108 protein-coding genes, 1 tRNA gene and 4 pseudogenes (1 of these 113 cut by a window edge) are annotated in these 114679 nt (G+C 73.0%); 59 read left to right on the forward strand and 54 right to left on the reverse strand.

All coding sequences use genetic code 11. The annotated features are described in order from the left end of the window. Positions 1-70: 70 nt before the first annotated feature. From UXQ13_RS08935 to UXQ13_RS08945, 3 genes are all read right to left on the reverse strand, one after another. Positions 71-367, reverse strand: a complete 297-nt coding sequence (locus UXQ13_RS08935) for a Fe-S cluster assembly protein HesB (RefSeq protein WP_225232474.1) — start codon at positions 365-367, stop codon at positions 71-73. 95 nt (positions 368-462) lie between these two features. Continuing rightward, positions 463-1059: a pyridoxamine 5'-phosphate oxidase family protein gene (locus tag UXQ13_RS08940; protein ID WP_225232473.1), complete on the reverse strand. Its 597-nt coding sequence runs from the start codon at positions 1057-1059 to the stop codon at positions 463-465. Next, the gene (locus tag UXQ13_RS08945; protein WP_225232472.1) at positions 1056-2396 is read right to left on the reverse strand and encodes an FAD-binding oxidoreductase; all 1341 of its coding nucleotides are present in this window, start codon (positions 2394-2396) and stop codon (positions 1056-1058) included. Before UXQ13_RS08945 ends, UXQ13_RS08940 begins: the two co-directional genes overlap by 4 nt. A 90-nt stretch (positions 2397-2486) precedes the next feature. Between UXQ13_RS08945 and UXQ13_RS08950 the strand changes: the two genes are divergently transcribed. The 8 genes from UXQ13_RS08950 (at position 2487) to UXQ13_RS08985 (ending at position 11495) form a co-directional block, all read left to right on the forward strand. Further along, on the forward strand, positions 2487-3443 hold the full coding sequence (locus UXQ13_RS08950) for a PDR/VanB family oxidoreductase (protein WP_336392210.1): 957 nt from the start codon (positions 2487-2489) through the stop codon (positions 3441-3443). Further along, the gene (locus UXQ13_RS08955) at positions 3440-4453 is read left to right on the forward strand and encodes a methylenetetrahydrofolate reductase C-terminal domain-containing protein (RefSeq protein WP_225232470.1); all 1014 of its coding nucleotides are present in this window, start codon (positions 3440-3442) and stop codon (positions 4451-4453) included. Before UXQ13_RS08950 ends, UXQ13_RS08955 begins: the two co-directional genes overlap by 4 nt. Beyond that, positions 4450-5688 carry an amidohydrolase family protein gene (locus tag UXQ13_RS08960; RefSeq protein ID WP_336392211.1) on the forward strand — a complete coding sequence of 413 codons (1239 nt, stop codon included), beginning with the start codon at positions 4450-4452 and terminating at the stop codon, positions 5686-5688. The genes UXQ13_RS08955 and UXQ13_RS08960 overlap by 4 nt, the downstream gene beginning before the upstream one ends. Positions 5689-5804: 116 nt before the next feature. Further along, positions 5805-6578 (forward strand): ABC transporter ATP-binding protein, encoded by a 774-nt coding sequence (locus tag UXQ13_RS08965; protein ID WP_225232468.1) that lies wholly within the window; start codon positions 5805-5807, stop codon positions 6576-6578. Between the two features lie 35 nt (positions 6579-6613). Further along, on the forward strand, positions 6614-7483 hold the full coding sequence (locus tag UXQ13_RS08970) for an ABC transporter permease (RefSeq protein ID WP_225232467.1): 870 nt from the start codon (positions 6614-6616) through the stop codon (positions 7481-7483). A gap of 115 nt (positions 7484-7598) precedes the next feature. Continuing rightward, positions 7599-8774 (forward strand): ABC transporter substrate-binding protein, encoded by a 1176-nt coding sequence (locus tag UXQ13_RS08975; protein WP_225232466.1) that lies wholly within the window; start codon positions 7599-7601, stop codon positions 8772-8774. Positions 8775-8916: 142 nt separating this feature from the next. Next, positions 8917-10089, forward strand: a complete 1173-nt coding sequence (locus tag UXQ13_RS08980) for an LLM class flavin-dependent oxidoreductase (RefSeq protein ID WP_225232465.1) — start codon at positions 8917-8919, stop codon at positions 10087-10089. Continuing rightward, positions 10086-11495: an amidase family protein gene (locus UXQ13_RS08985; RefSeq protein ID WP_336392212.1), complete on the forward strand. Its 1410-nt coding sequence runs from the start codon at positions 10086-10088 to the stop codon at positions 11493-11495. Before UXQ13_RS08980 ends, UXQ13_RS08985 begins: the two co-directional genes overlap by 4 nt. Here UXQ13_RS08985 and UXQ13_RS08990 read toward each other — a convergent pair. The 5 genes from UXQ13_RS08990 to UXQ13_RS09010 all read right to left on the reverse strand — a co-directional run bounded on the left by UXQ13_RS08990 (position 11470) and on the right by UXQ13_RS09010 (position 16639). Further along, entirely contained in the window at positions 11470-12540 is a 1071-nt protein-coding gene (locus UXQ13_RS08990; RefSeq protein ID WP_225232463.1) for an acetamidase/formamidase family protein, read from the reverse strand. The two genes, UXQ13_RS08985 and UXQ13_RS08990, sit on opposite strands and share 26 nt — an antisense overlap. Then, the gene (locus UXQ13_RS08995) at positions 12537-13913 is read right to left on the reverse strand and encodes an amidohydrolase family protein (protein ID WP_225232462.1); all 1377 of its coding nucleotides are present in this window, start codon (positions 13911-13913) and stop codon (positions 12537-12539) included. Before UXQ13_RS08995 ends, UXQ13_RS08990 begins: the two co-directional genes overlap by 4 nt. Beyond that, a complete protein-coding gene (locus UXQ13_RS09000; RefSeq protein ID WP_225232461.1) occupies positions 13910-14992 on the reverse strand; it encodes a Rieske 2Fe-2S domain-containing protein in 1083 nt (360 codons plus the stop codon). The genes UXQ13_RS08995 and UXQ13_RS09000 overlap by 4 nt, the downstream gene beginning before the upstream one ends. Positions 14993-15077: 85 nt before the next feature. Further along, positions 15078-15503, reverse strand: coding sequence for a phytoene desaturase family protein (locus UXQ13_RS09005; RefSeq protein WP_336392213.1), 426 nt, complete (start codon positions 15501-15503; stop codon positions 15078-15080). Further along, the gene (locus UXQ13_RS09010; protein ID WP_225232459.1) at positions 15500-16639 is read right to left on the reverse strand and encodes a phytoene desaturase family protein; all 1140 of its coding nucleotides are present in this window, start codon (positions 16637-16639) and stop codon (positions 15500-15502) included. The genes UXQ13_RS09005 and UXQ13_RS09010 overlap by 4 nt, the downstream gene beginning before the upstream one ends. Before the next feature lie 128 nt (positions 16640-16767). Here UXQ13_RS09010 and UXQ13_RS09015 point away from each other — a divergent pair, with 128 nt between their 5' ends. Continuing rightward, complete coding sequence (locus tag UXQ13_RS09015) at positions 16768-17739, forward strand: isopenicillin N synthase family dioxygenase (protein WP_225232458.1); 972 nt, start codon at positions 16768-16770, stop codon at positions 17737-17739. Between the two features lie 81 nt (positions 17740-17820). Here the strand turns inward: UXQ13_RS09015 and UXQ13_RS09020 are convergent, their stop codons facing one another. Continuing rightward, a complete protein-coding gene (locus UXQ13_RS09020; RefSeq protein WP_225232457.1) occupies positions 17821-19104 on the reverse strand; it encodes an amidohydrolase family protein in 1284 nt (427 codons plus the stop codon). 93 nt (positions 19105-19197) lie between these two features. Between UXQ13_RS09020 and UXQ13_RS09025 the strand changes: the two genes are divergently transcribed. From UXQ13_RS09025 to UXQ13_RS09045, 5 genes are read left to right on the forward strand one after another with little or no spacing between them, the layout of a single operon-like run. After that, complete coding sequence (locus tag UXQ13_RS09025; RefSeq protein WP_225232456.1) at positions 19198-19977, forward strand: creatininase family protein; 780 nt, start codon at positions 19198-19200, stop codon at positions 19975-19977. After that, a complete protein-coding gene (locus UXQ13_RS09030; protein WP_225232455.1) occupies positions 19974-20729 on the forward strand; it encodes an SDR family NAD(P)-dependent oxidoreductase in 756 nt (251 codons plus the stop codon). Before UXQ13_RS09025 ends, UXQ13_RS09030 begins: the two co-directional genes overlap by 4 nt. A gap of 17 nt (positions 20730-20746) precedes the next feature. After that, positions 20747-21466, forward strand: a complete 720-nt coding sequence (locus UXQ13_RS09035) for a cysteine hydrolase family protein (RefSeq protein WP_225232454.1) — start codon at positions 20747-20749, stop codon at positions 21464-21466. Positions 21467-21474: 8 nt separating this feature from the next. After that, the gene (locus tag UXQ13_RS09040) at positions 21475-21912 is read left to right on the forward strand and encodes a cupin domain-containing protein (protein WP_225232453.1); all 438 of its coding nucleotides are present in this window, start codon (positions 21475-21477) and stop codon (positions 21910-21912) included. Continuing rightward, the gene (locus UXQ13_RS09045; protein ID WP_225232452.1) at positions 21909-23519 is read left to right on the forward strand and encodes an AtzH-like domain-containing protein; all 1611 of its coding nucleotides are present in this window, start codon (positions 21909-21911) and stop codon (positions 23517-23519) included. Before UXQ13_RS09040 ends, UXQ13_RS09045 begins: the two co-directional genes overlap by 4 nt. Positions 23520-23523: 4 nt before the next feature. Here UXQ13_RS09045 and UXQ13_RS09050 read toward each other — a convergent pair. Further along, positions 23524-23599 (reverse strand) — tRNA-Arg (locus UXQ13_RS09050). 176 nt (positions 23600-23775) lie between these two features. Between UXQ13_RS09050 and UXQ13_RS09055 the strand changes: the two genes are divergently transcribed. Then, on the forward strand, positions 23776-24249 hold the full coding sequence (locus tag UXQ13_RS09055) for a single-stranded DNA-binding protein (RefSeq protein WP_225232451.1): 474 nt from the start codon (positions 23776-23778) through the stop codon (positions 24247-24249). Positions 24250-24397: 148 nt separating this feature from the next. Next, positions 24398-26068 (forward strand): energy-dependent translational throttle protein EttA, encoded by a 1671-nt coding sequence (ettA, locus tag UXQ13_RS09060; protein WP_225232450.1) that lies wholly within the window; start codon positions 24398-24400, stop codon positions 26066-26068. A gap of 80 nt (positions 26069-26148) precedes the next feature. Here the strand turns inward: ettA and UXQ13_RS09065 are convergent, their stop codons facing one another. After that, entirely contained in the window at positions 26149-26556 is a 408-nt protein-coding gene (locus tag UXQ13_RS09065) for a protein-tyrosine phosphatase family protein (RefSeq protein WP_225232449.1), read from the reverse strand. A 42-nt stretch (positions 26557-26598) separates the two neighbouring features. Between UXQ13_RS09065 and UXQ13_RS09070 the strand changes: the two genes are divergently transcribed. From UXQ13_RS09070 to UXQ13_RS09080, 3 genes are all read left to right on the forward strand, one after another. Continuing rightward, positions 26599-27015: an acyl-CoA thioesterase gene (locus tag UXQ13_RS09070; RefSeq protein WP_336392214.1), complete on the forward strand. Its 417-nt coding sequence runs from the start codon at positions 26599-26601 to the stop codon at positions 27013-27015. After that, a complete protein-coding gene (locus UXQ13_RS09075; RefSeq protein WP_225232447.1) occupies positions 27012-28022 on the forward strand; it encodes an acyl-CoA synthetase family protein in 1011 nt (336 codons plus the stop codon). The genes UXQ13_RS09070 and UXQ13_RS09075 overlap by 4 nt, the downstream gene beginning before the upstream one ends. A 136-nt stretch (positions 28023-28158) precedes the next feature. After that, positions 28159-29241: a thiolase family protein gene (locus UXQ13_RS09080; protein ID WP_225232446.1), complete on the forward strand. Its 1083-nt coding sequence runs from the start codon at positions 28159-28161 to the stop codon at positions 29239-29241. A 2-nt stretch (positions 29242-29243) separates the two neighbouring features. Here UXQ13_RS09080 and UXQ13_RS09085 read toward each other — a convergent pair whose 3' ends face one another. Genes UXQ13_RS09085 through UXQ13_RS09095 form a run of 3 tightly spaced genes read right to left on the reverse strand, consistent with a single transcriptional unit; the run spans position 29244 to position 31155 of the window. After that, the gene (locus tag UXQ13_RS09085; protein WP_225232445.1) at positions 29244-29861 is read right to left on the reverse strand and encodes an energy-coupling factor transporter transmembrane component T; all 618 of its coding nucleotides are present in this window, start codon (positions 29859-29861) and stop codon (positions 29244-29246) included. Continuing rightward, positions 29858-30592 carry an energy-coupling factor ABC transporter ATP-binding protein gene (locus tag UXQ13_RS09090; protein ID WP_225232444.1) on the reverse strand — a complete coding sequence of 245 codons (735 nt, stop codon included), beginning with the start codon at positions 30590-30592 and terminating at the stop codon, positions 29858-29860. The genes UXQ13_RS09085 and UXQ13_RS09090 overlap by 4 nt, the downstream gene beginning before the upstream one ends. Next, positions 30589-31155 carry a biotin transporter BioY gene (locus UXQ13_RS09095; RefSeq protein WP_225232443.1) on the reverse strand — a complete coding sequence of 189 codons (567 nt, stop codon included), beginning with the start codon at positions 31153-31155 and terminating at the stop codon, positions 30589-30591. The genes UXQ13_RS09090 and UXQ13_RS09095 overlap by 4 nt, the downstream gene beginning before the upstream one ends. A gap of 414 nt (positions 31156-31569) precedes the next feature. On the opposite strand from UXQ13_RS09095, the gene UXQ13_RS09100 reads away from it, so the two are divergent. Further along, positions 31570-31938 (forward strand): hypothetical protein, encoded by a 369-nt coding sequence (locus UXQ13_RS09100; RefSeq protein ID WP_225232442.1) that lies wholly within the window; start codon positions 31570-31572, stop codon positions 31936-31938. A gap of 127 nt (positions 31939-32065) precedes the next feature. Here UXQ13_RS09100 and UXQ13_RS09105 read toward each other — a convergent pair whose 3' ends face one another. From UXQ13_RS09105 to UXQ13_RS09130, 6 genes are all read right to left on the reverse strand, one after another. After that, the gene (locus UXQ13_RS09105) at positions 32066-33598 is read right to left on the reverse strand and encodes an ATP-binding cassette domain-containing protein (RefSeq protein WP_225232441.1); all 1533 of its coding nucleotides are present in this window, start codon (positions 33596-33598) and stop codon (positions 32066-32068) included. 112 nt (positions 33599-33710) lie between these two features. Then, the gene (locus UXQ13_RS09110; protein WP_225232440.1) at positions 33711-35288 is read right to left on the reverse strand and encodes a glycoside hydrolase family 13 protein; all 1578 of its coding nucleotides are present in this window, start codon (positions 35286-35288) and stop codon (positions 33711-33713) included. A gap of 25 nt (positions 35289-35313) precedes the next feature. Further along, entirely contained in the window at positions 35314-35739 is a 426-nt protein-coding gene (locus UXQ13_RS09115; RefSeq protein ID WP_225232439.1) for a globin, read from the reverse strand. Further along, complete coding sequence (locus UXQ13_RS09120) at positions 35736-36971, reverse strand: MFS transporter (RefSeq protein ID WP_225232438.1); 1236 nt, start codon at positions 36969-36971, stop codon at positions 35736-35738. The genes UXQ13_RS09115 and UXQ13_RS09120 overlap by 4 nt, the downstream gene beginning before the upstream one ends. A 53-nt stretch (positions 36972-37024) precedes the next feature. Then, positions 37025-38002 (reverse strand): mechanosensitive ion channel family protein, encoded by a 978-nt coding sequence (locus UXQ13_RS09125; RefSeq protein ID WP_336392215.1) that lies wholly within the window; start codon positions 38000-38002, stop codon positions 37025-37027. A gap of 122 nt (positions 38003-38124) precedes the next feature. After that, entirely contained in the window at positions 38125-40206 is a 2082-nt protein-coding gene (locus UXQ13_RS09130) for a prolyl oligopeptidase family serine peptidase (protein WP_225232436.1), read from the reverse strand. Between the two features lie 121 nt (positions 40207-40327). Here UXQ13_RS09130 and UXQ13_RS09135 point away from each other — a divergent pair, with 121 nt between their 5' ends. Further along, positions 40328-40930: an HNH endonuclease gene (locus tag UXQ13_RS09135; RefSeq protein WP_336392216.1), complete on the forward strand. Its 603-nt coding sequence runs from the start codon at positions 40328-40330 to the stop codon at positions 40928-40930. A gap of 4 nt (positions 40931-40934) precedes the next feature. On the opposite strand, the gene kynU is transcribed toward UXQ13_RS09135, so the two are convergent. Then, the gene (gene kynU / locus UXQ13_RS09140; RefSeq protein ID WP_225232434.1) at positions 40935-42200 is read right to left on the reverse strand and encodes a kynureninase; all 1266 of its coding nucleotides are present in this window, start codon (positions 42198-42200) and stop codon (positions 40935-40937) included. Positions 42201-42258: 58 nt separating this feature from the next. On the opposite strand from kynU, the gene ctaJ reads away from it, so the two are divergent. Both ctaJ and UXQ13_RS09150 read left to right on the forward strand, forming a co-directional pair. Beyond that, the gene (gene ctaJ, locus UXQ13_RS09145; protein ID WP_225232433.1) at positions 42259-42573 is read left to right on the forward strand and encodes an aa3-type cytochrome oxidase subunit CtaJ; all 315 of its coding nucleotides are present in this window, start codon (positions 42259-42261) and stop codon (positions 42571-42573) included. Between the two features lie 88 nt (positions 42574-42661). Next, positions 42662-43102, forward strand: a complete 441-nt coding sequence (locus tag UXQ13_RS09150; RefSeq protein ID WP_225232432.1) for a DUF5130 family protein — start codon at positions 42662-42664, stop codon at positions 43100-43102. Between the two features lie 117 nt (positions 43103-43219). On the opposite strand, the gene pepN is transcribed toward UXQ13_RS09150, so the two are convergent. After that, a complete protein-coding gene (gene pepN / locus UXQ13_RS09155) occupies positions 43220-45778 on the reverse strand; it encodes an aminopeptidase N (RefSeq protein WP_225232431.1) in 2559 nt (852 codons plus the stop codon). Positions 45779-45924: 146 nt separating this feature from the next. On the opposite strand from pepN, the gene UXQ13_RS09160 reads away from it, so the two are divergent. From UXQ13_RS09160 to UXQ13_RS09175, 4 genes are read left to right on the forward strand one after another with little or no spacing between them, the layout of a single operon-like run. Then, positions 45925-46590, forward strand: coding sequence for a DsbA family oxidoreductase (locus UXQ13_RS09160; protein ID WP_225232430.1), 666 nt, complete (start codon positions 45925-45927; stop codon positions 46588-46590). A gap of 26 nt (positions 46591-46616) precedes the next feature. After that, positions 46617-47378, forward strand: a complete 762-nt coding sequence (locus UXQ13_RS09165; protein WP_336392217.1) for an SDR family oxidoreductase — start codon at positions 46617-46619, stop codon at positions 47376-47378. Between the two features lie 20 nt (positions 47379-47398). Then, on the forward strand, positions 47399-47866 hold the full coding sequence (locus UXQ13_RS09170; protein ID WP_225232428.1) for a ribose-5-phosphate isomerase: 468 nt from the start codon (positions 47399-47401) through the stop codon (positions 47864-47866). A 1-nt stretch (position 47867) separates the two neighbouring features. Beyond that, the gene (locus tag UXQ13_RS09175; RefSeq protein ID WP_336392218.1) at positions 47868-48422 is read left to right on the forward strand and encodes a hypothetical protein; all 555 of its coding nucleotides are present in this window, start codon (positions 47868-47870) and stop codon (positions 48420-48422) included. A 19-nt stretch (positions 48423-48441) separates the two neighbouring features. On the opposite strand, the gene UXQ13_RS09180 is transcribed toward UXQ13_RS09175, so the two are convergent. After that, a complete protein-coding gene (locus tag UXQ13_RS09180) occupies positions 48442-49707 on the reverse strand; it encodes a GNAT family N-acetyltransferase (RefSeq protein ID WP_225232426.1) in 1266 nt (421 codons plus the stop codon). 137 nt (positions 49708-49844) lie between these two features. Between UXQ13_RS09180 and UXQ13_RS09185 the strand changes: the two genes are divergently transcribed. Both UXQ13_RS09185 and UXQ13_RS09190 read left to right on the forward strand, forming a co-directional pair. Further along, complete coding sequence (locus UXQ13_RS09185) at positions 49845-51338, forward strand: hypothetical protein (RefSeq protein WP_336392219.1); 1494 nt, start codon at positions 49845-49847, stop codon at positions 51336-51338. A 13-nt stretch (positions 51339-51351) separates the two neighbouring features. Beyond that, on the forward strand, positions 51352-52380 hold the full coding sequence (locus UXQ13_RS09190) for a sigma-70 family RNA polymerase sigma factor (protein WP_225232424.1): 1029 nt from the start codon (positions 51352-51354) through the stop codon (positions 52378-52380). Positions 52381-52405: 25 nt separating this feature from the next. Here UXQ13_RS09190 and UXQ13_RS09195 read toward each other — a convergent pair whose 3' ends face one another. The 3 genes from UXQ13_RS09195 to UXQ13_RS09205 all read right to left on the reverse strand — a co-directional run bounded on the left by UXQ13_RS09195 (position 52406) and on the right by UXQ13_RS09205 (position 56327). Then, positions 52406-53293 (reverse strand): cytochrome c oxidase assembly protein, encoded by an 888-nt coding sequence (locus UXQ13_RS09195; RefSeq protein ID WP_225232423.1) that lies wholly within the window; start codon positions 53291-53293, stop codon positions 52406-52408. Between the two features lie 291 nt (positions 53294-53584). Further along, positions 53585-55123, reverse strand: a complete 1539-nt coding sequence (gene lnt / locus UXQ13_RS09200) for an apolipoprotein N-acyltransferase (RefSeq protein ID WP_225232422.1) — start codon at positions 55121-55123, stop codon at positions 53585-53587. A 466-nt stretch (positions 55124-55589) separates the two neighbouring features. Then, on the reverse strand, positions 55590-56327 hold the full coding sequence (locus UXQ13_RS09205) for a ZIP family metal transporter (RefSeq protein WP_225232421.1): 738 nt from the start codon (positions 56325-56327) through the stop codon (positions 55590-55592). A gap of 229 nt (positions 56328-56556) precedes the next feature. Between UXQ13_RS09205 and UXQ13_RS09210 the strand changes: the two genes are divergently transcribed. The 5 genes from UXQ13_RS09210 to UXQ13_RS09230 all read left to right on the forward strand — a co-directional run bounded on the left by UXQ13_RS09210 (position 56557) and on the right by UXQ13_RS09230 (position 60136). Beyond that, on the forward strand, positions 56557-56898 hold the full coding sequence (locus UXQ13_RS09210) for an ArsR/SmtB family transcription factor (protein WP_318249960.1): 342 nt from the start codon (positions 56557-56559) through the stop codon (positions 56896-56898). Then, entirely contained in the window at positions 56895-57860 is a 966-nt protein-coding gene (locus UXQ13_RS09215) for a cation diffusion facilitator family transporter (protein ID WP_225232420.1), read from the forward strand. The genes UXQ13_RS09210 and UXQ13_RS09215 overlap by 4 nt, the downstream gene beginning before the upstream one ends. A gap of 721 nt (positions 57861-58581) precedes the next feature. Further along, positions 58582-59205 carry a M23 family metallopeptidase gene (locus tag UXQ13_RS09220; RefSeq protein ID WP_225232419.1) on the forward strand — a complete coding sequence of 208 codons (624 nt, stop codon included), beginning with the start codon at positions 58582-58584 and terminating at the stop codon, positions 59203-59205. Further along, the gene (locus UXQ13_RS09225) at positions 59202-59453 is read left to right on the forward strand and encodes a hypothetical protein (protein ID WP_225232418.1); all 252 of its coding nucleotides are present in this window, start codon (positions 59202-59204) and stop codon (positions 59451-59453) included. Before UXQ13_RS09220 ends, UXQ13_RS09225 begins: the two co-directional genes overlap by 4 nt. 8 nt (positions 59454-59461) lie before the next feature. Continuing rightward, positions 59462-60136 (forward strand): class I SAM-dependent methyltransferase, encoded by a 675-nt coding sequence (locus UXQ13_RS09230; RefSeq protein WP_225232417.1) that lies wholly within the window; start codon positions 59462-59464, stop codon positions 60134-60136. A gap of 242 nt (positions 60137-60378) precedes the next feature. On the opposite strand, the gene UXQ13_RS09235 is transcribed toward UXQ13_RS09230, so the two are convergent. Then, positions 60379-61029, reverse strand: a complete 651-nt coding sequence (locus UXQ13_RS09235) for a TlpA family protein disulfide reductase (RefSeq protein WP_225232416.1) — start codon at positions 61027-61029, stop codon at positions 60379-60381. Between the two features lie 401 nt (positions 61030-61430). Here UXQ13_RS09235 and UXQ13_RS09240 point away from each other — a divergent pair, with 401 nt between their 5' ends. Beyond that, positions 61431-62750 (forward strand): multicopper oxidase family protein, encoded by a 1320-nt coding sequence (locus UXQ13_RS09240; protein ID WP_225232415.1) that lies wholly within the window; start codon positions 61431-61433, stop codon positions 62748-62750. A 363-nt stretch (positions 62751-63113) separates the two neighbouring features. Beyond that, positions 63114-64355: a prolipoprotein diacylglyceryl transferase gene (locus UXQ13_RS09245; protein WP_336392220.1), complete on the forward strand. Its 1242-nt coding sequence runs from the start codon at positions 63114-63116 to the stop codon at positions 64353-64355. 14 nt (positions 64356-64369) lie between these two features. Here UXQ13_RS09245 and UXQ13_RS09250 read toward each other — a convergent pair whose 3' ends face one another. After that, positions 64370-64783: a rhodanese-like domain-containing protein gene (locus tag UXQ13_RS09250; RefSeq protein WP_225232413.1), complete on the reverse strand. Its 414-nt coding sequence runs from the start codon at positions 64781-64783 to the stop codon at positions 64370-64372. A gap of 127 nt (positions 64784-64910) precedes the next feature. On the opposite strand from UXQ13_RS09250, the pseudogene UXQ13_RS09255 reads away from it, so the two are divergent. From UXQ13_RS09255 to UXQ13_RS09265, 3 genes and pseudogenes are all read left to right on the forward strand, one after another. Next, positions 64911-65123: pseudogene (locus UXQ13_RS09255) on the forward strand (HAMP domain-containing protein); the annotation flags it as partial. Next, positions 65030-65311: pseudogene (locus tag UXQ13_RS09260) on the forward strand (histidine kinase dimerization/phospho-acceptor domain-containing protein); the annotation flags it as partial. The pseudogenes UXQ13_RS09255 and UXQ13_RS09260, both read left to right, overlap by 94 nt. Before the next feature lie 105 nt (positions 65312-65416). Next, a complete protein-coding gene (locus tag UXQ13_RS09265) occupies positions 65417-66364 on the forward strand; it encodes a sensor histidine kinase (RefSeq protein ID WP_225236123.1) in 948 nt (315 codons plus the stop codon). Positions 66365-66371: 7 nt separating this feature from the next. Here the strand turns inward: UXQ13_RS09265 and UXQ13_RS09270 are convergent, their stop codons facing one another. From UXQ13_RS09270 to UXQ13_RS09305, 8 genes are all read right to left on the reverse strand, one after another. After that, positions 66372-66953, reverse strand: a complete 582-nt coding sequence (locus UXQ13_RS09270) for a TlpA family protein disulfide reductase (protein ID WP_225232412.1) — start codon at positions 66951-66953, stop codon at positions 66372-66374. A gap of 50 nt (positions 66954-67003) precedes the next feature. Next, positions 67004-67822, reverse strand: coding sequence for a tetratricopeptide repeat protein (locus UXQ13_RS09275; protein WP_336392221.1), 819 nt, complete (start codon positions 67820-67822; stop codon positions 67004-67006). Continuing rightward, positions 67819-68271 (reverse strand): cytochrome c-type biogenesis protein, encoded by a 453-nt coding sequence (locus tag UXQ13_RS09280; RefSeq protein WP_225232410.1) that lies wholly within the window; start codon positions 68269-68271, stop codon positions 67819-67821. Before UXQ13_RS09280 ends, UXQ13_RS09275 begins: the two co-directional genes overlap by 4 nt. A gap of 19 nt (positions 68272-68290) precedes the next feature. Next, complete coding sequence (locus UXQ13_RS09285; protein ID WP_225232409.1) at positions 68291-70105, reverse strand: heme lyase CcmF/NrfE family subunit; 1815 nt, start codon at positions 70103-70105, stop codon at positions 68291-68293. A gap of 164 nt (positions 70106-70269) precedes the next feature. Then, positions 70270-70677: a cytochrome c maturation protein CcmE gene (locus tag UXQ13_RS09290; protein ID WP_458179833.1), complete on the reverse strand. Its 408-nt coding sequence runs from the start codon at positions 70675-70677 to the stop codon at positions 70270-70272. A gap of 135 nt (positions 70678-70812) precedes the next feature. Beyond that, a complete protein-coding gene (ccsA, locus tag UXQ13_RS09295; protein ID WP_225232407.1) occupies positions 70813-71547 on the reverse strand; it encodes a cytochrome c biogenesis protein CcsA in 735 nt (244 codons plus the stop codon). Then, a complete protein-coding gene (locus UXQ13_RS09300; RefSeq protein ID WP_225232406.1) occupies positions 71544-72233 on the reverse strand; it encodes a heme exporter protein CcmB in 690 nt (229 codons plus the stop codon). Before UXQ13_RS09300 ends, ccsA begins: the two co-directional genes overlap by 4 nt. Beyond that, complete coding sequence (locus UXQ13_RS09305) at positions 72230-72967, reverse strand: ABC transporter ATP-binding protein (RefSeq protein WP_225232405.1); 738 nt, start codon at positions 72965-72967, stop codon at positions 72230-72232. Before UXQ13_RS09305 ends, UXQ13_RS09300 begins: the two co-directional genes overlap by 4 nt. A 131-nt stretch (positions 72968-73098) precedes the next feature. Between UXQ13_RS09305 and UXQ13_RS09310 the strand changes: the two genes are divergently transcribed. Beyond that, complete coding sequence (locus UXQ13_RS09310) at positions 73099-73851, forward strand: cytochrome c biogenesis CcdA family protein (protein ID WP_225232404.1); 753 nt, start codon at positions 73099-73101, stop codon at positions 73849-73851. A gap of 592 nt (positions 73852-74443) precedes the next feature. Here UXQ13_RS09310 and UXQ13_RS09315 read toward each other — a convergent pair. Together UXQ13_RS09315 and UXQ13_RS09320 are read right to left on the reverse strand one after the other, a co-directional pair. Further along, positions 74444-75382, reverse strand: a complete 939-nt coding sequence (locus tag UXQ13_RS09315) for a M56 family metallopeptidase (protein WP_225232403.1) — start codon at positions 75380-75382, stop codon at positions 74444-74446. Beyond that, positions 75379-76002, reverse strand: coding sequence for a BlaI/MecI/CopY family transcriptional regulator (locus UXQ13_RS09320; protein ID WP_336392223.1), 624 nt, complete (start codon positions 76000-76002; stop codon positions 75379-75381). The genes UXQ13_RS09315 and UXQ13_RS09320 overlap by 4 nt, the downstream gene beginning before the upstream one ends. Before the next feature lie 83 nt (positions 76003-76085). Between UXQ13_RS09320 and UXQ13_RS09325 the strand changes: the two genes are divergently transcribed. The 8 genes from UXQ13_RS09325 to UXQ13_RS09360 all read left to right on the forward strand — a co-directional run bounded on the left by UXQ13_RS09325 (position 76086) and on the right by UXQ13_RS09360 (position 83732). Continuing rightward, positions 76086-76505, forward strand: coding sequence for a DUF6153 family protein (locus tag UXQ13_RS09325; RefSeq protein WP_263639349.1), 420 nt, complete (start codon positions 76086-76088; stop codon positions 76503-76505). A gap of 80 nt (positions 76506-76585) precedes the next feature. Next, positions 76586-77197, forward strand: a complete 612-nt coding sequence (locus UXQ13_RS09330) for a DUF305 domain-containing protein (RefSeq protein ID WP_225232400.1) — start codon at positions 76586-76588, stop codon at positions 77195-77197. Between the two features lie 122 nt (positions 77198-77319). Further along, on the forward strand, positions 77320-78234 hold the full coding sequence (locus tag UXQ13_RS09335; protein ID WP_336392224.1) for a potassium channel family protein: 915 nt from the start codon (positions 77320-77322) through the stop codon (positions 78232-78234). Between the two features lie 204 nt (positions 78235-78438). Next, positions 78439-78744 (forward strand): metal-sensitive transcriptional regulator, encoded by a 306-nt coding sequence (locus tag UXQ13_RS09340; protein WP_225232398.1) that lies wholly within the window; start codon positions 78439-78441, stop codon positions 78742-78744. Between the two features lie 92 nt (positions 78745-78836). Beyond that, positions 78837-79097 carry a heavy-metal-associated domain-containing protein gene (locus UXQ13_RS09345; protein ID WP_225232397.1) on the forward strand — a complete coding sequence of 87 codons (261 nt, stop codon included), beginning with the start codon at positions 78837-78839 and terminating at the stop codon, positions 79095-79097. A gap of 55 nt (positions 79098-79152) precedes the next feature. Further along, positions 79153-79344 (forward strand): hypothetical protein, encoded by a 192-nt coding sequence (locus UXQ13_RS09350; RefSeq protein ID WP_225232396.1) that lies wholly within the window; start codon positions 79153-79155, stop codon positions 79342-79344. Between the two features lie 50 nt (positions 79345-79394). Next, on the forward strand, positions 79395-81761 hold the full coding sequence (locus tag UXQ13_RS09355) for a heavy metal translocating P-type ATPase (protein ID WP_225232395.1): 2367 nt from the start codon (positions 79395-79397) through the stop codon (positions 81759-81761). 867 nt (positions 81762-82628) lie between these two features. After that, a complete protein-coding gene (locus UXQ13_RS09360) occupies positions 82629-83732 on the forward strand; it encodes a CopD family protein (RefSeq protein WP_336392225.1) in 1104 nt (367 codons plus the stop codon). A gap of 382 nt (positions 83733-84114) precedes the next feature. Here UXQ13_RS09360 and UXQ13_RS09365 read toward each other — a convergent pair whose 3' ends face one another. From UXQ13_RS09365 to UXQ13_RS09425, 13 genes are all read right to left on the reverse strand, one after another. Further along, on the reverse strand, positions 84115-84621 hold the full coding sequence (locus UXQ13_RS09365; protein ID WP_225232393.1) for a class I SAM-dependent methyltransferase: 507 nt from the start codon (positions 84619-84621) through the stop codon (positions 84115-84117). A 147-nt stretch (positions 84622-84768) separates the two neighbouring features. Beyond that, entirely contained in the window at positions 84769-86160 is a 1392-nt protein-coding gene (locus tag UXQ13_RS09370; RefSeq protein WP_336392226.1) for an ATP-binding protein, read from the reverse strand. Between the two features lie 46 nt (positions 86161-86206). Then, positions 86207-86890 (reverse strand): response regulator transcription factor, encoded by a 684-nt coding sequence (locus UXQ13_RS09375; protein WP_225232391.1) that lies wholly within the window; start codon positions 86888-86890, stop codon positions 86207-86209. 46 nt (positions 86891-86936) lie between these two features. Then, complete coding sequence (locus UXQ13_RS09380; protein ID WP_225232390.1) at positions 86937-87620, reverse strand: prolipoprotein diacylglyceryl transferase; 684 nt, start codon at positions 87618-87620, stop codon at positions 86937-86939. A 121-nt stretch (positions 87621-87741) separates the two neighbouring features. Continuing rightward, the gene (locus UXQ13_RS09385) at positions 87742-88071 is read right to left on the reverse strand and encodes a hypothetical protein (protein ID WP_336392227.1); all 330 of its coding nucleotides are present in this window, start codon (positions 88069-88071) and stop codon (positions 87742-87744) included. Positions 88072-88439: 368 nt separating this feature from the next. Beyond that, positions 88440-89852, reverse strand: coding sequence for an NADH-quinone oxidoreductase subunit N (locus UXQ13_RS09390; RefSeq protein WP_225232389.1), 1413 nt, complete (start codon positions 89850-89852; stop codon positions 88440-88442). 7 nt (positions 89853-89859) lie between these two features. Continuing rightward, complete coding sequence (locus tag UXQ13_RS09395) at positions 89860-91350, reverse strand: complex I subunit 4 family protein (RefSeq protein ID WP_225232388.1); 1491 nt, start codon at positions 91348-91350, stop codon at positions 89860-89862. Between the two features lie 70 nt (positions 91351-91420). Further along, positions 91421-93295 carry a proton-conducting transporter transmembrane domain-containing protein gene (locus UXQ13_RS09400; RefSeq protein WP_225232387.1) on the reverse strand — a complete coding sequence of 625 codons (1875 nt, stop codon included), beginning with the start codon at positions 93293-93295 and terminating at the stop codon, positions 91421-91423. Then, entirely contained in the window at positions 93292-93594 is a 303-nt protein-coding gene (locus UXQ13_RS09405) for an NADH-quinone oxidoreductase subunit NuoK (protein ID WP_225232386.1), read from the reverse strand. The genes UXQ13_RS09400 and UXQ13_RS09405 overlap by 4 nt, the downstream gene beginning before the upstream one ends. After that, positions 93591-94154: an NADH-quinone oxidoreductase subunit J gene (locus UXQ13_RS09410; protein ID WP_225232385.1), complete on the reverse strand. Its 564-nt coding sequence runs from the start codon at positions 94152-94154 to the stop codon at positions 93591-93593. The genes UXQ13_RS09405 and UXQ13_RS09410 overlap by 4 nt, the downstream gene beginning before the upstream one ends. Before the next feature lies 1 nt (position 94155). Then, entirely contained in the window at positions 94156-95097 is a 942-nt protein-coding gene (locus tag UXQ13_RS09415) for a complex I subunit 1 family protein (protein WP_225232384.1), read from the reverse strand. Continuing rightward, positions 95094-96263 (reverse strand): hypothetical protein, encoded by a 1170-nt coding sequence (locus tag UXQ13_RS09420; RefSeq protein WP_225232383.1) that lies wholly within the window; start codon positions 96261-96263, stop codon positions 95094-95096. The genes UXQ13_RS09415 and UXQ13_RS09420 overlap by 4 nt, the downstream gene beginning before the upstream one ends. Next, positions 96254-96598 (reverse strand): NADH-quinone oxidoreductase subunit A, encoded by a 345-nt coding sequence (locus tag UXQ13_RS09425; protein ID WP_225232382.1) that lies wholly within the window; start codon positions 96596-96598, stop codon positions 96254-96256. Before UXQ13_RS09425 ends, UXQ13_RS09420 begins: the two co-directional genes overlap by 10 nt. 351 nt (positions 96599-96949) lie before the next feature. On the opposite strand from UXQ13_RS09425, the pseudogene UXQ13_RS09430 reads away from it, so the two are divergent. Then, a pseudogene (locus UXQ13_RS09430) lies at positions 96950-98061 on the forward strand (IS256 family transposase). 1012 nt (positions 98062-99073) lie between these two features. Here the strand turns inward: UXQ13_RS09430 and UXQ13_RS09435 are convergent. Further along, entirely contained in the window at positions 99074-101731 is a 2658-nt protein-coding gene (locus UXQ13_RS09435; protein ID WP_141437190.1) for a putative bifunctional diguanylate cyclase/phosphodiesterase, read from the reverse strand. A 341-nt stretch (positions 101732-102072) separates the two neighbouring features. Here UXQ13_RS09435 and UXQ13_RS09440 point away from each other — a divergent pair, with 341 nt between their 5' ends. From UXQ13_RS09440 to UXQ13_RS09455, 4 genes are all read left to right on the forward strand, one after another. Next, the gene (locus UXQ13_RS09440) at positions 102073-102444 is read left to right on the forward strand and encodes a hypothetical protein (protein WP_135095154.1); all 372 of its coding nucleotides are present in this window, start codon (positions 102073-102075) and stop codon (positions 102442-102444) included. Between the two features lie 84 nt (positions 102445-102528). After that, entirely contained in the window at positions 102529-103089 is a 561-nt protein-coding gene (locus UXQ13_RS09445; RefSeq protein WP_097196967.1) for a MarR family winged helix-turn-helix transcriptional regulator, read from the forward strand. Further along, positions 103086-104798 carry an MDR family MFS transporter gene (locus UXQ13_RS09450; RefSeq protein WP_097196968.1) on the forward strand — a complete coding sequence of 571 codons (1713 nt, stop codon included), beginning with the start codon at positions 103086-103088 and terminating at the stop codon, positions 104796-104798. The genes UXQ13_RS09445 and UXQ13_RS09450 overlap by 4 nt, the downstream gene beginning before the upstream one ends. 218 nt (positions 104799-105016) lie before the next feature. Continuing rightward, positions 105017-105337, forward strand: a complete 321-nt coding sequence (locus tag UXQ13_RS09455; protein WP_097196969.1) for a hypothetical protein — start codon at positions 105017-105019, stop codon at positions 105335-105337. Between the two features lie 29 nt (positions 105338-105366). Here the strand turns inward: UXQ13_RS09455 and UXQ13_RS09460 are convergent, their stop codons facing one another. Next, positions 105367-106575, reverse strand: a complete 1209-nt coding sequence (locus UXQ13_RS09460; RefSeq protein WP_097196970.1) for an AraC family transcriptional regulator — start codon at positions 106573-106575, stop codon at positions 105367-105369. A gap of 61 nt (positions 106576-106636) precedes the next feature. Between UXQ13_RS09460 and UXQ13_RS09465 the strand changes: the two genes are divergently transcribed. Together UXQ13_RS09465 and UXQ13_RS09470 are read left to right on the forward strand one after the other, a co-directional pair. Continuing rightward, positions 106637-108139: a flavin-containing monooxygenase gene (locus UXQ13_RS09465; RefSeq protein ID WP_097196971.1), complete on the forward strand. Its 1503-nt coding sequence runs from the start codon at positions 106637-106639 to the stop codon at positions 108137-108139. A gap of 78 nt (positions 108140-108217) precedes the next feature. Next, on the forward strand, positions 108218-109150 hold the full coding sequence (locus UXQ13_RS09470) for an alpha/beta hydrolase (RefSeq protein ID WP_097196972.1): 933 nt from the start codon (positions 108218-108220) through the stop codon (positions 109148-109150). Between the two features lie 316 nt (positions 109151-109466). Here the strand turns inward: UXQ13_RS09470 and UXQ13_RS23625 are convergent. Then, positions 109467-110387: pseudogene (locus UXQ13_RS23625) on the reverse strand (SDR family NAD(P)-dependent oxidoreductase); the annotation flags it as partial. 17 nt (positions 110388-110404) lie between these two features. On the opposite strand from UXQ13_RS23625, the gene UXQ13_RS09480 reads away from it, so the two are divergent. The 4 genes in view from UXQ13_RS09480 to UXQ13_RS09495 are tightly spaced (each overlapping or abutting the next) and all read left to right on the forward strand, a layout consistent with a single transcriptional unit that may run on beyond the window. After that, positions 110405-111550 (forward strand): acyl-CoA dehydrogenase family protein, encoded by a 1146-nt coding sequence (locus UXQ13_RS09480; RefSeq protein ID WP_097196973.1) that lies wholly within the window; start codon positions 110405-110407, stop codon positions 111548-111550. After that, entirely contained in the window at positions 111547-112347 is an 801-nt protein-coding gene (locus UXQ13_RS09485) for a TIGR03084 family metal-binding protein (protein WP_097196974.1), read from the forward strand. The genes UXQ13_RS09480 and UXQ13_RS09485 overlap by 4 nt, the downstream gene beginning before the upstream one ends. Next, entirely contained in the window at positions 112344-114146 is a 1803-nt protein-coding gene (locus UXQ13_RS09490) for an acyclic terpene utilization AtuA family protein (RefSeq protein ID WP_209305941.1), read from the forward strand. Before UXQ13_RS09485 ends, UXQ13_RS09490 begins: the two co-directional genes overlap by 4 nt. Beyond that, positions 114143-114679: the beginning of an acyl-CoA carboxylase subunit beta gene (locus UXQ13_RS09495; RefSeq protein ID WP_097196976.1), read on the forward strand. 1044 nt of this gene lie beyond the right edge of the window; the window shows 537 of its 1581 coding nt (coding positions 1-537); its start codon is at positions 114143-114145; the stop codon falls past the right edge of the window. Before UXQ13_RS09490 ends, UXQ13_RS09495 begins: the two co-directional genes overlap by 4 nt.

Raw genomic sequence — 114679 nt, forward strand, 5'->3', positions numbered from 1 at the left:
TACTGACCAGCGGTGTTGCGACGACCCCTGGAATCCGCCGGGTGGGTGCGGGGCCGTCGTCGTCCCGGGGTCAGGCCTGCTCGGTGATCCCGAACTGCAGGTTGCCCTCGCCGTCGGCGGCGGCGTCCAGCGTCTTGTCGGCCAGTACGGCGGCGGCCTGGTCGTCGAGGAAGACCCGGGCGCCCCTGCCGTCGGGGTCCTGGGCCTCGACCACCTGGTCGGCGGCCTCGGGGCCACCGGTGATGGCCAGCTCCAGGGCGGGGCCGGTGGGGTCGTCGCTGATCCGCAGGCCGGCCTCGGCGGGGGCCTGCACCCCGTCGACCAGGGTGCGGATGGCGGTGGCGGCGTTCTCGGTCAGGGTGAGCACGGGAGTCGTCCTCTCGTCGTCCGGTCCGGTGGGCAGCCGTCGACCATGCCGGGCGAGCCCCCGGGGCGTCAAACGGGCCGGCCGGCCGGCCAGCGTCAACCGGCGAGGTACCGGTGCTGCCAGCCGTCCCCGGCCCGGGTGTAGCGCACCCGGCGGCTGGCGGTGTCCGCGCCGCCGGCCCAGAAGGTGAGCTCGGCCGGGCGCAACCGGTAGCCCACCCAGGAGGGCGCGGGCTGCGCGGCGGCGTCGTCCCGCACGTCGACGGCCCAGCCCCGGCGGCGGCCGGCGAGGTCCAGGCCGGCGAGGTCGTCGGTGTTGAGCCAGGCCAGCCGGCGCAGGTGGTCCGAGCGGGCCGCCCAGGCGCGGGCCAGCGCGTCGGCGTCCTCGACGACCACGTCGCCGCGCACCACCAGCTGCCGGGTGAACCCCGGCCAGAGCACCGTCATGCTCGCCCGCGGGACGGCGGCCAGCTGCGCCACCTTGCGGCTGCCGCGGGAGGTGTGGAAGGCGAACCCGCTCGCGTCGAACGCCGACAGCAGCACCGTCCGGGCGTCCGGGCCGCCGTCCTCGCCGACGGTGGACAGCACCACCTGCGGCCGGTCGGGGTCGGCGTCGGCGGGCAGCCAGCTGCGCGCCAGGTCCAGCGGGTCCGCCGGCGGGTCGCCGTCGGCGTGCAGGTCGAACGGCGTCACCGCACCGCGCCCTTGGTGGGGCCGCCGTAGTCGGGGTTGAGCTTGCCGGGGTTCAGCAGGCCGCGGGGGTCGGTGCGCCGGGCGGTCTCCACGGTGCGCTGGAGCTGGAAGTCCACGTTCCACTGGTGCGGGTCGTGCACCCCGACACCGAGGGCGTTGAGCTCCAGGATCCCGGCGGCCACCTGCTCGGGGCTGCGGTAGACCCCGGCGAGCATCCCGATCGGGCCGGAGTGGCCGACCTCGTTGTGCAGCAGGCCGCCCTCGAAGACCGCGTGCACCTCGTCGACCCGGTCGATCAGCGCCTCGCCGCCGACCTCGAGGTGGAAGTACACGCCGGGGGCGGACTTCTGCAGCCACTCGATCGGGTGGTTGTAGCTCAGCACGCTCAGCGACAGGGGCACCTGCGGCCCCTCGCGGACGTCCTCGAGACGCCCGCCGGCGGCCTCGACGAGCTCGGTCGCCGCGCCCACCGTGCCGGCCTCCAGGATGCCGCGGACGCTGGCCCGGCCGGCCGGGAAGGCGGGGTCCTCGGGCAGCGCGGCGGTGATCTCCGGGGTGTCCGCCGAGATCAGCCGCGGGGTCGGCGAGAGCGCCCCTAGCGCCCGCAGCACCGACTGCGCACCGCGGAAGTCGGGGAAGCTCGCGTAGAACCCGCGCCACTCCTGCAGCGGCTCCAGCCGCACCGTGGCCCGGGCGATGATCCCGGCGGTGCCGTAGTTGTGCACGAAGTGCTGGGCCTCCTCGCCCTCGACGTGCACCAGCTCGCCGGACCCGTCGGCGAGGACGACGTCCAGCGCGGCCACGAAGCCGGCGTCGTTGGTGCCGTGCACGATGCTGCCGGTGCCCCCGGACCCGCCGGCGAGGAAGCCGCCCAGCGAGGACTGCACGGTCGAGGGGTACATCCACAGCTGCTGGCCGGTGGCCTGCGCGGCCCGCTCGCAGGTCACCATCGGCGTCCCCGCCTCGGCGGTGAGCAGCCCGTCGGTGACCTCGACGACCGCGCGGGCCCGGGACAGGTCGAGCACCAGCCCGCCGGCCATCGGGATGCCCTGGCCGTAGTTGCCGGTGCCCTTGCCCCGCGGGGTGATCGGCACGCCGTGCCGGACGGCGGCCGCGACGGCCTGGCCGGCCAGCTCGGCGCTGGTCGGGAAGGCCACCAGCTCGGCGACGCCCAGCGGGAGCAGCTCGCTGATGATCGGGCTCATCCGGGCGCCGTCGACGGAGACGCGCTCGCGCACGCGCAGCTCGCTGCTGACGTTGCGCTCGCCGAGCAGCGCGGTCAGCTCGGACTCCAGGGCGGCGACGGCGGTCGGGGACGCAGGCGCAGTGACGGTCACGCTGCCGATGGGAACCCACCCCGGTTACGTCCGTGTGACCCTTCTGCGTCAACGGTCCACCGCCGTCGGGGGTGTGTGCAGAATCCGCCGGTGAGCTTCTTCTCCGACGTCGAGCGCGACCTCGTCGTGGCCGCCCGGACCCCGCTGGCCGACGGCGTGCTGGGGCTGGACCTGGTGTCCCACAACGGCCGTGACCTGCCTGCCTGGACCCCCGGGTCGCACCTGGACGTGGTGGTGCGGCCGGGCCTGGAGCGCCAGTACTCGCTGTGCGGCGACCCGGCCGACCGGTCCACCTGGCGGATCGCCGTGCTCCGCGAGGACGCCGGTGGCGGCTCGGTGGCGCTGCACGACGAGGTCGAGGTGGGCCAGCGGCTGCGGGTCCGCGGGCCGCGCAACCACTTCGTCTTCGAGGTCACCCCGGGCACCCGGTACCACTTCGTCGCCGGCGGGATCGGCATCACGCCGCTGCGCGCGATGGTGGGTGCCGCGGACGCCGCCGGGGCCGACTGGGTGCTGGACTACGCCGGGCGCTCGCGGACGACGATGGCCTTCGCCGGCGACCTGGCCGCCGCCCACCCCGACCGGGTGCGGCTGCACGTCGCCGACGAGGGCGGCCGGCTGGACGTCGCCGGGGTGGGCCTGCCGGACGGGACCGCGCTCTACGCCTGCGGCCCCACCCGCCTGCTCGACGCGCTGGAGACCGCGGCGTCGTCCTGGCCGGCCGGGGCGCTGCACGTCGAGCGGTTCGAGGCCAAGGAGTTCGGGGCGCCGGTGTGGCCGGACCCCTTCGAGGTCGAGCTGGCGCTGACCGGGACGACGGTCACCGTCGAGCCCGGCGTCTCGGTGCTGGACGCCGTGGCCGCCGCCGGGGTCGACGTCCTCTCCTCGTGCCGGGTGGGCACCTGCGGCACCTGCGAGACCCCGGTGCTGGAGGGCGCGGTGGAGCACCGCGACTCCGTGCTCAGCCCCGGCGAGCAGGCCGAGGACACCGCGATGATGGTCTGCGTCTCCCGCGCGGCCGGCCCCCGGCTGGTGCTCGACCTGTGACGGCCCCGCCGCGTCCCGACCTGCAGTGCCCGAAGTCGATGACCCACGGGCCGTGCGGCGGGGTGGGCGAGGACGGCAGCTGCGAGGTGGCGCCGGTGCCGTGCGCGTTCCTGCCGCTGCCCACCGTCGCCTGGGCCGGGCCGACCGCGGTGCGGACGACGCCCGAGCCCCGGCTGCTGGCCCTCATGCGCCAGCGACCGGTCGTGGTCGCCGACCTGCCCGCGGTCGCGCTGGACCGCGGCTCGCTGCAGCGGGCCGCGGACACCGTCGTCGGCACGGTGGACGCCGTCCTGCTCGGGGACCACGGCGGTGCCCGCGTGCAGTTCTCCCCGACCTACCGGGCCTCGCTGGTGCAGGCCCGCGGGCTGCCGGTGTGGCAGGGGCTCAACTGCCGGGACCGCAACCGGGTCGCGCTGGAGGGCGAGCTCGCCGGCCTGGCCGACCTCGACGTGGGCGCGGTGCACTGCGTGACCGGGGACCACACCGCCACCGGTGACCGACCCGACGCCCAGCCCGTCTTCGACCTGGACTCCACCCAGCTCGCCGCGGCCGCCCGGGCCGCCGGGCTGCTGGTGTCGGTGGGGGAGACCCCGCACGGACCGCCCGCGGAGCGCCGTCCGCACCGGCTGGTGGAGAAGGTCCGGGCCGGGGCCGACGTCTGCTTCGTCAACCACGCCGGCTCGGTGCAGGCACTGCGCGCCTTCGTCGAGCAGGCCACCGACGCCGGGGCCGACGTCCCGTTCGTCGCCTGCGTGGCGGTCGCCACCGACCCGGGCTCGGCCGCGCAGCTGCGCCGGTTCACCGGGCTGCGCCTGCCCGAGGGCTACCTCGCCGGCATCGAGTCCGCCCGCGACCCGCGCCGGGCCGGCATCGCCGCCGCGGTCGCGCTGGCGCAGGCCTACCTGTCGGTGCCGGGGGTGCGCGGCGTCGACCTGTCCGGCGTCCCCTCGCCCGGCACCGAGCTGACCACCGCCACCGCCCTGGCCGAGATCGGGAGAGCACTGTCGTGAGCCTGTTCCTGCAGTCCGTCACCACCCTGGACGGCGACCTGGTCGACGTCCGCGCCGACGCCGTCGTCACCGACGTGGCACCCGCCGGCACCCTCGCCGTCCGCCCGGACGACGAGGTGCACGACCTGACCGGGCACCACCTGCTGCCGGCGCCGGCCGAGCCGCACGCGCACCTGGACAAGGCGCTCACCAGCCACCGCGCCCCCAACCGGACCGGGGACCTGGCCGGGGCGATCGAGGCCATCCGGGCGATCGCCGCGGCCTTCACCCACGAGGACCTGGTCGACCGGGCCACCCGCGCCGCGCACGAGTACCTGGCCAACGGGACGACGGCGATCCGCACCCACGCCGACGTCGGCGCGCACTCGGGCACCCGGCACGTCCGGGCCCTGCTGGAGGTGCGCGACGCGCTGGCCGGGCTGGTGGACATCCAGGTGGTCGCCCTGGCCAGCGCGCCGTGGGGGCCCGGGGAGGCCGAGGAGAACGCCCGGCTGCTGGAGGAGGCCGTCGACCTCGGCGTCGACCTGGTCGGCGGGGCGCCGCACATGTGGGCCGACCGGTCGGCCGGGCTGGAGCTGTCCTTCGGGGTCGCCGCCCGCCGCGGCCTGCCGCTGGACCTGCACACCGACGAGACGCTGGACCCGACCGCCCAGGGCCTGCTGCACCTGGCCCAGCGCGTGCGGGCGACCGGGTTCGCGCACGGCGCCACCGCCAGCCACTGCGTCTCCCTGGGGGTGCACCCGCTGGAGGTCGCCCGGGCCACCGCCACCGAGGTCGCCGCGGCCGGCGTCGGCGTCGTCGCGCTGCCGCAGACCAACCTGTACCTGCAGGGCCGGGGGTCCACGGTGGCCACCCCGCGCGGGCTGACCGCCGTCCGGGCGCTGCTGGACGCCGGGGCGACCCTCGCCGCCGGCGGGGACAACCTGCGCGACCCGTTCAACCCGATGGGCCGGGCCGACGCCTGCGAGGCGGCGTCGCTGCTGGTGACGTCGGGCCACCTGTCGACCCGGGAGGCCTGGCACGCGGTGAGCGCCGGGGCCCGACGCTGCATGGGCCTGCCGGTGCCCGCGGCCGTCGTCGGGGCGGCCGCGGACTTCCTCGCCGTCGAGGCGGAGAGCCTGGACGCCGCCGTGGCCGGGGCGGGGACGGCCCGCGTCGTGGTGTCCCGCGGGCGGGTGGTGGCCAGCTCGTCGGTGCGCCGGGTGCTGCCGGGGAGGGCTGTGTCCCAGTCGTGACCACTCGGTCGACTCCGTTCACCGACGGCACACGCAACGGAAACAGACCCAGCCCATGGTGGCGTCATCGCCCGGTACCGCCGGGCGCACCGACCCCGACCGCACCGGAGGTGCCCGTGAGCGCTCCCGCGCCCACCGCCCCGCCCGCCGCCACCGGCACCACCGTCCTGGACTTCACCGACGTCGCCCGGCAGTTCCCGGACGGCACGGTCGCCCTCGAGGGCGTGGACCTGACCATCCAGCGCGGCGAGTTCGTCACCGTCGTCGGCCCCTCGGGCTGCGGCAAGAGCACGCTGCTGCGGATCGCCTCCGGCCTGGACGCCGCGTCCGCCGGCACCGCGCGGATCGACGCGAAGCGGATCGGCTACGTGTTCCAGGACGCCACGCTGCTGCCCTGGCGCAGCGTGAAGAAGAACGTGGAGCTGCTCGCCGAACTGCACGGCATGAGCAAGACGGCGACCAACCAGGCGGCGCTGGACGCCATCGAGCTGGTCGGCCTGCGGGGGCACGAGAAGAAGCTGCCCCGGGCGCTGTCGGGCGGCATGAAGATGCGCGCCTCGCTGGCCCGCTCGCTCACCCTGGACCCCGACCTCTTCCTCTTCGACGAGCCGTTCGGGGCGCTGGACGAGATCACCCGCGAGCGCCTCAACGACGAGCTCCTCCGGCTCTTCGTGACCAAGGGCTTCGGCGCGCTGTTCATCACGCACTCGGTCTCCGAGGCGGTCTACATGTCGACCCGGGTGCTGGTCATGTCCGGCCGGCCCGGCCACATCGTGGACTCCTTCGAGGTGCCCTTCGGCCCCGACCGGACGCCGGAGCTCCGGTTCACCCCGGAGTTCGCCAAGCTCGCCGGCGAGGTCTCCCACGCGCTGCGGGAGGGCCACTCGTGACCGCCGTCCAGAACCCGCCGACCGAGGAGGCCCTCGTGAGCACGACCCTGGAGAGCCCGACCGAGGCGCCCGTGGCCGCCGGCGCGACGCCCGCTCCGCTGGTCCGCCGCCGCCGGGGCAAGAAGCTGACCGGCTACCTGCTGCCGGTCGCGGTCTTCGCCGCGCTGATCGGCGTCTGGTACGCCATCACCTACCTGATCCTGGACCCGGGCCGGCGCTTCCTGATGCCGGCACCGCACACGCTGATCACCGAGGCGCTGCTCGACCCGGTCATCACCGACAAGGTCTGGCCGGCCCTGGGCCGCTCGATCGTGGTCACCTTCACCGGGCTGGCCATCGCCATCGTGATCGGCATGCTCTGGGCGATCGCGATGAGCCAGAGCAAGGCGGTGGAGGCCTCCCTCTACCCCTACGCCGTGGCGCTGCAGTGCATCCCGATCCTGGCCCTGGTCCCGCTGATCGGCTTCTGGTTCGACTTCGGGTTCACCTCGCGGGTGATCGTCTGCGTGATGATCGCGCTGTTCCCGATCGTCTCGAACACGCTGTTCGGCATCCAGTCCGTCGACCGCGGGCACCACGAGCTGTTCACCCTGCACAAGGCCGGCCGCATCACCCGCCTGGTCAAGCTGCAGCTGCCCGCCGCCATGCCGGCCATCTTCGCCGGCTTCCGGATCTCCGCCGGGCTCTCGGTCGTCGGCGCGATCGTCGGCGACCTGTTCTTCAAGCAGGGCGAACCGGGCCTGGGGATCCTGCTGTCGAACTTCAGCTCCCGGCTCCAGGGCGCCCCGCTGTTCTTCACCATCGTGGTCACCGCCGCCCTGGGCTTCGCGGTCTTCTTCCTCTTCGGCTGGCTGGCCAAGCTCGCCGTCGGCAGCTGGTACGACCAGTCCCGCGACGCGAGCTGAGCTCCCGCACCACCCCCCCCGAACCGCACCACCCCGGAGCCGGCCTCACCGCCGGCCCCGGGCCACCGGCACCCCGAGCCTGAGGTGCCGGCCCCACCCCTCCCTAGGAGCACGTGTGCGCATCACCCGGAGCACCACGGCCCTCGCGGCCACGGCCCTGCTCGCCCTGTCCCTCGCCGCCTGCGGCAGCGACGACGGCGACGCGGCCGCGGCCGGTCCCTCCGGCGAGGTCGGCAGCAACGACCTGGCCGCCGCGGGCTGCCCGAGCAACATCGTCGTGCAGACCGACTGGAACCCCGAGGCCGAGCACGGCGGGCTCTACGAGTCCCTCGGCGACGACTACGTCGTCGACGCCGGCAGCAAGTCGGTGAGCGGCACGCTGATCGACAGCGCGGGCGAGAGCACCGGCGTCACGCTGGAGATCCGGGCCGGCGGCCCGGCCATCGGGTTCCAGACGGTGACCTCGCAGATGTACGCCGACACCGACATCGACCTGGGCTACATCGCCACCGACGAGGCCATCCAGCTCTCGGACACCCAGCCCACCACCGCGGTGCTGGCACCGCTGGAGATCTCGCCCACGATGATCATGTGGGACCCCTCGACCTACCCCGACGTGCAGTCCATCGCCGACCTCGGCGACGCCGGGACCACCGTCCGGTACTTCGAGGGCTCGGCGTACATGGCCTACCTGACCGGGGCCGGCGTGCTCTCGGCCGACCAGGTCGACGGCTCCTACGACGGCACGCCCTCGGGCTTCGTCGCCGCCGCCGGCGAGGTCGCCCAGCAGGGCTTCGCCTCGGCCGAGCCCTACATCTACAAGAACGAGGTCGACGCCTGGGGCAAGGACGTGGACTTCCAGCTCGTCTACGACGCCGGCTTCCAGCCCTACCAGTCCTCGATCTCGGTGCGCTCCGAGGACCTGGACGGGATGTCGGACTGCCTGACCGCCCTGGTGCCGATCATGCAGCAGGCCGACGTCGACTACCTGGCCGACCCCGACCGCGCGACCTCGATCATCCTGGACCTAGTGGAGCAGTACGACACGGGCTGGGTCTACTCCCAGGGCGTGGCCGACTACTCCGTCGAGACCCAGAAGGACCTGGGCCTGGTCGGCAACGGTCCCGACGACACCCACGGCAACTTCGACACCGACCGGGTCGACACGCTCATCGAGCAGACGACGCCGATCTTCACCGAGCAGGGCACGCCCCCGCTGGACGGGCTGACCGCCGACGACCTGGTGACCAACCAGTTCATCGACGACTCGATCGGCGTCCCCGCCAGCTGACCCCCGGGTCACCGCAGCGCCCGCCCTCCCGTCCACCGACGGGGCGGCGGGCGCTGCCGCGTCCGGGCGCGTCCCACTGCTGCAGCGGACCGGCAACCCGGCGGAAAAGGGGGCGAAACGCGGCGGCCGGACGATGGCCGGCATGCGGATCGACACGAACCTCCTCGGCGCGGTGGCCATGCCCGACGCCGGTCTCGCCGGGCCGCCGGCGACCGCACGCCGGTACGGGCGCGCGGACGTCGCGGCGGCGTACGAGGACTTCGTGGCCCTCGCCGAGGCGGGGGACCGGCTCGGGTACGACACGATGTGGTGGACCGAGCACCATTTCCAGCACGAGGGCTACGAGGTCGTCGGCAACCAGATCCTGCTGGGCCTGTGGTGCGCCGCCCGGACCCGCCGGATGCGCTACGGCCAGATGTTCAACATCGTCCCGCAGTGGAACCCGCTGCGGCTGGCCGAGGACTTCGCCACCGCCGACCTGCTCACCGGCGGCCGGATGCGCTTCGGCGTCGGCCGCGGCACGGTGCCCCGGGAGATGCAGACCCTGGGCGCGACCATCGAGAGCAACGACAACGGCATGGACACCGGCGCCGAGCAGCGCAACCGCGAGGTGTTCGCCGAGGCGATGGAGGTCATCCGGCTGGCCTGGGCGCAGGACCGCTTCGCCCACTCGGGCAAGCACTTCACGCTGCCCCCGACCGGCATCCCCGACCGCGGCGGCGTGGTCACCGACCTGACCCTGGTGCCCAACGTGCTGCGGCCGGTGGAGGTGTACCAGGCGTGCACCTCGCCGGCGACGGTGCGCTACGTCGCCGAGCAGGGGCACACCGGCGTCTACGCCTGGCAGTCGCCGGACACGATGGCCCGCCGCTGGGCCGAGCACGCCGCGTACGCCGAGGCCGCCGGCCGCACCCTGGCGCCGGGGGAGGAGCGGATGCTCGTGCTGCACGTCTGCGTCGGCCGCACCCGCGAGGAGGCGATGGCCGCGGCCCGCCCGAACCACGAGGAGAACGTCAAGCTGCTGGCCCCCTACGGCCGGTACAACAGCTACGACCTGCCCGAGGGCTGGACGTCGAAGCCGGTGGACTTCGCGCCCACGCTGGAGGAGTCGGTGCGGCAGCGGATCTGGGCGGTCGGCACGGCCGACGACGTCGCCGAGGTCATCGACGAGTACCGGCAGAAGCTGGGGATGACGACGATCTCGGTCGCCGTCGACGGCCCGGGCACCACCCGGGAGAGCGTCGAGGAGCAGCTGACGCTCGTGGCCGAGGAGGTCGCGCCGCGGCTCGGCGTCACCATGGCCGGCCCGGCGTGACCGCGACCGTCCCCGACACCCTCGCCGACGGGACGGCGATGCTGGCCGCCCTGGCCGCCGGCGAGGTGTCGGCGGTCGAGCTGACCCGCGCCCACCTGGACGCGATCGCCGGCCCGGGCGCGGTGCTCAACGCCGTGGTCGTGGTGGACGCCGAGGGCGCGCTGGCCGCGGCCGCGCAGGTCGACGCCGACCGGGCCGCCGGCCGGCCGGTGGGCCCGTTGGCCGGGCTGCCGATCACCGTCAAGGACTCCGTCGACGCCCGCGGGCTGCCCTCCTCGCACGGTCGGGCGGTGGACCGCCGGGTCGCGACCGCCGACGCACCGGCGGTCCGCCGGCTGCGGGACGCCGGGTGCGTGGTCCTCGGCAAGACCAACGTGCCGGTCTGGCTGGCCAGCATGCACACCGAGAACGAGCTGTTCGGCGCCACGCTCAACCCGTGGGACACCACCCGCTCCAGCGGCGGCTCCAGCGGCGGTGCCTCGGCGGCGGTGGCCGCCGGGCTGGCGGTGGCCGACCTGGGCAGCGACCTGGCCGGTTCGCTGCGGGTGCCGGCCGCCTGGTGCGGCCTGTTCGGGCACCGGCCCAGCAACGGGGTGGTCTCCAAGCTGGGCAACCTGCCCTGGCCGGACGGCGGCCTGCTCGAGCCCATGGTCTCGGCGATCGGACCGTTCACCCGGTCGGCCGCGGACACCGAGCTGTTCACCGAGGTGCTGATGGGCGCCGAGGGCCTGGAGGCCGTGGGCTGGCAGCTGCGGCTGCCGCCGTCCCGGGTCACGGCCCTGGCCGGCACCCGCGTCGCGGTGTGGACCGACGACCCCGCCTGCCCGGTCGACCCCGAGGTGCGGACGACGATCCGCGGCCTCGCCGACCGGCTGGCCGACGCCGGTGCCCGGGTCACCGAGCTGGTCGTGCCGCCGGTCGGCGGGGCCGAGGACCTGGCGCTGTACCAGCGGCTGCAGGCGGCGGAGGTCGTGCACGGCTTCTCCGCCGCTGACCTCGCGGACGCCCCCGAGCAGTACCACCAGACGGTATGGGCGGCGCTGCGCGACCTGGAGGCCCAGCGGGCGGCGACCGCGCGGTGGGCCGAGGTGTTCGGCGGGGTGGACGTCGTCCTGTGCCCGGCGGTGTCCCGGACGGCGACCGTCTACACGCCCGACCGGCACGCGCCGGAGCTGGTCGAGGTCGACGGCCGCCGGCTGCCGATCGACACGGTCTGCGACTGGGCCCGGCTGTCCAGCCTGGGTCGGCTGCCGGCCACCGTCGTCCCGCTGGGGCCCGGTGCCGACAGCGGGCTGCCGGTCGGGGCGCAGCTGCTGGGTGCCTACCTGGAGGACCGGACCCCGCTCGCCGTCGCCCGCCTCTCCGAGCAGGCCGGGCTGGTCAGCTTCCGAAGTCCGCTTTCCTGATGGTGGCGTGCACGCCCTTGACCACGTCGACGACCTGGCTGATCCGGAAGTCGGTGGCCGCCGACAGGTAGGCGTAGGCCAGCGAGGGGTCCATCCCGAACCGGGCCTGCAGCAGCGCCACGGCGGCCCGCACGCAGGCGGCCACCGCCAGGTCGAGGTCCTCGTCGAGCCCGGTCGGCACCAGGTGCTCGGTGGTCTCGGCCAGCGGACCGACCAGCTCGCCGAACCGGGTCAGCGCGTCCTCGCGCGGCACGACGTCGAACCGGACGGTGGCCCGCAGGCTCGCCTCCATCGCGGTCAGCGACACCTCGCCGTCGCCCTGTGCGAAGTGCGGATCACCGACGTAGGCCAGCGCGCCGTCGACCTGGACCGGCAGGTACAGCGTGCTGCCGGTGGTCAGCAGCGCGATGTCCAGGTTGCCGCCGTGCCGTCCCGGCGGCACCGAGTGCGGTCGCACCGACCCGGGGACGGCGACGCCCATGATCCCCAGGAACGGCCGCAGCGGGAACCGCACGGTGGCCGGTGCGCCGGGGGTCAGCGGCAGCAGCCCGTGCCCGCCGTCGTCCGAGACCGCGGCGAACGCGCTGAACACCGGAGCGCCGCCGAGCGGGTGCTCCCCGGCCAACGCCCCCTTGCCGTGCCGGTTGGAGATGACGCCGTAGGGCACCCGGGGCGTGGTGTCGAGCACCGTCATCGCGAGCAGGTCGCCGACCCGGGCGCCGTGCACCGCGACCGGGCGGCTGACCACGTGCGGGCCGTCCACGCCGAACCGGTGCGGGTGCGCGCTGGCGGCCAGGGCGACGGCGTCGTCCAGGACCTCGGTGACCCCGTGCCGGCCGAAGAAGGTGGCCGGGTCGCGGCCCTGGTCCTCCAGGATGCCCTCGTGGCTGACCGTGTCGAGGGTGACCGCCGTGCCGGGCTCGACGGTCAGCGCCGGTTCGTCGGTCGCGCACGGCAGGCGGCCCCACAGCACGTTGTCCGGGGTGGAGGGCAGGTAGGTCGCCGCGGCGACCGGACCGGACCCGGGCTGCAGCGCCGGCCTCACCCGGCTGCGACCTCGGCGGCCAGCCGGGCCATCCGCTCGTGCACCTGGTCGACGACCTCGTCGGCCTGCGGGTCGGTCAGCTCCGCGCCGTCGGCGACCATGCGGCCACCGACCCACACCGACCGCAGGTTCCTCAGCGAGCACGCCAGCACGTAGGTGCCCACGGCGTCCCAGACCGGCCCGGTGTCCGGACGGCGCGGGTCGACGACGCAGAAGTCGGCGAACCGGCCCACCCGCAGCGAGCCGACGTCGCCGTCCACGCCCAGGGCCTCGGCGCCGCCGCGGGTGTGCATCATCAGCACGTCGGCGACCGGGGCGGCCAGCGGGTCCTTGTACTGCGCGCGCAGCATCGCGATGCCGGTCCGCATGTTGTTCCACGGGTCGGCGACGTCGGTGCACGACTGGTCGTCCAGGCCCATGCCGACCCGCATGCCGGCCGCCCGCAGCTCGGGGATCGAGGCCACGCCGCTGGCCAGCCGGCCGTTGCTCATCGGCTGCCAGCTCATCCCGCAGCCCCCGGCCGCGGCGGCGGCGATGATCTCCGGCGTCGTCTGGATGAAGTGGCCGAACACCAGCTGCGGGGTCAGCGCCCCGGCCTCGGCGTACCAGGCGAACTTGGACCGCTGCAGGTCCAGCATCTCGGCGGTCTCCAGGAAGTGCGCCTGGTTGACCAGCCCGTACCGCCGCATCACCTCGACCTCCAGGGCCGCGGTGTCCGGGGTCGGCGCCCACTGCACCGCACCGCTGACCGCCACGCCGAGCAGCAGCGAGGGGTCGGCGTCCGCCGCGGCCGCGACGGTGTCCTCCACGTGCGCCAGGGCGTCGGCCCGCGGGACGTCGCCCTGGGCCAGCATCACCGAGTGCAGGCTGCGCAGGCCGGCGTCCAGCTTGGCCCGCAGCTGGGCCTCCTGCCGGGCCAGCGAGGGGATCCGGTCGCCGAAGCTGGCGATGGTCTTGTCGAACTGCAGGCCGCCGTCGGTGAAGTCGTAGGCGGTGGTGATGCCGTTGCGCAGGAAGTCCTGGGCGCCGTGCCGGGTGGACCAGTACATGTCCTCGGGCGTGGCCGGCATGACGTAGCGCAGCATCGCCTCGATCCAGCCGTACAGCGTCTCGTCCATGCCCAGGCCGCGGCTGCCCGAGGTGAACAGGTGGCTGTGGGCGCTGACGAACCCGGGTCCGACGAGCGTGCCGGTGGCGTCGAGGACCTGGTCGGCGGCGGCGAGCTGATCGGCGGTCGGCGTCCCCTCCTCGACGGCGGTCAGCCGGCCGTCGGCGCCGACGGCGAACCAGCCGACGAACGGGGCCGGCCGGTCGGGGTCGACGGTGAGCAGGGTGGCGCCGTGCACGAGCAGGGCGGTGGTCGGGCTGGTCATGCGGGGTCTCCCGGGGTCCACTGGCCGGTGACCAGTTCGGTGTACATGCGGCGCAGCAGCAGGCTGTTCTTGTCCGCCTTGGCGTGCGCGTTGAGGTGCTGGGCCAGCGGGAACCCGTCGGGCAGCCGGTCCAGCAGGGTCTTGTCCTCCAGCTCGACCTGGTGGTCGAAGGCACGGATGTCGGCGGCCGGGCGGTCGGCCTCGGTGTCGGTGCGCAGCACCACCTGGTGGATCACGCAGCTGCGGTCGTCGACCGGGGTGATGGCCTTGAGCATCACGTGCCCGAGCCCGTCGGGGTACCGGATCAGCAGGTGCATGGAGAAGGGCAGGTGCACCTGGCTCCAGGTGTGCCGCACCGTCGCGCCGGTCTCGCCCGGCCGGCCCTCGACCGGGACGTCGGTCCAGGTGATCAGCCCGTACGGGGTGCGCGCCACGTTCTGGTCGGTGAGCTCGGGGTTGTCCGGGTTGCCGAAGGAGTTCATGTGCACGAACGCCACGTGCCCGGGGTCGATGTTGTTCTCCACCAGGTGCATGGCGGTGCAGTCGAAGTCCCAGGACCCCTCGGGCACCCGCCGCCAGGCCGGGTCGTCCCACTCGGGCACCGCGGGGACGTCGGTGATCGGGCCGCCCTCGTCGGGTCCGGCCAGGCAGACCCAGACCAGGCCGTAGCGCTCGGTGCTGGCGACCATCGTGAGCCCGGACTTGGTGGGGTGCGGGGAGTCGGGGAACTGCGGGATCCGCCGGGTCGTGCCGTCGGCGTCCCACTCCCAGCCGTGGTAGGCGCAGACCAGGCGGCAGTCGGCCACCCAGCCCATCGACAGCGGGGCGTCCCGGTGCGCGCAGCGGTCGTGCGCCACGCTGACCGGCCCGGCCGGGTCGGGGCGCCACACCACGAGGTCGGTGCCGAGCACCTTGCGGTGCAGTGGGGCGGCGCCCCGTCGACCGGGTTCGGGCTCGGTGGTGACGTCGTCCACGGCGCACACCGCGTACCAGAACCGCCGGAAGACGGGGTGCTCGGACAGCACCAGGTGGTCGGGGCCGACGTGCCGGGTGGTGCGGGGTTCCTGCAAGGCGGTCATGGTCGTCCTGCTCGTGGCTGCGGGCCGCTCGCGCCGATCGCGCGGCCCCGGGGCCACCGTGCCGCCCGCGGGTTGCGGGGTCGTTTCAGGCCCGTTGCGCGTCCGCGAGGACGACGGCTGCCGCGTTGCGGCCCGACGCACCCCAGACCCCGGCACCGGGGAACGTGCCGGCGCCGGTGAGGAACAGCCCGCGCACCGGCGTCGCGTACCGGGTCAGCTCCCGGTCCCGGCCGACCAGGGCGGCCAGCGGTCCGCCGGAGAAGGACGGCGCCCACCCCCGCGGCATGCCCAGGTCGCGCTCGTAGTCCTCCGGGGTCACCACCCGCCAGCGCCGGACCCCGCCGGCGAACCCGGGCCCGACCTGGGCGGCCAGCAGGTCCAGCCAGCGCTGCGGCTCGGCCGAGCCCGCCCAGCCACCCGGCACGGCGTACGGCGTCCAGAGCACCTCCAGCGACAGCAGGTGGTCCGCGCCGACCCGCATCGTCGGGTCCAGCACCGACGGAGTGTTCACCAGCGCCATCGGCCGCGGTGCGACCACGCCGGTCGGCAGCGCGGCGTGCGCGGCCTCGACCGCGGCCAGGGACGGCGCGATCGTCGTCGTGGGCACGTGCGGGTCGAACGGCCCGACCCGCTCCTGCAGCCGCTGCACCTGCGGCAGCACCGGCAGGGTGCCGACGACGGCGTCGAGCTTGGACTCGTACCCGTCGGGCTGCCGATGCGCGGTCCACCGGGCGACCATCGACCCGGCGCCGGCGGGTGGGTGCGGCCCGAGCCAGTCCACGACCGTGGTCCGCGGGTCGACCGAGCTGACCACGACGTCGGCGGGCACCTCCTCGCCGTCGGACAGCAGGACCCCGCGGATCCGCGGCCGTCCACCAGCACCCGGGCGACCCGGGCGCCGGTGCGCACCCGGCCGCCCGCCGCCTCCAGCGCGGCCTGCAGCGCCGCGGGGAGCGCGCCGGACCCGCCGACCGGGCGACCGATGCCGACCAGGTGCCGCATCGCGATGCCGGTCGCGCCGAGGCCGGTGCCCGGGGTGGACGGCGCCACGCCCCACACGGCCGGCCCGGTGGTGAACGCCCCGGCGACCAGGAACGGGTCGGTGAGGTAGCGGCCCAGGACGTCGGCGACGCTGCGGCGGGACCAGTCCAGCAGGCGGGGGAGCGCCAGCGCCTTCCGGTCGGCGAGCTTCCGCAGCACCCGGCCGGGCGTCGGCGGCGTGGCGGTCAGCTCGACGAGCAGCCGGGCGACCGGGGTGGCGTCGGCCAGGTAGCGCCGGTAGCCGTCGACCTGGGTCGGGTGGGTGACCGCGAGGGCGGCCAGGGTGCGCTCGACATCGCGGAACTGGACGAACGCCGGGCCGGCCGCGTCGTCCCAGCCGACGTGCAGGGCCTGCGGGTCGACGTCGAGGTAGCGCAGCCCGTGCGCGGCCAGGTCCAGCTCGTCGGCGATGGCCGTCGTCCGCACCATCGTGTGGTCGCAGTTGCAGATGTTGACCCGGGCGCCGTCCAGCGCGTCGACGGTGGCCGCGCAGCCGCCGGTCGCCGACCCGGCCTCCAGCACGGTCACGTCGAGGCCGGCCCGGGCCAGGTAGGCCGCGCAGACCAGTCCGTTGTGCCCGCCCCCGACCACCACCACGCGCGTCATGCCCGGACTGTCCGTGCTGGGCGTGACGGAGGTGTTACGCCCGGCGCACCCGCCGGAAACGACCGCGGGCCACGCTGGTGGACCTCCCCGTCGGCCACCCTGTCGTCGGGTCCGAGGAAGGCACCACCATGCAGATCCCCGTCGTCGACGTCGCCCCCGCCCTGTCCGGGGGCGACCCCACCGCCGTCGTCGCGCAGCTCCGGCACGCGCTCACCGAGGTCGGCTTCCTCCAGGTCGTCGGGCATGGCCTGGACCCCGCCCTGGTCGACGCCGCCTACGCCGCGATGGACCAGATAGCCGCGCTGCCCGACGCCGAGCGCCGCGCGCTGGTCCGCCCCCGGGCCGGCTCCCGCGGGCTGTTCGAGGAGGTCGACGACCGCGGCCGGGTGCTCAACCGGGCACTCCAGTTCATCACCTACGACGACCTGGCCGCGGCCGAGGCCGACGACGCCGTGGGCGGTCACCCCGACTACTTCGTGCCCAACGTGTGGCCCGAGCAGCTGTCGGGCTTCCGGACCACCTGGAAGGCCTACGGGGACGCCGCCCGCACGGTGGCCCGCGAGCTCATGGGCCTGTTCGCACTGGCCCTGGACCTGCCGCGGGACTTCTTCGAGGAGCCCTTCAGCAAGGACGTCACGCTGTTCAGCGTCAACCTGTACCCGCCCCAGCCGGTGGACGAGGACTACTTCGAGGACGTGATCCTCAACCCGCACGCCGACTCCGGCGGGCTGACCGTGCTGCACCAGCGCGGCACCTACGAGGGCCTGCAGGTGCGGGAGGCCGGCGGCGGGTGGGTCACCGTGCCGCTGCGCGAGGACGCGTTCGTCATCAACATCGGCCACCTGATGTCCCGGTGGACCAACGGCCGGTTCCCCGCCACCGTGCACCGGGTCGTCGCCGGGCCGGACACCTCGGCGGAGCGGCAGTCGATCGCCATGTTCTTCCTGCCGAACGTGGACCAGGTCGTGTCGCCGGTGCCGACCACGGTGGGCGCGGAGGGTCCGCGGTTCGCCCCGATCAGCGCCTACGACTGGCAGCAGCAGTTCATGCGGGAGGTCGTGCTGGTCAACACCTACGCCGAGCCCGAGCCGGTGGCCTGACGCGTCCACCACCCCGGCATGGGAGCCCATGCACCCGGTTGTGGGCCCCGGGGGTGGGTGCATGGGTTCCCGTGCCGGGGGTCAGCGGCGGCGGGCGGCCAGCAGCGTGGTCAGCGCGCGGACGACGCCGGACTCCTCGCGGGTGACCAGCCGGCCGTCCCGGACCACCACCCGGCCACCGGCCACCACGTGCTTCGGGCGCCGTCCGGGCGACGCCCACAGCAGGCCGGCGACCGGGTCGGCGACGCCGGCGTCGGCGACCCCGGTGACGTCCCAGCACACCAGGTCCGCCCGCGCGCCGACGTCCAGGCGACCCAGGTCCGGCCGGCCCAGCCCGTCGGCGGACCCGGTGGTCGCCCAGCCGAGCACCTCCCGCGCGGTCACCGGTCGGCCCACCAGCGGGGCGACCTGCATCGCCAGCCGGGCGTCGGCCAGCAGGTGCCCGGCGTCGTTGGACCCGCCGCCGCTGGTGCCCAGCCCGACCACCACCCCGGCGTCGGCCAGCTCGGCCATCGGCGCGATGCCCCACCCCATCGGCAGGTCGCAGCCCGGGGCATGGGTGGCGGTCACCCCGGACCCGGTGACCAGGGCGACCTCGGCCGGGGTCAGCTCGCACAGGTGGGCCAGCGTGACGTCGGGGGCCAGCCAGCCCCACTCGTCCAGCAGCTCCAGCGGACGGCGGCCGTACCGCTCCACCGCGATCGCCACGTCGACCTGCTCGTTGGCCTGGGTGCGCCGGCGCAGGCCACGGGCGGCGGCGACCTCGGCCATCAGCGCGAACGTCTCGGGGGAGTCCGAGTGCACGCCGGCCGGGCCGACGGCGACCTGCAGCACGCCGTCGTCGGTCACCCCGCCGTGCGGCACCAGGGCCGCGGCGATCGCGTCGGCGGAGGCGGCCGCGGTGGCCGCGTCGTCCCGGGCGCTGCCGCGGACGAACACCACCCGGGCACCGAGCTCGCGGGCGGCGGTCGCCGTGGCCGAGGCGATGCCCACCCCGCCGTCGGTCAGCGTCGGCCAGGTCAGGTGGTGGTCGGCGACGGTGGTCACGCCGCACAGCAGCGCCTCGGCCAGCCCGGCCGACGCCGCGGCGTGCGCCAGCTCGGCGTCTACCCCGACCGCTCCGTAGGCGGCGGCCATCGTCGGCAGCCACTGCGCCATCGGCACGCCCCGGGTGCCCGGCAGCGTCCGGAACGCCGTCTGCAGCAGGTGGTGGTGGGCGTTGACCAGACCCGGGGTGACCACGCAGCCCGACGCGTCGAGCACCTCGCCGCCGGACGCCGTCCCTAACCTGCCGTCGTCCGCGCAGGTGATGTCCCCGGTCCCGGCCCGGCCCAGCACGGCCACGGCACCCCGCACGGTCAGCATGCGACGACCCTCGCAGCTGTGTGTTCCGGCCAGGTGACGGCTGGAACGCGGCCGTCACCGGCGCGCAACGAGCCGCCCCTAGCGTCCCGGCTCGTGACCGCCCGACTGCTCACCGAGCTCTCCGCCCCCGCCATCGCCGACGCCCTCGGCCCGGACTCGGTGCTGGTGCTGCCGACCGGCGCGATCGAGCAGCACGGTCCGCACCTGCCGGTCGCCACCGACCTGATCACCGCGAAGAGCATGGCCGAGCTGGCGGTCGCCGAGTTCGGCGAGGAGCTGGACCTCTGGCTGCTGCCGCCGCTGGCCTACACCAAGAGCAACGAGCACCACTGGAGCTGCGGCACCTTCTGGCTGTCGGCGCAGACGCTGCTCAGCGTGCTGCACGACCTGGGCGCCTCGATGACCAAGACCCCGGCCCGCCGGCTGGCCTTCCTCAACGGGCACGGCGGCAACTCCGCGCTGCTCCAGGTCGCCGCCCGGGACCTGCGGATCGCCCACGGCCTGCGCACCTTCACCCTGCACCCGTCGCTGCCCGCCGACCACGGCGGCAAGAGCCCGAAGAGCGAGCTCGGCCTGGGCATCCACGGCGGCCACGAGGAGACCTCGCTGATGCTGCACCTGCGCCCCGAGCTGGTGGACATGGACAAGGCGCAGCGCTGGGTGCCCGAGCAGCTCACCGAGTACCGGCACGTGCGATTCGGCGGCTCGGTGAGCTTCGGCTGGACGTCGGACGACTTCGGCCCGGACGGCGTGATCGGTGACGCGAGCACCGCTACCGCCGAGCACGGGAAGGAGAAGGCCGAGGCGATGCTGGCCTACCTCGGCGAGGCGTTCGCGGAGGTCGCGTCCTTCGACCCCGGTCCCCGCGCGTGAGGCTCGCCGGCAAGCGGGTCGTCGTCACCGGCGGGGCCCGCGGGATCGGCGCGGCGATGGTGCGCACCTTCGCCGCCGAGGGTGCGGTCGTCGCGGTGCTGGACCGGCTGGCCGAGGAGGCCGGCAAGCTCGCCGCCGAGGTCGGCGGGCACGCCGTCGAGGTCGACCTGGCCGACGTGGCGGCGACCCGGCAGGCCACCACGACGGCGATCGACGCCCTCGGCGGGATCGACGTGCTGGTCAACAACGCCGGCATCCTGCGCTTCGCCTCGCTGCTGGACCTGGAGCCGCACGAGTGGGACGAGGTCTTCGCCGTCAACGTCCGCGCGATGCTGGTGACCACCCAGGTCGCGGTCACCGCGATGGTCGCCCAGCGGGCACCGTCCTTCCCGGGCGAGGTGGTCGGCAAGGTGGTCAACACCGCCTCGATGGGCGGCAAGGCCGGCGGCGCCGGGCAGGCGCACTACGCCGCGTCCAAGGCCGCCGTCATCGGCCTGACCCGGGCCACCGCCGAGGAGCTGGGTCCCCTGGGCATCACCGCGACCTGCCTGTGCCCGGGGTACGTGCTCACCGAGATGGGCGCCGGCACCCGGACGGCGGCCGACGTCGCCCGGTGGGCCACCAAGTCACCGCTGGGTCGGCTCGGCGAACCGGAGGACGTCGCCCGGGTCGCGCTGTTCCTGGCGTCGTCGGACTCCGACTACCTGACCGGCGACGCGCTCAACGTGGCCGGCGGGATGGTGACCCACTGACCCGCAACGCCTGGGGGTTGTCCCGGGACGCCGTCGACCTGCGCCGCCCGGTGCTCGAGCCGCGCCCGGTCGAGGTGGCCGCGCTGCCGCAGCAGCTGACCCTGGACCTGTCCCGGACCGCCGTCGTGGCGGTCGACCTGCAGAACGACTTCTGCCACCCCGACGGCTGGCTGGCCTCGATCGGCGTCGACGTCTCCGGGGCGGCCGGGCCGATCGGTGCGCTGGCCGCGACGCTGCCGGCGCTGCGGGCGGCCGGGGTCCCCGTGGTCTGGGTGACCTGGGGCAACCGGCCCGACCGGGCGAACCTGCCGCCGGGCGTGCGGCACGTCTACGACCCCGACGGCGCCTCCACCGGCATCGGCGACCCGCTGCCCGGTGGCTCGCACGTCCTCGAGCTGGGCTCGTGGTCGGCGGGGCTGGTCGACGAGCTCGTGCCCGAGCCGGCCGACCTGCAGGTCGCCAAGTACCGGATGAGCGGCTTCCCGGACACCCCGCTGGACTCGGTGCTGCGCAACCTGCGGGTGGACACCCTCCTGTTCGCCGGGGTGAACACCGACCAGTGCGTGCTGGCCACGCTCACCGACGCCGCGAACCTCGGTTACGACGTCGTCCTGGTGGAGGACCTCTGCGGCACGACCTCACCCGACTTCTGCACCGCCGCGACGCTCTACAACGTGCGGCAGTGCTTCGGCTTCACCACCACCTCGGCCGAGCTGCTCGCCGGCCTGCACCCCTAGGAGGACCCGTGGCCCTGGCCCCCGTCGTCAAGTCCCTGGCCGACATCACCCCGCACTACATCGGGGACAACCGCACCGTCCGGCTGGCCGTGCTGTCCGGCCCCGCCGACGGTTCGGGCACCACCGTGGTGCTGGAGATCTGGGAGCCCGGCGGTTCCCAGCCGGACAACTCGCACGAGGAGTCGACCGAGACGTTCGTGGTGCTGCGCGGCACGGCGCGGGCGCACAGCGACGAGCACGTCGCGGACCTCGGCCCCGGTGACGTCATCGTGCTGCCGGCGACCTCGGTGCACCACATCGTGAACTCCTCGGTCACCGAGCGGCTCTACACGCTGACCGTGATGGAGAACGACGGCGGCTTCGCCGACCTGATCCTCACCGGCCCGGAGGCGTTCCTGGACGCCGCGGACGCCGCGGTGCTCGGCACCGTCCTGACCGCGGCGTGACCCTCGCCGACGTCGGGGGCTGGGAGGTCGAGGACGAGGTCCGGGCCGCGGTCGCCCGGTACGAGGCCGCGCTGGCCGCCGACGACCTCGCCGAGCTCGACGCGCTGTTCGCCCCGGGGAGCACGACGCTGCGGGCCGACGCCGGGGAAGTGGTCGTCTCCCACGCCGCGATCAGCGACTTCCGGCGGGGCCGCGGCGGCGCACCGGCCCGCACGGTGACCGCGCTGCACGTGATCGTGCACACCGCGGGGCTGGCCACCGCGGTCGCGGAGACGCTGCGCCCGGACGGCACCCGCGGTCTGCAGACCCAGGTGTGGGAGCAGGGGGCCGCGGGCTGGCAGGTCCGGGTGGCGCACGTCAGCTCGGGCGCCGCGCCCTCCGCGCCCGCGCCCTCGACCCGGACGGCGGCCGACGCCGCGCTGGAGCGGGCCGACCCGGCGACCTGGCGGGTGGTGGGCTCGCCGCTGGTGGCCCCGACCTCGACCGGTCCGCTGGACGGGGTCTCGGTCGCGGTCAAGGACCTGCTGGACGTCGCCGGGCACCCGGTCGGCGCCGGCAACCCGGTGCGGTTGGCCCAGGCCGAGCCCTCCGCGGCGCACGCCCCGGTGCTGGCGCAGCTGCTGGCCGCCGGGGCGCACGTGCGGGGCATCGCGCGGACCGACGAGCTGGCCTACAGCCTGTCGGGCACCAACGTGCACCACGGCAGCCCGGCCAACCCGTGGGGCGCCGGGCTGGTGGTCGGCGGGTCCACCAACGGACCGGCGTCCGCGGTCGCCCGGGGGACGGCAGACCTCGGCCTGGGCACGGACACCGCCGGGTCCATCCGGGTGCCGGCGTCCTACTGCGGGCTGCACGGGCTGCGGCCCACCCACGGTGTGCTCCCGCTGGACGGCGTGCTGCCGCTGGCACCGGCCTTCGACACGGTGGGCTGGCTGACCCGGGACGCCGGCCTGCTCCACCGGGTGGCGTCGGCCCTGCTGCCGGGGTCCGCCCCGATCACCTCGCTGGTGCTGGCCACGGACCTGGTGGCGCTGGCGGACCCGGCGGTGGCTACGGCGCTGACCGCTGCTGCTGGCGATCTGGCCGCCGTCTCAGGGCTGTCCATGACGCGCGAGGACCTGCTGACGCCGGAGGAGCACGAGCGGTGGTTCACCGCGTTCCGGACGGTGCAGGGCGCGCAGGCGTGGGCGGCGCACGGGGCGTGGATCCAGGCCAACCCGGGGGTGCTGGGGCCGGGGATCGCGCAGCGGTTCGCCGACGGGTCCCTGGTCTCGCCGGACGCGCTGGCCGAGGCGACCGCGGTGCTCGCCGCCGGCCGGGCCGCACTGCGGGCCCGGGTGGGGGAGGGGACGGCGGTGCTGCTGCCGCCGGCCAGCTCGACCGCGCCGCCGGTGTCCGCGCCGGCCGAGCGGAAGGCGGTCTACCGGGCGGCGACGCTGCGGCTGACCTGCCTGGCCGGGGTCGGCGGGCTGCCCTCGGCGGTGGCCCCGGCGGCGCTGGTCGACGGGTTGCCGGTCGGGCTGGCGGCGCTGGGCGCCCCGGGCGCCGACAGCGCGCTCACCGGGCTGCTGGCCGGGTGGGACCGGCGGCTCGCCCCGCCCGCCTGAGCTCTGGTGCGCCCGGCAGGAATCGAACCTGCGACCAAGGGATTAGAAGGCCCCTGCTCTATCCGCTGAGCTACGGGCGCTCGGCGGCGCCGATCATCCCATCCGCCGTAGCCGGTGCGGGCGCGACGTGCTCCCCGCCGTCCACATCCGGGGTGCCCGTCCACAGATGGATCGGGTCCGGCCCAGGGAGGCCCGTCCGGACCCAGGGTCGTGGGCAGCCGGCGGCCGTCGCCGGTGACACCTCCCGGAGGACACCATGAGCCAGAGCCAGATCACCGTCGTCGGCAACGTCGTCGACTCACCCGTCCGCCGCCGCGCCGGGTCCGGTGAGGTCACCAAGTTCCGGATGGCCGCCACCGACCGCTACTTCGACTCGGCCGCCGGCCAGTGGGTCGACGGGGACACCTTCTACGTCGACGTCGACGCCTGGAACGCCCTGGGCGCGAGCATCTCGTCCTGCGTCGTCAAGGGCGACCCGGTCGTCGTCACCGGCAAGATCGCCACCTCGGAGTACGAGGTGGACGGGGCCAAGCGCAGCCGTCCGGTGATCAAGGCGGCCGCGGTGGGGCACGACCTGAGCCGCGGCAGCGCGGTCTTCAAGCGCACCCCGCGGACCGTCGTCGACACCGCACCGGCCGTCGAGGACCCGGGGTACGTGCACACCGAGGACGGCGAGACGGTCGACGCCCGCACCGGCGAGCTGGCCGACGCGGTCGCGGCCCCGTTCTGAGGCGGGTGCCGGGGCCGGGCGCGATCCCGGTCCCGGCGCCACCGGGGTTGCCCGGGGCTGGGAGACTGGGGGACGGCGCGCCGTGCCGACCAGTGGGTCGCCCGCGCCATCCGGACCAGCACGATCCCCGAACCGACGGAAGGCTCCCGTGGCCCAGTACATCTACTCCATGGTGCGCGCGCGCAAGGCGCACGGCGACAAGGTCATCCTCGACGACGTCACGCTCGCGTTCCTGCCCGGCGCCAAGATCGGCGTCGTCGGCCCCAACGGCGCCGGCAAGTCGACCGTCCTGAAGATCATGGCCGGCCTGGAGCACGCCTCCAACGGCGACACCACGCTGGCCCCCGACGCGACCGTCGGCATGCTCCAGCAGGAGCCGCCGCTCAACGAGGACCTCGACGTGCGCGGCAACGTCGAGGAGGCCGTCAAGGAGCTGCGCGGCGCGCTGACCCGCTTCGAGGAGGTCAGCGCGGCGATGGGCGAGCCCGACGCCGACTTCGACTCGCTGCTCACCGAGCAGGGCGAGCTCATGGAGGTCATCGAGAACGGTGACGGCTGGGAGCTCGACAACCGCATCGAGCAGGCGATGGACGCGCTGCGCTGCCCGCCCGGCGACGCCGACGTCCGCGTCCTGTCCGGTGGTGAGCGGCGCCGCGTCGCGCTGTGCAAGCTCCTGCTCGAGGCGCCGGACCTGCTGCTGCTCGACGAGCCCACCAACCACCTGGACGCCGAGTCCGTGGCCTGGCTGGAGGCGCACCTGGAGAAGTACGCCGGCACCGTCGTCGCCGTGACCCACGACCGGTACTTCCTGGACAACGTGGCGCAGTGGATCCTCGAGCTCGACCGCGGCCGGGCCTACCCCTACGAGGGCAACTACTCCACCTACCTGGAGACCAAGGCCGCCCGCCTGAAGGTCGAGGGCGCCAAGGACGCCAAGCGCGCCAAGCGCCTCAAGGACGAGCTGGAGTGGGTGCGCTCGGGCGCCAAGGCCCGCCAGGCCAAGAGCAAGGCCCGCCTGGCCCGCTACGAGGAGATGGCCGCGGAGGCCGACAAGTTCCGCAAGCTCGACTTCGAGGAGATCCAGATCCCGCCGGGCCCGCGGCTGGGCAGCGTGGTCATCGAGACCGACAAGCTGGTCAAGGGCTTCGGCGACCGCGTGCTCATCGACGGGTTGTCGTTCTCGCTGCCGCGCAACGGCATCGTGGGCATCGTCGGCCCCAACGGCGTCGGCAAGACCACCCTGTTCAAGATGCTCGTCGACCAGGAGACCCCCGACGGCGGCGACATCAAGATCGGCGAGACGGTCAAGATCGCCTACGTCGAGCAGAACCGCAGCGGCATCGACCCGACCAAGAGCCTGTGGGAGGTCGTCTCCGACGGCCTGGACCACATCAAGGTCGGCAACGTGGAGATGCCCTCGCGGGCCTACGTCTCCGCGTTCGGGTTCAAGGGCCACGACCAGCAGAAGAAGGCCGGCGTGCTCTCCGGTGGTGAGCGCAACCGGCTGAACCTGGCGCTGACCCTCAAGCAGGGCGGCAACCTGCTGCTGCTCGACGAGCCCACCAACGACCTGGACACCGAGACGCTCACCAGCCTGGAGAGCGCCCTGCTGGAGTTCCCCGGCTGCGCCGTGGTGGTCAGCCACGACCGGTGGTTCCTGGACCGGGTGGCCACCCACATCCTCGCCTACGAGGGTGACTCGAAGTGGTTCTGGTTCGAGGGCAACTTCGACGACTACGAGAAGAACAAGATCGAGCGGCTCGGCGCCGACGCGGCCCGTCCGCACCGCGCGACCTACCGCAAGCTCTCGCGCGACTAGCAGCTGCAGCGGGTCACCCGGCGGTCATCGGGTCGCGTCACGACGCGACCCGATGACGGTGGGGTGACCCGCTGCCGTCGTCACGCGCGCCAGGCGGCGACGAAGCGGCGCTGGGCGGGTGTCTCCACCGCCCGGCGCCGGTAGTGCGTGCGCACCCAGGCCACCGCGTCGGCGGCGGGCACCCCGTCCAGGACGGCGAGGCAGGCCAGCGCCGTCCCGGTCCGGCCGTTGCCCCCGCCGCAGGCCAGCTCCACCCGCTCGGTGCCGGCCCGCACCAGCAGCTCGTCCAGCGCCGCCCGCAGGTCACCGCGCGGCAGCCGGAAGTCCGGCCAGGGCACCCAGCGGTGCGGCCACGCCGTCGGCCGGTCCCGACCCAGCAGCACCAGGCCGAAGTCCGGGTCGGGCAGGTCCTGGCGCAGCCCGCGACCGCGCACCCGCCGGCCCGAGGGCAGCTCCACGAGACCGGGGTCGCCCGCCGTCCAGGTCACCGCCTCACCGTAGGACGCCGCCGTACGGCAGGGTGTCCCCTCGTGAGGTTCTCGGTGCAGGTCCCGATGCGCTGGTCGGACATGGACGCCTACCAGCACGTCAACAACGTCGCGTTCCTCGGCTACTTCGAGACCGCGCGCGTGGCGCTGTTCTTCGACCAGCCCACCCACGACGCCGAGACCGGCATGCGCCGCGGCCTGGTCGTGCACTCCCACCAGGTGCAGTACCGCCGGCCAGTCGTCTACGACGCCGAACCGCTGACCGTCGACATCTGGCTCTCCACCGTCCGGGCCGCATCCCTGACCTGCCACTACGAGCTCTTCGACCACGGCACGCTGGCCGTCACCGGCAGCACCGTCCTGGTGCCCTTCGACTTCGCGCTGAACCGGCCCCGGCGGATCACCGCCGAGGAGAAGATCTGGGTGCAGCAGTGGCTGGACGAGCCGGCGGCGGGATGACCTCCCCGGTCGACGTGCTGGGGGCTCCCGACCCGGTCGGTGCGGTGCTGACCGCGCACACCGCGGGGACGCCGATCGCCGTCCGCACCTCGGGCACGACCTCGAGTCCCCGCCTGGTCGTGCGCAGCACCGCGTCCTGGGTCGGCTCCTTCCCGGCGGTCACCGCGCTGACCGGGCTGGACGCCGGGTCCCGGCTGTGGCTGCCCGGTCCGCTGCACGCCTCGATGAACCTGTTCGCCGCCGTCCACGCCCGGTCGGTCGGTGCCGAGGTGCTGGACCGGCCCGACGGCGCCGGCCACGCCGTCCTCACCCCTGCTGCCCTGGCCGGCGCACTCGCCGACGGCACGCCGCTGGCGGGGGTGCACCTGGTGGTGGCCGGCGACCGGCTGCCCCGGGCGCTGGCCGACCGCGCGGTCGCCGCCGGGGCCCGGACGGCGCACTACTACGGGGCCGCCGAGCTGTCCTTCCTCGCCTGGGGCACCGCCGAGGACGACCTGCGCGCCTTCCCGGGCGTCGAGCTGGCGCTCCGCGACGGCGTCGTGTGGGCCCGGTCGCCCTACGCGTCGACCGGGTACGCCGCCGGCCAGGACGGGCCGCTGCGCACCGCACCGGACGGCTGGGCCACCGTGGGCGACCGCGGGACGCTGACCGCGGACGGCGTCCTGCTGGTCGCCGGGCGCGGCACGGACGCGGTCACCACGGCCGGCGCGACCGTGCTGGTGGCCGAGGTCGAGCAGGCGCTGCGCCGGGCCGGCAGCGGCGACGTGGTGGTGGTCGGGGTGCCGCACCCCCGGCTCGGCCAGCTGGTGGCCGCGGTCGGGACGGACCCGGTCGCCCTGGCCGCCGCCCGGGCCGGCGCGTCCGAGCTCACCGCCGCGCAGCGCCCCCGCCTGTGGCTGCACCTCGAGCGGTGGCCGCTGACTTCCGCCGGCAAGGTCGACCGCGCCGCCGTGGCCGAGCTCGCTACGGCCGGCCACCTCGCCCACCTGCCGGCAGCCGTCGCATGACGCCCAGGACCCACTCCGGGCCCCGAACGGGTCCCAGCCGTCACCTGACGCCCGCCGGGGCGTCGATCGACGGCAGCCGACCAGATCCCACCTCGAGTGGTCGACCAGCGTCGATCGACGCCCGTGGCGGGCGGCCGTGAGCGGCGAACCCGTCGTCGTCGCTGCGCTGCGGAGCGCGATCGGCACCGCCGGGCGGTCGTTCGCCGACGTGCCGGCCGCCGACCTGGCCGCGCCCGTGCTGGCCGCGGTCGCGGCAGCGGTCCCGCAGCCGCCGCAGGAGGTGCTGCTGGGCAACTGCACCGGACCCGGCGGCGACCTCGCCCGGGTCGCCGCGCTGACCGCCGGGCTGCCGGTCGGGGTGCCCGCGCTGACCGTGGACCGGCAGTGCGCCAGCGGGCTGGCCGCCGTAGTCCTGGGTGCTCGCCTGCTCGCCACCGAGCCCGGGCTGGTGCTGGCCGGCGGGGTCGAGTCGGCGTCCACCTCGCCGCGGCCGGGTCGGGCCGCCTTCGCCCCCGCCGAGCTCGGCGACCCCGACATGGGTCCGGCCGCCGATGCGCTGGCCCTCCGGCACGGCATCACCCGGGCGCAGCAGGACGCCTACGCCGCGCGCTCCCACGCCCGGGCCCACGCGGCGCAGCAGGCCGGGGCCTTCGACGCCGAGGTCGTACCGGTCCGCGGCGTGGTCCGCGACGACCGACCGCGCCCCGGGCTCACCGAGCAGCGGCTGGCGCGGCTGCGCCCGGCCTGGGGCGGCACCGGCACCGCCGGCAACTCCTGCGGGGTCAACGACGGCGCGGCGGTGGTCGGCCTGGTCGACGGGGACACCCACGCCCGGCTCGGCGTCCCCGGGCTGCGGGTGCTGGCCACCGCGACCGCCGGCGCGGACCCCGCGCTGCCCGGCGCCTCGCTGGTGCCCGCCGTCGCGACGGCGCTGGACCGGGCTGGCCTCGGGCTGGCCGACCTGGACGTCGTCGAGCTCAACGAGGCCTTCGCCGGCCAGGTGCTGGCCTGCTGCGCGCTGCTGGACCTGGACCCCGCCCGGGTCTGCCCGCAGGGCGGTGCGATCGCGCTGGGGCACCCGTGGGGAGCGTCCGGCGCCGTCCTCGTCGTCCGGTTGTTCAGCCAGCTGGTCCGGGCCGGGGGAGGGCGGTACGGGCTGGCCGCCGTCGCGGCCGGGGGCGGCCAGGGCGTGGCCGTGGTCGTGGAGGCGGTGCGCTGAGCTCAGGCGGTGTCGGCGCCGCGGGCGTCCAGGGCCTCGCCGACGGTGTGCGCCAGCTGCAGCACCGAGACCAGCAGCGGCACCACCAGCAGGACCAGCGCCCGGGGCCCGCGCACCCGACCGCCGCGGGCGGCCTGCGCCTCCCGGATCCGGTCGGCCCGCTCGGCCACCAGCGGGACGAACCGCAGCGCCATCGCCACGGCCAGCCCGATCCGCGCCGGCCGGACGCCGACCAGCCGCAGCGGGGCGCACAGCCGCTCGACCACGGCGACCAGCGCGGTCACCCGGGTGGTCGCGGTGACCACCGCGGCCGCCAGCACCAGGGCCACCAGCCGGACGGCGGTGGTCAGCCCGGTGAGCAGGTCGGTCGCCAGGGCGTGGAAGACCAGGATGGCCACCGCCCAGACCGCGACCACCCGCACCTGGCGGACCAGCAGCCGTCCCGGCAGGCGGGCCACCACCAGCCCGACGAGGACGACGCCCACGAGCACCCCTGCCGCCACCGGCAGGGTGGGGACGACGAAGACCACGACGCCCAGCACCAGCAGCGCCAGCAGCTTGACCCCGGCCGGCGTCCGGTGCACCGGGCTCGGGCCGGGGACGTAGAGGGCCAGCGTCACCGGTCGGCCACCAGCGCGCGGTAGGCCGCCACCGCCGGTGCGGGCCGGTCGTCGGCGACCACCCGACCGCCGTCGACGACGAGGACGCGGTCGAACCCGTCCAGCAGGGCCAGGTCGTGGGTGACCACGACGACCGCCTGCTCCAGGCCCTCGACCAGCCGGGCGATCCGGCGGGTGTTCACCAGGTCCAGCAGCGTGGTCGGCTCGTCGAATACGATCCGGGCCGGCCGCATGACCAGCACGCCGGCGATCGCCAGCAGCTGCTTCTGCCCGCCGGACAGCAGGTGGGCCGGGTGGTCGGCGTGCCCGGCCAGCCCGTAGCGGTCCAGCACCTCGGCCACCCGCTCGGCGCGCTCGGCCGCGGGCACGCCCTGGTTCTCCAGCCCGTACCCGACGTCCTCGGCGACCGTGGGGTGCACGATCTGGGCGTCGGGGTCCTGGAAGACGAAGCCGACCCGCCGGCGCACCTCGCGGGCCGCGGTCGCGGTGTCCAGCCCGTCGACCAGCACGCTGCCGACGGCGGGGACGACCAGGCCGTTGAGCAGCCGGGCGAACGTCGACTTGCCCGACCCGTTGGTCCCCACCACCCCGATCCGCTGCTCGGTGAGCCGCAGGTCCAGGCCGGTGAGCACGGTCCGCTCGCCGTAGGTGTGGCCGACCCCCTGGAGCTCGATGCCGCGGGACGGGTCGGCCACCGCGGCCGCGGCAGCGGGCCCGCGCCGCAGCCTCACGGGGTCGCGGCTGCCCGCCGGGGCCGCTCGATCACCGGGTAGGCGCGCCGCACGGCCACCGCGAGCACCGCCGCGACCACGGCCTTCACCAGGTCGCCGGGCACGAACACCAGGCTGCCGGTGGCCGCCGCGGCCAGCGAGGTGTCGGCGTACAGGCTGATGAACGGGATGCCGATCGCGTAGACCACCCCGATGCCCCCGACCACCGTGGCCAGCAGGGCGGTGGCCACGTTCAGCCGTCGCCAGAGCAGCTCGACCAGCAGGCCGGTGACGAAGGCCGCGACCGGCCACGAGTAGAGGAACCCGGCGCTGGGGCCGACGAAGACCGACAGCCCGCCGCGCCCGCCCGACAGCACCGGCAGCCCGACGGCGACCAGCACCAGGAACAGCAGCAGGGCCAGGAACCCGCGCTTGGCGCCCAGCACGGCCCCGGCCAGCATCACGCCGAGCGTCTGGGCGGTGATGGGGACGGGGAGCGCGGCCACCGGGATCGCCGGCAGCAGCCCGAGCGCCGCGGTGAGGGCGGCGAACAGGGCGACGTAGGCCAGGTCGCGGGTCTTCATGGGGTCCTCCGGCAGGCACGGGGTGTCGACCGCGGAAGGTATCCGGTGGGTGCCCGGCGGCCGGGCGGGGGGCCTGGCGGACGGCTGAGCTGCAGTGACGGAGCCGGGTTGCCCGGCTGCTGAGGGTGAGGTTGGCTGGGGGCACGGGGTCCGCGACGAAACGGCGAAGGAATGGCATCCGGAAGGTGGTCCTCGTGGTGGCAGCGCCTGCTGTCGGCACCCGCGGAGCCCGAGCGCGTGGTCCGCCCCCCACCGGGCGACACGGCCCTGGGCCCGGAGCCGGAGGAGAGACCGGCACCGCAGGACGCCGTCCCGACGCCGAGGAGCGCATCCCCGGCCGCCCCCCGCGGTGCACCACCGCACGGCGGTGACACGACCGCACCACCCCCCGCAGACACGACAGGAGTTCCACCCATGGCTCAGCTCGACAGCGTCATCGCCTCACTGCTGGAGATCGAGGGTGCCAACGGTGCCGCGATCGTCGACATCGACAGCGGCATGGCCCTCGCGGCCGGCGGCAGCCCCGGCTTCGACCTCAACGTCGCCGCGGCCGGCAACTCCAACGTCGTGCGGGCCAAGCTCCGCACGATCAACGACCTCGAGCTGGACGACGAGATCGAGGACATCCTCATCACGCTCAAGGGCCAGTACCACCTGATCAACGTGCTCAAGGGCTCCGGCAACACCGGGCTGCTCATCTACCTGGTGCTCAACCGCAGCACGGCGAACCTGGCCCTGGCCCGCCACAAGCTCCGCTCGGTCGCCGGCACCGTCAGCGTCTGACCCGCCGCCCCCTGGCGCAGCGTCGATCAGGGGAGTGCCGCGACGTCCGTCCTCCTGCACCAGATCTGGTGCAGGAGGACGGACTTCCGTGCACCCCCCCTGATCGAAGCTGAGGGGCCGGGAGGGCTCAGGCGGCGGCGAGGATGCGGGCGCGGACGTCGACCGCGGACATCTCGTGGGTGTCCAGCCACTCGTCCACCCGGCCGTCGGTGACCACGCCGATGCGGTCGCAGCACTCGGTCAGCTCGTCGGGGTCGACCGACACGACGACCACCGAGCGGCCGTGCGCCGTCGCCTCGTCCAGCAGGGTGCGGACCTCGCGCCGGGACCGGGCGTCCAGGCCGCGGGTGGGTTCGTGCACCACGACCACGTCGCTGGGGTGCGCGGCCAGCCACCGGGCCAGGGCCAGCTTGTGCTGGTCGCCGCCGGACAGCGCACCGAAGACGGTCTTGATGCTCAGCGTCGCCACGTTCATCCGGTGCACGGTGTCGATCACCCCGCGCAGGCTGGCGATCTCCGAGCGGAGGTCGGAGGGCCGGCCCCACTCCTCGTCGGTCAGCGTGCGGGCGATGGTGGCGCCCGGGTCGACCCCGTAGGCGTCGTCGTCGGGCCGGTAGGCGTCCAGCCGCAGCGCGGCCGAGCCGGTCGAGGACGGCACCGGGCGGTCCTCCCCGTGCAGGGTGACGGCGTCGCACTGCGCCGGGATCTCCCCGGTCAGGGCACCGGCGATCTCGCGCAGGCCCGAGCGCCGGCGCCCGGTCAGCCCCAGCACCTCTCCGCGCCGCACGCGCAGGTCCACACCGGTGGTCGCGCCGGGGACGCGCAGGTTGCGCACCTCCAGGGCGACGTCGGCCGAGGGCTGCGGGCGGGTCGTGGTGACCGGGACGTCGTCGGGGGCGGTGCGGGCCACCGGGATCCGCACGGGCGGTGCGGACGCGGTGGACCGGGGCAGGGCGCCGTCCAGCGTCGCCACCACCAGCCGGGCCGGGTCGAGCTCGGACGCGGGGGCGTCCAGGGCGATCCGGCCGTCCCGCAGCACGAGCACCCGGTCGACCACCTCGAGCATCTCCGGCAGCCGGTGGCTGATGTAGAGGACGCCGCGGCCCTCGCTGCGCAGCCGGCGGGCGACCGCGTGCAGGCCCGCGACCTCGGCGGGGGTCAGCGACGCCGACACCTCGTCCATCACGATCAGCTTGGTGTCCTCGGCGAGCACCCGGGCGGCCTCGACGAGACCGTGCACGAACCGCGGGATGTCGGCCACGAGTGCGTCGGGGTCCAGGTCGAGCCCGATCTCGGCCAGCACCGCCCGGGCCCGCGCACGGACCCGGGCCTCGGGTGCGTCGGCCAGCGGGGTGCCGCGCAGGACGGCCCGGGCCACGGTCAACCGGGGGTCGATCCGGATGAGCTGCTCGACCACCCCGACCCCGAGGTGCCGGGCGTCCTCGGCCGACAGCGGCGCGTAGGCGTGGCCCTGCACGGTCATCCGCCCGGCGTCCGGGGCGTAGATGCCCGCGACGACGTCGCCCAGCGTCGACTTGCCGGCACCGTTCGCGCCGACCAACCCGACGACCTCGCCGGCGTCGACGCTGAACGACACGTCGCGCAGCACCCGCCGACCCTCGAAGGCCTTCGCGAGACCGTCCACCTGCAGCACGGACATCAGTGCTCTGGCCTCCCGTGCCGGGCCGCCCCGGAGGGTTCCCGACGTCGTCCCCGTGACGGTGAGTGGTCAGATGGAGACTACCCGCGGACGGCGGGCGCGCCTCCCGGGATCAGACGGCCAGCCACACCGCGGCATCGACCGGCAGGGCGCCCTCGGCGAGCTCGGCGCTGACCAGCAGGACCTCGCCCGCCGGCACCCGCACCGGCTCCCCGCCCAGGTTGACCAGCACCAGCAGCTGCCGGTCGCCCAGGTCCCGGCGGAACGCCAGGCAGTCCTCCGGGGCCTCGTCCCAGGTCAGCTCGCCGGTGACCTCCCGGCGCAGAGCGAGCGCACGTCGGTACAGCGACAGCATCGAGTCGGGGTCCCCGGCCTGGGCCTCGACGGTCAGCCCGGCCCACCCGGCCGGCATGGGCAGCCACGTCTGGGTGCCGTGGCTGAAACCGTAGGGCGGCTCCTGGCCGCTCCAGGGCAGCGGGATGCGGCAGGCATCACGCCCCCGGTCGGTCCCGCCCGAGCGGAACCAGACCGGGTCGGTCAGCGCCTCGTCGGGCAGGTCGACGTCGGGCATGCCGACCTCGTCGCCGTTGTAGACGAACGCCATGCCGGGCAGCGCCAGCTGCAGCAGGGCCGCTGCCCGGGCCCGCCGGGTGCCGATCTCCCCGCCGCCGTAGCGGGTGACGTGCCGGGGCCGGTCGTGGTTGGACAGCACCCAGCACGCCGGCGCCGGCGTGGTGGCCACCGCGGCCAGGGAGTCCACGACGGCGGCGCGCAGGTCGGTCGTCGTCCAGTCGGCGGTGAGCAGCCGGAAGTTGAACGCCGAGTGCAGCTCGTCCGGGCGGAGGTAGCGGGCCAGCCGCTCCTCGCTGGACACCCACACCTCGCCGACGGTCATCGCGCCGGGGTAGCCGTCGACCACCCGGCGGACCAGGCGGTGGATGTCGTGCACGCCGTCCTGGTCCAGCCGGGGGTCGTCGGGCCCGTGGTCGTCGAACAGCCCGGTGTCGGAGTCGAAGGCGACGTCGGGCAGCCCGGGCGCCTTGGCCATCCCGTGCGCGACGTCGATCCGGAAACCGTCGACCCCGCGGTTCAGCCAGAACCGCAGCGTCTGCTCCAGGTCGGCCAGCACCTCGGGGTGGGTGAAGTCCAGGTCGGGCTGCTCGGGCGCGAACAGGTGCAGGTACCACTGGCCGTCGGGCACCCGGGTCCACGCCGGGCCGCCGAAGATCGACGGCCAGTTGTTCGGCGGGGTGGCGCCGTCGGGGCCCTGCCCGTCGCGGAAGACGTAGCGCGCCCGCTCCGGGGACCCGGGGCCGGCGGCCAGGGCGGCGACGAACCAGTCGCGCTGGTCCGAGGTGTGGTTGGGCACCAGGTCGATGGTCACCCGGATGCCCAGGTCGTGCGCCTGCGCCAGCACCGCGTCGAAATCCGCGAGGTCGCCGAAGACCGGCTCCACGTCGCGGGGGTCGGCAACGTCGTAGCCGTGGTCGGCCATCGGCGAGGGGTAGAAGGGGTTGATCCACAGCGCGTCGACGCCGAGCTCGGCCAGCTGCGGCAGGCGGTCGCGCAGACCGGCGAGGTCGCCGACGCCGTCGTCCCCGCCGTCGGCGAAGGACCGGATGTAGACCTGGTAGAAGACCGCGTCCCGCCACCAGTCGGTGGTCGGCGGCGCGGGCGGGGTGGTGGTCACGCGGGCGCTCCGGGGAGTCGGTGGGTCAGGGTGCGAGGTCGGTGGGTTCGTCCCACCGGTTCTGCATGCTGCGGGCGGCCATCTCCAGGTAGCCCCACAGCGTGGCGTCCTGCTCGGCCGGCAGGGCCAGCGAGTCGACAGCGGCACGCATGTGGTGCAGCCAGGCGTCCCGCTCCCGGCCGCCGATGGCGAACGGGGCGTGCCGCATCCGCAGCCGCGGGTGCCCGCGCTGCTGGGAGTAGGTGGTGGGCCCGCCCCAGTACTGCTCGAGGAAGCCGCGCAGCCGCTCCTCGGCGTCGTCCCAGTCGTCCTGCGGGTACAGCGGGGCCAGCACCGGGTCGCTGCGGACGCCGGCGTAGAAGTGCGCCACCAGGGCGCGGAAGACCGGTTCGCCACCGACCTCGGCGTAGAACGTGCGTGCCGAGGGCAGCGGGCGGCTCGACTCGCTCATGTACCCGATGGTCCCGCAACGGCGCGGCCGGCGGGCGCCCGGGTGCGCAGCAGCGCGAGCAGCGGGACGACGACCAGCGGCAACCCGGCCAGCCCGGTGACGAGCACCACCGTCCCGGCCGGGACGACGTCGGCGGCGGCACCCGCGGCCAGGGCGCCGAGCCCCTGGACGGCGGAGATGCCCGCCATCGCGATGCCGATGGCCCGGCCCCGCGCCGCCGGCGGGACCGCCGCCACGAAGGCGACGTTGAGGGGGACGGTCCAGGCCGTGGCGAAGCCGGCCACGGCGAGCGCGGCCACGAAGGCCACCGTGGCCACGCCACGGTCCGGGATGCGCGCGGCGAGACCGGCCACGGCGGTGGCGGCCACGGACAGCAGCACCAGCGGCACCACGAGGCGGTCGCGCAGCCGCGGCGGGCAGAACCTGCCGACCAGCAGCATGCCCACGACGGCGCCGGCCGGGTGGACGGCGAGCACCACCCCGACGAGGCCCTGGCTGTCCGAGAGCTCCTCGGACAGCCCCGTCCCGATGCCCTCGTGCGCGTTGTTCAGCAGGACGCCGATCCACAGCAGGGCGACGATCGCCGCCAACCGCCGGTCACCCAGCACGAGGCGCAGCCCGGCCGCCGTGTCCCGCCACACCGACTGCACCGCGGCGCCGGCCTCGACCAGGGCCGCGGGCCGGGGTCGCAGACCCACCAGCAGCCACCCGCCCGAGACGGCGAAGGTGGCTGCGTTGAGGAGCAGCCCGACCGAGGGGTGCAGCGCGGTGACCAGCAGCCCTCCCAGGAGGAACCCGACCACCTGGGCGAGCTGGAGCACGATGCCGGTCACCGAGGTGGCGACGGCGTACCGGTCGCCGGTCAGGACGTCGGCGGCCAGCGCCGCGCGGGCCGCCTCGTAAGGGGGTGCGGCGACCGACACGAGCAGCAGCAACCCGAGCAGGGCCGGCAGCGGCATCCCGGGGACGGCCATGGCCGCGACGAGCGCAGCCCGGGCCAGGTCGCTGACCACCATGACCCGCTGCCGCGGGAGCCGGTCGGCCAGCGCGGCCAGCACCGGGCCGCCGACCACCCAGGGCAGGTAGCTGATCGCGAACGTCAGGGCGCTGAGCAGCGGCGAGCCGGTGCGCTGGAAGACCAACACGGTCAGCGCCAGGCGGGCCAGCTGATCGCCGACCGTGGCCAGCACGTAGGAGCCGAACAGCGGCCGGTACTCGGCCACCGCGAACACCGAGCGGAAGGTGGCCGGTCGCTCCGCGGCGGTCTCGGTGGGGCTCCGGTGGCTCAGCTGGGCCCCACCGCGGCCGGGGTCACCATGACCGGGATCCGGATGTCCTCGGTGGCGAACCGCTCCTGCAGCCGCATCCGCAGCTCCCGGCCGACCCGCCACTGGTCGGCGTTGGTCGTGCGCACCTGCAGGCGCATCACGATCGCCTGCGGGGTGATGGCCTCCACGCCCAGCGACTCGGGCTCGCCGAGCAGCACCTCGGCCCACTCGGGCTCGGCGTAGACGGCATCCCCGACCTCCTGCATCACCGTGCGGCAGCGCTCGAGGTCGGTGTCGTGCGCGACCGGCATGTCGATGACCACCTGGGCGTAGCCCTGGCTCTTGTTGCCCACCCGCAGCACCTCGCCGTTGCGGGCGTACCAGACCACCCCGTTGACGTCGCGGAGCCGGGTGATCCGCAGCCCGACGGCCTCCACCGTGCCGCTGGCCTCACCGAGGTCGACGACGTCGCCCACGCCGTACTGGTCCTCCAGGATGATGCCGATCCCGGCGATGAAGTCCTTGATCAGGTTCTGCGCGCCGAAGCCGAGGGCCACCCCGACGACGCCGGCGGACGCCACGATCGGGGCCAGGTTGATGCCGAGCTCGCCGAGCACCAGCACCACCGCGATGAAGAACACGACGATCGAGGCGAAGCTGCGCAGCACCGAGCCGATGGCCTCCGCGCGCTGCGTACGACGGGCGGCCACCTGCTCGACCACCTGCTGGTGGTTGGTGGCGCCCTTGGTCCGGCGCGGCTTGAGGATCGTCGGGACCTGGCCGCTGGCGGTGCGCTCGGTCAGGCGGCGGATGGAGCGGTTGATCAGCACCCGGGCGACGGCGGCGACGACGATGATCAGCACGATCCGCAGTGGGGTGGCCACGAACGCCTGGGCGTTGTCGGCCAGCCAGTCCAGGCCGAACCACTCGTAGACCCGCGCGCACAGCGACGTCGAGTCCGCGGTCACGCAGCTCGGCACGTCGGCGGCTGTCACGGACAGTGCAGAAGTCATCACTCAGGAGTCTCCCATGTCGATCATGGTGGGAACCAGTGCCTCGACGCGGTCGTGCTGCGGCAGGGCGGTGCGGCGCGGGGCGCCGAGGGACCGGTCGACGGTCAGCGGGCCGTGAGCCCGGTACGGGCCGCCAGGAAGGCGAGCTGGTCGGCGGCCAACCCCACCGTACGGCTCACCGCGCGGGCGCCGTGGCCCACCGCCAGCTCGCGCCGCAGCACCACCGGGGCGTCCGAGGAGGTCGCGTGCTGCAGCGCCGCGGCCAGCTTGCGCGCGTGCAGCGGGTCCACCCGGGTGTCGGACTCGAAGGTCGTGAAGAGCACCGCCGGGTAGGCCGTGCCCTCCACCACGCGGTGGTAGGGCGAGTAGCCCAGCAGCCAGCCCAGCTCCTCGGGGTCCGCCGCCGTGCCGTACTCGTCGTTCCAGGTCCGGCCCAGCCCGAACAGCTCGTACCGGACCATGTCCAGCAGCGGGGCGCTGCACACGACGGCGGCCACCAGGTCGGGCCGCTGGGTGGCGGTGGCCCCGACCAGCAGGCCGCCGTTGGAGCCGCCGAAGACCCCGAGCTGCGCCGGGGTGGTCCAGCCCTCGGCGACCAGGTGCTCGCCGGCGGCGGCGAAGTCGTCGAAGACGTTCTGCTTGTGCTCCCGCATGCCGGCGCGGTGCCACTCCTCGCCGTGCTCGGACCCGCCGCGCAGGTTGGCCACCGCCCACACCCCGCCCGCGGCGACCCAGGCCAGCGCCTGCGCGCTGTAGCCCGGGGTCAGCGAGACGTTGAACCCGCCGTAGCCGTAGAGCACGGTCGGCCGCGGTCGGCTGGGCGCGCCCTCCAGGGACAGCACGAACAGGTGGACGGCGGTGCCGTCGGCCGAGGTGGCGTGGGTCTCGGTGACCACCACGTCGGGGACGGCGCCGGCCACCGGTGCCTGCTCCCACGGCGTCAGCGCACCGGGGTCGCCGGCGTCCCACCGCAGCACCGACGGCGGCGTCGCGTGGTCGGTGTAGCCGACCCAGGCCGTCGTCCCGCCCTCGGGCGGTGCGCTGACCCCGGCGATGCTGCCCGGCGGCACCGCCACGTCGGCCAGCCGGCCGGAGCCGTCGGCCGCCCACACGGAGAGCCGGTCGGTGGCGTCCACGGCGTGCACGGCGAGCAGTCGCAGGTCCCCGTCGGGGCCGTCGACCAGGGCGAGGTCGGACAGCACCGCGCCCTCGGCCTCGGGCACGACCGTCGTCCAGGCGGCCGGGTCCCAGGTGGCCGGGTCGGCCGGGTCGGCGACGGCGACCAGGCCGCGCGGGGCGTCCCGGTCGGTGGAGATCCACAGCCGCCCGTCGCGGGCCACCCAGGCATTGGTCTGCGCGTCCACCCCGACCTGCAGCGGGGCCAGGCGGCCGTCGCCGTGCAGGTCGGCCAGCCAGACGTCGTCGCGGGGGGCGGTGCCCGCCGACGCCGAGACGACCAGCCAGCGGCCGTCCCGGGACAGCCGGACGCCGTAGTAGTTGGTCGGGTCCAGCCCGTCGCCGTGGACCAGGACGTCGGTGGCCGGGTCGGCGCCGACCCGGTGCCGGAACACCCGCCGGTGGAACTGCTCCTCGCCGGCCGGGACCTGGTCGGGGGCCAGCCGGCGCACGTAGTACAGCTCGTCGCCGCCGGGCAGCCAGGCGACGGGGGAGTAGCGGCAGCGGTCGACCGGGCCGTCCAGCAGCTCGCCGGTGGCCACGTCCAGCACGAACAGCTGGGACTCCTCGTCGCCGCCCACCGACACCTGGTAGGCGATCCGGTCGCCCTCCCAGGACGGCGACCAGGCGTCGAGCGTGGTGGTGCCCGCCGGGTCCAGGGCCATCGGGTCGACCAGCACCCGCTGGGTGCCGTCGAGGTCCCGGACCCGCAGCACGGCGTGCTCCTGGCCGGGGTCGCGCCGGGTGGAGAAGGCCCGCCCGGACCGCCAGACCGGGATGCCCACCGAGCCCGAGCGCATCAGCTCGCCCAGCCGGGCCGCGAAGGACTCCCGGTCGGGGAGGGCGCCCAGCAGCGCGGCGGCGTACTCGTCCTGCGCGGCCGCCCAGGCCGTCGTCCGCGGGTCGGCGGCGTCCTCCAGCCACCGGTAGGGGTCGGCGACGACGTGCCCGTGCAGCTCCTCGACGAGGTCCAGGCGGGGGGCGAGCAGCGGGTCCGGGGTGGCGGTCACCACCCGACGGTAACCAGGACGTCGGACAATCTCCCTTGCCCCGGGTGGGTGGATCCGGGGCACTATGGCGGTGCCCGTGGGTCGCAGCACCCCGGCGGTCCGGGGCGCATGGAGGTACCCCGTGTCGCTGACCGCACTCGGGTCGTCGTCCGCAGCCGGCCCGCCGGGCCCGCGGCGCGACCCCCGCCCGGGTTCCCCGGTGCCCGCAGCCGCCGCCATGACCGCGGCCTGCCTGCTGCTCAACGCCACCTACGAGCCCCTCGGCGTGGTGTCCAGCCGGCGGGCCGTCGTGCTGGTGCTGGCCGCCAAGGCCGAGCCGGTGGACGTCTCGGACGTGCTCTGCCACGCCGAGCTGGTCGCCCTGCCGGTGCCGGTCGTCGTCCGGCTGACCCGGTACGTCCGGGTGCCCTACCCGGCCCACGTGCCGCTGTCCCGGCGCGCGGTGTTCACCCGCGACGGGTCGACCTGCGTGTACTGCGGGGCGGCGGCCACCAGCATCGACCACGTGTGGCCGCGCAGCCGCGGCGGCACCCACACCTGGGACAACGTCGTGGCTGCCTGCCGGCGCTGCAACCACACCAAGGCCGACCGGTCGCTGGCCGAGCTGGGCTGGTCGCTGCCGCAGCCGCCCCGGGCGCCGTCGGGCTCGGCCTGGCGGCTGCTGGGCCACCGCGCCGTCGACCCCCGCTGGCGCGCCTGGCTCGGCCTGCCCGACGTCGCCTGAGTCGTCAGGTCACCCGCGAGCGCTCGGCGGGGTAGCCGAGGTGGGCGTCGGCGTCGACGATCTCGGCGAGGCGTTCGACTGCGTCCCAGACGTCGACGAACCGGGTGTACAGCGGCGCCGTCCCGAACCGGACGCGGTCCGGGGTGCGGAAGTCGGGCACCACGCCGCGGTCGACCAGCGCCTGGGTCAGCTGCCACGCCTGCGGGTGCTCGAGGCTGACGTGCGCCCCGCGCCGGGCGGCGTCCCGGGGAGAGGCCAGCCGCAGCTGCGGCAGCCGCTCGTCGGCCAGGGCCACCAGCAGGTCGGTGAGCGCGCGGCCCTTGGCGGCGACCGCGGCGATCCCCGCCTCGGCGGTGAGCGCCACGCCGACCTCGACCGCCGCGGTGGCCAGCACCGGCGGGGTGCCGACGGCGAACCGCTCGATCCCGTCGACCGGCTCGTAGGCCGGCCCCATGTCGAACTGGTCGCGGGCGCCGAACCAGCCCTGCAGCGGCTGCCGGAGCCCGTCCTGCAGCTCGCGGCGGACGTAGAGGAACGCCGGCGCACCCGGGCCGCCGTTGAGGTGCTTGTAGGTGCAGCCCACCGCCAGGTCGGCGGCCGACAGGTCCACCTCGACCGCGCCGGCGGCGTGGCTGAGGTCCCACAGCACGAGCGCGCCGTGCTCCCGGGCCAGCTCGGTGACGGCGACCAGGTCGGCCAGCGCCCCGGAGCGGTAGGCCACCAGCGACAGGACGACGACGGCCACCCGCTCGTCCAGCACCGCCACCAGGTCCCCGAGCGCCAGGCCCTCGTCGACGTGGGAGGCGAGCTCCCGGACCTCCAGGCCGCGTTCCTGCGCGACGCCGGCCACGAGGTACCGGTCGGTGGGGAAGTCGTCGGCGCTGCACACCAGCACGTCCCGGCCGGGCCGGGCGTCGATCCCCGCCCGCAGCAGCTTGTAGAGGTTCACCGAGGTCGAGTCCGAGACCAGCACCTCACCGGGCCGGGCGCCGAGCACCCCGCCGGCCAGGGCGTCGCCCACCCGCGCGGCCTGGGACACCCACCCGGCCCAGGACCCGACCAGGCCCTGCCCCCACTCCTCCTGGACCACCCGGGCCAGGGCGGCGGGGGTGGCCCGCGGCAGGCGGCCCAGCGAGTTGCCGTCCAGGTAGATCCGGCGGTCCGGGCCGTCGTCCCAGGAGCCGTCCGGGCCGTCGCCGGTGAAGCGGTCGCGGAACGGGGCCAGGGGATCGGCGGCGTCGAGCTGCTGGGCATCGGAGCGGGTGGCCACGGGCCCATGCTGCACGGCTGGCGAGCCCGGGGGCACCGGCCCCGGTAGATTCGACGTCGTGACCGTCGTCGAGACCCTGCTCGTCTTCGTGGTGGCCCCGCTGGCCGTCGTGCTGCTGGCCTACGGGCTGGTGCTGCTGCCCGCGCTCAAGGAGCGCGCCCGCTACAAGCCCGGCACCCCCTGGGGCCACGCCGCGGTCTGGTACGAGCCGCACCCCGAGGGCGGGGCGCACGGCGGTGGGCACGAGGAGGTCGAGCACACGACCGGTGCGCAGGCCGCGGCGCTGACCATCGGCGAGACCGCCGGCCACCCGCGCGACACCGTGGGCAACCCGCGCCGGACCGCGTCCGGCGGAGCCCGCGGTACCTGGTGATCGACCCGGTGATCGACCCGGTGAGCACCGCTCCCCGTCCCGCACCCACCCGTCGCCGCACCAGCGCCGCGCAGAGAGGCACCCACTGATGGCCACCGAGCTCGAGGACACCCGCGAGCCCATCGTCGACGACCAGGAAGGCGCGCAGGCCCCGCCGTTCAGCCCGGCCGAGCTGGCCCGGCTCGACGAGGCGCTGACCATGTCCTCCCGGGAGACCGGCCTGCGGTTCACCCTCTACATCGGCGAGCTGCCCACCGACACCCGGGCCGGGGCCGAGGAGCTGCACGCCCGCTCCGGCGGCGACGCCGCCGAGTCGGTGCTGGTCGCGCTGGCCCCCGACCAGCGGGTGCTGGAGATCGTCACCGGCTCCGCCGCGGCCCGCCGACTGCCCGACCGGGCCTGCGCCCTGGCCGTGCTGACCATGACCGGTCGCTTCGGCGCCGGCGACCTGGTCGGCGGCATCGTCAACGGCCTGCGCCAGCTCTCCGACCAGGCTGGCCACCCCGCGGCCAACCGCCCCCGGCACTAGAAGGGCCTGACCGCCCCCCACCAGACGCTGCGCGCCCGGCGGGACCCTGCGGTCAGGCCGTTCCGGCAGCTGCGGTCCCGGAGGCCCACCCGGTTCGCCGGGTGGGCCTCCGTCGTCTCAGCTGCGGGCGCCGGCCTCGCGGTCGCGCTGCTGGGCGTGCAGCGAGCGGGCGACGCCGTCGCGGCCCTCGCTGACCAGCCGGCGCAGCGGGGCCGGGTGGCCCGGGTCGGCCAGCCAGGCGTCGGCGGCCCGGACGGTCTCCTCGGACACCTGCTTCGGGAACAGGTACTCCACCGCGTTCTTGGCGATCTCGCCCGGGCGCCGCTCCCACATCGGGGCGATCTCGGCGAAGTAGCGGGTCACGTAGGGCGCGGTGAGCCCGCGCTGGGCCGGGTGCCAGAACCCGGCCACCATCGCCTCGTGCGTCGAGTTGGCGATCGACTCGTCGCGGAAGGCCCGCTCCCAGGTGTCGGCCTTGGCCGCCTCGGTGGGGCGCAGCGCCCGGGCCGTCGCGACGCGTCGGGCGCCGGTCGCCGTGGCGTCCCGGTCGGCCTCGGCGTCGATCTCGGCGTCGCCGGCCGCGCCCACGGCGACCAGGCCGTGCAGGAACGCCCAGCGCGCGTCGGCGTCCACCTCCAGGCCGGGCACCTCGAGCGAACCGTCCAGCAGCCCGCGCACCGCGGCGACCTGCTCCTCGGTGCGGGCCGCCGAGGCCAGCGTGCGCGACCACTGCAGCTGGGCGTCCGAGCCCGGCTCCGCCGCGTGCAGCGCGGCCAGCGCCTTGTCACCGAGCGCGGCCCAGCCGCTGTCGGCCCAGGCCGGGTCGACGTAGTTGGACAGCGCCGCCTGCACCCGGGCCAGCAGGGACTGCACGACGGAGATCTCGGTCTCGGCGTCGACGCCGGCCAGCACCAGGGCGACCCAGTCCCGCGCGGCCAGCTCGCCGTCGCGGGTCATGTCCCAGGCGGCCGACCAGCACAGCGCGCGGGGGAGCGGGTCGGCCAGGTCGCCGATCCGGGACCGCAGCGTGGCCAGCGACCGCTCGTCGAGCCGGATCTTGGCGTAGGTGAGGTCGTCGTCGTTGACCAGCACCAGGTCGGCGGCGGGGTGGCCGAGAAGCTGGCCGACCTCGGTGCGGGCACCCCGGACGTCGAGCTCGACCCGGTGCGTGCGGGTCAGCCCCTCGGGACCGGCGGTGTAGAGGCCGACGGCCAGCCGGTGGTCGCGCAGCACGGGGTGCTCGGCCACGGCGGTCTGCTCGATGGCGAAGGAGCGGTACCGGCCGTCCTCGTCGGTCTCGAACACCGGCCGCAGCGTGTTGACCTGGCTGGTCTGCAGCCACTGCTGCGCCCAGGCGGTGAGGTCGCGCCCGGTGGCCTCCGACAGCGGGCCGAGCAGGTCGGCCAGCGTGGTGTTGCCGTACTCGTGGGTGCGGAAGTAGCGGCGCACGCCCGACAGGAACGCGTCCTGCCCGACGTAGGCCACCAGCTGCTTGAGCACCGAGGCGCCCTTGGCGTAGGTGATGCCGTCGAAGTTCACCTCGACCGCGGCCACGTCGACCATGTCCGCGGCGATCGGGTGGGTGGAGGGCAGCTGGTCCTGGGCGTAGGCCCAGGACTTCTCGGTGTTGGCGAACGTCGTCCAGGCCGTCGTGTACTCGGTGGCCTCGGCCTGGCACAGCGTGGAGATGTAGGTGGCGAAGGACTCGTTGAGCCACAGGTCGTCCCACCAGCGCATGGTCACCAGGTCGCCGAACCACATGTGCGCCAGCTCGTGCAGGATCGTCTCGGCGCGCCGCTCGTAGCGGGCCCGGCTGGTGCGCGACCGGAAGACGTAGTCCTCCAGGAACGTCACGCAGCCGGCGTTCTCCATCGCCCCGGCGTTGAACTCGGGCACGAAGAGCTGGTCGTACTTGTCGAACGGGTACGGGTAGTCGAAGACCCGGTGGTAGAAGTCGAAGCCCTGCTTGGTCACCTCGAAGATCGCGTCGGCGTCCAGGTGCTGGGCCAGCGAGGCCCGGCAGTAGATGCCCAGCGGCAGGCCCTCGTGGGAGTCGGTGACCTTGGCGTAGGGGCCGGCGACCAGGGCGACCAGGTAGGTGGAGATCCGCTTGGTGGGCTCGAAGTGGACCAGCTGGGAGCCGGCCGCGCCGGCCTCGATGGTGCGGCCCCCGGTGTTGGAGACGACCTGCCAGTCGAAGGGCGCGGTCACGTGCACGGCGAAGGTGGCCTTGAGGTCGGGCTGGTCGAAGCAGGCGAACATCCGCTTGGCCTCGGCCGGCTCGAAGTGCGAGTACAGGTAGACCGCGTCGTCCTCGGGGTCGACGAACCGGTGCAGGCCCTCGCCGGTGCGGGAGTACCGGCACTCGGCGTCGACCACGAGCTCGTTGGTCGCGGCCAGGCCGGGCAGCGCCAGGCCGCCCTCCTCGGTGTACCCGGAGACGTCCAGCGCGGTCCCGTTCAGGGTCGCGGAGTGCACCTGCGCGGCCACCAGGTCGACGAACGTGTCGCTGCCTGGTGTCGCCGCGTCGAAGCGGATCGTCGTCGTCGACCGGAACGTCTCGGCACCGGCGTGGCCGGAGCCGTCGGTGACGTCGAGCTGGAGGTCGTACTCGTGCACGGTGAGGAGCTGGGCGCGCGCGGCCGCAGCATCGCGGGTCAAGTTGGGAACAGCCACGCGGGGCAGCTTCCCACGTCGGTCGGACATCCCCGGGTGGGCGGGGGACTGGTGTGGACCAGCGGGTCCGGTGGGAATGCCGGGACCGAGCCCGCCCTTGAGCGCGTCAGCAGCCCCATCGCCGTCCCGAACCCGAAGGAGATCGCATGACCGAAGCCGTGCAGAGCGCCCCCACCGCAGCCAAGGTGGACGTCTACGTCGACCCGCTGTGCCCCTGGGCCTGGTTGACCAGCCGCTGGGTGATCGAGGCGTCGAAGGTCCGTGACCTCGACGTGCACTGGCACGTGATGAGCCTGGCCGTCCTCAACGAGGGCCGGGACCTCCCGGAGCAGTACGTCGAGATGATGAAGCAGGCGTGGGGCCCGGTCCGCGTGCTGATCGCCGCCGCGCAGCAGCACGGCGAGGAGGTCCTCGGCGACCTCTACACCGCGATGGGCACCCTGCGGCACCAGGAGGGCCAGGAGCTGGCCGACGTGATCGCCCCGGCGTTGGCGAAGGTCGGCCTGCCGGCCTCGCTGGCGGAGGCCGCGGACTCCACCGAGTACGACGAGGCCCTGCGGAAGAGCCACCACGAGGGCATGGACCCCGTCGGCGAGGAGGTCGGCACCCCGGTCCTGCACGTGGACGGCGTCGCCTTCTTCGGCCCGGTCATCAGCCGCGTGCCCACCGGCGAGGACGCCGGCAAGGCCTTCGACGGCGCCGTCCTGCTGGCGAACATGCCCGGCTTCTGGGAGCTCAAGCGGACCCGCACCGAGGAGCCCGACTTCTCCACGGTCCCGGCCTCCGCGCTGGAGATCGGCACCAAGGCCTGAGCACCGGGTGCGGCATGCTCGAGGGCATGCCGCACCCCCGCCGCCAGCGCATCCTCATCACCGGCGCCAGCTCCGGCCTCGGCGAGGGCATGGCCCGTCGCTGGGCCGCCGCCGGCCACGACCTGGCCCTGGTGGCCCGCCGCACGGACCGGCTCGACGCCCTCCGGCGGGAGCTGACGGCGACCGGTGCGACCGTGCTCACCGCGGCGCTGGACGTCGACGACCCGGATGCGGTCGCCGAGATCGTGCCGCGGCTGGCCGGGGAGCTCGGCGGGCTGGACCGGTTCGTGGCCAACGCGGGGCTCGGCAAGGGCGTACCGGTCGGCACCGGCGGAGCCCGGCCCAACCGGGCCGTGCTGACCACCAACGTGCTGGGCACCCACGCGTGCTGCGAGGCCGCCGTCGCGCTGTTCCGGGCCCAGGGCCACGGCCACCTGGTGGTCATCAGCTCGGTCGCCGGCGTGCGGGGCATGGGCGGCACCCGCACCGCCTACGCCACCTCCAAGGCCGCCGACGCGGTCCTCGCCGAGGGCATCCGGGCCGACCTGCTGGCCTCCCGCGCCACCCGGGGCATCCGGGTGACCACGATCCACCCCGGCTTCATCGAGACCGACATCAACACCGGCCGCCGGGGTCCGTTCACCGTCGACCTGGACACCGGCGTCGACGCCCTGGTGGCGGCGGTCGACCGCGAGCCGGTGCGGGCCTACGTCCCCGAGTGGCCCTGGCGCGCGGTCTCGGGCCTGCTGCGGGTGCTGCCGCTCCCGGTGGCCGCCCGCCTGTCGTAGCCGTGCGATTGGATGGGGCCATGCGCGTCTTCCTCGGCACCGACCACGCCGGACTCGAGCTCAAGGCCCACCTGATGCAGGCCGTCGCCGCCGCCGGCCACGAGCCGGTCGACTGCGGGGCCTTCGACTTCGACCCCCAGGACGACTACCCGCCGTTCTGCATCGAGGTGGGCGAGCGGGTGGTGGTCGAGCCGGGCTCCCTCGGCATCGTCATCGGCGGCTCGGGCAACGGCGAGCAGATCGCGGCCAACAAGGTGCCCGGGGTGCGCGCCGCGCTGGTCTGGAACACCTCGACCGCCGAGCTGGCCCGTCAGCACAACGACGCCAACGTGGTGGCCGTCGGCGGCCGGCAGCACACCGTCGAGGAGGCCACCGAGCTGGTGCTGACCTTCCTGCGCACCCCGTTCAGCCACGACGAGCGGCACGTCCGGCGGATCGGCCTGATCGCCGAGTACGAGCAGGAGCGCCACCACCCCGCGGGGGGCTGAGATGGGCGGCGACGACGTCCGGACGGCGGTCGACGAGGCCGTCGCCGTGCTGTCCCGGGTGCCGGACCCCACGGCGCCGGTCCTGGACACCGACGTCGCCGGCGTCGTCTGGCACATCGGTGAGTGCCTGCACTGGTACGGCCACGACCTGCTGCTCGGCCGGGTCGACCTCACCGCCGGCCGCTACGAGCGCGACCCCGACGCCGGCTACGGCCGCCTGGTCACCGGGCTGACCACCTGGGGCGAGGTGCTGGCCCGGGTGCTGGACGCCGCCGACCCGGGGGAGCGCGGCTTCCACCCCTTCGGCTCGCCCGACCCCGCCGGGTTCGCCGCGATGGCCTGCGCCGAGGTGCTCGTGCACACCGGGGACGTCGTCGAGGCGGTCGGGCTGCGCTGGTCCCCGCCGGTCGACGTGGTCGTCGCGACGCTGGCCCGGGTGTTCCCCGACGCCCCGACCGACACCGACCCGGCCACCACGCTGCGCTGGGCCACCGGCCGCGCCGACCTGCCCGGTCGCCCGCGGCCGACGTCCTGGCGCTACGCCTCGGCACCCTGAGGGGTGCCCCGACCGCGGCTCAGAACGAGTCGGGGCTCTGCGGGGCGACCGGCCAGGAGAACGACGTGGAGGCCAGCGCCACCGCGCCGGGGCTGACCTCGGTGATCCGGCCGGCCCGCAGCAGCGTGCCCAGCGAGACACCGCCCAGGTAGGCGGCGCCCAGCTCCTCGATGCCCAGCACGAAGTCCGGGTCGCGGTCGGTGCGGGCGCAGTGCCCGCCGGCCGGGTGGCCGGTGAGCCGCCAGCGACCGTCGTTCCACGGGCAGAACGGGTCGCGCACCTCCAGCACCAGGTCGATCGGCGCCGGGTAGCGGCGGGCGGCCAGCGCGCGGTCCACGTCGACCAGGCGCACCCAGAGGGCGTCCGAGGGCGTGGTGGTGACCGAGCGGGGGTCGGCGACCATCGCGCGCAGCGGGTCCTCGGCGCCCAGCGACCACGAGGTCAGCTCGCGCACCAGGTCGTGGCCGAGCAGGAACCGCCACAGCGCCACCCGCACCACCGGGTCGGCGGCGACCAGGTCCACCACCTGCAGCTGGCTCTGCGGGTCGTCCCGCAGGGACCACTTCTCCTTCTGCCGGTAGCTGGCGTACCCGGTGACCTGGCCGTCGTCCGCCGTGTGCAGCGCGTAGCGCCGCTCGGTCCAGCCGTCGCGGTCGTCCTTGTCGTCGCGCAGCCGGCGGTCCCACCACCGGCCGTCGCGGGCGAGGTGGCCGGGCACCTCGCGGCGCAGCCGGTCGTAGAGCGGGACGGCGGCGGCGCGGTACCCGTCCAGGTCGGTCATGGTGACCCGGCCGGTGGACACCGGCAGGTCGCCGCGCAGCCGGACCCGCGAGGGGTCCAGGGAGAGGTTTCCGCGCCACACCGCCGGGGCGTAGCCGAACCGGCCGTAGATGCCGCCCTCCGCGGCCCACAGCGCGGCCACCGGCTCGCGGCCGGCGGCGTGCACCTCGTCGAGCTGCCGACGCATGATCGCGGTGAGTACACCGCGCCGGCGGTGGGTGGGCGAGACGGTGACCCAGGTGAGGCCCGCGGTCGGGACGACGCCGCCGGGCACGGTCAGCTCGAGGCTGTAGATGCCGGCGGTGGCCGCGACGAACCCGTCCTCGACCAGGGCCAGCGACCGGTCGAGCTCGGCGGTCGGCCGTGGCTCGTCGACGTAGGGGCCGGTGGGGTCCTCGCCGAAGACCCGCCTCATCGCCCGGCCGAAGGCCGGCCACTCGGGGGCCTCGATCGGGCGGAGGGCGGCGACGAGGTCGGGGTCGGCGGACGGGACGGAGGCGGTCACCCCTCCTCTCTACCGGTCGGCGGCTCCCGGGGCGACCGCTCTCCGTCGTCACCGGATGGTGACGACGCGACCGCCGCGGGGCCGTTAGCCTCGTGAACGGCCTGCGTACCGACGCGGGCCCCGACGAGAGAAGGTCCATGCGCTCCGCCCCCGTCCCCGTCCTCGCGCTCGCCGGGCTGCTCGTGCTCTCGGCCTGCTCCGGCTCCGACGGGGGGTCCGACCCGGCTGCGGCCGAACCGGCGGCCGGGCAGCCGGTGACCAGCACGCCGGGCGCCGCGGTCACGATGGTCGCCGACACCGACCCGGTGGCCGCCGCGATCTCCACCAGCCGGGCGCTGTACGAGTCCTCCCCGGTGGCCGTGGTCGCCCCCGACGAGGACCCGCTGCCGGGCGACGCCGTGGACGCCGCGCAGGAGCTGGGGGTCCCGCTGCTGCTGGTGGGCGAGGACCCCGCCGCGGTGCGGGACGAGCTGGACCGGCTGGGCGCCGACCAGGTGGTGCTGGCCGACGGCGCCGGCGTCGCCGACGGCGAGCTGGGCGACCGGGACGTCGTCGACGTCGGCGGGGAACTGCCCGAGGTGGCGGCGCCCGAGGCGCTGGCCGACGTCGTCGTCCTGGACAGCGGTGCCCCCGAGGCGGCCGCCGGTGCGGTGACCGCCCGCGCGGCCGGTGCCACCGTCGTCGACACCGCCGGGCAGACCGACCCCCGAGCCTCCGCCGACGTCGTGACCGCCCTGGACGGCGCGGCGCCGGCCGCCGTGCTGGCGCTGGGCGCGGCGTTCGCCGGCGTGCAGGGGCTGGACTGGAAGACCGCGACCGCCGCGTCGGGCACGCAGCTGCCCGGCGGGGGCCAGCTGCTGTTCCCCGAGCACTTCCTGGTGGCCATGTACGGGTCGCCCGAGGGCCCGGCGCTGGGCGTCCTGGGCGAGCAGGGCCTGGACGAGTCGATCGCCCGGGCCGGCGAGTTCGCCGCCCCCTACGACGCGCTGCTGCCGGACAAGACCGTCGTCCCCACGTTCGAGATCATCGTGACGGTGGCCTCGGCGTCGGCAGGACCGGACGGCAACTACTCGACCGAGACGGACCCGGCGGCCCTGCGGCCCTACGTGGAGGCCGCCGGCGCCGCCGGGCTCTACGTGATCCTCGACCTGCAGCCCGGGCGGACCGACTTCCTCACCCAGGCGCAGCAGTACCAGTCGTTGCTCGAGCTGCCCTACGTCGGGCTGGCGCTGGACCCGGAGTGGCGGCTGCAGCCCGACGAGACCCACCTGAACCAGATCGGGTCGGTCGGCGTCGACGAGGTCAACTCGGTCGTCACCTGGCTGGCCGACCTGACCCGGGCGAACGCGCTGCCGCAGAAGCTGCTGGTGCTGCACCAGTTCCAGCTGCGGATGATCACCGACCGCGAGCGGCTGGACACCTCCCGCGAGGAGCTGGCGATCATGGTGCACGTGGACGGGCAGGGCAGCCAGCCCGCGAAGCAGGGGACGTGGAACGCCCTTCACCAAGGGGCCCCTTCTCCGATCTACTGGGGCTGGAAGAACTTCATCGACGAGGACGAGCCGATGCTCACCCCCGAGCAGACCGTCGCGCAGGCCCTCCCGTTGCCGGAGCTCGTCACCTACCAGTGAGCTGAGGACCGCCATGACCGAGCTGCTCGAACCCACCGCCGTGCTCGATGCCACCGCCGTGCCCGCGCCCGTCGGCCGGGACGAGCTCGAGGCCCGGATGGCCGAGCACCGGCGGGAGCTGACCGGCTACTGCTACCGGATGCTGGGCTCCTCGTTCGACGCCGAGGACGCCGTGCAGGACACGATGGTCCGGGCGTGGCGCTCGCTGGACAAGCTGCAGGGCCCGGGGGCGCTGCGCTCGTGGCTCTACCGGATCGCGACCAACGTCTGCCTGGACCTGCTCGACGGCCGCAAGCGCCGGGCCCTGCCGGTGGACATGTCCGACGAGCCCTACGCGCCGGTCGAGGCCTCGCTGGCGCAGACCCTGCCCGACGGCGCGTGGGTGGAGCCGGCCCTGACCGGGACGGTGCTCGGCGGGGACCCGGCCGACGCCGCCGTCCTGAAGGACTCCGTACGGCTGGCGTTCGTGGCCGCGCTGCAGGTGCTCCCGCCGCGGCAGCGGGCGGTGCTGGTGCTGCGGGAGGTACTGCGCTGGCGGGCCGAGGAGGTGGCCGGCCTGCTGGACACCACCACGGCCGCGGTGAACAGCGCCCTGCAGCGGGCCCGGGCCACGCTGGCCGGCCACGACGGCAAGGCCCGCCCCGGCGAGGTCGACGCCGACCAGGCCGAGCTCCTCGCCGCCTACGTCGACGCGTTCCAGCGCTACGACATGGCTGCGTTCGTCAAGCTGCTGCACGACGACGCCGTCCAGGACATGCCGCCGTTCGCCATGTGGCTGCGCTCGGCCGAGGACGTCGTCGCCTGGATGGTCGGGCCGGGCTCGGGCTGCCGGGGGTCGGTGCTGATGCCGGTGGAGCTCAACGGGTCGACGGCGTTCGCGCAGTGGAAGCCCGACGGCTCCGGTGGCTGGGCGCCCTTCGCCCTCCAGGCACTGGAGGTGCACGACGGGAAGATCAGCCGGATCACGTCGTTCCTGGACACCGGCCTGTTCGACCTCTTCGGCCTGCCCCCGACCCCGCCGGCAGAGCTGCTCCGCGGATGATGCCCGCCCACCGGTCGGCCGTGCTTCAGCGCGGGTGCGAGCGAGCGAGCTCGGCCAGACGGGCGTTGTAGGCCTCCAGGTCGGCCTCCACACGACGGTCGGCAGTGGGGCTCCGACGGTCTTCCGAGCTGGCCCACTGCCAGAAGACGATCGTGAACGCCAGGATGGTGGGCACCTCCCCGAAGCCCCAGACGACGTTGCCCGCCGCCAGCTGGTCGGTCATCACGTCGATGTCCCAGTCCGCCGGAGGGGAGGCGAAGGCGTGCACCAGCGGCCTGCTGGCCATCATGACGATGACCGCGAAGAACGCGTGGAGCGGTCCCGGGGCAGCGAGCTCCACCAGCCGCATCGGGAACGACGCCCGGTGCGGCCACGGTCCGATGGCGAACGTGCCGCCGAAGGCGATCAACCCGCTGGACAGGAAGAACACGAGCATGACGAGGTTGCCCTGCCACGTGCGCATGAGCACGTCGAAGAGCTCGGTGAAGTAGATGCCGTACAGGCTCCCGATGAACAGGGCGGTGGAGACAGCTGGGTTCGCGATGACCCGGGCCGCCCGGCTGCGCAGGGTCCGCAGCAGCACCGCTCGCAGGAAGACCGCCCGACCTCGGCGGGGGAGCGCCCGCACCGCCAGGCTCACCGGTCCGCCCAGCATGATCAGCGCCGCCGACAGCACACCCAGCACCATCTTCTGCACCATGTGCACCGAGAACAGCGCCATCGCATAGCCCGCCATCTGCGTGGCGGTCACCAGCCAGACGGTCCCGATGCCGGTGACGAAGCTCGCCGTGCGGTACCAGGCCCACCGCATCCCGCGGCGCCGCAACGTCCACACCCCGAGGAGGTAGGCGACGAGGGCCACGAGGGCGATCGCCGGGAGGACCGACGTCCGGTCCAGGTGCGGTGTCAGCATCCGGGCCAGCGTCGGTGCGGCCTCCGGCATCCACATCAGACGGCCCCGGAGCAGGTCGGACGGTGGTGCTGATGCCGACCACGCCGTCCGTGGTGCGCAGCAGCGTCGGTCGTCCCGGTCGGCCGGGCGGTCCCTCCCGCGTCGCCGTGGCTCAGCGGCGCCGCTGGCACCGCAGGGATGAGGTGGACCAGGTAGATCCGCTCCAGGTCTCTCCTATGCACGATAGGAGCTTAGGCGACCGCCCCGGCCAGCGGCGTCCCCGGACGGCCAGCTCGCCGGGCAACGGCACACTCATGGTCGCCCGCGCCGCGGTCGCCGCGGCAGCCAGCGCACGGCCGGTCCGACCAGGAGCGCCGCGGCGACGGCGAGCAGGACCGGGAGGTCGCCGGTCCGGGCGTAGGGGGTCAGGCCGGTGCGCAGCGGGACGGCGCCGGTGAGGAGTTCCGGTGTCCCGAGCCCTCCCTGCGCGACGACCCTCCCGTCGGGCAGCACGATCGCGGTGTAACCGGTCGGTGCCGCCTGCAGGACCGTGCGGTCCAGCTCCCGGGCCCGCATCCGGGCAGCGGCAACCTCGGTCGCGGGTACCTCCTCCGTCGTGTACGAGGCAGCGTTGGTCGGGACCAGCAGGAGCTGGCCGCCGGCGGTGACGGCGGCGCGGGCGCGGTCGGAGAAGAAGACCTCGTAGGAGATGACCACCCCCAGCGCCCCCGCCGGGGTGGCCAGCGATCCGGGACCCCTGCCCGGGATCGCGTCCCGCGGGACGAGCGCGGTCATCTCGGAGATGAGCTCGAACAGACCACGTGCCGGGATGTACTCCCCGAAGGGCACCCGGTGCACCTTCTCGTAGCGGTCGACGATGCGGCCGTCGGGTCCCCAGGCGACGGCCGCGTTGCGGAAGGTCGTCTCCCCGGACTCGGTGACACCGGCGACGACGGTGGCGCCGGTGCGCCGGGCGAGCGCCGCGACCCGGTCGGCCTCGGCCGTGCCGGCCACCGGACCGGTCACCAGGATGCTGCTCTCCGGCCAGAGCACGAGATCGAGGCCGGCGGGCAGCTCCTCGCTGACGTCGAACAACCGCTCGGTCACAGCCTGCTCGTCGGACTGGACAGCAGGGACGCCGCGGGGTCCCCCGCCCTGCACGAGGGCGACCTGCAGGTGGCCCGCGGCTGCGTCGTCCGGCGCTGCGAGCGCGACGGCGGACGCGCTGAGCGCCACCAGTGCCGCGACCAGCACCAGTGCGCGGGCGCGTTGGTGGGCCACGGCGAGGCCGGTCGCAGCAGCACCCGCGCCGATGGCGAGCCCGACGACGAGGAGGGATCCGCCGAGAGGTGCGGCCGCCGCCAAGGGGCCGTCCACCTGGCCCAGGGCCGTCCCCGGGAGGGGGAAGCCGCCGAAGGGAAAACGGGCCCGCACGCTCTCCAGCGCCACGAACGCCGCCGGGACCGTCCACCAGCGCCCCCGGCCGGGATCCACCACCAGCATCGCCGCGGCGAAGAGGGCAACCTCGAGCACGAGGACGGCCGCGAAGCCGGCCGGGTGGAAGTCGGTGAGCCAGGACAGCGTCGGCGCGAAGAAGGCCACCCCGGCCACCATCCCCAGGAGCAACCGCTGTCGCCATGGCCGGCCGAGCAGCGCCCAGGTGAGGGCAGCGGCGCCCAGCGGCGCCAGGTACCACGCCGACCGAGGCGGCATGCTGCCCGCCAGCAGTGCTCCGGCGGCCAGTCCCGCGGACAGCTGCTGCCAGCCGGGCAGCCATCGACCACGTCGTCCGTCGGCCGCCGTGGCCTCGCGCTGCGCGGCGGGGGACGGCGCGGGCTCGTCGCGGGTCACGACGCAGCGCCGACGGAGCGCCGGGATGCGACCTCGCCGGGCCGCGCGTCGGCCGGTACCGGGACCCGGTGGGAGTCGGGCCGGCCGACCGCCGCGACACCGCAGACCGGCGCACGTGCCCGAACCGGGTCCGGCACCCCCGCCGCCGCGTCTGCGGGAGCGGTGACGCCCGTCGACCTCGGGCGCCTGGGAGACGTCGGTGCGGTGCGGGCCGGCCGGGTGGGGGACACGCCCCAGCCTAGGAGACGGGCGCCGTGGCCGGGGACGGGGCTGCGCCCGGACTCGTCGCCACGCCGAGGTCCATGCCCCGGTGACGGTGTGGGGCGCACGAGTCGGCGGGGTCGGCGGCGCTGCGGGGGTGCACCCCGCGACCCGTCCTCGCCCGGGTGACCGAGCAGTCGGCCGAGATGACCGCTGCCGCGACCTGCACCGCCCGTGCGCCCCGACGGACCCGGCGACGTGGGTGTCAGGCCAGGGTCTCCAGGCCGTAGAGGGCGATGAAGCCCACGAAGAACATGGTCGTCATCAGTGCGGTCTCCCGGCCGCTCTCGTGCGCCTCCACGAGCAGTTCCTCGACCACCAGCCACAGGAGCGCCGCGGCGGCGAACGCCAGGACCAGAGCCTGTGCTCCGTCCGACGCCCCGTCCAGCAGCACGGCTCCGGCGACCGCGCCGACCGCCACCCCCAGGGACAGGGCCGACGTGGTCGCCGCTGCGCGCACGCGACCCACACCGGCCCGGGTGAGCTGAGAGGTGACGGCCAGCCCGAGGAAGAGGACCTCCAGGGTGAGAGCGACCGTGAGGACCAGCCCAGCGCCCTGGCCGAGCGTCACGCCGACCCCGACGAGCAGACCGTCCACGAGCAGGTCGATGCCGACGACGACCACGAGACCGGTGGGGAACGCCGCGCGGCCGCCGCCGCCGGGTGCCGGCTGGTCCGCAGGCTCGAGGCGCTGCACGAGCAGCAGGAGTGCCACCCCGGCGGCGAAGCCCAGGACGGTGATGCCGTAGCCGCCGCGCTCGCGCAGGTCGGGGAGCACCTCGCCGGCGACAGCAGCGAGCACCACGCCGGCGGCGAAGTGCTGGATGACGCTGGTCGCGCGTCGACCCGGGGGGCGCAGGACAGCCAGTACCGCTCCCGCGACCGTGGCCAGCACCGGGAACAGCACCAGGAAGCCAGCTTGTTGCAGTGCGCCACTCTCCACGCCCGGACCATGCCGCATCGCCGGCAGGTGCGCCCGGCGGACGGGTGGAACCGCTGACCGAGGGACCCCGGACGACGGGCTGGCGGTGACGTGTGACCCCTGGCGCTTGACAACTCGGCTGTCCTCGGCGAACTCTGCACATATGAGCAGTCGTTCACAAGTGGCCCCCGCGAGGGCGAGCCTCCATCCAGGTGGCAGCGATCACGTCCACGAACGGGACACCGACCGGGTGGAGGCCGTCCGGGCCGACCTGCCCGATGCCGAGGCGGTCGAGGAACTGGGGGCCACCTTCGGCCTGCTCGCCGACGCCAGCCGGCTGCGGCTGCTGATCGCCTTGCTGGACGGCGAGATGTGCGTGTGCGATCTCGCGGACGCGTGCGGGCAGAGCGAATCCGGGGTGTCGCACGCGCTGCGGCTGCTGCGGGCCCACCGGGTCGTGGCGGTGCGCCGGAGCGGCCGGCGGGCCTTCTACCGGCTGGCCGACGCCCACGTCCGGATGCTGCTGGACCTGGCCCTCGCCCACCATGCCCACGCCACCCCGCTGGGCACCATCGACGGAGACGCACGATGAGCCGCACGGACGACGCCGCAGACCACGCCCACGACGACGGGGACGAGCACGACAGCGGTGGGGGGCATTCGCACGGGCCGCGGATCGGCAGTGCCGGAGCCGAGCACCAGCGGCCCCTGGCGATCGCCTTCGGGCTCACCGCGACCTACGCCCTGGTAGAGGTCGTCGGTGGCGTCCTCAGTGGCTCGCTCGCGCTGATCAGCGATGCGGCCCACATGGGCACCGACACGTTGGGTCTCGGGCTGGCGTTGGCAGCGATCCAGCTGGCCAAGCGGCCGGCTGCCGGAGGCCGCACGTACGGCACCTACCGGCTGGAGGTGCTGGCGGCGGTCATCAACGGACTGTTGCTGTTCGGCGTCGCCTTCTACGTGCTCTTCGAGGCGTATCGCCGGTTCCAGGAGCCGTCGGAGGTTCTGGGGGTGCCGATGCTCATCGTGGCGGCCGTCGGACTGATCGTGAACCTCATCTCCTTCCGGCTGCTCATGGCCGGGTCCAAGGAAAGCCTCAACCTGAAGGGCGCCTACCTCGAGGTGATGGCCGACATGCTCGGCTCCGTCGGTGTCATCGTCGGTGCCATCGTCATCGCCGTGACCGGCTTCCGCCAGGTCGACACCATCGTCGGCGTCGCCATCGGACTGTTCATCCTGCCGCGGACCTGGCAACTGATGCGCCAGGCCCTGCGCATCCTGATGGAGGTCGCCCCGCCCGGGGTGGACGTCGACGCCGCCACCAGGGAACTGGCGGGTGTGCCCGGGGTCAAGGAGGTCCACGACCTGCACATATGGACGCTGACCAGCGGGATGGAAGCGGCCACCGTGCACATCGTGGTCGACGACCGCGGCGTCGACTGGCACGGCATCCTCGACCGGACCCGGTCGATCCTCATGGAGAAGTACGGGGTCACCCACCCGACCATCCAGTTGGAGCCGGAGGAGCACGTCGAGCAACCGGCGGGCTTCTGATGGTCCAGCAGGCGCTGGCGGGGGTGCCGTGGCGGGTGTCGTGGGTGTCGAGCAGGCGCACCGTCACCGGCGGCGCAGCCATTGCCGGGGTGACGTGATCGACTGACGCCGCGTGGGCGGTCGCCAGCCCACCCGATGGGTGCCCGCGACTTCGGGCACCGTCCGGCCGGAGCGCGCAACCGTGCGATCCAGCTCGGTGCGCCGCCGCACCGCGAGCCGGCGCAGGCCGGGATCGCAGGCGCCGACTTGATGGACGTCGCCCGACCGCGCGCGAACTCGGTGCAGCGCTAGCAGAGCTTGTGCTGCACCACAGACAGTTCGGCCTTCTCGCACAGGGATCGGCTGGCCGTCGTCGATTCCGAGGGAAACCGCCTCGGCCTCGTGCTCTGCGGCGGAGCTACATCGTGTCGATCCCCCACGTGGGGCGTCATCGCACAATGATCATTGAAGCGGGAACGGTCGACCTGTGGACGTCGGGGGTGTCGGCGTGGGGGGCGGGCCGCCGGGTCACCGGGCAATAGGGCCCTGTCGCCAGCGTGTCGAGGTCCTCCACTGCTCGATGGCCCTAAGCTCCTACCCGTCGTAGTAGCGGAAGGGTCGCGTTGAGGGCTGAACAGCCGAGCAGGTACAGCTGATGAGCGCTGGTCACCGAGCAGCCTCCATGCCGGCCACTTCGATGACCGCCTACGGACGGCGACCGCCCGCACGTCGTCCGGCTGCCTTGCTCGCCGCCCTCGTCCTTGGGGGAGCGGTAGCCACTCAAGTCTTCACGCCCCCTGACACAGCTGGGGGCAGCTCGTTCGCCGAGAGCCAGGACGTCGCTGTCTCCTTCGCGGAGGGGCCCGACGCGGGTACCGATCTGCTCGCCCAGGCCCAGATCACTCTTGAGCAGGCACGCCTGCGGCTGGAAGAGGTGGCAGCCAGCCGGCGCACCCGCGAAGAGCTCGAACGGTCGGCCGCGGTCATGCCCTTCCTCGGGGTGGTGACCAGTGCATACGGATCCCGTTGGGGAACAATGCACGCGGGCATGGACATCGCCGCACCCATGTTCACCCAGGAGGTGGCAGCCGCGGACGGAGTGGTGCTCCGGGCTGGGCCCGCAACGGGTTTCGGGCTCGCGGTCTACATCCAGCACGAGAATGGAGATGTGACCGTCTATCGGCACATGGACTCCGTCCAGGTGGCAACCGGGGATGTCGTCTCCGCGGGAGACCCGATCGCGCTCGTCGGGAACCGTGGTCAGTCCACCGGGCCGCACCTGCATGTTGAGCTACAGCAGGGCGGGATGAATGGTCCGCGGATGGATCCCGTCCGATGGTTGGCCGAGCGCGGCGTCAGCGTGTGACGACGGCTTCGGAGAAGAGCGAGGACGAGACCGTCGCGATGTCCTCCATCTTCATGGCCGGCTACGCACCGACCGACGGTACCGTCGTCGGGCTCAGCCTTGCGCTGCATGCCGTCCAGGTGGGGCCGCTCGTCGACGGCATCCCGCACATCCAGGCCGGCAGCGGCCCGCGCACCGTCCAGCCGGAGCTCACCTCCGTGGCGCGCACCGAGGATGCAGTCACCGTAGGAGTTGCTGGTCGACCGTGACGGGATCCATGGCGAACGGACCGGGGGCGTACACCGACGACGGCTGCGCCGTCGAGGTGTATCGCCGGCTCCCGGTCGGTGAAGACCTCCACGTCATCCACCTCGTCGCAGGGGAAGGTGCCACCATCCTCGACCTCGGGGCCGGTGCAGGACGGCTCGCCGATCCGTTGAGTCTTCTGGGGCACCGCGTCGTCGCAGTCGATGACTCCGCCGAGATGCTGACCCACGTCACCCATGCCAGGACGGTTCGAAGCCGCATCGAGCACCTTGATCTCCCGACGACCTTCGACGTCGTGGTGCTGGCCAGTCACCTGATCAACAATCCCTGCGAACGACGTCGACACCAGTTGCTCCTCACCGTCGCACGCCACCTCGCCGCGGGCGGGCGAGCTCTGGTCCAGTGGCACCCGCCCGTCTGGTTCGACTCCCTCAGCGCGGGGGATGTGTGGGACGAAGCCCTCGGTGACATGAACATCCAGGTTGCGGTGTCCGCCGTGCGCGAGGACGGCGCCCTGCTGGATGCGGTCGTCAGATATGTCTTCCGCGGCACAGCCTGGACGCACGGCTTCACCACACGGAGAATCTTGCTGCGGGACCTTCAGCTCGAGGCTCGAGCCGCCGGACTCGCCATTCATCCACCTGACGACCCAGCTGTCACCTGGTTGCTGGCCACCATCAGCTGACCCTCGGTCGTTCAGGTAGTCCATCTGTGTCGTACTGGCGGTGCACGCCGAGGCTCGCCTGATCGTCTTCGCCCGCACCCTCACCCGGTGGTCGGCCGGTTGGCCCCAGGCGCACTGTCCCGTCCCTGGTTCCACGTCTCCATCACATTCGGGTCGGCACATGCTGCCCAGGGTGGGCGCCCGTCCTCGGCGGTCGTGGCAGTCGCCTGCGGGAGACGCGCAGGTAGGACCGCCGACCGCGGTCACGGTGGGGAGGTGGCGGCATCCGTCACCAGCAGGGAGATCATCTCCTCGAGGCGCTCGGCCGATGCCTGACCGACCTGCCGGTCCAGGATCCGCCCATCGGCCGCGACGGCCAAGGTCACCGGCAGGCCGGGCACGCCAAGCTCGTTCAGCAGTCTCTTGTCCCGGTCGACGACGTGCGCGTAGGTCACGTCGAGGTCGGCGAGCAGTGAGGCCGCGGCCGACGGTGTGTCCTCCGTGTTCACGCCGAGGACGCCGACCCGGCTGCCGTAGCGTTCGTACACGTCCTGCAGCAGGGGCATCTCCTCCCGGCAGGGCGAACACCAGCTGGCCCACAGGTTGACCAGGACCGGCCGGTCGCCGAGGTCGTCGAGTGCGACGTCCCCGCCGGGCACCAGGCACGGCAAGGTCAGGGTTGGGAGCGTGTTCCCCCTTGGCGCTCCCTGGCCGTCGGCGGCGAAGGAATCGCACCCGGCCACGTCGCCGGGGACGGCGACCGCGGTGGGCTCGGTGTTGCCCGACGACGGCGCGGCAGCGCCGCAGCCGCTCAGGGCCAGGACGGCCACCAGCACGCCGGCCGAACGGCGTAACCGGGTTCCTGTGGCGCAGCGCGACGTCATCCGGCCTCCACAACTGGTGGTGTCGTCCATCGGTCCACCTCGCGCCCCCGGCCAGCCTACGAAGCCGGGCGGACACATCCCACGGTGGACGCCATGAGGACCAACTACGACACAACGTACTATTTGTCGTAGTATATAACTCTGCACGCGGCGGAGCGTCCGATCGGTGGGAGCGGCGGCTCCTGCGGACTCCCACTGAGCAAGGGAAGGAAGGCATGTCGCACCCGACTGGCCGGTGGAGTTCTGCCGCAACCGGAGTGAGCCGGCGGCGCTTCCTCCAACTCGGCGGTGCCGGTGCCATCGCACTGGGAGGCGGCCTTGCGGGCGTGCGGCTCTTGGGCGACGGCCCACGAGCGGTCGTGTCGCCAGTGGGTCCGTCGTCGGCCGCAGTCGCTGAGGCGGAGGCGGCCCGCGCGACCACCGGGCAGGTCGTGCGTCGCACGCTGCGGGCTGCGCCCGCGACCGTGGACCTCGGCGGGGCCACCGTGCAGACGTGGGCGTACGACGGCACGGTGCCGGGTCAGGAGATCCGCGCCAAGGTCGGTGACGAGCTGCGGGTCAGGCTCATCAATGACCTGCCCGAACCCACCACCGTCCATTGGCACGGCCTCGCGCTGCGCAACGACATGGACGGCGTCCCCGAGGTGACGCAACCGGTGGTGGCGCCCGGAGAAACCTTCGAGTACCGCTTCGTCCTGCCGCACCCCGGCAGCTATTTCTTCCACCCGCACGTCGGTGTCCAGCTCGACAGGGGGCTGCAGGCTCCGCTGATCATCGAGGACCCGACGGAGCCGGGCGACTACGACGAGGAGGTCGTCCTCGTCCTCGATGACTGGACCGACGGACTGGGCCCCGGCCCGGACGATGTCCTGGCCGGGCTGCGGCGCACGGGCATGAGCATGGGCGGCATGTCCATGGGCGGCATGGCGGTCGACCCGGCGAACCCGCTGGGGGACGACACCGGCGACGTCGCCTACCCCGGACATCTGATCAACGGTCGCCTGGCTTCAGCGCCGTTCACCGTCGCATCGGCTCCCGGGCGGCGCGTCCGGTTCCGCATGGTCAACTCCGCAGGGGACACCGCCTACCGGTTCGCCATCGGCGGCCACCGTATGACCGTTACGCACTCCGACGGGTTTCCGGTTCGCCCCGTCGAGGTCGACACGTTGATCATCGGTATGGGGGAGCGGTACGACGTCGTCGTCACGGCCGGCGACGGTGCGTTCCCGATCGTGGCGGTTCCCGAGGGCAAGGACGACGCCGCCGGCTTCGCCGTCCTGCGGACGGCGTCCGGCGACGCGCCAACAGCTGACACGCGCCCGGCCGAACTGGGCGGCGGGCTGCTGAGCTACGCCGACCTCGCACCGACCGAGGGAGTGACCCTGCCGGCCCGGCGCCCGGACCGGACCGTGGAGCTGCTGCTCGAGATGGCGGATGGCGGACGGCGCTGGCTGATCAACGGCAAGGCGTTCCCGGACCACGATCCGCTGGACATCCGAGCCGGGGAGCGGGTGCGGCTGGTGATGAGCAACCAGTCGATGATGTTCCACCCCATGCACCTGCACGGGCACACCTTCGCCGTGGCCGACCGCGCCGGCCGCGGGCTGCGCAAGGACACGATCAACGTGCTGCCCGGTCAGAAGCTCTCGGTTGATTTCGAGGCCGACAACCCGGGCCAGTGGCTGGTCCACTGCCACAACGTCTACCACGGCGAACTGGGGATGATGACCGTCGTCTCCTACGTCGCGTGAGCACGAGTAGTCCCTTCCGTCTTCTCCTGACCGCTGCTACCGAAGGTGACTCCGATGTCGGCGAAGTCCTCGCGCAACAAGAAGCGCACCCCTTCAAGGAAGGGCGGCGCATCGGCGATGGGCGCTCCTCCCGCGGGGGACGGAGGCCTTGTGCACGGGGTGCATGGCCAGGCCGCACCAGCTAGGAGCAGCGACCCGGCCACCCAGGCGCCGGCAGGCGCTGCCTCTCCGCTGAGCGCGTTCCGGCCACCGATACCGATGCCGCCGTCCCGGGCCTTTCCTCCGTCGCGGACGGCGGCGGGGTCCCTCAGAGTGCAGCCGGGTACCGGGCGGGGGGCCGCCCCCCGGCCCGCTGCCGCACCGGTGGCGAAGGCGCCCGCTCCGCCGCGCGCGGGCGTGCCGTCGCCCGTCGCAGCTCCCGCCGGAGGGACGGAACCGGGGGGTGGGACGGCCGTTGCAACCGCGCCGTCCTTGGCTCCGGCTCGCCCACCTTTCCTGGCCGGGGACATGCCAGATGGTCCGGTCCAGGTCATGTCGTGGAACTGCTCCCAGGTCGAGGGCATGGAGCCGCAGGGCCTGGGAATGACGTACTGGTTCGACGCCGCACCGGCGGGCGACGCGTATCCGGTGAGTGTCCGCTTCACGGGACGCCGGGTGTCCGGTGAAGGGAATGGAGGAGGAAAGACCACCTTCGAAACCGTGCGGACGATCCAGCGAGTTGTACCCGGTAGCGGCCGGGTGGCGCTGACCAGCCGGGTCCCCGAACTCTCCGCGGGGACGTGGGAAGTCACCGCCACGCCGGTCGTGCTGACGGGCGCGGACGGGTCGCCGGCCCAGCCGCCCCCACCGATCCCGATGCCCCAGGGGTCGTCCTCCGGGGCGACGGCCTTCCTGCCCGTGGTGAACGTCCGTGCACCCGGTGTCCGGATCGGCGCGTGGCCCGCTCTCGTCGGCCTGGGCTTCGTGGCCGCCGTGATCCTCCAGTGGGTCCTGGGGGTGCAGCGGGACCTCCCCGTCGGCCGCATCCTGCTCGTGTCCTTGCTGGCGGGTCTCGTGGGGCTGGTGGGCGCCAAGGTCTACTACCTGCAGACACACCGTGCGGAGAAGAAGCGGACCTTGACCGCCGGCATGTCGGTGCAGGGATTCGTCATGGCTGCGGTCTCCGTCCTCGTGCTGGCCGGATGGGTGGCGGGCATCGCGGTGGGTGCCATGCTCGACGTCACCGCACCGGGTCTCCTGCTCGGGATGACCATCGGCCGGCTGGGCTGCTTCTTCGGCGGCTGCTGCGTCGGACTGCCGACCGCGTCGCGGTGGGGGATCTGGTCCTCCGACCGGGGGGTCGGCGTACGCCGGGTCCCGGTGCAGCTGTTCGAGTCCGCCATGGCGGGCACCGTCGCCACTCTGACCCTGCTCGCCGTGCTCCTGCTGGACCCGGCCGTCGACGGACTGCTCTTCCTCGCCGGGCTGTCGGCCTACACACTCGGCCGCCAGGTGCTGTTCCCGCTCCGGGTTGTCCCGCGGAAGACGGCGAACGGCCGGGTCATCACCGCGATGGTCACCGGGCTGGTGCTGGTGGCGTCGGTCGTCGGCCTGCTGGTCAGTTGAAGCGAGGGATGGACTCAGCCGGCGGCCGGGAGCAGCACCCGGCCGCCGGCGGCCCAGGCGCCCATCCCGCCGTGCAGCTCGACGACGTCGGTGTATCCGAGGTCCCGCAGGTCGGCGGCCGCCTGCGCGCTCATGCGGCCGCTCTCGCAGTACACCGCCAGCGGGGCGCCCAGGTCCTGCGGCAGCTCCGCGGATCGGCGACGGACCTCGTCGAACGGGATGGCGACGTCCGTACCCGCGATCGAGCCCTCGTCCGGCACGTGCACATTGATGACCAGCACGTCGTCATCGGCGAGGACGGTGGCGAAGTCCGCTGGCCGCAGTGATATGACCGTCGCGGCGTCCGCCGCTGCAGCCGAATCGGATCCGGCGGTCGTGGTGGACGGCTCGACCCCGGCGCAGGCCGCGGTCGCCAGGCCGATCGCCACGACCGTCACGGAGAACGGGGGCGGCTGGTCCTGCGGGACCTGACCCCGAGGTACGTCGTCGAAGGCGGGGCAACCTTCACATGTTCGTCACCGCCGGCATGCGGAGTGGCCGTCGTACACCACCTTGGTGGACACCACTCCCGAGGGCAGCATCCCGGTGGCCGACCAGCAGTTCCGTACCGGCGTGAACCGGCTGCTGCTTGCCGGGGGCGTGGTGGTCGCCGTGGTGGCCTCCACACTCGGACTGTGGCTCGCCGGCCGGGTCACCCGGCCGGTGGAGGAGCTGACCGCCGCCGCTCGGGATCTGCGTGCTGGCAACCGCGACCGCCGTGCCGCGATCACCGGGCGGGACGAGGTGGCCCAGCTGGGCCAGGCCTTCGACGAGCTCGCCGAGTCCGCCCACGGCAGGAGGCGCTCCGGCAGTCTTTCGCCGCGGACGTCGCCCACGAACTGCGGACGCCGGTCGCGATTCTGCGCAGCCAGCTTGAAGCCGTCCAGGACGGCGTCCTGGACCTCACCCCGGCGCTCGTCGCCTCCCTGCACGAGGAGAGCCTGTGCCTGGGCCACCTCGTCGCGGATCTCGAGACGTCGACCACCGCGGAGGCGGTGTCGTTCTCCCCGGAGCGGGCGCCCGTGGACGTCGCCGACGTCGTCCGGTCGGTCGTGCGCGGCCTCGGGCCGCGCCTCACCGACGCGGGGCCGGCTCTGGGTCTGCGGCTGGCCCCCGCGCCGGTGTGCGGCGACCCGACCAGGTTGGCGCAGGTGGGCACCAACCTGCTGACCAACGCGGTGAAGTTCATCCCGGTGGGTGGTCGCGTGGCGGTCACCACCGACGTCGTCGCCGACTCGGTGCGGCTGACCGACGGGGACGGCGTCCCCGGAATCTCGGACGGCGAGCTGCCCCGCGTCTTCGACCGGTACTTCCGCGGCAGGGGTTCGGCCGCCAACGATGGTGCCGTCGAGGCCGCCAACGCCTGTTGGGGGGGCGCCCCGGTCGGGTCGCCCGGACGCGCCGTCGAGGACGATGCCGCCACGGTGCCGCGCGGATCGAGGGAAGCGGGCACGAGGGCGCAGCGGCACGGACCGCTCTCCTGGGTCGCGGTCCTGCTTGCCGGCTCGGTGTGCATCGCGGTGGTGGTCGCCGTCGAGTCGGTCGCGCGGGTTCCCGACAGCGGACATGCGGCCCTAGACGAGTGGGTGCCCTGGCTGCTGCCGGCCGCTCGGTTGGCCGGCGACCTGGCCGCCGCGGGCGACCTGGCCGGCTGTGCCGTGGGGCGAGTCCGCGGTTCTCCTGCTGCCGGTCCTCCTGGTGGAGGTCCTCAACACGGACTTCTCGCAGGTCTCGTTCCTCGCGCTGGTGGCCGTCGTCGGGCACACTGCGTTCGGTGCGTGGTGGCACCGCCGCCGGGCCCTTGGGCGCCCGAATCCGGGCAAGCCGGCGCCTTCTGGCGAATCGCGGCGATCGAGCTCCTCGTGTTCGCGATCACCCTCGGGCGGGCCGTGGGGTTGTCCCGGACGCCGGCGCCCGTCCACGCGCCGACCGAGGTCGAGTCGAGCCTGCCCGTACCTAGTGCCCGCTGACCGACGCTCAGCCGATCGGATCCTGCCCGGGGCCCGGTTGGACCGTTCCCCCTGTCGACGAGCGGGGCTCGCGTCCGGCGAGAATAGCGTCCAGCACCTCGGCCAGCAGCTGGCTGTCCATCTCGCCGGTGATCTTGGCGACGATCGTCCCGGTGCGGTCGATGAAGAACGTCTCCGGTACGCCGTAGACGCCGAACTCGAGGGCCGCCCGAGAGCCGGGGTCCGCGACGTACCGATATCCCTCGCCGCGGCCCAGCTCGTCGAGGAACGCCACGGCGGATTCTCGCCGGTCCTGGAAGTCGACGCCGACGAAGGTGACCCCGGCATCTGCGTAGGCATCGTTGGCGGCAACGAGGACCGGGTGTTCGTTGCGACAGGGCACGCACCAGGAGGCCCAGAAGTTGACGACGACGATCTGGCCGCGCAGCTCGGACAAGGACACCGCACCGGACCCCTCGAGGTCGGGGAGGGTCAGATCCGCGGCGGCCCGACCGATCAACGGGCTGTCCACCAGGGTCGGGTCCTGCTGGATGCGGCTGCCCAGCACTGCGGCCACGCCGATCACCAGAGCGACGACGGACAGGGCCACGAGCCGAACCCTCCGCCAAGAATCTTGCTGGCGGGAGAGTGGGGGTGGCGTCATCCGCTACCGGCCTGGGCGCGGGCCTCGGCGATCAATGTCTCCACCTGACTCCGGGTTGCCGGCTCGATGTCGGTCCGCTGCTGGAGCTGCTCGAGCACGGTGAGCGCACCGGCCGGATCGGACAGGCCGTAGAGCGCGATGTTGGCCCTGAACCAGAGAGCCTCCACCGCCCGCGGGTCCTGGGCGAGTGCCCGGTCGACGTACTCCAAGGCCTGATCCGGCTCGCCGGCCTGCATCAGCAGCCATCCGTAGTGTGACTGCGCCTCGACGTTGCGGGGCTCGCGATCCAGTGCGACCAGGTAATGGCGGGCGGCAGCGAGGTAGTCGCCCTCGTCGAGGTAGCGATGAGCCAGTGCCAAGCGCATGTCGAGCACGTCGGGATTCTGCGCGACGACGTCCTCCATCTCCTCGTTGGTGACCGTGGACAGGTCCCGCGGGGCGGTGTCCTCATCAGCGCCAGATGCGACCGGGCCGAGTGCCTCGTTGCCGCTCACGGTCCCGCCGGTCGGCCGCTCCCCGAGATAGACGGGGAGCAGCACGACCGCAGCGAACAGCGCGACGGCGACGGCGAGGCCGTACGCAACCAACCGCCCCCGCCGGGACGACCGGTCGGTCACCGAGGTGGCGCCCACCTCGTCGGGCGTCGGGGCGGCCAGCAGGGCGAGTGCCCTGGCTGCGGTCCGCTCGTAGGTCTGCCGCAACCCGTCGGCGACATCGGCAGGGAGTTCACCGTCGCGGACCTGCCGCTCCAGGTCGAGCAGATCGCGCAATGCCTGATCCCGCCCTTGTTCCAGGCGCAACCGGTCGACCGTCACAGTCGGTCCTCCTCCTCGGCGGTGGCTCGCATTCCGGCGACGGCCTCGGTGACCCGCTGCCGGTCGGCGTCGTCCAGCTGCCCCTGCTCGTCCGCAGGTCGTCGGCGGGTGAGGACCACCACGCCCGCGACCGCCGCGACCCCCAGTGGGATCAACCACAGCAACAGTGTGTCACCGCCCGCCGGCGGGTCGAGGAGGATCCAGTCGCCGTAGCGCGCGGTGAAGTACGCGACGATCTCTTGATCAGAGCGCCCAGCATCGACCTGCTCGCTGACGGTGGCCCGCATGGCCACGGCCGTGTCCGACATGGACTCGGCGATGGACACCGACTTGCAGACCGGGCAGCGCAGTCGCTGCTCTAGCTCGTACGCCCGGTCGGGGGGCTGACCGCTCCCGAACACCAGGCCGGCCACCACGACACCGAGGAGAGCGACGATCGCGCCCAGCACACCTGCGCGCTGAAACAGCTCACGCATGTCCGTCAGCCCCCACCGGGCCGCTCACTGTGGACGTCGTCTCGGCGGGCCGGCGACGGCGTCCCCCGAGCGCCCACAGTCCACCGGCGGCCATGAGCACGCCCCCGGCCCACAACCAGGACATGAGCGGGTACTCGTACACGTTGACCGCGACCGAGTCCGGTTCGAGGTTCGACAGCGCCACGTAGATGTCGCCGCTGGGCCGGTTCCACACCGACGGTGCGCCGATCGCCTGCGGCTGGTTGTCGAACGCGGTCAGCCGTGGGGTGGCGACGTAGTCGACCCGGTCACCGGTGCGGAAGACCAGGTGCGCGTCGGTGATCAGGCGATCTGCCTCGCGGTGCTCCTCCGTCTTGTCGAAGGTGACCGAGTAGCCGTCGAACTCGAGCGAACCCCCGAGGTCGAGGTTCTCCGAGGCCCGGGTCGCCAGGCCGCCGGAGACGGCGATGGCCAGGGCGACCACCGCCACGCCGAGATGGGCCAGCTGACCGCCCCAGTAGGCGCGCTGACCACGCAGCAGGTGCAGCGCCGCCCGCGGCGTGGCGCTGGGCAGGGTGACGACGAACTGCCGGACGGCGGCTGCGGCGATGGTCACCGCGAGAAGCACCACGGCGACCACGCCGACGGAACGGACGCCGGCCACCACAACCGCCGCGGCCGCGGTGCTACCTGCGAGCAACGGGATCCGCAGCCTGTTCCACAGGAGCGCCCCGGTGGCCCTGCGGTAGGGCATGAAGGGGCCAGCTCCCATGGCCAGCAAGAGGGCGAAGGACAGCGGTACGGCCATCCGGTCGAAGAATGGCCGGCCGACCGAGACCTGGCTGCCGACGATGGCCTCGACCAGGATCGGGTACACGGTGCCCAGCAGCACCACGAAGGCGAACAGGCTCAGGAGGAGGTTGTTCACCAGGAACGCGCCCTCGCGGCTGACCAGGGACTCCGGGCGGGACATCGAGGCAATCCGCTCGCCGCGCAGGGCGAACAGCGTGAATCCGACGACCAGGACCAGCACGAAGAAGCCGAGCAGCGCCGGGCCGATCGGTGACTGGGAGAAGCTGTGCACGGATACGACCACGGAGGAGCGGGTGAGGAAAGTGCCCAAGATGGTCAGCGAGAAGGTGGCCAGCACCAGGACGAAGTTCCAGGCCTGCAGCATGCCACGCTTGATCTGGACGACCGCGGAGTGGATGAACGCCGTCGCGACGAGCCAGGGGATGAGCGCAGCGTTCTCCACCGGGTCCCAGGCCCAGTAGCCGCCCCAGCCCAGCACCTCGTAGGACCACCACGCGCCCAGGACCAGGCCTGCGGTGAGCGAGGTCCAGGCGACGAGGTTGGCCCTCCGGGTGCGGCGCAACCAGTCGACGCCCCCCTGCCGCAGGAGCAGCGCCGACATCGCGAACGCGAAGGGCACCGTGAAGCCCACGTAGCCGAGGTAGAGCATCGGCGGGTGGAAGGCCACCATCACGTGGTCCTGGAGCAGCGGGTTGCCACCGGCGCCGTCGGTCGGGGGGACCGCCTCGAGGCCGAAGGGGTTGGCGACGGTCGCCACGAGGCCGAAGAAGAAGACCCCGACCACACCCATGACGGCCAGCGCACCGGTCCCGAGCCGGTCGTCGGTCGTGCGGACCTGTCGTAGCACGACGGCGGTGTAGCCCGCCAGGATCAGGGCCCAGAGGACGATGCTGCCCTCCAGGGCCGACCAGGCCCCCGTGATGCTGTACAGCACGTTGGTGGCCCGGGAGTGGTTCTCGGCGACGTAGGTGATGCCGAAGTCATCGGTCAGCAGGGCGACCTCCAGCGCTGCCATGGACAGCACGGCGCCGCCCACCACGCACTGGACGGCCGCCTTCAGGTGACCGCGGTCGACGGATTCCGGTCGCCGCTGAGCGCGTAGGCCGAGAACGGCCAGGACGAGCGACGACACGGCACCGAGAGCCGCCCCGCTCCAGCCGGCCGCCGCAAGGATCACGGTCACGGGGCGCTCCCAGGGGCAGGTGTCGGGTCTGCATCGGGTGCCCGGTAGTTCTCGTCGTGCTTGACGATCATGGTGTCGGCATCGAAGGTTTCGCCGTTCCACGAGCCTTCCAGGACGACCCCGATCCCCGGCCGGAACAGCTGGGCGGGGGAGCCCTCGTAGGCCACCGGCACCGCGGCGGCGCCGGGCTCGGTGCCCGAGACGACGATGAAGCGGAGCCCGTCGGGGGTCGACTCGACGCTGTCCTGCTGGACCAGGCCTCCGATCTGGAAGCGGCGGTCGTCGGCGAAGTCCGCCCTCTGCGCCAGCGCCTCATCCGGGGTCAGGAAATACACGAGGTTGCCGTTGATGTTGCCGACGAACAGCACGCCGAGAAGGACGACAGCCATGCCGAGCACGGCCACCGCGGCGAGCCGATAGCGCCTCACCGCAACTGCCCGATGCCGCGGCGGACGGTTGCGGTGCGGTGGCGCAACGTCAGCAGATACCCACCCATGGCTCCGTAGGTGATGCCGAAGCCCAGAGCGACCCACGCCCACTCAGACATCAGGTTCAGTCCTTCTTCCGTAGTCGGGAGCCGTCACGGCCGCCCCGGCCAGATCGGCCGTGGCAGCATCCTGGGCGGCCGCAAGGGCCTCCTCGTCGGCTGCAAGTCGGATGCGGGACCGCAGCAGGACGGCGTAGACCGCCGTGAATGCCAGGACGTTGAGCACGAGGGCGGCGAGCATCCAGTGGTCGATGCTCGGGTCGCCGGGCCTGAGCACGGTGGGCGGCTGGTGCAGGGCACGCCACCAGATCACCGACATGTGGACGACGGGCACCTGTCCGAAGGCCAGGACGCCGAAGACGGCGGCGCGCCGGGCACGCACGGTCGGATCGAGCGTGGCCCGGCGCAGGGCCAGGTAACCCAGGTAGACGAAGAACATCAGCGCCGTCGTCACCAGTCGGGGGTCCCAGGTCCACCACACGCCCCACACCGGCTTGCCCCACACCGATCCCAGCACGATGGTGAGGCCGGTGAAGAAGACGCCGACCTCCGCGCTGGCCGCCGCCAGCCGGTCCAGCCGGGCCTTTCGCTTCCACAGCCAGCCGACGCTCGCGCCGAAGGTGATCGCGAAGCTGAGGTAGGCCAGCCAGGCGGCGGGGACGTGCACGTACATCAGCCGCTGCAGGTTGCCCTGCAACTGGTCCGGTGGCGCGGTGAGCGCCACGGCCAGACCGGTGGCCATGGCCAGGACGGCCACCGTGCTCAGGTGTCGCGAGAGCGGTCTCACGAGCCCTCCTCCAAGGATCGGGCGGACAGGACGACGGCAAGGGCGGCGACGAGGTCGACCAGCAACAGCAGCGCGAGCCAGTTCCAGGGGGGCCTGCCGTAACGGGTGGCCTCGGCGGTCTGGGTGGCCGCGAGCAGGAGCGGAAGAGCGAGCGGGACGACGAGGAGCGGGCCCAGCGTCGTGCGGCCGGCCAGGCCCTGGGTCAGTGCGCCGGCCAGGGTGCCGAGGACCGCGAGGCCGATGGCGACGAGCGGCAGGACCAGTACCAGCCACGGCCAGTTGTTCAGCGGCGGGTCGTAGACGATGACCGCCACCGGCAACACGGCCAGTTCGAAGGCGAGCAGGAGGACGGCGTTGGCCCCTGCACGCCCGAGCAGTTGGACGGCGGGATGGATGCCGGTGAGCCGGAGCAGCTCGACCTGCTGCGGCGCATCCACGGCGCTCTGCCGGAGCGTGATCAGCACACCGAAGAGCAGGACCACTGCCCAATACATGCCGGACCCGACCGAACGCAGCATCGGCACATCGGTGCCGACGGCCAGGGGAACCAGCAGCAGAGCGACCCCCCCGAAGGGCGCAGTCACCAGCAGCGCCTCGCCGGCCCGGACCTCCAGCCGCAGATCCTTCCGGGTCAGCTCGAGGGCCTGCAGGAGGGGACGCGGCGCCTCGGTTCGTGGAGAGATCACCGGTGCGCCTCGTTCACGGCGGCTGCGGACCGATCAATGGGACGCAGGCCCCCGTTCTCGAGCTCGACGATCCGGTCCACGGCCCCGGCAAGCCGGTCCCGTTCGTGCGATACGACGACCGCACCGCCGCCTCGGGCCCGTACCGCGTCGACGACGACCTCCACGAGCCCGGCGGACGCGCGGTCGAGGCCGGCATGGGCCTCGTCGAGGAGAAGCAGGCGGGGGCAGGTGATCAGGACCCTTGCCAGCTCTGCCCGGCGGAGCATCCCGTGCGAGCAGCGCTCTGCGGCGCGGTCCGCCGCGCGGCCCAGTCCTACGGTTGCCAATGCTGCCTCGGCGGCCCCGACGTCGCGGCCGGTGAGCCGGCAGTAGAAGGCCAGGTTCTCGCCGAGGGTGAGACGGGGGTACAGCGCCGGGGTGTGGCCGATCAGCGCGATGCCGGGGCGGATTCCCTCGACGTCGCGGGTACCGAGTCGGGCGCCGAGGACCCAGCCCGCACCCCCGAGCGGGGGGAGCAGCGTGGCCAAGATCCGCAGGAGGGTGCTCTTGCCCGAGCCGTTGGCCCCGATCAGGCCCACGGCTTCGCCGGGCGCCACGGTCATCGTCAGGTCCCGGAGCACGCGTGACCGCTGCACAGTGACCGACAGCCCGGCCAGGTGGGCGACGGCGGACGACGATCCGCCCGACGACGGCACGTCACTCCGGGAGATGAAGGGCGATCGGGGCTCAGGCACGATCCAGCTCTCTGACGGCCGAGGTTGGGGACGGGGGATGGGCCGCGTCGCCTACGGTACTTAGTAGGTAGGCCGGAGTGGGAACCGGCTGCCGGCGTCACGGCACACGCCCGGATCTGAGGTAGGTGGGGATGGAGCTCTTCGCCCTGATGTCGTTGGCGCTGGTCGCCGGCGTCGTGTCCTTCACCTCCCCGTGCACGCTCCCGCTCCTCCCAGGCTTCGTCTCCTACGTCTCCGGGTTGTCCGGGGAGCAGGGTTCGGCGACGGCGGGTGGCGGGCCGCTGGCCGCCCCCGCGCGGCGGCGGGTCCTCGTGGGATCGCTGCTGTTCCTGATCGGCTTCGCGGCGGTGTTCACCACCCTGGGCGCCACGTCCTCAGCGCTGGGCTTCCTGCTGGTGCAGAACCTGCGGGGGATCAACCTCGTCGGTGGCGCTTTCGTCGTGCTGATGGGCTTGGCGACGGCCGGCCTGCTACCGCTGCCGTTCCTGCACCGGGAGTTCCGCACCGACCTTCGACGTTGGCAGCCCGGCCCCGGGGGTGCCCTGCCGCTGGGGGCTGCCTTCGCCTTCGGCTGGACGCCCTGCGTCGGACCGGTTCTGGCCTCCATCCTGACGACGGCCGCCGGTACGGCCACCGTCGGGCGCGGGGCCCTCCTCCTCCTCGCATACTCGCTCGGGCTCGGACTGCCGTTCCTGCTGCTCGCCAGGGGAATGGCCCGCGGCGGCGGCCGGCTCGGCTGGTTGCGGCGTCATTCCCGGCGGATCGAGGTCGCCGGGGGAATCCTGCTGGTCGGGATGGGCGTGGCCATGATGACGGGCGGATGGACCGCGCTGATGAGCCGGATGCTCGCGTTCTACGCACAACTGGGATGGCCTCCCATCTGACCGCCGGTTCACCCCCGGCTGCCGCGGTGGCCCGGCGCTCGACGCATACCCCCTCTCGTGGGCCGGCGCCGTCTGATGGTCCGCGGCCCCGGCTACTGGACGCCGTTCGTCCCTTCTGCGGCGCGTCGGGGTCAGGAGCGCGATGGCCTGCGGTCTCTGTGCCGGACCGGGCGGGAGTGGCCGTGAACGGCCACGTCAGCGGGATCTAAGAGGATCGTGGGCGACGAGGTGGGTCGCAGGACCCTCCCTCGCGGGTGCGCCCCCCACGACCGTCGGAGCTCCCCGCCCAGGCGTGCTCGTTCTGCAGACGCCCAGAGGGCGGTCGCGCCGACAGCCCGAGCACCGGGACCGCCAGCTTGTTGCACACCGAGCAGCTGACGGCAAAAGCGGCGAGCAGCCCCCGCGCCCGAGACCGGTTCGCTGGCGACCGGGCACCGTCACGGGGCGGACGCCGACGTGCTGGTCGTGGGTCTCCTCCGCGAGGCCTGAGGGTGCACTGCATGGAGGATCGGTGGGGCGCGTCACTGCGGCGCCGCGCCGGTCCTGTGCGCCTACTGCGCATCGGGGGAGAAGACGCGCGGTCTCCTGTGCGTCAGGCGACCACGCAGCCGACGACCTCGAGCGCCAGCCAACCTGCAGCGGCAGGGAGCGACAGTGCGGCGATCGCTGCTGCTGTGCAGCCCATCAGACGCATCGCTCGCGACGCGCCGATACTCCCGGTGGTCAGCCGTGTCAGCCTGGCCTGGGTGAGATGGCTGGCCATCGCCAGCCCGACTGCAGGCGTGGGTTGTCCGGTGAGACGAGACAATGCCTCCTGAACCGCGCCGGCACTGCAGCGGCGGGCAGCCTGGGCATCGGCGGCGAGTTCGATGAGGTCAGCGAGGGCGGCGGGTGCGGCACGCAGGAACGGACTCATCGCAAACGCGGCAGCGAGGGTCTCCACGATGGCGACGAGCAGGTGGTGTCGCCCGCGTAGATGTGCACGCTCGTGTTCCATCGTGGCCGCCAGCGCCCTGGGCGTCAGGTGGTGGCGGAGGGAGTCGCTCATGATGATGACGCCGGGACGACCGCCGATCGACAGGGCGAGCGGCCGGTCGTCGCGAACCCACAGGGGGTCACCCGACGGCATGCCGGCGGCCAGCAGGCGGAGCTGTTCCACGTGCGGGGCCGTCGATCGGCGACGTCGTCGCCGGACGGTGAGCGCCCAGCCGATCCGCAGGAGGATCGTCGCCACGCCGATGACGCCGACGGCGGCGAGGCCTTCACGCCAGCCAGGCAGAGATCCTGAGGAGAGAGCCGTCCAGCAGCCACCTGCCAGACGGAAGATTCCTGCTGCCGGGTGTTCGTCGGCTGGCAGGGCGAGCAGGGTGATGCTGGCGACCGTCGACACGATCAGCCCCACCGTGGACAACAACCATCCGGTCAGCAGGATCGTGGGGTCGAGCTGCCGGTCAGCGAGCCACTGCAGCGGACGGTGTCCGTGCATGCCTACGACTGCACTACCGACGAGCAGTCCGAGGACACCGTTCATGACTGAGACGCTCGCCGGGCCAGGGCCTTCCGCAGGACGGAGGATTCCTCCTCGGAGGCGGTCTCGGCGAAGTGCAGGAGAACCGACTGCGGGTCCCCCGACGCGTCGAGCACTTCGCGCAAGGACGCCGTCGCCGCCTCCTCGCGCGTGAGGCTGGGGCTGTACCTGTACGCCTTGCCGGTGGGTTCGCGGTGCACCACCCCCTTGCCGTGGAGGTGGCTGAGGACAGTCATGACGGTCGTGTACGCGAGCGTGCGGTGCGACGGCAGCCGCTCGAGCACCTCCCGGACCGTCAGAGGAGGGTGGGAGGACCAGAGGACGTCCATCACGGCGGCTTCCAGCTTCCCCAGTCGTGGCATCGCCGTTCCCTTCCGTCCGTCGGCGGCACCATCGAGCCTCCGCGTCGCGCTGGTCCTCTGACCTACGACCTGGAAAGAGAGCCTACGGGAGCGGAAGTTCTCCAGGTTCCTGTGCGGTGGACCATTCCAGCTCGAGTGGACGTGGGCGGTGGCTGCCCCACCGTGAGACCGGACGAGGTGCTCTGGGCAGGGACGGCGACCAGTCGGCTGCGGCTGCCCCCACTGCGCGGTGCGGCCGGTCTCCTGTCCGCCTGCGCCCATTCCACCAGCGCCGTTCCACTACGGCCGGTAGTACCGTGGCTGCCGTGACGGGACTTGGCGCACCAGCGCGGCGACTCGGAGTCGTGCTCGTGCTGTTCGCGCTGATCTCGATGCACGGGTTGCAGTACCTGTCGGTCGGCCCCACTTCGGACCGACCTGCGTCGGCGAGCCCGGCCCACGGGATGGAGGTCGCCACGGACGGATCGGGCGCGGACCCCGTCGGGCTCGCCGACGGACCGGTGACGACGGGCGCAGACGGGGGGGCCCTGGCCGAGTCCCGGCCGCTGGTGGGGAACATGCCCGGTCACGGCATGCCGGCGCACGTCTGGTCGTTGTGCCTGGCCGTTCTCCTGGTCGCGTTCGCCGTGCTGGGCGCGGTGTACAGCCTGCGCTCGATGACCGCGCAGGCGGACGGAGCAGCGGCCGTTCCTCGCGGGTCCGTGCGACCGTCACGGCCCTCACGACCGCCCAATCTCTCTGCTCTCTGCGTCCTGCGGATCTAGGCCGACCACACCCGACCCCAGCGCGCTGCACGGGGTCAGACGGCACGGCCAACGACCTCATCATCGACAGGAGACATGCAATGACCCGCACCAATGTTCGACTCCACCGCCTCGCTGGCGGCCTCATCGCCGGGGCGGTCGTACTGACCGGCTGCTCCGGCGGTTCCGCCACCAGCGACACGAGCGCTCGGAGCTCCGCCAGTCAGTCCGCCAGTCAGTCCGCCAACTTCAACGACGTGGATGTCACCTTCGCGCAGGACATGATCGTCCACCACGAGGGGGCGCTCCAGATGGCTCAGCTGGCCGATGGGCGCGCTCAAGACCCGCGTGTCCTGGACTTGGCGGGCCGGATCGAGGCCGCCCAGGATCCGGAGATCCAGACCATGACCGGATGGCTGGAGGACTGGGGGCAGCCGACGTCCCCTGCGCAGTCCGGTGACATGTCGGGTGGCATGGACATGGGTGGCATGAACATGGACATCGAGGGCCTTGAGGCAGCCTCGGGGCCCGGGTTCGACCGGATGTGGCTGCAGATGATGACCGAGCACCACCTCGGGGCCGTGGACATGGCCCAGACCGAGATCGCCGACGGACAGAACGCCGATGCCATTGCGCTGGCGGAGCAGATCGTCGAGTCGCAGAGCGCCGAGATCGACGAGATGGGGACGATTCTGACCGAGCTCGGGGGCTGATTCCGGGCGAGTGGTGCTGTCGTCGTGCGACGGCAGCGCCACTCGTGCCCGCCCGTGTCACCTGTTTCGGCTGGCTGGCGGTGTCGAGGTCGGAGAGCTCTTGCGAACCGGAGGGTCCCACGATGATGCTGCTGGACCCGGCACTCGGTGCCCTGCTCCTGGTACTGATCCTCCGCGATGTCTTCCACACGCTCTTCCATCCCGCCGGCCAGGGCCGTCTCAGCCACCTCGTCCTCTCCGGGACGTGGCGGGTTGCCCGGTGGATCGGCGGCCCGACCCGTCTCGCCGAGCTCGCCGGGCCACTGGGCATGGTGGCCGTGGTCAGCATCTGGAGTTCGGGGGTCGTCTTCGGTGGCGCACTGGTCTACCTGCCGTACATCGACGGGTTCATGTACTCGACGGGTCTGAGCCCGACTGCGCGTGCGGATTTCCTCGACGCGCTCTACCTGTCGCTCACGACCACGAGCACGCTGGGTTTCGGTGACGTCGTCCCGACCGAGGGGTGGCTGCGCGTCGTGACACCGCTGCAGGCGCTGGTCGGGTTCTCACTCCTGACTGCCGCGGTGACCTGGGTTCTGCAGGTGTACCCGGCACTCAACCGGCGGCGCACGCTTGCGCTGCGGCTCACGACGCTGGAGCAGGCAAGCCTCCGCGAGGCACTGCCGCGGGCGGACTCCGCGATGCCAGCGCTGCTGCTCTCCGAACTGGCGGGACAGGTAGCGCAGATGCGCGTCGACCTGACCCAGTACGCCGAGACCTACTACTTCCGCTCCCAGGACTCCCGGACGTCGCTGCCCGCCGCCCTGCCGTATGCCCTGGACCTGGTCACCGCGGGTCGTTCCGGCATGCGTGCCGACGTACGCCTCGCGTCGGGCCACCTCGCACGGGCGCTGGAGGACCTGACAGACCATCTGGGCCGCGAGTTGCTGAGGACCACGGGTGACGTCGAAGGGGTGCTGATGGCCTACGCGCATGAGCACGGCGAGACGACGATCCTCGGTCGGGGGCGGGGGCCTGTGCCGGACAGTAGGAACTGACGAGGGCGTGGCACCCGACGAGTGCGTAGCCCGACGATGGGTAACCGGGCCGGCCGTCGCTCCCTCTAGGGGTTCCACCCGGATCGTCCCCGTCGGGCATCGGCAGTCGGAGTGGACGCACCTGGCAGGGGTTGCACACCACGGAGGGGCGTCGTACCGTTTGGATATACCCCTACCGGGTAATGGAATGCGTGGAGAGGGTGCATGGACACGAACGGTGGATCCGGACCGCATGGATACATCCATCGCAAGGACGACTACCTCAAGCGGCTACGCCGCATCGAGGGCCAGGCCCGCGGTCTGCAGCGGATGGTGGAGGACGAGAAGTACTGCATCGACATCCTCACCCAGGTGTCGGCCGTGACGAAGGCGTTGCGGTCCGTCGCTCTCGGTCTGCTCGACGAGCACATGAGCCACTGCGTGGTCGAAGCTGCCGCCGCAGGTGGTTCGGATGCCGAGCAGAAGCTGCGCGAGGCATCCGAGGCCATCGCCCGTCTCGTCCGCTCCTGAGCCAAGGCGTCGTCGAGGACCAGCGGGACCCAACCGGTCCCCGCTACGAGAACAAAGCGCAAGAACGACAAGAGATCCGAGAGGAACACCTGATGAGCACCACCACGTACACCGTCGTCGGCATGACCTGTGGGCACTGCGTCAACTCCGTGACCGAGGAGGTCACGCAGGTGCCCGGTGTCACGGGCGTCGACGTCGACCTGGCCAGCGGCGGCCTCACCGTCACCGGCGATGCCGACATCGACGACGCCGCCGTGCGGGCCGCTGTGGAGGAGGCCGGCTACGAGGTCGCCGCGCCGGTCGAACAGCCCGCGTCGGCGACATCGTCCGGCTGCGGGTGCGGCTGCAAGTGACGGGACGGCGGTCCGGGACACCGGACCGCCGTCCCGGCACCTCGAATCAAGAAGAGTGGACGTCAACAGCACTGCGGCCAAGGTCGGCGCCTATGTGGCCGGCCTCGCTGTCGCCTTCGCCTCGGCGTTCGGTATCGGCAGCGCCGTGGGCCCGGTCGGGCCGACGGCAGACCAGACCGAGTCGCCGGCACCGGCGTCGGACGCCGGCCACGACGGCATGGACATGGACGGCGACACCGGCAGCTGACCGGGTGTCCTCGGCCGACGCAGACCAGCGATTTCTGACAGGGAGAACCAGTGAGCTCCGCGACGAACAGCACGACATCGCCGGCCCCGGCCGGCGGTGACCAGGTCGAACTCGCGATCGGCGGCATGACCTGCGCGTCGTGCGCCATGCGGATCGAAAAACGGCTCAACAAGCTCGACGGCGTAAGCGCGACCGTCAATTACGCCACCGAGAAGGCCAAGGTGACCTTCGCCGATGGCGTCGCGCCCGACGACCTAGTGGCGGCCGTGGAGAAGGCCGGCTACACCGCCCGGCTGCCCGAGCCGCCCCGCCCGGAGATGACCGGTGCGGAGGGCGAGGAGCCCGACGGGCGGGATCCCGTCGCCCCGCTGCGCCAGCGCCTCCTGGTCTCCACCGTTCTCACGGTGCCCGTCATCGCGATGGCCATGATCCCGGCACTGCAGTTTACCTACTGGCAATGGCTGTCTCTCACGCTCGCCGCCCCGGTTGTGGTCTGGGGGGCCTATCCCTTCCACCGGGCTGCCTGGACGAACCTGCGACACGGCGCGTCCACCATGGACACGCTCATCTCGATGGGCACCCTGGCCGCCTTCGGGTGGTCGCTGTACGCGCTGTTCTTCGGCACGGCAGGCGTGCCCGGCATGACGCACGCGTTCGAGCTGACCATCAGGGCGACCGACGGCGCAGCGAACATCTACCTCGAGGTCGCCGCCGGGGTGACCACGGCGATCCTCGCCGGCCGGTACGTCGAGGCACGGTCCAAGCGGCGCGCCGGCGCGGCACTGCGGGCGCTGCTGGAACTGGGTGCCAAGGAGGTCTCCGTCCTGCGCGGCGGGCGCGAGGAGCGGATCGGCGTCGACCGGCTGGCCGTCGGTGACCTGTTCGTCGTCCGCCCGGGGGAGAAGATCGCCACCGACGGCGTGATCACCGAGGGCTCCTCGGCCGTCGACGCCTCGATGCTCACGGGTGAGTCGGTCCCGGTGGAGGTCGGGCCCGGGGACGGCGTGGTCGGCGCCACCGTGAACGCCGGCGGCCGCCTCGTGGTGCGGGCGACCCGCATCGGCTCCGACACCCAGCTCGCGCAGATGGCGCGGCTGGTGGAGGAGGCGCAGAACGGCAAGGCCCAGGTCCAGCGGCTCGCCGACCGCGTGTCGGGGATCTTCGTGCCGATCGTCATCGCCCTGGCCGTCGCCACCCTGGGCTTCTGGCTGGGCACTGGCGCAGGCATCACGGCCGCCTTCACCGCCACGGTCGCCGTCCTGATCATCGCCTGCCCCTGCGCCCTGGGGTTGGCCACGCCGACCGCGCTGATGGTCGGCACCGGCCGGGGTGCGCAGCTCGGCATCATCATCAAGGGCCCCGAGGTCCTCGAGTCCACCCGCAAGGTCGACACCGTCGTCCTGGACAAGACCGGCACCGTGACCACCGGCCGGATGACCCTGCTCGACGTCGTCCCCGCCGCCGGCGAGGACACCGGCCGGCTGCTGCGGCTGGCCGGCGCGCTGGAGGATGCCTCCGAGCACCCCATCGCCCGGGCGATCGCCACGGCGGCCACCGAGCGCCACGGCGCCCTGCCACCGGTAGAAGGATTCAGCAACGTCGAGGGACTCGGCGTCCAGGGGATCGTCGAGGGGCACGCCGTGATCGTCGGCCGGGCCCGGCTGTTCGCCGAATGGTCCCAGCAGCTGTCCGCCGACCTCGAGCGGGCCACGGCCGCCGCAGAGGCGGACGGGAAGACGGCCGTCGTTGCCGGCTGGGACGGCGCCGCCCGCGGAGTCTTCGTCGTCGCTGACGCCATCAAGGAGACGTCGGCCGAGGCCATCCGCCAGTTGCGGGACCTCGGGCTCACCCCGGTGCTGCTGACCGGGGACAACCAGACCGTGGCCCGGTCGGTCGCCGCCCAGGTGGGCATCACCGAGGTCATCGCCGAGGTGCTGCCGCGGGACAAGGTCGACGTGGTCAAGCGGCTCCAGGGCGAGGGCAAGGTCGTCGCCATGGTCGGTGACGGGGTGAACGATGCCGCCGCGCTCGCCCAGGCCGACCTCGGCCTGGCCATGGGCACCGGAACCGATGCCGCGATCGAGGCCAGTGACCTGACGTTGGTACGGGGCGACCTGCGGGCCGCGGCAGACGCGATCCGGCTGTCCCGGAAGACCTTGGGCACGATCAAGGGCAACCTCTTCTGGGCTTTCGCCTACAACGTCGCGGCGCTGCCGCTCGCCGCTGCGGGCCTGCTCAACCCGCTGCTGGCCGGAGGTGCGATGGCGTTCTCGTCGGTGTTCGTGGTCTCCAACAGCCTGCGTCTGCGTCGGTTCAAGGCCCTCGCATCGGACACAGCGGACGGCAGAGCGGGGACGGGTCGACCGATCGATGCAGGTCAGCGGTCGGATGAGGTTGTTGAGGACAGCCGACGGTGAGCGCGTGCCCGGAACCCCCACGTCAGGGGCAGCCGCGCCGCACACTCCTTCGGGGCATCAGCGAGGCAGCCCGGACCTGCGGGCCGGCGATCAGGAGCGCGGCCACCAGCCCGAGAACGTTGCCGTCCCCGGTGCGGGCGTAGACGGATCAGGTCGCAGCGCAGGGGGACGGTGGCGGTCGGGCCGGCCTGGAGGACCGCACGGCCGGTCTTGCGTGCACGCATCGGGGCGGCGGCCACCTTCGGTCGCCGGGACCTCCTCGGTGGTGCAGGAGGCGGCGTCGATCGGCACCAGCAGGATCGCACCCCCGCCGTGACCGCGGCCCGGGCGCAGTCGGGGCGAACACCTCGTAGAAGATCATCTCACCCAGTCGACCGGCCTGGGTGCGCAGCACCCCCCGCCACGCCCCGGGCCGGCAGCGCGCCGTCGGGACTTCACGCCACCGCAGCGCCCCGGAACCCGTCCTGGTGGATCTCGATCAGCCCGGCGACCACTGTGCCCCGGCCCGCCGGGGCACATCTGCGACCCCAGCAGCTTCGGGTGTTCCGGCGACGGGGCCGGTGACGCCCAAGCTGCGGGCCCGTCGGCCACAGCGTCGACGGACGCGGCGTGCGCCAGCTGGGTAATCCCGCTCAGGTCGGCCTGAGAGTCGGCTCCCGCGGTCAGCCCGGCCGACAGGGCGGTGTCACCGTCGGACCAGGCTGCCGTCGCCACGTCCACGCAGACGAGATCCCGAGGAACGGGTGGTTGGCGCAGGCGGAGGGCACGACCTAGATTGGGCGGGGCCGGGGCCGGGGGCGGGGGCCGCCGGCGAGGACCTGCCGGTGACAACCGGCGTCTACGGTCGCCGAGGCGACGCACACCTCGGTGCGGCCGGGGACGGGAGATCGTCAAGGGATGACTGTCGTGGGCCGTCGGGTCCGAACCAGGTACGGATCCCGAGCCGCCTTCTGGCTCACACCACTCGGGGTGGCCGTGCTCGTCGGCGTGGCCGCCGTGCTGGCCGTCGGGGCTGTCATGACTGTGCCCTCAACCGGCCACCCCACCCCCGACATCCGGGTGGGGTGGGTGCTGCCGGCCAGCCGGCTTGTCTCCGATGTCAGCGGAGCTGTCACCGTGGGCTGTCTGGTCGCGGCTGGATTGCTGGTGCCCGGGGCCCGGTTCGTCAGCCCGGCGGGATATCAGTGGCTGCGGGCCGCGACCTGGTCCGCCGCCTTCTGGGCGCTGGCCGGGGCGCTGGCCCTGCCGGGCCTGCTGGCCGAGTTCCTCGACTCCGGTCTCGGCCAGGCGTCGCCGGTGGCCCTGTTCAGCTTCGTCCGCGACGTGCCCGAGGGGCGGGCGCAGGCGGCAGTGGTGCTGCTGACAGGACTGGTCGCGGTGGCCAGCCGCACGGTGCTGACCATGGCGGGCACCCGGGCGATGCTGCTGGTGTCCCTCCTGGCGACCGTGCCACCGGCCGTCATCGAGTACCTGGAGGACGACGGCAGCCGCGTCCTCAATGTCGCCGCCCTGGTCGGCATGATGCTGCACATCGCCGGGGCGCTGGCCTGGTCCGGCGCGCTCGTCGCCCTGCTGCTGCTCGGTAGCGGACCCGAGCGAACTCTCGCCGTGCGCCGGTTCAGTCGGGTCGCGCCGCTGCTCGTGCTCGCTGTGGGAGTGAGCGGGCTGCTCAGTGCGGCCGTCGTGCTGGAGGCACCGGGCCAGCTCCTCAGCACGGATTTCGGCCGCCTCGTGCTGCTGAAGGCCCTTGCGCTGGGTGGGCTGGTCACCGTCGGTTGGTGGCATCGGCACCGCTCGCTGCCGGCCCTCGACGCCGGAGACCGCTGGGTGTTCCGGCGCGTCGCCTGGGTGGAGCTGATGATCTTCGCGGCGACCATGGGACTGGCGGTGGCGCTGTCCCGGACGCCGGCGCCCGATGTGGACGAGCCGAGCGCGGTCGGCGCAGCGTCCGTCGTCGTGACAGCGGTGTGAGGTGGGGTGAGGATCAGCCGGTGGGCCCTCGCCCGGCCCGGGCTCGGCCGGGCCGTTGGTTCGTGAGCGGGGTTCACGGCCGACGAGGATCGAGTCGAGCACCTAGGTGTACCCGGCCAGGACCTCGGTGACAGGCGGGTAGTTGATCTTTGGGGGGGCCTCCGGGTGAGGTGTGGCTTGTCGAAGGTCACGCCCACCACCCGGAGGTCCTGGTGTCGCACGCTAACGCCCGTCTGAACGTCCTTCGCCCGTACCCTGATCGTCACCCGGTTTGGACGGATGTCGTATCAAGGCCCGCTGGCGGAGGTTCTGAGGCACGGCAGGGCGCTGCGATGGACCACGACGGCGAGCCGCCGGCCCGCAGCACGTTCGTCCAGCGCCTTCAGCGAACGGTCGCCGACTCAGCTGGGTTGGCAGCGCGCAGGTGGGGTGCGGGCTCCTGTCGGGGCTTCCGGCACCCCAGGCGCAGCACGACGCCGAGCCTGGACCGACTCAACTGCTCGATCTTCAACCCGGCGGCGCGCACGGCCATCTCGGGGCGGCGGAGCAGGTGATCCGCCGCTACCCGGACGACGAGTGGATCCAGCATCCGTTGCACCGCCCGCACCCTCGGCGAGGGGCTGGCGACGTGGTCCAGCAGCACCAGCCGGCCACCGGGACGCAGCACCCGGGCCATCTCCAGGACCGCGGCCTCGTCGTCCGGGATGCTGCACAGGGCCAGGGTGGCGATCACCGTGTCGAAACTGGCGTCCGGGAACGGCAGCTGTTGCGCGTCGCCCTGCTGCAGATCGACCGGCCGCCCCAGCCGCGCGGCGAGGGCCCGGACGCGGTCGACCCTGGCCGGACTGAGATCGAGGCCGGTGAGTCGGACATCCGCGGGCGTGCCCACAAGCCCATTCCCGGTCGCCGGAGACGAGGAGCCGCTCGGCGACGGCGATGATCTTGTCGTAGTGGTGAGCCTGCCGGTCGTAGATCGCGCGAACCCCGCGCGGTGTCCGTCCGTGCCGGGGGGTCGGTCGCGACGCCGGAGAAGCACTCACTGCCTTTCCTTGGTGGCTGTCGCTGCGGGCTGCCGGCGACCGGCGTCAGCCGAGGGACGCGGTGGCCGTGGTCCGACGTCTGCAACCCGCGGGTCGGTTGCAGGCAACGTGACCGTGAGTATCGCGCCCCCGGACTCGGCGTTGGCGGCAACGATCGTGCCGCCGTGCGCGTGGACGAGTGCGGCGACGACGGCCAGCCCGATGCCGGAGCCGTTGGCGCGGGCTCCGCTGCCGCGGAAGTAGCGGTCGAAGACCCGGGGGATCTCCTCCGCCGGAATCCCCGGCCCGTCGTCGCGGACCGTCATCTGGACCTGGTGGTTGCTGCAGCCTGTGCTGACATCGACGCGCCCGCCGGCAGGGACGAACTTGGCCGCATTCGTGAGCAGATTGGTGACCACCTGTGCGAGCCGGACAGGGTCGCCGGTGACCTGGGCCGGCGCGAGTCGGAGTGCCACCTGCAGCTGTCGCTCGGCGAAGCGCGGCTCCAGTCCGGCGACGACGGATCGAACGACGTCGGGGAGATCCACTCGAATGCGTTGCAGCGAGAAGGAGACCGCATCAGCGCTGGTCATCGTCTCCAGGTCGGCGACCAGGCGGCCCAGGCGCATGGTCTCCTCGTGCAGCGAGGAGATCATCTCCGGTGTCGCGTCGAGGACGCCGTCCTGGACGGCCTCCAGCTGGCTGCGCAAGATCGCCAGCGGCGTGCGCAGCTCGTGGGCGACGTCGGCGGCGAAGGACTGCCGAAGGGACTCCTGCTGCTCGGCAGAGGAGGCCAGTTCGTTGAAGGCTCGCGCCAGCTCGGCTACCTCGTCCTCGCCGGTCACCGCGGCTCTCCGGCTGCGCTCACCGCTGCGCAGGTCGTGCGCCGCGGCGGTCAGTTCGGCGACCGGCCTGGTGATGCGTCGGGCGAGCAGCAGGCCCAGCACGGACGCGACCACGGCCACCGCGAGACCACCGGCCAGCATCAGGCCGTTGACACTCGTGCGGAAGTCCTGGTCGGCCACCGGCACGCTGCCTTCCGCAAGGGCCATCACCAACGTGCCCCGGGGTTGTCCGTCGATCGTGACCGGAACATCAACCGGCTCGGCCAGCGGCCCGGAGCCCATCATCCGCTGATGCATCGCGGCCATCCCGGCCGTGTCGCTGCCGGCGGTCGGCCAGATCAGCTGGCCGGCCGGATCGAGCAGGCGCACGTCGGCGCCGGCCATGGCCAGGCCCGGTCCCAGCTGCTCCAGGCGGTCGACGTCCCAACCACCGGCCGGGGAGAATGCGGTGGTCACCGCAGCGGAGATCTGCTCGATCCGGGCGGTCCGTTGCTGGTCGAGGTAGGAGTCGAAGCGACTCCGGAATGCGAGGTTCACCAGCAGTGCGGCGAGCAGCGCGGCCACGACGGCGATCACCGCGAAGCCCAGTCCCAGACGCCGCCCCAGTGAGCTACGCATCGGGGCGCGCACCGAACTTGTAACCCACGCCTGGCACGGTGACGACGAACGTCGGCTCACGGGGGTCGTCACCGAGCTTGCGGCGCAGGTTCTTCACGTGCGCGTCGACGGTCCGCTCGTATCCTTCGTAGCCCTGCCCTTGGACGCGGCTGACCAGCTCGTACCGCGACCACACACGACCGGGGCGCGACGACAGGGTCACCAGGAGATCGAACTCGGTGCGGGTGAGGTCCAGCGGAGCAGCGTCGAGGACGGCCTCCCGGCTCTCCCGGTCCAGTGACAGGCGGCCGCCGAGGAAAGTGGGGATCCGGCCGTCCGGGCCTATACCGCCCCGACGGAGCACGGCCTCGACCCGGGCGACGAGTTCCCGGGGGCTGAAGGGCTTGGTCACGTAGTCGTCGGCGCCCAGCCGCAGGCCTGCGATCCGGTCCCCCTCGCTGGCCCGTGCGGTCAGCATGATCACCGGGATCTCACTGGACCTGCGCAGCAGGCGTAGCAGCTCCTCACCCGGGATGTCGGGGAGCCCCAGGTCCAGGACCAGCAGGTCCGGGCTGAGCCGCTCGGCCGTCTCCAGCGCAGCCAGTCCGGTGTCGGCCTGCAGGACCCGGAAGCCCTCGCGCCGCAGATAGGCACTGACGAGCTCCCGGATCTTGTCCTCGTCGTCGACGACGAGCACCGTGGCCAGGTTCCTGTCGGGTGCGCCTTCTGTGGTTCGCACCATCTCAGCCGGCCCTGGTCAGGGTCGGGGAGCGGCGGAACCGGTCGGCCCGGTCGGCGACCAGGAGGCCAACTCCCCCGGCCACCAGCGCCAGGGACCACGACCGGGGCTGCGTCAGGCCCAGTGTCATCGGCGTCCATCGGCTGCGCAGTTCCCACAGCAGCCCCCCGAGGGCGATGGCGACGACCGCCTCGTAGAGCGCCGTCGGGTGGACAGGGACGGTGGTGGGCATCGTCCCGTTCGGGAAGGCCATGGCCCACGGTAACTCCGCCGATGTCCCGTAGGTGCCGTCCCCGGACAGGAGGCAGCCGGTGCGGCCGACCCCGTAGGCGAAGGACGGCGGCGCAGCGACGATTCCGGCCAGCGGCACCAGCGGCATTCCGCACCGCCGGGCCAGGACCACGACCGTCAGCGCACCGGCGATGAGACCGCCGTACCAGGTGAAGCCGGACGATCCGAAGGAGAGCGGGGAAAGGCTTCCGGCGTGCTCGGCCAGGTAATACAGCTCGCCAGCCACGAAGCCCAGGACCGTGGCCCAGACGACAAGCGACCACGCTCGGTCGGGATCCCAGCCCAGCCGACGGAGCTCCCGGGCCGAGAGGTAGCAGGCGAGCAGGGCAGCGGCCACCTTGCTCGCGTCGTAGCTGTTGATCGGGAAGCCGAGCATCTCGAACAGGACGGGCCGCACCGGATGTTGCCCTTCTCGTCGTCGTCGTCGTCGTCGCGCTGCCCGCAGGCAGCACAGCCGGCGGCACCGGGCTCCTGCGGGGCGTCAGCTCAGGGGCGTCAGCCGCCGACGGCGGGCACCGTCACGGCGTGCCGGGGTCGTTCTGCCCACCGGCGCCGCCCCCGTTCCCCATGTCCCCGCCGGACATGCCGCCCATGTCCCCGCCGGACATGCCCCCCATGCCCTCCATCAGTGAACGCATCTGCTCCTGCATCTGGGAGTCCGACATCATGTCCGACATCAGCGTCTTCATCCCCTCGATGAACGCCGGGTCGTTCATCATCGTGCCCATGTCCGACCCGGACCCCGAGGTGTCCGAGTCCGAACTGGCCAACGCCGCGGCTGGGATCCCGATGATGGCGCCTCCGACGACCACGCCGGCTGCCAAGGTGACGATCGATCGCTTGTTCATGCCTGTCTCCTTCTCGATGGGCGGATCACCTGTGCGGTGACCTGACTCGAGAGTGCCCGCGGTGTGTGAAGAACGTGTGCGCTCGCCGCGTGGATCCGACGCGGTTGCGCCGGGGCCGCACCCCGGACCGGGGCCGACCACGGATACCACGGGGCGCCGGCCCCCGGCGTCCGCGATGATCAGCGACTTCCCGGGGACGGGCCAGTGACAGGCTCCGCCTGCTCCCGACGAGCAGGCTGACGGTGCGTGTTCGTCGTGTCGTCGTCCGTCAGCAGGGACGTCGCGCTGATCAGCGACACACCCGGCACGACGTTCGTCCAGCTGAGGCCGGCTTGCCGGTGGTGGGCCGTCGTGGTCCTTCGCCGACGTCAGCGAGCGCCCAGCGACGTCTCCACCACGGGCGCGAGGCTCACCACGATGACTCCGAGGACGAGCACCCCCACCCCGCCCGCGACGGCGGCTGCTGTCGCGAACGGCGCGAGCCCCGCGGCCGGTTCCATCGAGTCGTCCCGGCGGAAGGCCGGGCCCAGCCAGCGCAGGTAGTAGAAGAGACTGGCCACGGTGTTGACCGCGGCGATGACGACGAGCCAGGCGAAGCCGCCGTCCCAGGCGACGGTGAACACGCCGAGCTTGCTGAGGAACACCGCGGTCGGCGGGGTGCCGACCAGGCTGAGCAGGCTCACCACGAGGGCGGACCCCAGCCAGGGATGAGTGGTCGCCAGGCCCGTGTAGTCCTCGACGGTGCGTCGTCCCGGCGCGGCGGCGATGACGGCGAAGGCGGTGAGGTTCGTGACGGCGTAGCCGCCCAGGTAGACCAGCAGCGCGGGCAGGGCGGCCGCCGTCCCACCGACGACGGCGACGGGAAGGAGCAGGTAGCCGACCTGGCTGACCGTCGACCAGCCGAGCAGGCGCCGGACGTCGGTCTGGGCTAAGGCCGCGAGGTTGCCCACGGTCATGGTGACCGCGGCGAGGACGGCGACGAGCAGCGGCCAGTCCACCGAGTCCGGCATCACGGTCATCAGCCGGTACGCCGCGAGAAGCGCGCCCAGCTTGGGGATCGTGGTGAGGAACGCCGCGGCGGGCGTGCCCGCGGCCTGGGCTGCGTCGGGCACCCAGAAGTGCCCTGGTACGCCGCCGGCCTTGAACATCAACCCGCCCAGGACGGCGAGGAGGCCGAACGCGACGGCGGCGGCCGGCGCACGGGCGAGGCCCAGGGCGAGCTCGGGGTAGGCGGTCGCGCCGCCCACGCCGTAGAGCACGCTGACGCCGAGCATGAGGACGATGCCGAACAGTGCGCCCAGCAGGTAGGTCTTCATCGCCGCCTCGGCCGCGCCGGGCGAGCGCAGCATCCCGATCAGGCCGTAGAGGGGGATGCTGCCCAGCAGGAAGCTGGCGACGAGTACGAGCAGATCGGTGGTGCTGCCCATCACCACCGCGCCCAGTGCGCTGAGCAGCAGCAGGGCGTAGGTCTCACTCTCCCGGCGGGTGCCGGCGAGCTCGTCGACGCCCAGCCCGATGACGAGCAGGGTGGCGGCGACGACGACCAGCCGGAGGAACACCGTGCCGGTGTCGATGATGAAGGTCGTCCCGTAGACGGACTGGATCGGATCGCCGAGTGCTGCGGCGGCGGCGATGCCCGCGCCGAGCAGTGCCGCCACGGCGACCAGCCGGGCGATCCACTGCCGGTGCCGGGGCAGGAAGGAGCCGGCCAGGAGCGTGAGCACCGCGCCGAGGATCAGGAAGATCTCCGGGAGCAGGGCGAGGGGTTTCTCGTCTGACACGATGCGCCTACCGGCTGACCAGTTCGACCACGGCGGCCGAGCCGGGGGCGATCAGGTCCAGCAGCGGCCACGGGACGACACCGATGAACAAGGCGAGCACCAGCAGCCCCGCGATCGGCAGGGTCTCGCGCAGGTGCAGATCGGGAAACCCGACGGCCCGGCCCCCCACGGTGCCGGTGAGCAGCTTCTGAGCCGAGCGGAGGAACAGTGCGGCGGTGATCAGGATGCCGGGCAGCGCGAGGGCGGCGACCCAGGTGGCGCCGATGCTGCCGGCGAAGACCTGGAACTCGGCGATGAACCCGCTGAATGCCGGCAGGCCCAGCGAGGCGAACCCCCCGATGGCGAACAGCGTCGCGAACCGCGGGGCCGGGTCGGCCAGGCCGCCGAACTCACCCATCTCATAGGTCTCGCGGCGGTCGTACAGGACCCCGGCCAGCAGGAACAGCGCCGCGGTGATCAGGCCGTGGCTGACCATCTGGGTGACCGCGCCGACGACCGCCAGCTCGCGGGCCGCGGCCGTGTCGTCGGCGAGGATCCCGGCGGCGCCGACGGCCACGACGACGTAGCCCATGTGGTTGACCGAGGTGTAGGCGATCATCCGCTTGACGTTGCTCTGCGCCAGGGCCACGAGTGCGCCGTACAGCACCGAGACGATCCCGACGATCAGGATGACCCAGGACCACGCCTGCCACGCCTCGGGCAGCACCGGCATGGCGATCCGGACGAAGCCGTAGGTGCCCATCTTCAGCAGGATCGCGGCCAGCACGGCCGAGCCGACGGCGCTGGCGTCGGTGTGCGCCGGCGGCAGCCAGGTGTGGAAGGGCACGGTCGGGGTCTTGACGGCCAGACCGAGCAGGATCGCGGCAAGCACCAGCCCGCCGACGACGGGGCGCCCGGCCAGCGGCGCGGCGGCCACCAGCTCGGGGATGTCGAAGGTGTGCGGATCGGCGGCCAGGTAGAGGCCGATGAACCCTAGCAGCAGGGCCAGGCTGCCCAGGAAGGTGTAAAGGAAGAACTTCAGCGCCGAGCGGGCCGCGTTGCCGTGTCCCCACCCGGCGATGGCGAAGTACATGCCGACGATCGACAGGTCGAAGAACAGGAAGAACAGAATGAGGTCCTGGGCGACGAACAGGCCCAGGGACACCGACTGCAGGAAGAGGAACAGCGCCGCCTGCTGACGCGGCCGGCGGTCCTCGCGGATCGCATACACCGCGCAGGCGGTGAAGACCACCGCGGTCAGGGCGACCAGCGGCAGGGACAACCCGTCGACGCCGACGTGGTAGCTGCTGTTGACCGACGGGATCCAGCGCAGCCGTTCCTCGAAGGCCAGGCCGCCGTCCGGGGGCGTGTCGTATCCGGCGACGAGCACCCCGATGAGGAGGAGCTCGGCGACGGTGACCACCAGCCAGGACCAGCGGGCGGCACGGTCGGGCATGGCGGGCAGCACCGCCAGGATCAGGGCCGCGGCGAGGGGCAGGAATACGATCAGGCTGAGCACGAAAGCGCTCCCTTCCTGCAGATGTCCGACAGTCGTCCTCCGGGTGTCCCGTTGTGGGAGCGGGTCGCCGTCATATGAGCACCACCAGCAACAGGACCAGACCTGCGCCCAGAACCACGGCGGCCTGGATGTAGTACTCGTGCAGCTGGCCGGTCTGGGTTCGCCGGACCAGGCCGCCGAGCCGGCGGGTCCCGGTGGCCACCCCCTGGACCGCGCGGTCGACGCCGCGATCGTCGACCTCGGCGGCGACCGTTGCGGCGCGGACGGTGCCAGGGCCGGTGGCGTCCACCGCCCGGTCGAGCACCCGGTCGTCGAAGCGGGCCAGCGCCTCGGCCACTTGCAGCACCGGCCGGACGACCAGCGCCTGCGTCGCCGGCCCGAGCCCCAGCCACCGCGCGGCCCAGCGCGGCTCGGGCAGCGGCCAGCGGGCCACGGCCAGCACCACCACGACGGCCAGCACGGCCGAGATCGCAAGCTCCAGGACGCCGGGCCTGGGGGCCGCGGTCTCACCGAGGGCACGGCGGAGAGCCTCGCCGACGGGCGGCCAGACGAGCAGCCCCAGGACGGCAGCGCCACCGGCCAGGACCACCAGGGAGATTTTCTCCGCGACGCCGACGTGCCTGGTGCCTTCCTGCTCGGTGTCGTACCCGGCCTCGGCATCGGCGGGCCGGTCCCGCCAGACGATCCACAGCACCTTGCCGGCGTAGGCGGCCGACAGCGCGGCGGCGGCCAGGCCGACGAGGTAGAGCGCCAGGGACTGCTCCCGCGCGGCGGCGAGGACGTCGTCCTTGGTGGCCCACAGCGACAGCGGCACCACCCCGGCCAGCGACAACGCACCGATCGCGGCGGCCACGCCGACGACCGGCCAGCGCCGCGCGGCGCCGCGCAGGGCGGACAGCTGCTTGGTGCCCAGGGCGGTCAGCCAGGCCCCGGCGACAAGGAACAGCAGTGCCTTGGTCGCGGCGTGCGCCACCAGCTGCGCGACGCCGCCGGACACGTTCGCGACACCGGCGGCGAGCACGACGAAGCCCAGCTGCGCGGAGGTGGAGGCGGCCAGCAGCTGCTTGAGATCGCTTTGTGCAACGGCGACCGCACCGAGGGCGAGCGCGGTGAGCGCACCAATCCAGGCCGTCGTGGTCGCCGCCCACCCGGTGGCCGCCAGCAGGGGCTCGATGCGCAGGAGCAGGTAGCCGCCCATCGCCACCATGGCGGCGGAGTGCAGCAGGGCGCTGACCGGGCTGGGGCCCTCCATCGCCCGGGACAACCAGAAGGAGAAGGGCAGCTGTGCGGCCTTGCCCAGCGCCGCGACCAGGATCCCGGCAGTCACGACGTCCCGCCAGGGGTCGGCCGCGCCGGGCAGGTCAGCCAGCACCAGACTGCTGCCACCGGCGAGGGCGGCGCCGGCGGCAAGGTAGAGCCCGAGGTCGGCGGTGCGGGTGGTGAGGAACGCCGTCGTCCCGGCCGAGACCCGGTCGGGCTCGCGCCACCAGTAGCCGATCAGCGCGAACGACGTCGCCCCCATGATCTCCCAGGAGAACAGCAGAGCCGGCAGTGTCGTGGCGGTTGCGGTGATCCCGACCGCGGCGGCGAACAGCAGCATCAGGCCGTGGAAGCGGGCCGGCCGGTCATCGATGTCCGCGGTGGCGAACAGCAGCACCAGCAGGGTCACCGCCGCGACCGTCACGACGACGACCGCCGAGAGCGCGTCGACGGCCAGGCCGAAGTCGGCGCCGGGCAGGAACGGCACGGCGGTCTGCGGGCGCAGCACCGCCACGGCGATCGCGGCGCCGAGGGCCAGCGCGGCCGCAGTGACGGACACGGCCGGCGCCGGACGGTCCGCGCGCCGCCCGACCAGGCACAACGCGGCACCGGCGACCGCCGGGAGGACGATGAAGGTCCACAGCAGGACCACGCCGGCGGTGCTCGTCCCCGTTGCACCGCTCACTGCGACAGATCCGTGGCCATGTCGGTCATGTCGGCGTCACGGCTGCGGTGCAGCAGGGTGGCGACCCCGAAACCCATGGCCATCTCCACGGTCATCGCGGTGATCACCACGAGCAGGAGGACCTGCCCGTCGGGGGCGGGGGAGAGGAACCACCAGAAGCCCGCGGCGGCCAGGATGACGCCGTTGAGCATGAGTTCCAGGCCCATCATGACCATGACGACGACCTGCTGGGAGATCGCGCCGTACAGACCCACGCTGAACAGCGCAGCGGCGACCAGGAGCACGGTCTGCAAGGTCATCGCTGCACCCCCTCGGGCCGGCGGGCCGTGGCAGAGCGCCGACGCAGGTCGTCGCCGAGCCGGTCGTAGCGGCCGCTGGGGGCAGCGAGCACGATCGCGGCGACGATGGTGGCGAAGAGAACCGGGCTGACCGTGATCATCACCAGCATCTTCGGGCCCATGAGCGCTTCGCCGAGGGCGACGGTGAGGTCGGTACCGGTGACGCCCCGGCGGCTGGGCCACGGGATGAACAGCGCACCGGTGGCCAGGACGGCGAACGTGCCGACGGCGACGGACAGGGCGCCCTTTGCGCTGTGCACCATGTTCATCGGCATGAGTGCCGGGTTCATGCCCATGAACATGATCATGTAGATGGCCATGATCGCCATCTCCATGACCATCATCAGCACGGTGATGACCCCGATGAACTCGAGATTCATCAGCAGCAGGCTCAGGCCGACCGCGACGAACGAGGCGGCCAGGGCGTAGGTGGCGCGGGCCATGGAGTCGACCACGAAGACCGCGACCCCGGCGGCGACGGCGATCACGGCCAGTACCCAGAAGACGATGTCGGTGAGCATCTCAGCCTCTTCCCACGACGACGACGGAGACGATGAGAACCTGGAGCAGGACCAGCGGCAGCACGACCAGCCAGGCAGCCGCGGCGATGCGGTCGGGGCGCAGTGCGGGCAGCCGTCGGCGGAGCAGGACCAGGGCGGCCAGGAGAATCCCGGTCTTGACCAGCACCCACAGCCAGGCCGGTAAGACGGGGCCGGCGCCCCCGCCGAGGAAGAGCGTGACGCCGAAGGCTGAACCGGCGGTCAGCAGCGCCCAGCGCCCGGCCAGCAGCAGCCACCGGTCGATCCCGGACGTCTCGGCGAGGACTCCGCCGGCGATGTCGGCGCCGAACGGGGTGCTGAACGGGCCCCACACCGAGAATCCCATCAGGGCAGCGCAGAAGACGAGGAATGCGACCGGCATCCAGACGATGAACCACAGGCCCTGCTGGGCGGTGACGATGTCGCCGACCCGCAGGCTTCCCGCCGCGGTCGCCGGCGCCGTCAGGGCGAACATCAGCGGCAACTCGTAGGACAGCGCCTGGCCGAGGAAGCGGTAGCCGCCGATCAGCGAGTGCGCGCTGTTGGGCCCCCAGCCGGCGAGCCAGACCAGCGCCCAGACCAGGATGTCCATGGCGTTGAACCAGACGAGCCCGACGGACATGTCCGACAACGTCCAGGCACCGAGCGGCACGACGACGATCTTGAGCAGGGCGGTGACCAGCAGGCCCGCACCGGCGGTCCGCCACAGCAGCCGGTCGGCCGCGACGGTCGTTCTCCGGCGCTGGCGCAGCAGCCGAGCGGTCTCCGCCCAGGGCAGACGCAGGCCCTGCTGCCAGGGGTGACCCGCAGCGCGGGCAGCGATGGCACCGTCGAGCCCGGTGGCCACCGTGGCCAGGGCCAGCAGGAGCAGGGCCCCCAGCGGCGCCCAGGCCGCGGACACCTGGACGATCTCGACGGCGTTCATCGCGCCGCCGTCCCGGTCGACAGGTGGGCACCGGTGTCCAGGTCCAGGCTGGCGACCAGCAGCCGGACGGCGCCGATTTCCAGCCCCGGCAGGAGCTCGGCCAGGATCTCCGGGGAGACCGGGGCGGGAAGGCGGTCGCCCTCGAGGGCGGACCGGGCTTCGGTCAGGCAGATCACCAGCCGGTCGTGCACGTCGCCGGTGGCTCGATCGTCGAGCCCGAGCTCCTCGCAGGTGCCGCTGCTGATCGGACCGGTCCCCCGCAACGACCAGCGCAGGACCCATGATCGACGGATCCGGGCGACCAGGCGGTCCACCCCGGCCGCCACACTCGCATCGTCGTTGCCCGCCAGGAGATCGTCCCGCAGCCGGAGCGCATCGGTCGCCCGGGCCTCCCAGCCGGCGAGGTACAACAGCCGGGCTGCTCGGTCCAACCGGTCCACCGCGGACGCACCGGGCATCGGCGGATCGGGGACCGCATCGACGGCAGCGCCGAGCACCTCCGGTCGGGCCTCCGTCACGACGTCCCCCGACAGGGTGCAGTGCAGGAGTAGGCCGGCTGGCCAGTGCGGGAGAACTGGTCCCAGCGGTACGTGGAGGACGTCCATCTCGAGGCCGTCCCGGTCCTGCGCCCCACCTGCGAGCGGAATCCCACCCGGCTCCATGTCCATGTCCATGTCGCCGCCACCGTCGTTCATGTCGCTGTCGTTCATGTCGCCGTCCGACCCGTCGGAGGCGTGCTCCTCGTCGGCGTGCTGGTTCTCCGAGCCCCCCGAATCTTCGTCGTCCTCGTCGTGCTCGGCGCGTGTGCCCATGGCCGGGTCGGGCGAGCGCTGTGCCGCGTCCGCCCGCTGGTGGCCGGTGTCGAGCAGCGCGGCGGCAGCCTGCTCCATTGCGGCATCGACCGCGGAGCGCGCCGTCACCGTCGCCCTCGCGCGGGGTCCGGGCACCTGCTCCCAGAGCAGGCCCACAGCCTCGGCCAGACGCGGTCCCGGAGTGCCACAGGTGAGCAGGACATCGGCGTCGGCGGGGGAGGACGCCAGCCGCCAGCCGCGCCGCCGAATGGCGAGCTCCGCGGCGTAGCGGGTAGCAGCCCAGCCGGGGACCTCCACGACCAGCACGCAGGTGCGCCGGACCGCAGCCTCGGCCAGGCGCCGGCTCAGGTCCACTGCAACGCACCCTCACGCCAGGCCCACACGACTCCGACCATGAGGACAATCAAGAAGGCGAACATCTCGACCACCGCGGAGACGCCGACCCGGCCCACCACGGTGGCCCACGGATACATGTAGAGCATCTCCACGTCGAAGGCTAGGAACATCAGGGTCAACGGGTAGTACCGCGCATGGAACCGCGAGAGTGCGTGCTCGGGCGGTCTCCACCCCGATAGGAACGGCAGCGTGGGCAATGACGACGCAGCCACGGACGTCGACCGGTGCACCAGATAGGCGGTGGCGGCACCACCCACCCCGAGCGCCAGCATCACTGCAGCACTGAGAAACACAGCCACCACCTTCTGCTCGCGGCCGGACGCACGTCTGGGACAGTCTGCGGCTGGGCCGCGGGCTGGGCCACCGCTGGGCCGCCGCGACCTACCCGCGTCGGCTACGGATGATGCGAAGGGCTGGCGACTGCCGGGCACCGGGGGAGAGTCCCCTGAAGTGGTGTAGATCGGGCCCTTGATCTTGATGGCCGTGTCGGTCACCGACGCGAAGGGGCCACCGCGTGAAGCTCTGTGAGAACCCGCCAAGGAACTCGCAGAACGGAACACACGATGGCCCTGAACCAGTCTGCCCTGCTCGAGCTGAGCGAGGCACTCCGCACCGCCGACTCCGGTGAGCTGATGCGCCGGCTGCTGCACACCATGCTGCAGGCCCTGATCGACGCCGAGGCAACCGCACAGATCGGCGCCGGCCCGCACGAGCGCACCGGCACCCGCACCACCAGCGCAACGGCACCCGAGACAAGCTCGTCGCCACGACCGCCGGCGACTCGACGGTGAAGATTCCCAAGACACGCACCGGGTCGTTCTTCCCCTCCCTGCTGGCACCTCGACGGCGGATCGACGTCGCGCTGCACGCGGTGGTCATGCAGGCCTGCGTCGAGGGCGTGTCGACCCGCAAGGTCGATGACCTGGTCGCCGCCCTCGGCGTCGAGTCGGGCATCAGCAGAAGCGAAGTCAGTCGGATCTGCGCTGGCCTGGACGCCGACGTCGCCGCCTGGCGGTCCCGGGACCTGGGCGAGCAGCCCTTCCCGTACGTGTTCCTGGACACGACCTACTGCAAGGCCCGGGTCAACCGCCGGGTCGTCTCCCGGGCGGTGGTGATCGCCACCGGGGTGGCCGCTGACGGCCGGCGGGAGGTGCTGGGGGTCGACGTCGGTGACAGCGAGAACGAGGTGTTCTGGACCGACTTCCTACGCTCGCTGCGCGACCGCGGCCTGGGCGGGGTGCAGCTGGTCATCTCCGACTCCCACCGCGGCCTGACCAACGCCATCGGCACCGTGCTGGCCGGCGCGGTCTGGCAGCGGTGCCGGGTGCACTTCATGCGCAACGTCCTCGCGCGCACGACGAAGGGGCAGGCGGAGATGGTCGCCGCGGCGATCCGCACCGTCTTCGCCCAGCCTACCACCGACACCGTGCGCGACGCCCGGGAGGACATCACCGCCTTCGCCGACTTCCCGCAAGCCCACTGGCGCAAGATCTGGTCGACCAACACGCTGGAACGGCTGAACAATGAGGTCAAGCGCCGCACCGACGTCGTCGGCATCTTCCCCGACGACCCCTCCCTGCTGCGGCTGGCCGCCTGCGTGCTCATCGAGGCCCACGACGAGTGGCAGGTCTCAGACCGCCGCTACCTCTCCGAGGCCTCAATGGCGCTACTGACCCCGCCAGCGCCCACCGCACTGCCCACCCGCAACACCGACCCCGGCGAGGTGATCGACAACCCGACCGCGCTGACGGTATAGCCACCCTCACCGCAGAGCAACACGCGACGAGCTACACCACCCCACGGGACGCGATCCGGGTTCCATCCGGCGCGATCACGTCCGCGGCTGCGTGGCGGTAAGGGCTGGCAGTTCGCCCCGACAATCCTCAACCGTGCCCGTGACGAGTACCGGCCGTTAGAGGCGACCGACCCCCTTCTGAGGTCGTAGGTCCCGGCGCCGTCCCACTGTCCTTGCGAGCGACCCGGCGATGGCCGGGACCCCTGAGTCCATAGCCGAGAAGGTGATCGAAGCGCGGCCCCAGCCCTTGCGTTCCAGGTGCGCCGGACCGGAGCGGGCTTGACCCGCGGCTGATGGAAGCTCGCAGCCACCACAAGGTCGAGGTCATGGCGGCACCGCGGTCCGCTCGTACTCAAACGGTGCCGCGGGACACCGTGAACGGCGGCCCGGGACACCGCGGTGGAGCGGGTGACCGGGATCGAACCGGCATGGCCAGCTTGGAAGGCTTGAGACTCTAGCCCTGTTCCCGCAGGCGGGACGTGAGGCACGCGGATGCCGTGCCTTCCGCGTGCCTTCAACACCGCGCTTGCAATGCCGGCGCATGCGGCGTCCCGGCTCCTCTTCGGCTCGGGGGTAACCCAGGGTGGGAGACGTCATGTCCTATCGCGGGGCGAGGCGATCAGCACCTTCCGGACCGAACAAGGTCGACGGGTTCGACGCCGTCGACCTCGCGATCCGCCTCTGGGTTGCTCCATGGCTCTGCGGAGCTGGCCGCCTCCTCGGGGGGCGGCCTGCTGCCGCGCAAGGAGGCGTTGCGCTTGCGGCGGGTAGGGGCGATCGCGGTGTCGTCGATGTCTCGGCCGTCACCGTGGCGTGCGCCAGCGAGCCGGTCAATGACCGGGAGTCTGCTCAGTAGTGCCAGTCTCGGCATGGCTCAGACGTCTGGGTGGGCTGTGGAGTTGTCTATGGACGGCCCTCGATCAGGAGGTCGTCGTGTCCCCCACACCCTCTCGCAGGACCGTGTCGCTCCATCTCAGAGCGAGCCGGCGGGCTGGGGGCTGCGGAGCAGCGCCCCGGCCTCGGTGGCGGGCATGGGCCGGTAGAGCAGGTAGCCCTGGGCCTGGTCGCATTCCTGCGCCTTGAGCTGCGCCAGCTGGTCCGGCTCCTCCACGCCCTCGGCGACGACGGTCAACCCGAAGGTGTGCGCCGCTCTGATCATTAGGGCGACGAGCTCGCGGTGGGCGGGCTCCGTGGAGGCCACGAAGCTGCGGTCGATCTTGAGCGTGTCGACCGGCATGTTGCGCAGCTGGCCGATGGAGGTGTATCCGGTGCCGAAGTAGTCGATGGCGATGCTGACGCCCATGGCGCGCAGCTCGGTGAGGTGGTCATTGGCCAGCGGGTCGTCGACCAGCACGGTCTCGGTGACCTCCAGGACCAGCAGGTGAGCGGGCAGCCCGGACGCCTCCAGCGCGTCGGCGACGTCGCTGATCACCCGCGGGTCGGCCAGGTGCCGTCCAGAGATGTTCACCGCGATCGTCGGGTCGGGCGCCCCCGGCGCGGCGGGGGACTCGGCCCGCCACTGCGCCAGCTGGCGGGTGGCCTCGTGCAGCATCCAGCGGTCGACCTCACCGATCAGTCGGGACCCCTCGGCCACGGGGATCCACTGGTCTGGAGCGACCGGTCCGACACCGGGTCGCGTCCAGCGGATGAGCGCCTCGTAGCCCATCAGCCGGTCGGTGGCGACCTCCATGACGGGCTGGTACGCCACCTGCATCTCACCGTTGGCCAGGCCGGTGGCGATCGCCACCTCCAGTGCCGCCCGCTGGTTGAGCTGCCGCCGCAGGGTTTCGTCGAAGATCTCCGCGCGGCCACGCCCCGCAGCCTTGGCGCGGTAGGCGGCGGCGTCGGCCTCGGCGAAGAGCACGTCGGCGTCGGTGCTGCCGTCCCGGCTGACCGCTACGCCGATGCTGGCGCCGATCCGGACCTGGGCACGCTGGACCACCATCGGCTCGCTGATCGAGGAGATCAGCCGGTGGCTGAGTTCCAGCAGGTCGTGCTCGGTGTGCACGGGCTCCACGAGGACGACGAACTCGTCGCCGCCCAGGCGGCAGACCACGTCGCCGGGCCGGACCCCGGCCGTGAGCCGGCGGGCGACCTCGCGCAGCACCTCGTCGCCGGCGGCGTGCCCGTGCCCGTCGTTGACCGCTTTGAAGCCGTCGAGATCCACGAAGAGCAGGCCGGTCATCTGACCGGACCGCCGGCCGCGGTGCAGCGCGCCGGTGACCAGCGTGACGGCCTGGGCGCGGTTGGGCAGCTCGGTGAGCGCGTCGTGGGTGGCCTGGTGGGCGAGGGCGGACTGCAGCTCCTCGCGCTGGCGTACCGCGTGCACGATCTCCTTGACCGACGCGTGGACGACCTCACCGAGCGGTCCGGGCAGCGGCTGGTCGAGCAGGGCGTCGTCGAGGTCGCCGCGGGCGACGGCCTGGGCCTGGTCCTGGATCCGGCGCAGCCCGGCGACGGCGGCTCCCAGCGCCGCCGAGACGGTGCGCACCTCGCGCGGTCCGGCGACCTCCACCTCCACCAGCGAGCCCTCGCTGATCTGGCTGGCCTGCCCGGCCAGCAGTCGCAGCGCGCCGGCCACGCTGCGGCCGAGCACCAGTGCGGCGAGCAGCGAGACGGCCAGCAGGCCGGCGGCGAGGAGAAGGATCCCCCGCAGCTGACCGGTGGCCTCCTCCCGGTCGGCGGACACCAGCGTGTGGGCGTTGCCGATCGCGGTCTCGACGAGCTCGCCCAGCAGATCGTTGCGCTCCTGGGTCTGGACGAGCAGCGTGGCGATCTCGGCGACGGACACGGTGGGGGTGTCGCCGTCCGCACCGCTGGTCAGCACGCCGTCCACGGCGCCCACGGCGTCGGACGTCTGCACGGCCCGCCATGCCTCTCGCAGCGAGGGCTGGGACAGGGACTTCATCTGGCGTTCGGCGTCGCTGTAGTCGAGCAGGGCGGTCTGCCACGCGGTGCGCGAGCCGATCATGCTGTCCCCGCCGGCGAACATGGACCCGAAGAAGAGCGGGAGCTGCCGGCTGGCGACCTGGCTGAGCCGCGCGATGGACTGCACGTCCTGGAGTGCCCGCAGGGTGACCCCCGGGATCCCTTCCGCGGTGGCGGCGGCTGCGGCGGCCTGCTGGGCGGTCATCAGATCGTTCGAGACGGCCAGGAAACGGAAGTAGACGTCCTCGATGTCGAGGTTCAGCGTGTTGCCACCGGAGCGCAGCAGGGCCAGGTCCGTCGCGGCGCGCTCGGCGGCAGCGGAGCCCACCGAGCCGGCCGGCACGCCGGCCAGCGCCCGATCGGTCACCGCTCGGACCCGCGCGGAGTCGCGCGCCATCGTCTCGGCCTGTACCTCCAGCAGTCCCGGCGGCAGGTCGAGCATGGCGATGGCCTCCGGGTTGGCGACGACGTGCAGCCACAGGAACGGGATCAGCTCCTGCTCCACGCTCCGGCGCGCGCCGTCGAGGGCCGCGAGGGTCCGCATGCCGTTCTCCGCGCGTGCGGCACTGTCCGCCTCGCTCGCCCGGGTCTGTGCCGCGGCGGTGGCCAAGACCATGACGCCGAGGAGCGGCAGCAGCACGAGCGCCGTCAGGTAGCACCACAGGGGCGAGGCGCGGCGCATGCTCTGCTCGGAGAACCGCACGAATCGCATGGTTCCGTATCGGTACGGCTCAACTCGTCTTGAGCGCGACCACCCATTCGAGGGGGGCGGTGTCCGTGACCGGTCGTGCCCGTCGGCCCCGGCGAGGTCCCTCGGGTCAAGCCCGGCGCGCACCGCTACACGCCACAGCGCCTCGCTCACGGCCTGAGGTGGGACGTGTCACGGAACGATGGGGACTCGCAACCTGATCGTGGAACCCGCCGCGGACCTCTGCCCGGGTGCAGGTCTCGCTGGGGATTGGTCGAAAGATGACGTGTGCAACCATCCGTTCCGAGCCGGTACGGGAATAGGCTGAAGTCCTCGCACGCGGGCGCCATGGCCCGGTGGCTGTGGTGCCGCACGTTGATTGGCGGCGACTGATGGGTGCCTCGGTAGTGGCCTGGGAGGCGACGGGGGAAGCGCTGTCGCGCCTGCTGGAGGAAGCCTTACCCGCCTTCACGTGGACCCTGGTTGCGGCGTTCTGTATGGGCGGCGTGGCGGTGTCCTGCTACGGCCTCTACGCCGCGGGTCGGCACCTGCTCCACGGTGCACCGGGGCGGTCCGGGCCGGTCGATGGCTCACCTGCACCGCGATTCGACGATGAGCTCGTGCACCGGGAAGCGGCGCGTGGCATCGCCGCCCTGGAGTCGTGGCTGGGCCAGTCATCGCCGGGGTCGACGGGAGGCGACGAGGCGGGATCCAGCGCCGAGGGCTGACCGGATGGCGGACTGCGTAGGTGGGGAGTTCCACCGGCGGCGGTAGAGCTGGAACCTTCGTCGGCAACGCCTTATGGTTGGCCCATGCAACTGGGTGGGGCCGGATCGGCTGAGGGGTCCATGGTGCGCATCGAACGTGAGCTGACCCATCTGGTCCGCCGGGCTCAGCGCGTCCAGCTCCACACCGATGGGCCCGTGGAGCCACTGGAGCGGAGCGCATACACGATCCTGGGCTTCCTCAACGACGAGGGACCGATGCGCAACGGGGCGTTGGCGGCCCGGTTGTACCTCGACGCCTCGACGGTGAGCCGGCACGTGGCCAGCCTGCAGCAGGCCGGGCTTGTCACGCGCGAGGCGGACCCCGAGGACGGGCGGGCCTGCCGGCTGCGGCTGACATCGGCGGGGCGGCGTGCGGTCGCTGGGACACGTCAGGTCCGCCGGAATGCCGTGCGCGAGCTGATCGGCTCGTGGCCGATCGACGAGCAGGACACCTTTGCAGCGCTGCTGGAACGGTTGAACGCAGGTCTCGACGGCAGAGTCACCGAGGCAATGGCCGGCGGAGCGCCGTCGCCCTCCGGCGCGAGCCCGGACAGATCCGCCGCAACCCCCGACGAAGCCGGTTCGAAAGAGGTCCTGCGCGCGTGAGTTCCCCTGCTCCTCACAGCCAGACGCCGGACTCCTCGAGCGGCCACCAGGGCCTGCCACCGTTGGAACACCGGCAGATCCTGACCGTGCTGCTCGGGCTCATGCTGGGCATGCTGGTCGCGGCGCTCTCGCAGACCATCGTGGCCACGGCGTTGCCGACCATCGTGGGCGAGCTCGGTGGGCAGGAGCAGCTGGCCTGGGTCGTCTCGGCGACGCTGCTGACCTCCACCGCATCCACACCGATCTGGGGCAAGCTGTCCGATCTCTACGGGCGGAAGATCATGTTCCAGTCCGCCATCGGGATCTTCCTGCTCGCATCCTTGGCCAGCGGCTTCGCGCAGGACATGGCGCAGTTGATCGCGTTCCGCGCGGTTCAGGGGCTGGGTGTCGGCGGACTGATGGCGTTGTCGCAGGCGATCATCGGCGACGTCGTCAGCCCGCGGGAGCGTGGTCGCTACCAGGGCTACATCGGTTCCGTGTTCGGGATCGCGACGGTCGCGGGACCGCTGCTCGGCGGGTTCCTCGTCGAGCACCTGTCCTGGCGGTGGACCTTCTGGGTGGGCATCCCGATCGGCGTGGCGGCCCTGATCGTCACCGAGCGCGTGTTGAAGCTGCCGTTCCCGCGCAGCCGGCACTCCATCGACTGGCTCGGTGCCTTCTTCATCGTCGCCTCGGTCAGCGCGCTGCTGCTGATGCTGTCGCTGGGCGGCAAGGAGTTCGCCTGGAACTCGGCCTGGACCTATGCGCTCGCCGCCGCGGCCGCCGTCCTGCTGGTGCTCGCCGTGTGGCAGGAGCGTCGCGCAGGCGAGCCGATCATGCCGCCGCACCTGTTCGCGAACCACACCTTCGTCGTCACCAGCCTGGCCGGCTTCGTCGTCGGTGTCGCGATGTTCGGCGCGATCATCTTCCTGCCGCAGTACCTGCAGATCGTCAAGGGGGAGTCGCCGACTGCTTCGGGGCTGCTGACGCTGCCGCTCATGGTGGGCCTGCTCGCTGCCTCCATCGGCTCCGGGCGGGCGATCACGGCCACCGGTCGGTACAAGATCTTCCCGGTGGTCGGCCTCCTGATCGCAGCGGTCGGGCTGGGGCTGATGAGCCGGCTCGCCGTCGACACCTCCCTGGTGGTGGCCGGGCTGTACATGCTGGTCACGGGCGTCGGCATCGGCCTGGTGATGCAGGTGCTGGTGCTGGCCACCCAGAACGCCGTGGAGCAGAAGGACCTGGGCGTGGCCACCTCCGGGGCCACGTTCTTCCGGTCACTGGGCGGCGCTTTGGGGGTGGCGGTGTTCGGCGCCCTGCTCACCCATCGCCTCGCCGACACCATCCCGTCCCGCCTCGCCGAGGCCGGCGTCCCGGCCGACCGGATCGCCGGCGGGACTCCGACGCTGGGCAGCCCCGAACAGATCGGCGCACTGCCCGAACCGGTGCACACCGCGGTCATCACCGGCTTCGCCGACGCGCTGCAGACCACTTTCCTCGCCGCCGTGCCGTTCGCTCTGCTCGGGTTCCTCGTGCTGCTGTTCTTGCGGGAGACCCCGCTGCGCGAACACGCGCAGGAGCACACCACCGGGGAGAACGTCGCAGAGGCCTTCGAGACGGCGGTCGATCCGGACTGCGATCTCGGGCATGGCGCGGACGATGCCGGACGCAGGAGCGCTTCCGACGCCCGCGGATCGGCCGGTGCGCGACTTCCGAAGGCCGAGCCATAGCGGCCTCTGCCGTCGGTAGTCGCGGGACCACCGGACCAGCCAGGCCAGCCTGTGTCTCCGGGGCGCTACAGCTAGCTGCCCCCAGATGCTGCCCGCAGACGGAACCCTTCCCTTTCGCACTGCACCGCGGGACCATGGTTGCAGTTCGCAACAGCCGGGGGTGACCCGCGGCGGTCGTGACGCTGTGAGCGGGCAGACCCCTGGAGAGAGGGGGGGCGGTGGAGTACCTCCTCCGAACCAGGCTGTACCTCTACAGCCTCGGCTTGTGGCTGCTGCGCGCGGCCCGTTTGCTGCTCTGGTGCCTGATGACCGGCAGCCTGGCCATGGGCACGGCGTGGACAGGACGTCCCGCGGTGCTGACCGACTGGCTGGCGGCCGGGCCCCCGACCTGGCGGCGACCGGGTCGCCAGCAGATCATGATCGCGCTCGAGGCGGCACGAGGGGTCGCCGCGATGGAATCGTGGATACGGGCCGGCTGCCCATCGGCGGCCGATCGGCCGGAGCGGGATCGAACTGAACGGCCCAACACCTCCGACTGAGCGCGGCCTCGAACGGGAGGCGCGAATGCTCAGGAGTCGGCGGCGCCGGGCTCTCTCGGGCCCGGGGCTTTCGAACTCGTCGATGGGACAGGGATCCCATCTGCGGCTCGGCCGGCGCGGCCGTCACTTACGCCGGCCGCCGGCCGGGACTTCCGACCGTTCGTGGACGGCCGCACCGGGAGCCCGCGTTTCCGCTCCTTCCAGCGGCCGGGGCTGATCCCTTTCCACCGTCGGAAGGCATGGACGAAAGTTGAGGCATCCGTGTATCCGAGCCGTCGAGCGACCTGCTCGACGCTCAGACCGGCGGTCACGAGCAGCTCCTCCGCCAGGTGTTCACGTGTCTGCTCCACGATGGCGCGGAAGGTGGTTCCGTCGTCCTCGAGCATTCGGCGCAAGGTCCGCACGCTGACGTGCAGCTCGGCGGCGACCTCCTCCTGTCCGAGGATCCGGCCTCCCGTGTGCACAAGGAGGTCCCGCACGCGTCCGCTCGTCCCCTGCCGTGAGTGGCGGCGCTGGAGGAGGTCCCGGCACTGGGCCTGGCAGAGTGCGGCGGTCAGGGGGGCCGCCTGCGGCAATGGCTGGTCGAGCAGGGCAGCGTCGAAGGCCAGCATCGACCGTGCGGTCCCGAACAGGGATGGCACGCCGAACGCGGTCTCGTACCCCGTGGGGTCGGCCGGTTGCGGCAGTCGCAGCGTCACGCGCAGCGGCACGACCGGGCGGCCGAGGGTTTCGCGCCACAGCTGGAGGGCCGCCGAGGTGTCGCGGAGCAGGACGAAGCGCCGGACGTGTTCCGGGACGTCCAAGTCGTCGAAGAACAGCCGGACCTCGCCCTCGTCCTCCTGGGCGCTGATGCGCGTCAGGGCGTAGGTGAGGTCGACGAACCGCATGGCGACCTCGTGTGCCTCACGCAGGGTGCGGCTCGAGAGCAGGGCGAAGCCCCAGATGCCGTAGCTCGCGAGCCGGTACCGCCCGCCGGCGGTCAGGCCTGCGTCCTCGGGCAGCGACTCGGCGACCGCGGCGATGGCGCGCAGCTCTTGGGCGCCGGTGATCTCGGCGTCCGGGTCCTCGAGGGCTGCTTCCGGTATCCCGCCGCCGGCCAGGACATCACGGCGAGGCAGGCCGTGCTCCATGGCGAGCGCGCACAGCAGAGCCACGCTGCCCGTGCCGCGGACGGGGGCGTCGAAGGGCTGAGGGTTGGCCGAAATAATCAACTTACGGCCTATTGTGTCATGGCTCACGTGGAACTCTCGCGGCTAGCTTCCGTGGTGACCGCCGTCACCCGGCAGATGGGTACCGAGCATGACCTTGACCGCAGACGCAGCACCTGGCACCGCCGAGGAAACCCAGCACGTCGACGTGCTCGTGGTCGGCGCGGGAATCTCCGGGATCGGTGCTGCCTACCACCTGAAGGAGCAGTTCCCGGGGAAGAGCTTCGTCATCCTCGACGCGCTGGACGCCCGGGGCGGCACCTGGTGGACCCACCGTTACCCCGGCGTCCGGTCCGACAGCGACCTGTTCACCTTCGGGTACGGGTTCAAGCCCTGGCGGGGCGCGTCGATCGCCGCCTCGGAGGAGATCCTGGCCTACCTGGACGAGGTCATCGAGGACAACGACCTGGGTGACCGGATTCGCTACCGGCACCGGGTGAGCGCGGCCAGCTGGTCATCGGAGGAGAAGCGCTGGACGGTGCACGTGACCCGTGAGGACACCGGCGAGTCGCTGCGCTTCACCACCGACTTCCTCTGGATGTGCCAGGGCTACTACGACCACTCCCGGCCCCACCGGCCGCAGTGGGAGGGGCTGGACCGGTTCCGTGGTCAGGTCGTGCACCCGCAGCAGTGGCCGGTCGACCTCGACTATGCGGGCAAGCGCGTCGTCGTCATCGGATCCGGAGCCACTGCGGCCACCCTCGTGCCGGCCATGGCGCAGGAGGCGGCGCACGTGACGATGCTGCAGCGCTCGCCGACGTTCTTCTTCGCCCGCCCCAGGACCCACGAGCTGGCGAACACGCTGCGCGCCCTGGACGTCCCTGACGAGTGGACCCACGAGATCCTGCGGCGCGCGTACATCGCCGAGGGCGACGAGATCACCCGGATGTCCAAGGAAGCGCCGGAGGAGCTGCGGGCCTTCATCATCGAATCGATGCGTCCCCTGCTGCCTGAGGGCTTCGACATCGACAAGCACTTCAACCCGACCTACCGGCCGTGGCAGCAGCGGCTCGCCCTCCTCCCGGACGGCGACCTCTTCACCGCCATCCGGGAGGGCCAGGCGTCGGTCGTCACCGACACGATCGACACGTTCACCGAGACCGGGATCCGCACCTCCTCGGGAGAGGAGCTGGAGGCCGACATCGTCGTCACCGCCACCGGGTTCGACCTGAGCCTGTTCGGGGGGGTCGCCTTCACCGTCGACGGGGAGCCGGTCGACTTTACCCAGCGGGTCACCTGGCGCGGCATGATGATCAGCGGCGTGCCGAACATGGCCTACGTGTTCGGGTATTTCCGCGCCAGCTGGACCCTTCGTGCGGACCTGGTCAGCGAGTTCGTCTGCCGGTTGCTCGCGCACATGGAGAAGCGGGGTGCGACGACAGTCGTCCCCACGCTGCGTCCGGAGGACGCCGGCATGCAGCTGCGGCCATGGGGCGATCCGGAGAACTTCAACTCCGGCTACGTCATGCGCACCATGCACCTGATGTTCAAGCAGGGTGACCGAGAGCCCTGGCTCCACCTGCTCGAGTACGCCGAGGAGCGCGACTCACTGCCTGCGCTCGAGCTCGACGACACCTCGTTGGTGTACGGCTGACCGGCCGGCCGGCGGTCGCGCTGCACCACCCACGAGTTCTTTCCGCACGTCCCGAGTCGTTCCCAGAAGGAGAATCCTGTGCCGGTTGACCCGCACATCGCCGCCGTCCTCAGCATGCTTGACCAGGCGGGCATGCCCCCCATGTACGAGGGGACCGCAGAGGCCGGGCGCGACCAGTACCTCGCGCTCACCCACGGCTCCCGGGCGCCCGAACACGTCGTCCAGGTCGGGAGCAGTGAGGACCGCACGGTGCCCGGCAGCGAGGGTGACCTCAAGGCGCGCGTCTACCGCCCCGAAGGCGAGGGCCCTTTCCCCACGGTGATCTTCTTCCACGGTGGGGGCTGGGTCATCGGTGACCTCGACACCCACGACAACATGGCCCGCAACGTCTGCAAGGGCAGCAGCGCCGTCGTGGTGTCCGTGGACTACCGGCTCGCGCCGGAGCACCCCTTCCCCGCCGCAGCGGACGACGCGGTGGCCTCCGCCCGTTGGATCGCCCAGCATCTCGACGAGTTCGGCGGAGACCAGCGGCTGGGTCTCGTCGGGGACAGCGCCGGCGGCAACCTCGCGGCTGTCGTGGCGCAGGTGCTGCACGCCGACGGGACAGCGCTGGTCGCCCAGTTCCTGATCTACCCGGCGGTGGACGCGGAGGGGGAGTACCCGTCCCGGGTCGAGAACGCCAAGGGCTACTTCCTGGAGAAGGACACCATGGATTGGTTCTACGGCCACTACGCGGGGGCATGGGACGACGCCAAGAACGCCCGCCTGTCGCCGCTGCACGCCGACCTCACTGGACTGCCCCCGGCGGTCGTCGTCACGGCGGAGTTCGACCCGCTGCGGGACGAGGGCGAGGCCTACGGCGAGGCGCTGCGTGCCGCGGGCGTCGCCGCGGACGTCCACCGCTACGACGGCATGATCCACGGCTTCTTCGACATGGGCGCGATCTCGCCCGCCGCGCAGAAGGCGATCGACGAGAGCTCTGCCCGGTTCGGCGAGCTGCTGCGCGGCTGACCGACCCCTGGATGCAGCCGGCTCCGTCCATTGGGCGGGGCCGGCTGCCCCGCACAGCCGGCGGCTCCCGGGCCGGGGCCGGGGCGAACCGCGGGTCGGTCACGCGGGAGAGGGGTCCCCTGCTGGGACGAAGTCCCGCGACACCACGCGGAGATCGGTGCGGCCGGCGGACGCGGGCGAGCACAGCCACCGGATGGCCGGGCCCATCACCGGGTTCCAGGAGCCCGGCTCGGGCCTCGTCCGGTAGGTCGTCAGGGATCATGCCGGTGACAGTGGCCCCACCGGGCAGCAGCAGGTGGACGTCCACGCCGGTGCCGGCCAGGTCGGCGGCCATCACGTGCGACATCGCGTCGGTGGCGGCTCGGGACGGGCCGTAGGGGACGAACCCTCGGCGGCGCATCGTCTCCTCGTTGATGCTGACGTTCACCACGGTGCCGTGCCCGGCAGCGACCATGTCGGGCACGACCGCGCGGGCGACGAGGAAGTAGCCGGTCACGTTGGTGGCCATCAGGTCGGCGAACCCCGCCGGGCTGACATCGTGGAACGGTCGTGGCTCGGTGAGGAACCGGGGATTGACCGTCCGCATGCCGATGCCGGCGTTGTTGACCAGGACGTCGATGCCGCCGAGGGCCGCGCGCGCGGCCGCCACGCCGTCGGCGACGGAGGCCTCGTCCCGCACGTCCATCGCGATCCCGGTGGCCGATCCCGGGCCGGCGGCCGTCTCCTGCTCGGCGACCCGGCGGGCACGGTCGGCGTCCCGGCCGGTCAGGACCACCGAGGCCCCGCCGGTCACCAGGGCCCGCACCATGCCCAGCCCCAGCCCGCTGGTACCGCCCGTCAGCAGGACCCGGACGCCGCTGACATCGGCGTCTCGCGCTTGCCCCTCGACCGCCCGCTCGGGCATGAGCTCCTCCGCCGCTCCGTCCCACGTTCGCCAGACCTGCCATGACTCCAGAGCCCCCGCTGGGCGCTGCCGCCGGGCGATGACGAGCGGGAAGGTCGGGGCCAGGATCCAGCGGGTCACCCACCCACGGGTGATCGCCCGGAGCCGACCAGCGCCGGTGGTCAGGAAGGTGGCTCCGATGATCGGGAGCGGCCGGTCGCTGAACCGTTCGACGAAGCCGCGCCGCCAAAGGGGGCGGGCCCGCCAGAAAGCCGACCCGGGGTGTTGTGCGCCACATCGCCAGATGGCTAACCTGACGGGGTCGTCAAGTTTGTCTCCGTGGCCAGCGCCCATGACCCGCAGGAGCCTCCGTGCGCTTCACCGACGAGCACCGCGCCTTCCGGGCATTGGTCCGGGACGTCGTCGAGAAGGAGATCGCCCCGCACGTCGACGAGTGGGAGCGCGCCGGCATCTTCCCGGCGCACGAGCTCTTCCCGAAACTCGGCGAGCTGGGCCTGCTGGGCCTGGAGTACGACCCCGAGTACGGCGGGCAGGGGGCCGACCACATGTACTCGGTCATCCTCGTCGAGGAGCTGCACCGCTCCGGGTGCGCGGGGATCCCGATGGCCATCGGCGTCCAGACGATGATGGCCACGCCGTCGCTGCACGAGTTCGGCAGCGACGAGCTCAAGCGCCGCTACCTGGAGCCGGCCATCCGTGGCACTGCGGTCTGCTCCATCGCGGTGACCGAGCCGGCCGCCGGCTCCGACGTGGCCGGGTTGCGCACCCGAGCCGTGCGCGACGGCGACGACTGGGTGATCAACGGCAGCAAGCTCTACATCACAAACGGCACCCAGGCCGACTGGCTGTGTCTGCTCGCCCGCACCTCCGACGAGGGCGGCCACCGCGGCATGTCCCAGATCATCGTGGAGACGAACACGCCCGGCTTCTCCGTCTCGCGGACGCTCGACAAGCTCGGCAACCGGTCCTCCGACACCGCCGAGCTCTTCTTCGACGACGTCCGGGTCCCGGTGTCCAACACGATCGGCCAGGTCGGGCGCGGCTTCCAGCAGCAGATGGCGCAGTTCGTGGTGGAACGCATGTTCGTCGCCTACGGCGCGGTGACCAGCTGCCGGCACGCCCTCGAGCGCACCCGCGACTACCTCAAGCAGCGGCAGGCGTTCGGCGGGCCGCTCATGGCCAGCCAGTACCTGGCCTTCCGGCTGGCCGAGCTGTCCGCGCAGGTGGACCTGCTGCAGTCGCACAACTACGCCTGCGCGGAGGCGTACCTGGCCGGGGAGGACGTCACCCGGCAGGCGACAGTCGCCAAGCTGACAGCCGGCCGCCTGCTGCGCGAGGTCGCCGATACCTCCATCCAGTTCCACGGCGGCATGGGCTACATGGAGGAGACCTGGACCTCCCGGTTCTTCCGCGACACCCGATTGGCCTCCATCGGCGGCGGCGCCGACGAGGTGATGCTCCAGGTGCTGGCGCGGATGGACGGGTTCACGGCATGACGGCGACCGGCAGCGCGCTGCTGGAGCAGCTCGTCGGCAACCTCGAGGCCGAGTGCGCCGACCTCGACGCGCGGGTCGCCCCGCTGGAGGCAGCCGCCTGGCGTGCTCCTACCCCCGCGGTCGGCTGGGACATCCGGGACACCATCAACCACCTGGCCTTCTTCGACGCCGACGCCCGGCTGGCGGTCACCGGTCCGGATGCCTTCACCGCGCTGGTGCAGCGAGTGACCGCGGACGGCGGCGACTACGTCGAGCAGCGCACGCTGGAAGGCCGGGACCTGGAGCCGGCCGAGGTCCTGGACCGCTGGCGCACGGGACGTGCCGAGCTGGCCGCAGCACTGCGGGTCGCCGAGCCCGGGATGCGCGTCCCGTGGTTCGGCCCGCCCATGAGCCCCGCCTCGTTCGTCACCGCCCGGTTGATGGAGACCTGGGCCCACGGGCAGGATGTCGTCGACGCGCTCGGGCAGCAGCGTCCGGCCACCTCCGGGCTGCGCGAGGTCGCCGAGATCGGCTACCGGGCGCGCCCGTTCTCCTACGCGGCCCGCGGCGCGACCATGCCCGAAGCGCCGGTGCGGCTCGAGCTGACCGGGCCGGACGGCCAGAGCTGGACCTGGGGCCCGCCCGAGGCGGCGGACGTGATCAGCGGCCCGGCGCTGGACTTCTGCCTGCTGGTCACCCAGCGCCGGCATCGCGACGACCTGGCGCTGACAGTGCGGGGGGCGGCGGCGCAGGAATGGGCCCGGATCGCGCAGGCCTTCGCCGGCCCCCCCGGAGCCGGGCGGGAGCCGCTGCGATGAGCGCGCCGCTGCGGGTGGCCAACGTCTCCGGTTTCTACGGCGACCGCCTCTCCGCAATGCGGGAGATGCTCGACGGCGGCGACGTCGACGTCCTGACCGGCGACTACCTGGCCGAGCTCACCATGCTCATCCTCGGCCGGCAGCGTGCCGGCGACGCGGCCGCCGGGTACGCGCGCTCGTTCCTCACCCAGCTCGAGGACTGCCTCGGCGACGCACTCAGCCGGGGGGTTCGGATCGTCAGCAACGCCGGCGGGCTGAACCCGCGAGGGCTGGCCGACGCGGTACGTGAACTCGGCACGCGGCTCGGGGTCGAGGTCCGGGTGGCCACTGTCAGCGGTGACGACCTGCTGCCCCGGCTCGTCGAGCTGAGCTCCGCCGGCCGCCTGCGGGCCGGTGAGCGGCCACCGGCGGACGGTGACGGGGCCGCGGGGGCCGGGGAGTTCCCCGACACGCTCACCGCGAACGCCTACCTCGGCTGCTGGGGCATCGTACGGGCGCTGGAGGCCGGCGCCGACGTCGTCGTCACAGGTCGTGTCACCGACGCCAGCGTGGTCGTCGGCCCGGCGGCCTGGCACCACGGTTGGGGCCCCGGTGACCTCGACGCGCTCGCCGGGGCGACCGTCGCCGGGCACGTGCTCGAGTGCGGCGCGCAGGCCACCGGCGGCAACTTCAGCTTTTTCGCCGAGCTGCTCGACGCCGACCCCGGCTGCCTGGACCGCATCGGTTTCCCGCTCGCCGAGATCGCCGCCGACGGGACCTCCGTGATCACCAAGCACCCCGGCACCGGGGGAGCTGTCACCGTCGGAACCGTCACAGAGCAGCTGCTCTACGAGTGCACCGGCAGCCGCTACGGCGGGCCGGACGTCATCACCAGGTTCGACCAGCTAGAGCTTCGGCAGCTGGGGCGTGACCGGGTCGAGATCACCGGGGCCCGCGGGCTCCCGCCAGGGGGGTGGCTGAAGGTGGCGACGAACCGTCTCGGCGGCTTCCGCAACTCCATGACCCTGCCGCTGGCGGGGCTGGACGTCGACCGCAAGGCGGAGCTGCTGCGCCGGCAGCTGGCTCCGGCGCTGGAGGGGGTGGCAGAGGCCGTCGTGACCCTGGCGCGCACGGACTCCCCGGACGCCGGCTCCGAGGAGGAGGCGAGCGCCCTGCTGCACGTGACGGTGAAGGACCCGGACCGGGAAAAGGTGGGCAAGGCGTTCACAGTGCCCCTCATCGAGCTGGGCCTGGCGAGCATCCCCGGCTTCTTCGCCACCACCGCCCCGCCCAGCCCGTCGGCCTACGGCGTGTACGCGCCAGCCTGGGTGCCGGCCGAGGACGTCGACCAGCTGGTGGGCCTGCCCGACGGCGGCGCGGAGACAGTTCCCTCGGCGCGGTCGCGGCCGGCCGGCGCCCAGGACGACGAGCCCGCGGAACTGGTGGCCGGCGGTGGGCCGTCGCCGGGCGGCCCCACCCGCCGCGTCCCACTCGGCCGGGTGGTCGGCGCCCGGAGCGGTGACAAGGGAGGGGCGGCCACCCTCGGCGTGTACGCCCGGAACGACCAGGGCTACGCCTGGCTGGCCGCCTTCCTCACCGAGGAGCGGCTGCGCGAGCTGCTGCCCGAGGCGGCCGGCCTGCCGCTGACCCGGGAGCTGCTGCCCGGGCTGCGGGCGGTGCTGTTCCAGATCCACGGCCTGCTCGGCGAGGGCGTCGCCGCCGGCACCCGCTTCGACCCCCAGGCCAAGGCCGTGGGGGAGTGGCTGCGCTCCCGCGTGGTCGACGTCCCGGTGTCCCTGTTCCCGGAAGGACGAGTGTGACCATCCTCGCCGAGCGCGCCGCGGAGAACCGTGCCGCGCTGCTCGAGCGCCTCGCGGAACTCGACGAGCAGCGCGCCCTGGCCAACCTGGGGGGCAGCGAGAGCGCCCTGGCCCGGCACCGCAAGCGCGGCAAGCTGACGGTCCGCGAACGCATCGAACTCCTGCTGGACCGGGACAGCCCGTTCCTGGAGCTGTCCCCGTACGCCGCCTGGGGCACCGACTTCCCGGTGGGCGCCAGCCAGGTCACCGGCATCGGCGTCGTCGAGGGCGTGGAGGTGATCATCTCCGCCAACGACCCGACTGTGCGGGGCGGCACCTCGAACCCGTACACGCTGCGCAAGGCGGGGCGGGCGCACGACATCGCCGAGACCAACCGGCTGCCGTTCCTCAGCCTGGTGGAGTCCGGCGGCGCCGACCTGCCGACCCAGTCGGAGATCTTCATCCCCGGCGGCCGCGGCTTCCGCAACCTCACCCGGCTCTCCGCCCAGGGCATCCCGACCGTCTCCCTGGTCTTCGGCAACAGCACCGCCGGC

This window comes from Klenkia terrae (genome assembly GCF_037083865.1).
In the GTDB taxonomy this organism is placed as follows: Bacteria; Actinomycetota; Actinomycetes; order Mycobacteriales; family Geodermatophilaceae; genus Klenkia; species Klenkia terrae.

What these genes read in the sequence shown, in the direction of transcription:
- UXQ13_RS09015 (WP_225232458.1), top strand. Translation starts at nt 16,768, where the DNA reads ATGCAGATCCCCGTCGTCGACGTCGCCCCCGCCCTGTCCGGGGGCGAC.
- UXQ13_RS09175 (WP_336392218.1), top strand. Translation starts at nt 47,868, where the DNA reads ATGGGCGGCGACGACGTCCGGACGGCGGTCGACGAGGCCGTCGCCGTG.
- UXQ13_RS09170 (WP_225232428.1), top strand. Translation starts at nt 47,399, where the DNA reads ATGCGCGTCTTCCTCGGCACCGACCACGCCGGACTCGAGCTCAAGGCC.
- UXQ13_RS09160 (WP_225232430.1), top strand. Translation starts at nt 45,925, where the DNA reads ATGACCGAAGCCGTGCAGAGCGCCCCCACCGCAGCCAAGGTGGACGTC.
- UXQ13_RS09105 (WP_225232441.1), bottom strand. Translation starts at nt 33,598, where the DNA reads ATGTCCGTGCTGCAGGTGGACGGTCTCGCGAAGGCCTTCGAGGGTCGG.
- UXQ13_RS09020 (WP_225232457.1), bottom strand. Translation starts at nt 19,104, where the DNA reads ATGCTGACCGTGCGGGGTGCCGTGGCCGTGCTGGGCCGGGCCGGGACC.
- UXQ13_RS09465 (WP_097196971.1), top strand. Translation starts at nt 106,637, where the DNA reads ATGACCTTGACCGCAGACGCAGCACCTGGCACCGCCGAGGAAACCCAG.
- UXQ13_RS08995 (WP_225232462.1), bottom strand. Translation starts at nt 13,913, where the DNA reads ATGACCAGCCCGACCACCGCCCTGCTCGTGCACGGCGCCACCCTGCTC.
- UXQ13_RS09315 (WP_225232403.1), bottom strand. Translation starts at nt 75,382, where the DNA reads ATGAACGGTGTCCTCGGACTGCTCGTCGGTAGTGCAGTCGTAGGCATG.
- UXQ13_RS09485 (WP_097196974.1), top strand. Translation starts at nt 111,547, where the DNA reads ATGACGGCGACCGGCAGCGCGCTGCTGGAGCAGCTCGTCGGCAACCTC.
- UXQ13_RS09405 (WP_225232386.1), bottom strand. Translation starts at nt 93,594, where the DNA reads ATGACCTTGCAGACCGTGCTCCTGGTCGCCGCTGCGCTGTTCAGCGTG.
- UXQ13_RS09185 (WP_336392219.1), top strand. Translation starts at nt 49,845, where the DNA reads ATGCGCTCCGCCCCCGTCCCCGTCCTCGCGCTCGCCGGGCTGCTCGTG.
- UXQ13_RS09330 (WP_225232400.1), top strand. Translation starts at nt 76,586, where the DNA reads ATGACCCGCACCAATGTTCGACTCCACCGCCTCGCTGGCGGCCTCATC.
- UXQ13_RS09115 (WP_225232439.1), bottom strand. Translation starts at nt 35,739, where the DNA reads ATGAGCGAGTCGAGCCGCCCGCTGCCCTCGGCACGCACGTTCTACGCC.
- UXQ13_RS09345 (WP_225232397.1), top strand. Translation starts at nt 78,837, where the DNA reads ATGAGCACCACCACGTACACCGTCGTCGGCATGACCTGTGGGCACTGC.
- UXQ13_RS09190 (WP_225232424.1), top strand. Translation starts at nt 51,352, where the DNA reads ATGACCGAGCTGCTCGAACCCACCGCCGTGCTCGATGCCACCGCCGTG.
- UXQ13_RS09490 (WP_209305941.1), top strand. Translation starts at nt 112,344, where the DNA reads ATGAGCGCGCCGCTGCGGGTGGCCAACGTCTCCGGTTTCTACGGCGAC.
- UXQ13_RS09415 (WP_225232384.1), bottom strand. Translation starts at nt 95,097, where the DNA reads ATGAACGCCGTCGAGATCGTCCAGGTGTCCGCGGCCTGGGCGCCGCTG.
- UXQ13_RS09055 (WP_225232451.1), top strand. Translation starts at nt 23,776, where the DNA reads ATGAGCCAGAGCCAGATCACCGTCGTCGGCAACGTCGTCGACTCACCC.
- UXQ13_RS09335 (WP_336392224.1), top strand. Translation starts at nt 77,320, where the DNA reads ATGATGCTGCTGGACCCGGCACTCGGTGCCCTGCTCCTGGTACTGATC.
- UXQ13_RS09340 (WP_225232398.1), top strand. Translation starts at nt 78,439, where the DNA reads ATGGACACGAACGGTGGATCCGGACCGCATGGATACATCCATCGCAAG.
- UXQ13_RS09235 (WP_225232416.1), bottom strand. Translation starts at nt 61,029, where the DNA reads ATGGACGACACCACCAGTTGTGGAGGCCGGATGACGTCGCGCTGCGCC.
- UXQ13_RS09445 (WP_097196967.1), top strand. Translation starts at nt 102,529, where the DNA reads ATGCAACTGGGTGGGGCCGGATCGGCTGAGGGGTCCATGGTGCGCATC.
- UXQ13_RS09165 (WP_336392217.1), top strand. Translation starts at nt 46,617, where the DNA reads ATGCCGCACCCCCGCCGCCAGCGCATCCTCATCACCGGCGCCAGCTCC.
- UXQ13_RS09320 (WP_336392223.1), bottom strand. Translation starts at nt 76,002, where the DNA reads ATGGGCGCAGGCGGACAGGAGACCGGCCGCACCGCGCAGTGGGGGCAG.
- UXQ13_RS09150 (WP_225232432.1), top strand. Translation starts at nt 42,662, where the DNA reads ATGGCCACCGAGCTCGAGGACACCCGCGAGCCCATCGTCGACGACCAG.
- UXQ13_RS09095 (WP_225232443.1), bottom strand. Translation starts at nt 31,155, where the DNA reads ATGAAGACCCGCGACCTGGCCTACGTCGCCCTGTTCGCCGCCCTCACC.
- UXQ13_RS09410 (WP_225232385.1), bottom strand. Translation starts at nt 94,154, where the DNA reads ATGCTCACCGACATCGTCTTCTGGGTACTGGCCGTGATCGCCGTCGCC.
- UXQ13_RS09310 (WP_225232404.1), top strand. Translation starts at nt 73,099, where the DNA reads ATGGAGCTCTTCGCCCTGATGTCGTTGGCGCTGGTCGCCGGCGTCGTG.
- UXQ13_RS09230 (WP_225232417.1), top strand. Translation starts at nt 59,462, where the DNA reads ATGGCGAACGGACCGGGGGCGTACACCGACGACGGCTGCGCCGTCGAG.
- UXQ13_RS09385 (WP_336392227.1), bottom strand. Translation starts at nt 88,071, where the DNA reads ATGAACAAGCGATCGATCGTCACCTTGGCAGCCGGCGTGGTCGTCGGA.
- UXQ13_RS09075 (WP_225232447.1), top strand. Translation starts at nt 27,012, where the DNA reads ATGACCTCCCCGGTCGACGTGCTGGGGGCTCCCGACCCGGTCGGTGCG.
- UXQ13_RS09285 (WP_225232409.1), bottom strand. Translation starts at nt 70,105, where the DNA reads ATGGCAGCGCTGGAGGTCGCCCTGCTGACCGATGACTTCGGCATCACC.
- UXQ13_RS09010 (WP_225232459.1), bottom strand. Translation starts at nt 16,639, where the DNA reads ATGACGCGCGTGGTGGTGGTCGGGGGCGGGCACAACGGACTGGTCTGC.
- UXQ13_RS09000 (WP_225232461.1), bottom strand. Translation starts at nt 14,992, where the DNA reads ATGACCGCCTTGCAGGAACCCCGCACCACCCGGCACGTCGGCCCCGAC.
- UXQ13_RS09100 (WP_225232442.1), top strand. Translation starts at nt 31,570, where the DNA reads ATGGCTCAGCTCGACAGCGTCATCGCCTCACTGCTGGAGATCGAGGGT.
- UXQ13_RS09195 (WP_225232423.1), bottom strand. Translation starts at nt 53,293, where the DNA reads ATGCTGACACCGCACCTGGACCGGACGTCGGTCCTCCCGGCGATCGCC.
- UXQ13_RS08980 (WP_225232465.1), top strand. Translation starts at nt 8,917, where the DNA reads ATGCGGATCGACACGAACCTCCTCGGCGCGGTGGCCATGCCCGACGCC.
- UXQ13_RS09215 (WP_225232420.1), top strand. Translation starts at nt 56,895, where the DNA reads ATGAGCCGCACGGACGACGCCGCAGACCACGCCCACGACGACGGGGAC.